Below are 115,343 nucleotides of genomic sequence, written 5' to 3'. Positions count from 1 at the left end.
GTTATATCAAATACTTGTTTTTCCATTCCGTTTTCAACCTTTTCCCATTCTTGGTCATTTAATTTAGGGGCTTCAGGTAGACTCCCACGATAAACAATTTCGTATGGTTGATGCATTAATAACACATCCGCTTTCATAATCCTTATAGATGACAACTTTTTAGTAAATGTATCAAAATATAATTGCATAAACGTATCATCTGATAGTTTTACTAATGGGCTTGTTTCTAAATCCTCTTTCGTCAAACGAAATAAATAGGAAGATTTCGAGTCGCTGTATTCCACTTCATTTGAAAAGCCGTGTTTATCAGACAACTCTTTATACGCTTCCCCAATAGATATAGAATCATATTCCATTTGATCACCTATTATATAAACCGAAATAATTTCTTCGTTTAATATTCCAAATTGAAGATACTCTGAATAACCATTTTGATAGACCCACCAATCATAACCATAGGCACTTGGATCTTTGCGTTCGGGCTCTCCAAACTCATTTAATAATTCACTTTTTGAGAGTCCTATCCAGCCAAGCATACTTTTATTAAAATCACTATCTGTCTTTGACTTTGATTGAAGTTTTATCATTTTACTAGAATGATCACTTACTTTTTCAATTGTTTGACAGGAAGTTTCATAGGAGTTCATAAAAAAAATCATGATAAATGCTAAAATAGAAATGATAAGTATTCCTTTGAAAACCCGCACTGGATGTCCCCCTCTTCTCTTACCAAATGAGAATTTATAATTCATTCTATGTTCATTGGAGGTGATTCATTCTTTTTCTCTATCATTTTTACTATAATCCTCTTCCATTTAACCCATCTCAAGCTTCTAGGGAAACAAAGAAGGTAGATGGTTACTAACTGCCCGTAAAGTGCGACTAACCGTCTAGTGAGGAATGAAGCAAAACCACTGATGGAAGTCTTCTTTATATCAATATTCCATTATTAAAAATATTATCAATTGCATCTTAAGCGTTTTCGTACTATTATAAGTTAATGAGGACTATATGGAGGTGAATAAAATGAGAATTGAAAATACTGGTATTGATGATATGGTTGTAGATTTAAAACCTTTAGATCATCTTACAGGTAAAAATGCCTTTATTCGCGCTGGTCAATGGGATTATGAACGTGTAACGTATGATTACAAAATTGGTTCAAAAGAAAAGAATATTACATACTATATTCGTATTCAAGGTTATGCACTAGAAGGAGATGTCGATAGTGGAAACGCTGTAATTAAATTGCTTACTCCACTATTAGGTAAACATTATTACCCACATGGTATCGAATATGGAGAAGAAGAAAACTTCCCCTCTGACATTGTAGAGCGTGCAAACACACTGCTTACTAAAGTAGCTTCGGATTTAGAACCTTACAAAAAGGATTAATAGAAAAGGTGAGAACTTAAACAAAGTTCTCACCTTTTTCTATGTAAGTAAGAAAATATATAATTTAGCTTTTTAAATCATCTACCAGCTCCAGAGCCTGCTCTAAAATCCCCAAATTGCTCTAAACAGATTTGTAGTTTCTCCAACACCCCAAAAAACATATAGAAATAGATAAACCATTACTCCTGTAATAGCCGTTGCGAACCAAATAATAGCAGTATATGGTCCAATCTTTCTATGTTTCGTGATATTTCGCTTAAAAGCAAGTGTCAAAGTAATAATCCCAAAAACTGCTCCAGTCGTTGCTAATATAATATGGAAAATTAAAAAGATGGTATAATATATTTCTAAATCTTTAGGCCCTCCGAATGAGGTATTTCCCAAAAAAATCGTTCGAGACATATAAATAATAAAAAATAATAACGCACTAATTGAAGCTGCAATCATCGTTTTTTTATGTGCTTTCTCTTTCCCTTTAGCAATAAAGTTCCAACCAAAAGCCATAAAAATCGCACTTAATACAATAAAAAACGTACTTATCGTTGGTAAAAAAGGCATATTTCTCTAATCTCCTCTCATAGAATATATTTGCTTAATGTGTTTCTATACTAGAGTTGTTACTTGGTAATGGATCAATTTTAGTTCCTTCAGATTTAAACCAATTTAAGAGTATACTAACTAAAACAGAACCATATACAATTTCCTGAATAACTTTCATAATAATTCCACCAAATTGTTGATCAATCATAGTGCTTAATGGTGAAAACATCTCTGGTCCAGATAATGAGGAAGAAATACCATTTAACACATCTGTCGGAACACATAAGCTTAATGCTGTTAACCAAGCGCCTTCACTCGAATATGCTGCATATAATGGGGATGACGCAAAAATAATTAACGCACAAGCAGGAGTGATTAATACACTATTCGCAAAGATATACCCTATTTTAAGTAATGGTTTTAAATGGTCATATTTTTTAACAGGGTTTAATAATGGTAACCACATGATAAACGCTGCAAAAAATAGAATTAAATGAATCAGCGTATGGGCAACTGGTGTTGATTTAGAAAAATTAAATACAATTGGAATATGATAGATACTAAAGAGACCATTAAAAAATAACATAGAGATAATAGGTCTTGTTAAGAATCGAATTATATTACCAATTATATTCGCTTCATAAACTTTTTTCCAAATCCATGTTGGTAAACCTTTAATAATCAAAATAGGAACAAATATGATGAATACAGCCATTTGTATCATATGTGTTAATAACATGATATGCGATAATAAATCGATGGGCGAGCCTTTTGTAATATATATCAATACTAAACCTAAATAAAAAGAAAATTGCTGACTTGTTGTAGGTTTAGTATCCCCCCCAAATCTCTCATGATATGGTCCAGTAACGAAATAATAGATTAAGGCAAGGCTGATAAGAAATAACATTAAATAGGGACTCCATAGCGCTCTGAAACCAAATATCTGCAGTTCTAACCACATAAGCATTCACTCCATAAGGGTTTTATCTTCATTATACAGTATCCATTTCATATAAACCTATTAAATTTGTGAAGAAATACAAACAAATAACATAAAAAATGATTTGAATTTAACTTAAAAGTTATTTAAAGATAATAAAAAGATCGGGAACACTATCCCGATCTTTTTATATAGGTTTTTACCACCAAATAATTGTAGTAAAGGTAAGAACTGTTACAGCCGCAATCCAAATACCACCATAAATCAAGGAAGAAATTACTTCATGACCTTTATCTTTCATATGCATGAAATAATAAAATTGGAATCCAACTTGTACTAGAGCTAAGATCAAAATAAGTGGTATTACATATGTCTTATTCATTCCTGCTCCGACTGCAATAAAAGCAACTAAAGTAAAGATAATCATTAACGCGAAAGTTATTACTTGATGTTTCATTTCTTCTTTTTGCTTTTGCTTTTTGAAGGAATTAATTTTATTGATATTTGCACCTGTCATAAATTAACTCACCATCCCCATCAAGTATACAACTGTAAAGATAAATACCCAAACAACATCAATAAAGTGCCAATAGATAGCGAACGTGTTGTATTTTGGAGCGTTGTAAAGACTTAACCCTCTTTTTGCATTTCGAACCATTAGTGCTGTTAACCAGCTAAGACCAAATACTACGTGGCCACCGTGGAATCCAACTAATGTATAGAACGCTGATCCGAATGCTGAAGAGCGGAATGTAAAACCATAATCAGTAATATAGTGTGTAAACTCATAAATTTCAAAACCTAAGAATCCTAGACCAAGTAATGCAGTAATTCCAAACCATAATTGCATCTTTTTGAAATCATGGTTTTTCATATGATATATAGCATATACACTAGTTAAAGAACTTGTTAACAAGAGAATAGTCATAACAAATACAAGTTCTAAACCAAATAGTTCTTGGGAAGAAGGTCCACCAGCAGTTGAGTTTCTTAACGCCAAATAGGTTGCAAAGAAACTAGCAAAAAGAACTGTTTCACCACCAAGGAAAAACCATAATCCAAGATACTTATGTTTCCCCTCATGAGTAGCCTTAGCTGGATCATGAATTTCTGGACTCAAGGAATGATCGTGACTCATCTTAATCTGCCTCCTTTTCTAGATCTTCTTTATGAATATGATGACCGTGATCATCTTTCAAAGATCTTATTAGCATAGAGCCTATTGCAATTACCATACCTGCAAATAGAACAATTAGCCAAGATTTATTATCGACTTGATAGATAAATCCAAAGGAAGCTATAAAGAATCCGATTGAAATGACTACCGGCAAAATAGAACCATTAGGCATGTGAATGTCATCAAGAGGTTCAGCTGGAGTCATTTTCGTATTTCCATCCATTTTTTCAATCCAGTAAGGATCTAAACCACGAACTAATGGTAATTGTTTAAAATTATATTCTGGTGCTGGAGATGAAATAGCCCACTCTAATGTACGACCTGTACCCCATGGGTCATTAGCAGCTTTTTCTCCTTTAGCTGTTGTGTAAATAATATTAATAATAAATACTATTGAACCAGCAGCCATAAAGAATGCACCAATTGTACTGATAAGGTTTCCTGTATCCAATCCTTGGTTTTCTAGGAACACCCAATAACGACGAGGCATACCCATTAATCCTAGGAAATGTTGAATAAAGAAAGTTAAATGGAAACCAATAAAGAATAACCAAAATGCAATCTTACCCATAGTTTCATTAAGCACTTTACCGAAAAATTTTGGCCACCAATAATGTAAACCTGCTAAAATACCGAATACTACCCCACCTACGATAACATAGTGGAAATGGGCAATAACGAAATAGGTATCATGGTATTGGAAGTCAGCAGTCGAAGCACCTAGCATTACCCCAGTCATCCCACCAATAGTAAATGACGGAATAAATCCTAATGCCCATAACATTGCTGAATTAATTTTAATACTTCCACCCCACATGGTTGCAAGCCAGTTAAAAATCTTAATACCAGTGGGTACTGCAATCGCCATTGTACCTACCGCAAAAATAGAGTTTGCTACAGGACCAAGACCTACTGTAAACATGTGGTGAGCCCAAACCATAAATCCTAGAAACGCGATTAAGAATGTCGCAAATACCATTGATGAATATCCAAATAAACGTTTCTTAGAGAATGTCGGAATGATTTCACTAAAGATACCGAAAGCCGGTAGAATCAAAATATAAACTTCTGGGTGCCCAAAAATCCAGAATAAGTGTTGCCAAATAACAGAGTTACCACCAAGTGCAACATCAAAGAATGCTGATCCAAACATGCGGTCAAACTGAAGTAAAAATAAACCTACAGTTAATGCTGGAAACGCAAATAGGATAAGAATACTAGCTACAAAAGTAGTCCAAGTAAATAGCGGCATCCGCATGTATGTCATTCCCGGTCCACGCATAGTAACAATAGTAACAAGGAAGTTAATTCCCCCCATTAATGTACCGGCACCAGATAATTGCAGACCCATAACATAATAGTCTAAACCGTGACCTGGTGAGGAAGTAGACAATGGAGCATATCCAGTCCAACCAGCATCAGGTGCACCACCAAAGAACCAACTTAGGTTCATTAAAATACCACCAAGTAAGAATAACCAAAAACCTAGTGAATTCAAGAATGGAAACGCAACATCTCGCGCCCCAATTTGAAGTGGCATAACACCATTCATAAAACCTAATAACATAGGCATGGCCGCAAAGAAAATCATAGTTGTACCATGCATTGTAATCATTTCATTGTATAAACCTGCACTAATAAAATCATTTTCTGGTTTAATTAGTTGAATCCGTATAATTAGAGCTTCAATACCTCCGAGCAGGAAAAAGAATGCACCCGCCGCTAGATACATATTACCGATTTTTTTATGGTCAACTGTTGTTAAATAGTCCCATAAAATAGCACCGAAGCCCTTTTTCTGAGTAGATGCTATACTCAAAACATTAACCTCCCTTTGTATGTCTTTCATCCCAAATAACTTTAGTCAATAATTCCGCCTGCACTTTCAGGATTCACATCTGAATGGTCTAATTGCATTAAGTATTCAGCAATTTTTTCAGCTTCATCTCTTGAAACTTCAGGGTAATTACCAGTCATTTTATTTCCTGGTTTAATTGACTCAGGATCCATAATCCAGTCTACTAAGTTTTCTTTTGTAGGTTCTAAAATACCTGCAACTGCAGTACGGTTTGCGTAGTTAGTTAAATTCGGACCAACTGCTACTGGTGAAGAACCGATTGCATGACAAGCCATACAATTATTAGCTTCAAATAAACCCTGTCCTTCGGATGCAACCGCATCTTGTGGCTTTTCTTCTGGATTCACATTCTTCATATCTTCAACCCATTGATCAAATTCATCTTGGCTAACTGCAACAACTTTAAAGTCCATCAATGAGTGTGATGGGCCACAAAGCTCCGCACATTTACCCCAATATACCCCTTCTTCATATGCTTCTATAAACATTGTGTTTACGTTCTCAGGGTTAGCATCCATTTTCCCAGAAATAGTTGGTACCCAGAATGAATGGATAACATCAGATGATTGAATATCTAGGTATACTTTTTTCCCAACTGGAACATATAAGTCCTGACTTGTTTGAATTTCTTCACCTTTGTAATCAAAATGCCACCAGTATTGATTACCTGTAACTTCAACCTTTATAGAACTCTCAGCTTCTGCAGTATCGGCTAAATCAAAAATAGTGATAATTGTTGGAATAGCTAATACAAATACTAAAACAATCGGTATTGCAGTCCAGACAATCTCTAAAGTGTGATTTCCCTCTACTTGTTTAGGGATATAATCTTCTCTCCCTTTCTTTTCGCGGAATCTAACTACAGCTATCGTAAAAATAATTGCTACAATTATAAATACCGCAGTCATGATAACGATAGAAAGAATCATGATATCCATTGATTTTTCTGCTCCATATCCTTTTGGATCTAGAGCTGTTAAGTTTTCTTTACCACATGCTGATAAAACAATTGCTGTAAAACTTAACATTAGTAAAGTTTTCAATTTTCCCATCCAATGACTCATGTATTCATACCTCTCTTTCTCCTTATGTCTGATACATTTATAAAATTTTTTAAACAACAAGGTAGAGCTAATTAAAAATTGGTAAAGTTACGATAATCATTAGTAAAAAAACAATTGTTAAATAGTTTAAAGAATATATAAACATCATATTCGCCCACTTTAAATCATCTTTGACAAAAAATCCTTTAAAACCTATGATTATCCACCCAATATTTAATAGCGTGGAAATTACTACGAATACCATACCTAGTGATGTCATAAAAAAAGGTAATGGTAATAAGCAAAGAGTATATATCACAATTTGTCGCTTCGTTATTTCAAATCCATAAACGACAGGTAACATTGGTACTCCAGCTTCTTTATAGTCTTCCGTCTTCTTCATCGCTAAAGATAGGAAATGTGGTGTCTGCCAAATAAACATAATTAAAAATAATACTAAAGGAATAATGTGGAATTCTGGACTTATAGCAGCCCATCCAATAAGTGGGGGCATAGCTCCAGAAAAACTACCAACAATCGTATTTAACGTTGTTTTTCTTTTAGACCACATTGTATAAAAGATAACATACACAATCCAACCAAAGAAAGCAAAAAGGGTCGCCTCTATCGTTGTAAAAGATAATAGAAGTAAACCAATAGTTGTGGTTACAAGTCCTATTATTAGTACGGATTTAAGCGAAAAGAATCCAGTTACCGTAGGACGATTTTTAGTTCGTTCCATTTTTGGATCAATATCTACATCGAACCAATTATTAACGATACAACCGCCCGCTATAACTAAAGCGCTTCCCAGTAGGGTCAAAGCTATAACATCCCAATGGTACTTAAGGGAAGAATCAGTAAAATAAATTGCTAACCATATTCCAGTAAAAGTAGTAATTAAATTGGAATTAATGATTCCAACCTTAATTAAGGCTTTTATTTCTGTAATTAATGTCTTGAATTTTTGTCTTGTAGATACTGTTGAATCTTGTATTATTTCTCTGTACGGCGCACCCGCTTTATTCATACACCCCTATACCCCCTTTATCACAATGTCAATGTTGTAAATTCTCGGAATCCATTAAAAAGGACGACTAATGAAATAATATCACGAAAAGATAAGATAATCCATAAACCCATACTGACTACTATCTTAGCACGGTGTACGCCTTGAAAGTGTGACAAAAATTCGAACTTTAGCAAAACATTGTGAATATTCAATGAAACTATGTATCCTTACTACTTATATACTGTATTAGCAATTATTCCCTAATCTATTTCTAGCAAACTCTAGACAATATTGCAAGGTTTTTTACATTTTACATAGTGAAAATAGGATTTTGTCGTGTTATATTAATGATGTAAGAGCTTTTATTGGATTATTTATGATGATAATATTAATATTAGGAGGATTGTATTTATACTATACATCACAAAGTGAGGCATACATATATTATGATGAAACTTTTGAAATGGTTATCTGTACTAGCGACGATTGGTATGCTGCTAGTATTACTAGGTGGAGCACTTGTAACAAAAACGGGATCTGAAGATGGTTGTGGAGACAGTTGGCCTTTATGTGAAGGACAACTAATACCTTCTGAGTCCCATTTCGAGATGATTATTGAATTAAGTCACAGATTAGTTTCAGGAGGAGTAGGAATTATAGTTGTTGCATTGGCAATTCTTGCTTGGAAACAATTCGGAACTATTCGTGAAGTGAAGTTTCTCTCCATTACTTCTGTTTTCGTTCTCCTATTACAAGCTCTAATTGGAGCAGCGGCAGTGATGTGGGGGCAGTCTGATTTTGTTTTAGCGGCTCATTTTGGTATTTCACTAATATCTTTTGCAGCAGTATTTCTACTAATGTTACTAATTTTTGAAATCGATAAGAAATGGGATACAAAAACGTTAGCTATACAGAAAAAAAATCGCATTGAAATTTACTTACTTACAGCTTATTCCCTCATAGTTGTTTATTCAGGAGCGTTAGTACGACATACAAGTTCAAATTTAGTATGTAGTAGCTGGCCATTCTGTAATAACAATGCGCCCTTTTCCTATACGGATTACAATTTCCAGCAATGGATACAAATGGGTCATCGTTTCATGGCAGGAATCTTATTTATATGGACCATTGCTCTATTTATCAAATTGATAAAACGTTATAGATCAAATCACGTCATGTACTGGGGTTCGATTATCACCATTTCTTTAATTACTTTACAAGTCTTTTTTGGCGCTATGATTATTTTTACTCTACTAAACCTTGCAGTTGCTTTAATGCATGCACTTGTTATATCTTGTTATTTTGGTATGTTAAGTTATTTTCTATTACTTTCTAGCAGAAGCGCCAAAGCAGAGAAAGTAAGGTTAAAAAAAGAAAACAATAAATATCAACAATCTGCAATTAAAACTTTATAAAGAAGACAACCATCAGTGGGGTTTCCTTCATCCCCCACTGATGGTTTGGCTCACAGCTATCCTCCCACCTACCTTCTTTATTTACCCTGAAGCATGAGGTGGGAGTCTTGCTGCCCTTTTAGGTGGAATAAAATAAGTAGAAAAGGAAGCGTTCCATTTGGAAGCTTCCTTTTCTACCTTTAGGATGTTGAACACATACTTTTATTCAAATTCTATTAGAAGATCGTCGACAGCTATGCTATCCCCTTTTCCAACATGAATTTCCTTAATAACTCCTCTAAATGGCGCTTGAATTGTTGTTTCCATTTTCATCGCTTCTGTTGTCAGTAAGTTATCACCTTTGTCAACATGATCTCCTTTTGAACAGCTAACCTCTAAAACCGTACCTGGCATTGTCGCACCAATTTGTTTTTCATTTCCTTTATCTACTTTAGCTCTTGTTGCGACAGAAGATTGTACATTTTCGTCTTTGATATTAATTTGTCTTGGTTGACCGTTTAACTCAAAGTATACAGTACGAGTCCCATCTGGTTCCGGTTGAGAAATAGAAATTAACCGAACAAAAAGGGTTTTTCCTTTTTCAATTTCTACTTCTATTTCTTCTCCTAAGTTCATTCCAAAAAAGAAAGTTGGAGTGTCTAACACGGACATATCACCATATTCTTCATAGAACTTTTGATAATCCATGAATACTTTAGGGTAGAGGGCATAAGAAATCACATCGAAACTGGTTACTTGTCTGTTTAAAGTTTTAAATAAAGTATTTCTTATTTCTACAAAGTCAACTGGGTCTAATAATTCACCAGGCCTTACTGTAATTGGTTCCTTGCCTTTAAGAATAATTCTTTGTAATTCTTTAGGGAAACCTTGATATGGTTGACCAATCATTCCTTGTATAAATTCAATAACGGAATCAGGAAAATCAATTGACTCTCCACGTTCAAAAATATCATCTTCCGTTAAATTATTTTGTACCATAAATAAAGCCATATCTCCTATCACTTTTGAGGACGGTGTAACTTTCACTATGTCACCAAACATATCATTCACATTACGGTACATTGCTTTTACTTCATCCCAACGTTCTCCTAAACCAACAGCTATTGCTTGTTGCTGTAGGTTACTATATTGACCGCCAGGCATTTCGTGGAAATAAACTTCAGTGTGCGGAGCCTTCATACCATTTTCAAGGTCTGAATAATATCCACGAACACCTTCCCAATAAGTTGATAGTTTTTCATAGTTTTCTACATTAATTTTTGGCTGACGGTCTGTACCTTCAAGTGCATGATATAGGGTTTGTGCACTTGGTTGAGAAGTATGCCCAGCCATTGAACCAACTGCTACGTCTACAACATCAACTCCCGCTTGAATGGCACGTGCATAAGTATAGATACCGTTGCCGCTTGTATCATGTGTATGAAGATGAATAGGTAAATCCGTTGATTCTTTTAATGTAGATATTAATTGATACGCTGCCTCAGGTTTTAATAATCCCGCCATATCTTTAATACCTAGAATATGTGCTCCAGAAGCTTCAAGTTCTTTAGCCATATTTTTATAATAATCTAAATCATATTTTGTTCTACCTTTATCCAATATGTCACCTGTATAACATAAAGTAGCTTCAGCAATTTTATTATTTTCCCTAACGGATTCGATGGCTAAACGCATACCTTCTATCCAGTTTAAACTATCAAAAATACGGAATACATCTATTCCCGCACTAGAGCTCTTTTGAATGAATTCGCTGATCACATTATCTGGGTAGTTTTTGTATCCCACTGCATTACTTGCTCTTAATAACATTTGGAATAGAACATTCGGCATTTTCTCGCGCAGTTTTAATAATCTATGCCATGGATCTTCTTTTAAGAAACGGTAAGCCACATCGAATGTTGCCCCTCCCCACATTTCTACTGAGAACAAATTAGGCAATAATTTAGCGGTTGGTTCAGCAATATCCAACATGTCTTTTGTTCTAATTCTTGTTGCTAAAAGCGATTGATGAGCATCACGAAATGTAGTGTCTGTTAGCAACACTTCTTTTTGATCTTTCAACCATTTCGCCAGACCTTCTGGACCCTGCTCATCTAATATTTGTTTCGTTCCAAAAAATTCCTCGTTTGCATTTTTTACTTTTGGAATTTTCAACGCTGGATAGTTTGGTTTTTCTCTTCCACCTACACCATTTACTGTTGTATGTGCAATATATGAAAGCATTTTCGTTCCACGGTCTTTTCTTTTAGGGAAAACAAATAATTCAGGTGTATGATCAATAAACGTCGTGTCATATTCACCAGACAAGAAATTTTCATGCATAATTACATTTTCAAGGAAATGAATATTTGTTTTAATACCACGGATTCGGAATTCTTTTAAATTTCGAACCATTTTATGGGCAGCTTGCTCAAAAGTCAATGCGTGTGTAGAAACTTTCACAAGTAAAGAATCATAATAAGGGGAAATAACTGCACCTTGATAAGCATTACCGGCATCCAGTCTTACACCAAATCCCCCACCAGATCGATACGCCATAATTTTTCCAGTGTCAGGCATAAAATTATTTAACGGATCTTCTGTAGTGATACGTGATTGAATTGCATAACCATTAGTTCGGATCTCATCTTGTGGTGGGATACCAACCGTTTTACTGTTAATCTCGTAGCCTTGAGCAATTCTTACTTGAGTTTGTACGATATCAATACCAGTAATCATTTCCGTAATTGTATGTTCTACTTGAACGCGAGGATTAACCTCTATAAAATAAAATTCATTGTTCGTTACAAGAAATTCAACGGTTCCAGCATTAATGTAATTTACATTTTTCATTAATCGCACTGCAGCATCGCAAATTTCATGACGTAATTCTTCTGATAAGGATAAACTTGGAGCTACTTCTACAACTTTTTGATGGCGACGTTGTACTGAACAATCCCTTTCATATAGGTGAACAATATTTCCATGTTGATCTCCAATAATTTGAACTTCTATATGCTTTGGATTTTCAATTAATTTTTCTACGTAAATTTCATTATTACCAAATGCCGCTTTCGCCTCTGATTTAGCGCGTTCATAAGCTTCTTTGACACTTTTCTCATTCCGAACAATACGCATTCCACGTCCGCCACCACCAAGTGAAGCTTTGATGATAATTGGATACCCATGATTTTCTCCAAATTCAACTACTTCATCCAATGTTTGAACGGGACCATCACTACCAGGAATGACTGGGAGTCCTGCGTTTACAGCTTGTTCCCTTGCTTTAACTTTATCCCCAAACATGCTTAAATGTTCACTATTTGGTCCAATAAAGATTAGCCCTTCCTCTTCACATCTCTTAGCAAATTGTATGTTTTCCGATAAGAAACCATACCCAGGATGGATTGCATCTACATCCACTTTTTTGGCCAAAGCAATAATTCCCTCAATATCTAAATAAGCATCAATTGGTTTTTTACCTTCTCCGATTAAATACGCTTCGTCAGCCTTAAATCGATGGTAAGATCCAGTATCTTCTTTTGAGTAAATGGCCACTGTGCGAATATTTAATTCTGTACAAGCACGAAATACACGAATTGCTATTTCTCCACGGTTTGCAACTAGTACTTTATTAATTCTTTTGATTTCTCCCATAATATACCTCCTGTTTATTTATGTTTAATAGTTGTTTGGTAACCATCCCTGTTAACAGACATCGCAATGTTGTTTAATATTCCCATCGAAATTAACATCACTAACAGAGAAGATCCGCCATAACTTACAAATGGTAAAGGAACACCTGTTATAGGTAGAAGGCCACTAATTGCACCTAAATTAATAAAAGCTTGAATACCTACCATGGAAGATATTCCAATTGCGAGTAACGATCCAAAGCTATCACTACATTTTCTAGCTATAAATATACCTCGCAAAACAATGATAGCTAATAAACCGATTACGATAATAACTCCTATAAGCCCTAACTCTTCTGCTACTATCGCCATGATAAAGTCCGTATGGGCTTCCATCAAATACCCCAATTTTTGAACACTCTGACCTAAACCAGTTCCTGTTAACCCACCTGTTCCAATTGCTATATAAGACTGAATTAAGTGGTATCCATCGGTATCAGGAGTTTGAAATGGCTGGTAAGCTCCTGTAAATCTAGCTAAGCGTTCCTCTGATACCATAAACGGAATGGTTAATAAGATTATTCCAATTCCGATGGCTATCAAAATGGACAAATGTTTCAACCTTATTCCTGAGCTAAATATGACAGAACACGCTATTAAGAAAATGATAGCAGCTGTTCCAATATCAGGTTGTAGAACGATTAAGCCTAAAATAATACCAGTCATTACTAATGGTGGTAATACTCCTCTGTAAAACTCATTAATGTAAGATTGTTTCTTAGAATATACTGATGCTAGATACATAATTAAAGCTAATTTTGCAAATTCTGCAGGTTGGAAACTGGCTGGTCCAAAGTTATACCATGATCTAGCATTATTTACCGTACTTCCAAAAAGGAATAATCCTAGTAGAAGAATAATTACTAAAATAATAATCAGTTTCATTAATTTCTGATATTTTTTATATGGAAAAATCGAGGTAAATACAAATCCCAATAATCCAAAAGCAAACCAAATGGCTTGTCTAATCAAATAGTGATTACTCTTAAAACCTTCTACAACCGCTGTAACCATACTAGCGCTATATATCATGACAAGTCCGAATGCTGCTAATACTAATGGGGCAATGATTAGTGTGTAATCATAATCTTTAATTCTTTTTATCATCTTACTACTCCCTATTAATCTATGTATTTTAAATAGTAGATGAAAATAGAAATATTTTTAATAGTTTACCACATGAATGTTATTTATGTAAAATCTATTGAAGAATAAAAGTTTTCAACCTACTGTTTTATTAATTGTAAAGAAACAAAAAAACCTTGCCAATAACTATAATGTGGGCAAAGTTTTTGCGTTTTCTTTCTTAGATCTATGGAACAAAATAACTATAATGAATTTTGAGAAGCCTCATGGAGTATATTCAATTTTTTTTCCAAATTTTCCAGAAGTTCTTTTCCTTCATTCTCACTTATTAAGTCCAAACGTACTGCAAAATCAATTTCCCTTGAAAGACCAAACATTTGAGTATCCAAAACATCTTCATATACGGGACATTGTGGCATTGTTAAATTTTCTATCTGAACTTCTATAAGTCTTAAAATTTTTTCAGCATCAGCCTTAAGAAGAGCATGGGCTTTATCGCGGTGATTCACAGTAACCTCAGGCATCAAAATTATCCCCCCCGCTAGAGACTTTTCTTATATTATATTAAAGCTAGCACTCAAAAAATGCAAATAAAATAAAGTCTTCTTTTATGGTGAAAAATATAATTTTCTTTGCTATTCTTAATAAAGATACATAAATGAGGGGGAGAGAACAAAATGATCGTACCAATTATAGGAAATGTTTCCTATTCCATTACCTTAGATCCAACTGTTTGGATTTTTGACGAACGAAAAGTATTGCTCGATGAAGCATTTACGAAAAATACTAAATCAAAGGAAGATATCCCTAATACCAAAAAGTTAGCCGAGAGATATAACAGAGAAGTATTTCAATCAAATGCGAAAGTACCTCCTGTTAATAAGGGCCTAACCAAAAAGGAAGGTGAAGAAATACTTAAAAATTCCTATGTTATGCCTCTTTACGATTTCGTAAAAAATGCGGAAATTAATGATTCTGCAAAAAGTGCCACTTTTCTATCTGAGGATAATCAAGAGTTAGTAACTATCGATATAGATCAACTAGTAAATGGTTATTTTTTATTTGCTATTGATGGTAAGCCAATTAAAAAAGATGGACCTGTTTACTTTATCTATGGTAATGGAATGAATAAAAATGATCCTATTAAAAACATTAAAAAAATAAAAATTAATTAATTGTTATAAAAGTTGCTATATGTATAGCAGCTTTTTTGCATTAGGGATTGTTTAAAAGTTAGTAAAGTTTTTTGAAATAGCAAGATTTTTCATGTACCGAGTATAAATTATTTTATTCCATCCAAAATAAGCATAACGCAAGATTGAGGAGGAATGAAATGATTATAAATAGAAAGTTCATTTTAATTATTTCGCTTTTAACGATGTTCATTTTCTCGGGATGTGCTGGACAAAATGACGAAAGCTCTTTAGAATCAAGGAAAACAAATGATCAATTTGTGCAAGTAAAAAACTCAAGCCCACATGATTTACAAGATTTATCAAATGCAGAAATAGCAACACATTTATCAAATGTTGCTAGCAGAGTTCCGGACGTTAACGATGCAACGACAGTTGTTGCAGGTCCATATGCGGTAGTGGGAATAGATGTAGATAAAGATTTAGATCGATCGCGAGTTGGAACAATTAAATATACTGTTTTGGAGTCTTTATATCATGATCCTTACGGAAAAACAGCTGTAGTTGTTGCTGATGCAGATGTTACAGAGAGGTTAAAAGGTATAGCCGAGAAAATAAGACAAGGTCACCCTGTTCAAGGATTTGTCGATGAACTATCAGCAATCGTTGGTAGATATATGCCTAATGTTCCTATAAGAGACGATGTACCAGAGGAACCTGATCAAAACAAAGAAAATATTCCTGAAGACGAACAACAACAATTAGAAGAAATTGAAAAAGAACAATCTAATCATAATCTAAACAAATAGAGGGTTGGCATTCGCTATTAGGTGAGCGAATGCCTTTTTTATACTAAACTAAAGAAAAGTTAACTCCCCTCTTTAGTCGTTTTTATTTTCATTATAGTAGTGGACTCCAAATTGAGAACCCTCAGAAACCATTTTTGAATTTTCTAGTTGGGTTTCATTAACAATTGGCGATTGATCAGGAACACCAGCATTCTCAAAAGTTGAATTACTATCCCTATCACTATTTTGATAACCTTTTAAGTAGCATTGAACAGCAATCACTCCAATTGCTGCACCCATTATTCCTAACGCTGTATACATAAAAATTTTTTTCATATTATCACCTCCGAGTCTCTTTATTAGTATATACCCCCATTTTCATTCTAAAAACATTGTATTTTTATGATATAATAAAGAGGATTTCTACTAACAATTTGTCTAAGGTGAAAATTCATCCCACCCTGCAAAATTTATGGATTGGTTTGAGGTGAGAATATGCAGGTTAAATGTACTTTATGTGATAAAATAGATAGCCTACAAGATAATACCAAAGAAGCTAAAAAACTAAGAAATCGTAGAACCTATATGTATTTATGTCCAGATTGCCGTGAAAGAATAGATAAAAAGACAAAAGAACGTCATGCCACGGGAAGATTTTATCTATTTGAAGAAAATAAACAACATGACCCTTTCATTTAAATATAGAAAAAGCGCCTTTGATCAGGCGCTTTTTCTATATTTAAGAAGCATTTTCTTTTTTAGCTCTACGCTGAAAGTGAAGTCTAGTACGATAAATCGCTAACACTAAATTAATGACTATCAAGCTTTCAACACTAGGCATTCTCATGACCGTACTGAATATCGTCAGAATATATACACCGACTAATAAAAGTATGTACACAATAACGGATTGTAGAAGCGGTAATTTTCTAGCAAAGCCTAATTTATATGCTATAACGGAAAGAATTAAATTTAGTACATAAAATATCCAAAATATGTTTTCAACCCCATATTGGTTCAGTACCATATCAAATACAAAAAAACTAAAATTATCCATCTGTCTCCCCCACTTTAACGTTCATACCTTTACTATCTTATCATACTAAACCTTTAATAATCATGCTAGTAGAAAGTGAATTTAATAAGGATATTGAGTTGGGCGCAAAGCTCGTCTTTAGTCGGCCTTCCTTTAACTTCTACGTTGCCAACGTCCTTTGGGTAACGTAGAAGTTTTTTTATTCTCTTTTTTGACACATCGTATAGAAAGTGGATTTTTGAAAATTATAATGATTTAAGTTATAATAGAAACGAAATAGAGGTGTCTTGATGGAAAATATTAACGGAAAAATGTTGACGCTAGCATTATTGGTTGTAGCATCATTTATAGGAGCTGCTATTTCGATTACCTATCGAAATATATGGGTTATACTTTTATTTATTTTATTGGGATTTATTATAATGGGATACGGCCTATCGTTAAAAAGGAAGGAAAAAAGTGACGTAAAATAGTCACTTCCTTCCTTCTTTTATAAATTGGATAATTTGGTAGTGGAGAGCTTGATTACTTGCTACCACTGTACTTTTATTTAACATATCCAAAGGTGTTCCATCTACATTGGTAGTCACTACTCCTACTTCTCCAGCAATTACCATTCCTCCAGCAACGTCCCATGGTGCTAAACCTAAAGAAAGGTAGCCATTCGTTATACCTTCAGCTAAATAAGCGAAATCTAAAGCAGCTGAACCATATGTCCTTGTTCCTCTTACATGTTTTACAAATTTTTGCATGGTTTCTACTTCTACTGTCAAATTATTACAGAGCCAAAAATGATTCATTCCAACTATTGCCTTTTCTAAAACTACTTCCTTATTAAGAGGTTCTAATTTTGTATCATTCTTATATGCTCCTTGATTTCTTTTTGCATGATATAAAACATCATTCATAACATCGTATACAAAGCCAATTTCACCAACACCATCATGAAAAATTCCTATCGAGATAGCAAAATTACGTTTTTGATGTACAAAGTTCATAGTCCCATCAATGGGATCTATTATCCAAACTGTTCCATCCAAGTTAGTTAATTCATCGCCATAGCCTTCCTCACCGATAATAGAATGATTAGGATAAGTCCCTTTTATCTTAGAAACAAAAAATAATTCTGTTTCCTTGTCCATTGTAGTAACAAGATCATTTGGGTTTGATTTAGTATCAATAGTTAATGGATTATTAATTTTGCTACGAATATTTTCCCCGGCTTCTTCTACCCATTTTTTTGCATTTGTGTAAATTTCTTCAAGCATCTCATGGTTCATAGTAAATCCTCCATTTTTACAATATACGTTTATTGTATCAAAACCAAGGAGTCAAGTCATCAAGTCCACTTGATAGAAAAAAACAATAAAGAATACCTGGCAGATTGAAAAACATATACTTTCTTCCAACATAGGTATAACTAAGGCATTCGCTAAAGCCTAATAGCGAATGCCTAGTTTTCTAGTACTTTTTTATTTCCGTTAATTGTTTTACCAAAAATGTTAATCGTTCTTTTGACTTTATAATTTGCACTTGGTCATCTTCTTGAATAGCATCATAAAGTGTCATTAGCTCGTAATCAATTTCCATTTTTATAACCGGCAATTTTTCTTTTGCTTCTTCTCTCTTAATAATTTCCATCACGAACTTCAAAAGAGCCTCTCCCTTCAGTTAATTTATTAGCTCCATTAACTTCCGACTTTATATATTTTATGTCTAAGATGATAATTGGTTCGTTTAATTTTCAGAAGAGGATGGTTATAATAAGTATTTCCTCTAGTTGTCTTAGGAAACTTCTGTTTCGAAATTTGCGATACTTGACTTCATTATATGATTACTTAATAATAATTATTATAATAAAGTGAAACCTATTCAAAAGTTGTTGATTGTAATTTAATCGAATGAATATTTAATTTATTGGAAGGATGATTAAAATGTCATTACAAGGATTTAACAAAGAAGACTTTGAAACATTTCATATTGACGGCTTAGATTCTAGAATGGAAGCAATTCAAAACCGAATACAGCCGAAATTTCAATTAATTGGTAGTCAATTAGTTGACGTTCTTTCAGCCGAATTGGGAAATGAAATGTTTTTGCATATCGCCAAGCATGCTAGAAGGACGGTAAACCCGCCACAAGATACCTGGTTAGCCATAGGAAATAATAAAAGGGGGTATAAAAAACACCCTCATTTTCAATTAGGGCTATTTGATGACCATCTATTTGTTTGGCTCGCTTTTATTTATGAACTACCAGATAAAGAAAAGATTGCACAATCGTTTATCAACCAGTTTAACGATTTAAAAAAACTCCCAAACGATTATGTAATTTCACTAGATCATACAAAAAAAGAATCTTTTCCTATTACTGAACTAGATATAAAACATCTTGAAAGATTTCGGGATGTAAAAAAGGGTGAATTTTTAATTGGGCGGCACCTTTCTCCAAGTGATGAACAGGTTACAAACGGGGAAAAATTATTTGAATTTACGAAAGAGACCTATGAAAATTTAATTCCTTTTTATCAGTCATCACTAAAAACAAATTAATGTGGAAAGGGAGCTATATAGCCCCCTTCTCACTTCCATTTATCTACGATTTGTTCTGCTTCTTTTATAATACCTTGTACAAGTTCATCAACCGTTGGTATGTCTTTAATTCTTGTAGAGGACTGACCTGCCCAACCAAAACCATTGTCATTGTCCCCATCATAAATAAAGCGTTTATTTGCTGTACCACTAATATAATCTTTAAGTGACTCATATCCATCATTATGTTCTTCTATCTCTAAAATTTTATCCGTCCAATTATTTTTTAGTGCTCTTGCTGGGGCACCTATTGACCGTTTAATAACAACTGTGCTATTATCATCTGCTTGCAAAATAGCTTGTTTGTACCGCTCATGAGCATGAACACATTCTTTCGTTGCAATAAACCTTGTCCCCATCTCTATTCCTTCTGCTCCAAGACTTAAAGCTGCCATTAATCCTCTTCCGTCCACAATGCCACCAGATGAAACAACAGGTATAGATACATGATCCACTACATCTGGAGTTAACACAAGTGTTCCTGTATCACTACGCCCAAGATGGCCACCACCTTCTTGGCCAACTACCATCACGGCATCTGCACCTAATTCTTCTGCTTTTTTAGCCTGCCGTTTCGCCGCCACTAATACTAATGTTTTAATATTGTGACCCTTAACCATATCAAGGAGCTCGTTTGGATTTCCCCCTGTGACAGAAATAACCGGAACTTTTTCTGAAATTGCGACATCTACCATGTGATCGAAACGTCTTCCATGTTGTCCAATAGCAAAATTGACTCCAAAAGGCTTATCTGTAAGTGTTTTAACTTTTTGAATTTCTTTACGTAATTCTTCTGGGCTACCCAAACTCATTGCAGTTATTTGCCCTAATCCCCCAGCATTAGATACAGCTGCAGCTAAATCCGAATAAGCCAGGTAAGCTAAGCCTCCTTGAATAATTGGATATTCTATATTTAATAATTCTGTAAGCCGGGTTTGAAACTTCATGCCTATTCCCCCTCGTATTTTTAATCTATATAAATTTTAACATTTTTATTTAGATACCTGCTAACACTATAACTTTACTGTACAAAAATTAAATTACTAATTCTGCTATAATACCTTAGTTACAAATGAAAAAATGTGTTTTCAACCATGAAGGTAAATATTAATTATATGTAAAAAATAAACGGGACGGCCTACCTGTACAAAGATTACAAGAATGAAACACTGGAATCATTTCGTGTGATAAAAAAGTGAAAGCCTATTAATTAAGATTAATTAGTAACGAGGGGATCACTAAATAAAATTCCTTCGTTTTAACTTGAACGGTGTAAATATTCACAATAAAATACACCCATTAAACAATGAGTGTAAGAATTTTTATTATAAAAATGCTCTCTTTGCAAAAATATTTATTTATTGCATGTAGGACATGTACTATAAAGAGTTGTTACCTTTTCTTCTTCGTATGTTTCAATAACCTTTTCACATTCTTTACAAACGATTGTACCCATTTAAGCCATCTCCCTTTCCTTTATGTTATACCTTATGTACATTATAATATGTCACATTACCGCGGTCAAGACTAAATAGTATGACATAATTATTTTTTTGATCATTATCCCTTTTCCTTAATGAATTTTTTTGGGGATTTATGGAATTATCTTTTATTGCAATTTTATATTTTTTTATGCATTTCATTTTACAACTCACCTAAAAAACATGTACATTAGTCAAGGTGCAATCTTTAATTTGACTGAATCGGATTAGTAAAATACGGGTAAAGTAAGTACAGATATGAATAAGGAGAGGAATTGAATGAAAAAAAGAAGTATAACGAAGGTTTTTTATATATCCGTAATTATCGTAGCCTTATTTATTATTTGGGGTGTTATTCCCCAAGAAACATTACCAAAGGGAAATTTAAATCATGTTACATCTATTATACAAGCATTTCTCGTTGATCAATTTGGTTGGTTCTATTTAATTAGTGCAACAGCATTTTTAGTGTTCGCTATTTATTTAATCTTTTCTAAATATGGAAAGATTAAATTAGGTAGACCAGAGGATAAACCAGAATTTTCTTATTTAACTTGGTTTGCCATGTTATTTAGTGCTGGTATGGGAATTGGTTTAGTCTTTTGGGGGGCTGCTGAGCCACTTTCTCACTTTTATAACCCACCGTATGGAGAAGGTGGAACGATTGATGCAGCACATACAGCAATGAAATATAGTTTCTTACACTGGGGAATTCATCCTTGGGCAATTTATGCTACAGTGGCTTTAGCTTTAGCCTACTTTAAATTCAGAAAGCAATCGCCCGCTGTTGTAAGTTCAGTATTAGAGCCAATATTTGGGGACCGAATCAAAGGAACTTTGGGTACCGTTATTGATACGATTGTTGTATTTGCCACAGTATTTGGTGTAGCTACTTCTTTAGGATTTGGTGCTATACAAATAAGTGGTGGTTTATCATATGTATTTGGAATCGATCAAACTATCTTTTTAGAATTAATAATTATTCTCATTGTTACTGTACTATTCATGGCATCTGCTTTAAGTGGGCTTGGTAGAGGAATCAAATATTTAAGTAATCTTAATTTAATCCTTGCATTTCTTCTACTAGTATTTATTCTTATACTTGGTCCAACAAATTTTATTTTAAATTTCTTTACAACAACATTAGGTAGTTACATTCAAGATTTACCAAGTATGAGCTTACGAATGTCTCCCTTTAATGAAGAAAACATGGCCTGGACAAATGATTGGACACTCTTTTACTGGGCATGGTGGATAGCATGGGCACCGTTTGTTGGTACTTTTATCGCTCGCGTTTCCCGTGGTAGAACAATAAGGGAGTTTATTTTAGGAGTTTTATTAGTCCCAACAATTTTAGGTGCATTGTGGTTTACCGTTTTTGGAGGCACAGCTATACACTTAGATTTCTTTCAGGGAACAAATATCATAGAAGAAATTAATACCAGTGGTGAAGAAGTCGCTTTATTTGCGGTGCTTGAAAACCTTCCTTTAGAAACGTTTATATCCATATTAGGTATTATTTTAATCGCCATATTCTTTATAACATCGGCGGATTCTGCAACATTAGTTCTGGGTATGCAAACAACAGGCGGAAACTTAGATCCATCCAATAAAGTGAAATTTACTTGGGGAGTTATTCAATCAGCAACTGCAGCTGTACTTCTGTGGCAAGGTGGTCTTGGTGCATTACAAACCGCATCAATAATAGCTGCTTTTCCTTTTTCAATCATTATGATATTAATTGTAATTTCTTTGATTAAAGCTTTTAATGAAGAAGCAGAGATTATAGAATTGTCTAGAAAGAAAAAATTTATTAGAGAAATTAAAAAGAATATGAAATAAAAAATGGGACAAAATCTAGTGAGTTTATAATAAGCGTGGCACCACTCAATATAAATTGAGGAAGTGCCACGCTTTTATTTTATGCTTAAAGAGTTTGTTCAAAAACACTTTTAGTCGGCCTTCCCCAAAGAAGTTCGTTGCCAATAGTGGAATTTACTATGTCCGCAAACGTCCTGTGGACAACATAGAAGTCGGCACATCCTATGCAGGTTCGCTATTCACGTATACGTTTCTTGGAAAAGAAGTACACTTTTTATCTAGAAATACGGAATCGGAGAGGCTTTTTTTAGGACCACACCGAACTGCAACGCACAGGAAGCGAATTAAAGAAGACTAACTAGCTTTTACGGCTAACGCCGGGTTTACCCCTATGTAGGGCAGCGTTGCAATAGAACGTTGCATATTTGGCCGACCTTAGTCCATTTCATCTTCCTTTTACACACAATTAATGTGAAACCATTCCTTAAATTTTTAAAGGTTGATTTACATAAGGGTCAAATAATAGATATTTTCTTATTAAAGCAAAGAAAAATGGTTCTGATCATTGCCTTACGATGAATCAGAACCATTTTAGGTCATTTTGACTAATTATGTTTCATTAATTACATAATATGGATTGGAGTTCCAAGTACTACTTCAGCAGCTTCCATTGTTATTTCACCTAAAGTTGGATGAGCGTGGATAGTTAACGCTAAATCCTCAGCAGTCATACCAGCTTCTACTGCAAGTCCAATTTCAGAAATCATATCACTTGCATTAGGTCCAGCAATCTGACCTCCAAGAACTAATCCATCTTCTTTACGAGTTACCAATTTCAAGAAACCATCTGTACTATTTAAAGACAACGCACGTCCATTAGCAGCAAATGGGAATTTACCAACTTTAACATCATAACCTTGTTCTTTTGCTTCATCTTCAGAAAGACCAACAGAAGCTAGTTCTGGTTCTACGAATGCAACAGCAGGCATACCGATATAGTCTACTTCGGATTTTTCTCCACTAATTGCCTCTGCAGCTACTTTTCCTTCATATGAAGCTTTATGTGCTAATGGTGAACCTGGTACAATATCACCAATTGCATATATGTTGCTTACATTCGTACGACATTGTTTATCAACTTTAATAAGACCTCTATCAGTTAGTTCAATACCAAGTTGTTCTAAACCAATTTCGTCAGTATTTGGACGACGACCAACAGTTACTAATACATAATCAGCTTCAATTGTTTCTTCTTTTCCATTAGCTTCATACGTAACTTTAACGCCGTCTTTTGTTTCTTCAACACCTTTAGCCATAGCTTCAGTGATAATGTTAGCACCTTTTTTCTTCAAGCCTTTTTTAACAACTTGTGTCATAGACTTTTCAAATCCACCTAAGATATCTTTAGCACCTTCAAGGAATGTAACTTCAGTACCAAAGTTTAGATATGCAGTACCTAATTCACTGCCGATATATCCAGCACCAATAACTACTAACTTCTTAGGAATTTCTTTTAAGCTTAAAGCACCAGTTGAATCAAGAACACGTTCAGAAAACTTAAAGCTTGGGATTTCAATTGGTCGAGATCCTGTTGCAATAATACAGTTGTTGAATTTATATGTTTGAGAGCTCTTCTCATCCATAATTTTAGCTGTGTTAGAGTCTACGAAATAAACTTCACCTTTAACGATATCAACTTTATTTCCTTTAAGAAGACCTTGAACACCAGATGTTAATTTATTGACTACAGTACCTTTCCATTCTTGTACTTTAGTAAAATCAACATCCACATTTTTAGTTGTAATACCGATCTCTGCATTGCCGTTAGCATTTTCAACCATATGGCCAGCTTGAATTAGAGCTTTTGAAGGAATACATCCAACATTTAGACAAACCCCACCAAGTGCACCTTTGTCAGCAATTGTAACTTTTTGTCCTAATTGAGCAGCACGAATAGCAGCAACATATCCCCCAGGACCCGCTCCTACTACTAAAGTATCTACTTCTATCGGAAAATCTCCTACTACCATTTTTACCTACGCCTCCATCATGATTAATTGTGGATCATTTAATAAACGTTTCATTTGGTTAAGAGCATTTTGAGCTGTTGCACCATCGATAATACGGTGGTCAAATGATAGAGATAATGCTAGTACTGGTGCAATTGCAACCTCACCATTTTTGACAACTGGTTTTTCCGCAATACGACCGATACCTAAAATGGCTACCTCAGGTTGGTTAATAACTGGAGTAAACCATTGTCCACCAGCAGAACCAATATTAGTGATTGTGCTAGAAGCCCCTTTCATCTCCCCAGGTGCTAGTTTACCACTTCTTGCCTTATCTGCCAATTCATTAATTTCCTGAGAAATTTCAAAAATAGATTTTCTGTCAGCATTTTTAACAACTGGAACTAGAAGACCTTTTTCTGTATCAGCTGCAATTCCCACATTATAATAATGTTTTTGAATAATTTCATCAGTAGTATTATCAATAGATGCATTTAAGCTTGGATATTGTTTTAATGCAGATACTAATGCTTTTACTACATATGGCAAGTAAGTTAGCTTAATACCTTGATCCATTGCAACTTGTTTGAATTTCTTACGATGTGCTACAAGTTCTGTAACATCTACCTCGTCTAATAATGTAACATGAGGTGCAGTATGTTTAGAGTTAACCATCGCTTTCGAAATAGCTTTTCTAATACCAGACATTTTTTCACGAGTTTCTGGGAATTCTTCACCAGCTGGTACATATGGTTTAGCTTCTTCTTTTTCAGCTTTAGCAGTTTCTTGAGCATTTGTTGAAGCTTGAGCTGATGTTGCTGCTTGACCACCATTTAAGAATGCATCGATATCTTCTTTTAATATACGTCCATTTTTACCAGATCCAGCAACTTCTTTAACATTAACACCTTTTTCACGAGCGTATTTTCTTACAGATGGCATTGCAATCACACGTTTGCCATCATCATTTGAGCTGGCAGCACTTGTATTATTAGCTTGTGGTTTATTAGTTTCCGCTGAAGAATCTGCTGAAGTTTCTGCTGATTCATATCCTTCCGCTTCAAAAGTAACAAATATATTACCTACTGTTGCTACTTCTCCTTCTCCTACATGAATTTTTTGAACAGTTCCATCTACTGGGGAAGGAATTTCAACAACTGCTTTATCGTTTTGTACTTCACATAAAACGTCGTCTTCTTTTACTGTGTCGCCTTCTTTAAAGAACCATTTAACAATTTCACCTTCTGCAATTCCTTCTCCAATATCAGGGAATTTAAATTCGAAGGTTCCTTTACTTGAACCAGTGGATTCTGATTGAGCTTGAGAATCAGTTTCTTCTCCACCTTCATATCCTTCTGCATCGAAAGTAACAAATATATTACCTACTGTTGCTACTTCTCCTTCTCCTACATGAATTTTTTGAACAGTTCCATCTACTGGGGAAGGAATTTCAACAACTGCTTTATCATTTTGTACTTCACATAAAACGTCGTCTTCTTTTACTGTATCCCCTTCTTTAAAGAACCATTTAACAATTTCACCTTCTGCAATTCCTTCTCCAATATCGGGGAATTTAAATTCGAATGCCATTATTTTGTACCTCCTAGTTTTAGAAATTCATTACTGCGTTTACTTTTTCTATGATGTCTTTATGATTTGGAAGCCATACTTCTTCGGCATCAGAGAATGCATATACTGTATCAGGAGCAGTAACACGTAATACCGGTGCTTCTAAATGAAGAATTGCTCTTTCTTGAATTTCACTAACTACATTTGCTGCGACACCAGCTTGTTTCTGTGCTTCTTGCACTACGATAGCACGATTTGTTTTCTTAACAGATTCTAATATTGTATCCGTATCAATAGGAGAAACCGTACGTAAATCAATTACTTCTGCAGAAATTCCATCTTTTTCAAGTTCTTCTGCAGCTTTAAGGCATGAATGAACCATTGCACCATAGGAAACAAGTGTTACATCTTTTCCTTCACGTTTTACATCTGCCTTTCCAATTTCAACTGTATATTCCTCTTCAGGAACTTCTTCACGGAAAGAACGATATAATTTCATATGTTCTAAGAAAATGACTGGATCATTATCACGAATTGCAGAAATTAGTAAACCTTTAGCTTCATACGGTGTTGAAGGAATAACTACTTTTAATCCTGGTTGTTGTGCCATTAAACCTTCTAAAGAATCCGCGTGTAATTCAGGAGTATGTACTCCACCACCAAATGGTGCACGAACTGTAACAGGCATATTCCATCTTCCACCTGAACGATAACGCATACGCGCCATTTGCCCACTAATAGAATCTATTACTTCATAAACGAAACCGAAAAATTGAATTTCCGGAACTGGACGAAATCCTTGGGTAGCTAGACCAATAGTTAACCCGCCAATTCCTGATTCAGCTAGTGGTGTGTCGAATACACGGTCTTCACCAAATTCATCTTGGAGTCCTTCAGTAGCACGGAAAACCCCACCGTTTTTACCAACATCTTCACCAAATACAAGCACATTTTCATCTTTTTTTAATTCTGTACGCATTGCATCAGTGATTGCTTGAATCATTGTCATTTGTGCCATGATTTATTTCGACTCCTTTTCTTTATATTCTTCCATTTGTTCTTGTAAATTGGAAGGTAATACTTCAAACATATTTCCAATTAAATCCGTTACTTTTTGTTTAGGATATTTTTCCGCTTCTTTAATAGCCTTCTTAATATCTTCTTTTGCTTCTTCAATTACTTTGTTTTCTTCGTCTTCAGACCATAATTTTTTACCTTCTAGGAACTTACGGAAACGTACTAATGGGTCTTTCTTCGCCCACTCGTTATCCAATTCTTCAGAACGATAACGTGTTGGATCGTCACCAGACATTGTATGTGGACCATAACGGTACGTAAGTGTCTCAATTAATGTTGGACCTTCTCCTGCAATTGCACGTTCTCTTGCATGTTTAGTTGCTGCATAAACAGCTAGAACGTCCATACCATCAACTTGGATACCTTCAATACCTGCTGCAACGGCTTTTTGTGCTAAAGTTTTTGCATTTGTTTGTAATTCTCTAGGAACGGAAATAGCAAATCCGTTATTTTGCACAACGAAAATAGCTGGAGCTTTAAAAGCGCCCGCAAAGTTAATTCCTTCATAGAAGTCACCTTGAGATGTACCACCATCACCTGTGTATGTTATAGCAACTGTTTTAGCACCGCGTTTCTTCATACCTAATGCTACTCCAGCTGTTTGAACATATTGAGCACCAATAATAATTTGTGGACTTAGTGCTTGTAGGTCTTCTGGCATTTGATTTCCATGGAAATGACCTTTAGAGAAAAGGAATGCTTGATATAATGGAAGTCCTTGCCAAATTAATTGTGGAACGTCACGATATCCCGGTAAAAGAAAATCGTCTTTTTCTAAAGCAAATTGACTTCCTAATTGAGAAGCCTCTTGTCCAGCTGTCGGTGCATAGAAACCTAAACGACCTTGTCTGTTTAAAGCTATAGAACGCTGATCCAGAATTCGTGTATAAACCATACGACGCATCAATTCTTTCAACTCATCATCTGAAAGATCAGGCATATCATCTTTATTTACTAATTCTCCATCCTCATTAAGGATCTGGAACGTCTCGAACAAACTTTCAACACTTTCTAATACGTGTTTCAAAATAGTTCACCTCTTCCTTTCTTTAACCCAATATTTTTATTTTCAGTTTTAGCTTTACCAAAAAACTGAAAAATGTACTCCTTTATTAATATTTCTTGTACCCTATTTCACGTTAGTAAAATCTTTTCATTGTATTGCCCGTATGTAACTCTGTTATAAAAAACAACCAATAAAAAACTGGTACAATCAATAACTAAATTAAATATATATTATAATTTTATAAAGGTCAATTCCTTTGATTTATTTAATTGTATTCAGATAACTAAGTGTAATTTTCAATCCTCTACCCCTATAAAACTGTTATAACATAGCGAAACAACTGTACTAATTTATATGAAGACAGTTATCTGACAATACTTACTTATCTAACTACTTTTAGGCAAATAAAAAAGGCAACCAAAATTTTAGTTGCCTTTTTTATCTATCTCTTCATCTATTGTTGGTTCTTCGTAGGTCACATCAATATTTGCTAACGTATAAAACTCCCTTTTCAGTTCATTATATTTAATTGTATATGTATTAAATTTCTCATTTGCGTCTAGTACCTTCTCATATCCCTTGTTTATTTTATTAATCTGTTTGGTTAGATCTTCTTGCTTCAAGTCTTGCTTCTGTAACATCTCGTACAATTCCGTTTCTAATTCTAACGATACAATATAGGTTTTATTTAATTCATTATAAGATGAATATCGCTTTTCCATCTTATTGTATAATTTTTCCGCGACCTTCCTTGCATCCTGATCTTTAATTTTTTCAATATAATCTTCCGTTTTCTGAAACACTTCTTTGGAAGATTCCATGTTTTCCTTTTCCATATCAATCAGTTCTGACCTTTTGTTAATGTTATCTATAGCTTCCTTTGCTAATTTTTTTACTTCATCAATTTTGTTATCCGTTCCCAAATCAATGATTTGATTGTAGATTTTTTGTTCTTCAGCTTCTAGATTTGTTATTTTATTTTGTTGAGCTATAAATTCAGACTCAATACGAACTGCTTCTTCTAAATATGTATATATTTCTTCCTCTGCAGTTGTATGATTACATGCAGAAAGAACTATTAAAATGAACAGGTTAAAAAAAATAATAGTTTTTCTTATACGAAACAACAATAGTCACCTCCTAAAACAGGTACTCTCTTATACTTTCTACCGTATAATGTAAAAAATGCACGTTACATCTCAATTCTAGCTTGTCCTAATAATATGATTTATTTTCCATGAATATGTTAATATAATAAAATGAAATAGTTTAACAATACTTATTATCCATTTTTATCTAAAGGAGTTTTAATATGATAACCATGAAAGATATTGTACGTGAAGGTCATCCTTCACTAACAAAAGAAGCTAAAGAAGTTTCTATCCCCCTCAGCCCTGAGGACAAACAACTATTAAAAGAAATGATTACATTCTTAAAAAATAGTCAAGATGAGGAAATAGCAACTAAATACAAGTTAAGGGCAGGAGTTGGTTTAGCTGCTCCACAATTAGGTATTGAAAAACGTTTAATTGCTATTCATTTTGAGGACGTTGATGGAAAATTATACAGCTATGGCTTAGCCAATCCCAAAATTATTAGTCATTCTGTTGAAGGTGCTTATTTAGCAGCTGGCGAGGGATGTCTATCTGTTGATCGTCCTGTTGAAGGTTACGTGCCAAGACATCGTCGAGTAACAGTTACAGCGGTAGATATGGATGATAATCCGGTTAAATTAAGATTAAAAGGATATCCTGCAATTGTATTCCAACACGAAATAGATCATTTAAATGGAATTATGTTCTTCGATCGTATTAATAAAGAGAATCCATTAAAAATACCAGATAATTCCACTGCAATTGAATAAACTACAGAATAGTGTCCGAGACGACACTATTTTTTTATGTATAAAATCTGTTCGTTTGTTAACGATAAAATTAGGAAAAACCCTCCTAATGATAAGAAAACTAAGGCTTCGCCATGTCTTTTGGCGAATGCCTTAGTTGCCATTATGTAAATAGGAAAGATCTTTATACTTTCCTACCTACGAAAATATTTTTAAAGAAATGATGGATTTTTATTTCAATATTTCCCAAAACATACTATACTAAAGATTAAGAGGGATTGGAACGGTAGAAGTTTTTTGCTTTTCTTCTTTTGAAAGGAGACGTGTTAAGTCATGTTAAAACGCCTTAAAGAAAAGCTTAAGAAACGATGGAAGGAATTTTTAAAGAAAGAAGGACGTGTACCTACAACATTTAAAAAAGACTACCAGTAAATTTTACCAATCAAATTTTTGCGGATTATCAAAAACTCTATTAATAAATACGGAAAACATTACAGAAAAATACAGAACGGAATAAACAATACTAATTAAAGGCAGGAGAGAAAACATGATATTTAAAGTTCTTTATCAGGAATCACCTGATGAAATACCAGTTCGTGAACGTACAAAAAGTATGTATGTAGAAGGAGAATCTGTACGTGAGATTCGCGATAAATTAATAAAAAAAGGCTATAAAATTAATGTAGAACATATTCATGCACTAGACCCAGCACATCTTGAATACGAAAAACAATCCGAACACTTTAAATTGGAGAATGTGTAACGGATGAAATTTGTCAAAAACGATCAAGCAGCAATATACGCACTCGGTGGGTTAGGTGAAATAGGTAAAAACATGTATGCGGTACAGTTCCAAGATGAAATTATTATCATTGATTCAGGTATAAAATTTCCTGAAGATGAACTTCTTGGAATTGATTATGTAATACCCGATTTCACTTACCTTGTACAAAATCAAGATAAAATTAAAGGGTTATTCATTACTCATGGTCATGAGGATCACATTGGGGGAATTCCGTATTTTCTTAGAGAAGTGAATGTTCCTATATATGCTGGAAAACTTGCACTAGGATTGATTCGAAATAAATTAGATGAACATGGTCTATTACGCAATGCAAAATTAATACCCATACAAGAAGATGATATAATTAAATTCCGTAAAACTTCTGTAACTTTTTTCCGTACTACACATAGTATTCCAGATGCATTTGGAATCTTAATAAAGACTCCCCCAGGGAATATCGTACACACAGGCGATTTTAAATTCGATTTTACCCCTGTTGGAGAACCGGCTAACCTTACGAAAATGGCTGAAATTGGAAAAGAAGGTGTACTTTGTCTATTATCGGATAGTACAAACAGTGAAATACCTGGTTTTACCATGTCCGAGAGAGTTGTAGGAGACAGTATTAATGAAATTTTTAGTCGTGTAGATGGGCGCTTAATTTTTGCAACCTTTGCTTCAAACATTTATCGTTTACAACAGGTTGTTGAATCTGCTGTAAAACATAATAGAAAAGTTGCAGTTTTTGGGCGCAGTATGGAATCCGCAATAAACTTAGGTCAAGAATTAGGTTACATTCAAGTTCCTAAAGAAACTTTTATTGATGGTAATCAAATCAATCGTTTACCTGCAAATGAGGTCACTATTCTTTGTACTGGCTCCCAAGGTGAATCCATGGCTGCATTATCTCGTATTGCAAATGGTACACATCGTCAAATTCAACTAATACCGGGAGACACCGTTGTATTTTCTTCCTCACCAATCCCTGGAAATACAGTGAGTGTTTCAAGAATTATCAATAAATTGTATCGTGCTGGAGCAGAAGTGATTCACGGAAAATTAAATAACATCCATACTTCTGGTCACGGTAGCCAAGAAGAACAAAAATTAATGCTCCGTTTAATAAAACCGAAGTATTTCATGCCGATTCACGGGGAATATCGAATGCTAAGAGAACATATTAAATTAGCTGTTTCTTGTGATGTGGAAGAAGACAACTGTTTTATCATGGATAACGGAGATGTACTAGCATTAGGTAAAGAAAATGCATCCGTTGCTGGCAAGATTCCATCTGGATCTATCTATGTAGATGGTAGTGGAATTGGCGATATTGGTAACATTGTTTTACGTGATCGTAGGATTTTATCTGAAGAAGGACTAGTAATCGTTGTTGTAAGTATTAATATGAGAGAATTCAAGATTGCTGCAGGTCCAGATATTATCTCTCGTGGTTTTGTTTACATGAGAGAATCCGAAGATTTAATTAATGAAGCACAGAAATTAGTATCCAAACATTTAGATAAGGTAATGGAAAGAAAAACAAATCAATGGTCTGAAATTAAAAATGAAATCACAGATACAATTGCACCTTTCTTATATGAAAAAACAAAACGCAGACCGATGGTATTACCTATTATTATGGAAGTTTAAATAGTAAAAAGGCATTGTGATTCTTCACAATGCCTTTTTTATTTATTACGACCGGTTACAGTTCTTTTATTATTACTAATCAATTACTAGATGTTTTTCAAACCTAGACAAATCATTATCAGCTCCAATTACAATAAGGATATCGTCCGTTTGTAGGGCTTCATTAGCCTGAGGAGAGACATTAATCTCATTCCCCTTTTTAATTGCAACAACGTTACAACCATAGTTCGCACGAATATCTAGTTCAGCTAGTGATTTCCCCACCATTTTTCTTCCTACTTTTACCTCAGCAATACTATGATCGTCTGATAATTCAAGATAATCAAGTATATTATTTGATATGAAATTATGCGCAAGGCGTTTTCCCATATCACGTTCAGGATGCACAATTCGATCTGCACCAATTTTATGCAAGATTTTTTCGTGATAATCATTTTGCGCTTTTACCGTCACCCTACTAACACCTAAATCTTTTAATATTACCGTGGTTAATATACTTGCTTGGATATTTTCACCAATTGCAACAATAACATGTTCAAAATTGGAAATTCCTATGTCTTTTAAAGAATCTTCATCTGTTGAATCTAAAATAACTGCATGGGAAGCAATATTCTTAAACTCATTAACCTTCTCAACATCAATATCTATTGCCAAAACAGGCATTCCCTCAAAACTTAGTTCCCTACATATACTACCACCAAACCGCCCTAATCCAATTACTGCAAACTCTTTCTTTTTCATAAAAATCCTCCAATAAAGTGAAACTCATTCAGTAAAGAGTTTCGACGCTCAGAACGTCATGATTTTATTCGGCCTTTTATACCCCACTGAATGTTAGTTGAACTTCTCAGGGCGTTACCGGCTGCCCACTCCTCATTTTAGATATCTTTATTTAACTCGACTTCTTCAAGTAGTGGACTTACAGCCAATAAACACGTGATTTTAATCTCATCACACGAAAATTTTCTGCCCTAGTTATTTTCTCTATTTTACCACACTAAAAAGAGAAGAAGGAATTTACCCTCTTCCCCATACTTTAATTGGAGTACTACATTACAAAGCGATGTTACTGAATACAATTATTATTGTAATCTTTCATTTACCATTTGAACAATATCTTCTGCAGCATAACCCTGTGCATTAATTACAGACGCTTCTGTAACAACATCCGCCATTCCCATAACATCTTTATCCATTCCAGATATGATGCAACAATCACACCCATTTACATCAGATTCAGTTCTAAGATCTACAACTTCATGTCCCATTTCCATCAATGCCGCTTTTACATCTGATAGTGTTTCTTCTACACCAATACGTGCCATACGTTTTTCCTCCTCACATATACATTTACATATGTAGTTTGACCCAAATACCGGAGAAATATGTAAGGTTTCCTTGCATATTAAAAACTAAGGCATTCACTTAGTATTAGTTGATGCCTTAGTTGCACTTATGCAGAAAGAAAGTTTTATATGTTTTCCCATCTGCTAATAAAGAAGAATTCCATGGGAATCTTACTACCCATTTAGGGGGATAAAAAAAGAGCATGAGCTTTTCTTTTATTTATTAAATATATTTGTAACATAAATTTCCTTTTTTAATTGCTTTAAAATTGCTCTTCTAGTTAAAATCCCGTCGAAATAATTATCTTTATCTACTACACATATAAAAGCATGATCGATTGTAGCATTTAATCCATCTAATAAATTATTTTCTTTTTTTAAGGTCAGAAGGTTGTCATTCATCGCTTCCTTCACTTTTAACTCTGATAGCTTTTCAATTTCGAATCGTTCCATTCCTAAAATTTGATTTAATATGGCTGTTTTACTAATTATCCCAACTAATTTATAAGACGTGTCCAGCACAGGGACAGCTGAATAACCGGATTTCACTAATACTAATAAAGCATGTTCCAAAGGATTATTTACCTGTACGTGGGCGACCTTTTCGGAGGAAATCATTAAATCACCAACAGAAATATCTGATAATCTTCTATCTTCTTGTAACATACTCATAGCATAAACATCCCTTCTTAAGTGTTTAACAAACGATCTGTTTTTTTAAGTTTAATGATTACTTAACTTCTTAAATTACACACACTAAATATAGATATATAATATGTCTCTAAAATGTGTAGGCGCTTTCTCCTCTATAATAAGTGTAACACAATAAATAATAGCATACATTTCCTAAGCTTTAAAAATATTATTTCACTTAAATGGGTTTTAATCTGAAGTTTAATGAATAAAAGTAGAGAGTTGACGAGGTGTATAATAGATGAGTATTAGAATATTTGCTTTAGGTTTGGCAAATGTCTTTGTTACACTTATGAAAATTTTTACGGTGAGTAATCGGAACCCCAGATGGGAAAGATTTTTATACTTCTTACCTGCTAAAAAGGAACCCACAGATGACACAATCCACATCTTAGGTTAGAATAGACAATTGTAGTTATTCGCTATTATGCTTTAGCGGATGCCTTTGTTGCACTTGACAGGAAGAAAGTTTTATCCTTTCCTACCTGCTATCACACTAGAAAAAACACATTACATAATTATTTTATCAGAAAAAGGTAAAAAGTCAATTTTTAATTATTTCTTTAGCTAGTATTTTTATTAATGGAGAGGATTTTTTATGGATAGACGGACTTTTTTAAAAAGAGGGATAGGAAGTCTCATCACTTTATTTGGTTTAAGTGGTGGTGGATATTTTTACGCAAAAGAATTGGAGCCTCGAATGATTAAATTTCAGCATGAACTCATTCAATCAAAAAAAATCCCTCCATCTTTTGATAATTTTAAAATTGCCCAGTTCTCTGATACCCACATTGGTTTCCATTATACAGTCGATCAGCTTTCCGAATTAATCGAAAAAATTAACGCAAATCATCCAGATGTTATTGTTTTTACAGGTGATCTTGTAGACAATCCTAATGAATTTGATGCATACACTTCCATTCAAGAGAAACTTAAACGATTAGACGCACCTTATGGTAAATTCTGGATATATGGTAATCACGATCACGGAGGATATGGCACGGAAATAATTAAAAAAGTAATGAAAGAATCTGATTTTCATTTATTACAAAATAGCCACACCGTTATAGAAAAAGAAGCCGACCGTTTTATATTAGCAGGTATAGATGATGTCATGTTAGGAAAGCCGGATTTAACGGTTGCATTGAACCAAGTGAATCATGAGTTATTTACCATTTTATTGGCACATGAACCTGACTATGCTGACATTGCATCCAAGTACCCGATCGATGTTCAATTATCCGGCCATAGCCATGGTGGGCAAGTTCGATTACCATGGATTGGTGATCTATATACTCCTGATTACGCAGAAAAGTATGTTAAAGGGAAATATATGCTTAATAAGGATACGTTTACACTATACGTTAATAGCGGAATTGGAACGACGCGTCTCCCCTACCGATTCCTGTGTAAGCCTGAGATTCATATCTTTACTTTAAAACACTCCTAATTACGATAGGATTGTCATAAATATTTCAAAACATATCCTGCTTTTCTTTTGATATCATATTACAATTAAAATAATAGGCAAATTTTGCTATTTAAAAAAAGATTCAAAAGGGGTGGTGAAATGAAATTCCTAAAATTTCTCTCACTAAGTTTATTTCTTTTCCTAGCAGCTTGCGGAGGATATCCTATAGAAACAAATATGTCACAGGAAGTTGCTAATTTTAATTTTACTACTCAAGATAATGAAAGTTTATCACTTAAAGATTTAGAGGGAGAATGGTGGATTGCAGATTTTATTTTTACAAATTGTACAACCGTTTGCCTTCCGATGACACACAACATGTCCCAACTCCAATCTAAACTAAAAGAAGAGAATCTTGATGTGAAATTAGTTTCCTTTAGTGTTGATCCAGAATTTGATTCACCAGAAGTATTGAAACAATATGGGGAAAGTTATGAGGCAGACTTTACGAATTGGAGCTTCTTAACAGGCTATGATTTTGATACAATTAAGGAGTTATCTATTAAATCATTTAAAAATCTAGTTGTCGAACCAAAGGAAGATGATCAAGTAATGCACGGTACTTCCTTTTTTCTAGTTAGCCCTGAAGGTGAAGTTATTAAAAATTATAGTGGAGTAGATGCAACTGAGATAGATTCGATAGTTGCAGATTTAAAAGAGCTAAATTAGGATATTTGAGGCTGGGAGAAAACCTTTCTAAAATAAAACAGCATGAAATTGACTGGATAAACTTTGATTTTATGCTGTTTTATTTACATGATTTGCACTAAAATCAAATCATTTTCAATTTATATTCCAGCCCCATTTTTCTTGCTTATAGACAAGCTTTACGATACGATAGAATAAAAGTCAGTGGAAAGGAGGAAATTGTAATATGGATCAAAAGGATGATTCACTAAAAGAAATTGCAAAGGCACTATTTATAATAAATAGACATGCCAAAACCGCACCAGAACCAAAGCACTTGTATTATATAAAAAAAGAAACCATTAACAAATTATTAAAAGAAAAAAAGGCTATTAAAATGGGACTCCATTTTTCTGATCATCCCAAATTAAGTAATCAACACTCTACTTTATTAGTTAAGGTAGACGATTATTATTTTCATATCCCCCCAACTAAAGAAGACTTCAAAGGACTCAAGCATCTTGGTTCATTGGATCAAAATTATCGGAATCCCCAAACTAAAATGTCATTATCAAAAGCCAAAAAAATTGTTTATAATTATATAAATTACAAGCCGGTTAAAAAACAAGATAGCTCTAATAGAAGATACACTTCTACTTACTATACCCCTTCTTCTCTCGGAAAAATGGAATGGCCACCAATTCATCCATCACGAAGAAAGTTTTAATTTACAAGAATAAACTACGAAGTTCTCACATAAGAATGAAGTAGTTTTTTTATTTTGCTTTTTTACGAAAAAATTGCGTTTAAGTGAATTAAAATAGTTACTAAAGTATTACGTCTTACCAATCAATTTGCGTATGCTATAGAAAATAATTAATGACACTCCAAAAAAAGCAAAGACTTGTAAAATCATCTGTATCACTATTGTTTTCGACTCGGATAAACTAGGAATAAAAAATATCATTAAGCATATTGCAATAAATACAAACAGACTACTAATAATATAACTTAATAAATGGTTTAATTTTAGAAGTATAATCCATTGTATGAAAGGATGGATGATCACGTAAATAATAATTAGTACCATACACATTAAAATAAAATAAAAAAACTCATTATTTAATCCCAAAGCAGCAAGGTGATGAAATTTTATGAAACTAAAAATAAATTCTCTCAACCTACTCTCCTCCCTTCCCTATTTGCATACATCTTTGCCTAAATTAAAATAAACTATACGGCTATACTTATTGATTTAAGAGGATTTTCGAAACGTCCGTTGAAAATGACACCTCGACGGATAGGAAACGAATTAAAGGATAGCTGGCTATAAACAGATATTGTAGCTAACGTTGGTTTCCCTTGTAGGGGCAACATACATTTAGCCAACCTAAGGTCCTTGAATTTATTTCACATTCTGTCGTTAATTTAATAGACTTATAAGTAGAAATTTATATCCATAAAGAAGACTTCTAAGGTGGAATAAACGCAAAAAACAGAGATAGCTTTCCTATCCCTGTTTTCATATCTATTATACTTTCATTTCATCCTGGTTTCGTTTACGTTTTGATTTCAGTAATTCTTTGTGTTTTTTCTCCAAACGTAATTCAATTTGTTGTATTCTTTTTTCATCATCTAATAATTCTTGTTTATTTTGTTCCACTAGTTGCTCAAAATTTAATGTTTTCGGTCTCATATGTTACACTCCTTTAATGTTCTGATTCTATTATACCCTAATTCTAATTATTTTAATCTAAATTATTTGAACATTTTATCAAAATTTTACAATTCGCAAAAAGGTGGTTTTAGAAATCAGGGAATTTTATAGGAAAAACGTTCATACTAATACCAATGAAGCATAATATACTGATGGAAAAATAAACCATTACACATAATGGTTTATTTTTGGTAATGAGACTTTAATTTAGAAGTGCTTTCTTTTGAGGTCAAGGAGGAACTTACTAAGTCGAGGATTGTATAGTTAAGTAATAAAAATCATCATTTGTTGGATATCTAAACTAAAAAAGTAAATCTATTTAACCTCATCTTTTTTTCCATTATCACTTTTTAAATTATCGTATACGTTTAACAAATGATCTAATTCCTGACTTAAGGCAATCGATTCCCTATCGGTAAACCCCTTATTCATGGCAATTTGGGTCAATTTTTTTCTTAAATGCTCAATTTTAACTAAAACGTTTTCAGTGCTATTCATATTAGGCTAGATATCCTCCTTTAAATAATTCTTTTATACTTTAGCATAGCTAATAAGCGATTGACAAGCAATTATAACTTTAAGAGGTTGTTCAAAAGTCTGGTGAAAATGAAATTTCGAAACTAAGGAGCTTCGACTAAGTTCCGCTTGCTCACGTATTGACTGCATACATTCCGTTAAAGATATTGCGTTTTTAGCTGACCTCGATCCTTTTCGCCTCCTTTTTGAACACGTACTTTAAGAAATAATTGTCGATTCTATTTTTAGACTGTGCTACTATGGTAAATATACATGTAGTTGGAAGGAATGTACGTTTTGAAGAATAAAAGTAAAAAGCAAAAAAATGAATGGATTGAATGGTTAAAGGCGATTGTAATTGCAATCATAATCGCATTTTTTTTACGTACTTTCATTTTCGCCACTTCTATCGTGGAAGGGGAAAGTATGGATCCCACCTTAGAAGATGGAGAAAGGGTTATTTTTAATAAACTTATCTATTTAATAGATGAACCTAGTCGTGGAGATATCGTAATAATTCAAAGACCTACGAAAAATTATGTGAAACGAGTCATAGGATTACCTGGAGAAACGATAGAAATCAATGAAGGTGAACTATATATTAATGGTGAAAGATATAACCAAACATTTTTATCTGAGGAAGCCAGACTTCAGACAAATAATTTTGGTCCAGAAACCATACCGGAAGACAGTTACTTTGTAATGGGGGATAATCGTGCAATAAGTAAAGATAGTAGAAACGGATTAGGATTAATCCAAGAAAGTGAGATAATCGGTAAGTCGGAAATTATCATTTATCCCTTTAGCGAATGGAAAAGAACGAGGTAAATAATTAGAATTAATGGAAGGAATAGTTTTCGACTATCCCTTCCTAATCATTTATTTTTCATGATCTAAAATACAATAACCAATATTTAATGCTAGTATTCCAAAACAAACTACACCAAATAGAACTTCTAAGCCACCCATTTATGTTGCCCCCCTTTCAACAATTGTAGAAATAGTACTAACTATCTTCTAAGCCAATCATATACTATTTCCTTACACTAAATAAAGCAAAAAATATTTTTCATTACTATTCAATCCATTATATCAATTGTAATAGTCTTCTTAAAAATTTTCCATTTATTTTAAAAATTTGTTTTGGCTTTTTTAAGGTTTACAAAAAATTAGGCAAACGTCCAGACAATTTCAGTTATGGGTCATATAGTATATTGAAACATTTTAGGAGGTGTTGGCATGAGCTATTGTGGAGGCTATGGTTACGGCTATGGTGGATATGGTTCTAACTTTGCGCTAATTGTTGTGCTTTTCATTCTTTTAATAATCGTTGGCGCAGCATTTTACTGCTAAATCATATAAACGATAAGCTTGTGCTATTTGCACAAGCTTATTATTTTAATCATCCTATAGTGATTCTTTCTTTAGGGTAGCGGAAGGTTCTGTTCTTCTTATTGGATTTAAACATAATTAGAAATGTAAAAATCCCAACCCTACCAATAAGCATTAATACCATAAGAATAATCTTAGTCGTTGTACTTAAATCAGGTGTAATCCCCATCGATAAGCCAACCGTACCAAATGCCGAAGTGACTTCAAAAATGATTTGGATCAACGAATATGGTTCCAGCTTTGAAATTACTAGTACGGATAGGAAACTAATAAACCCCGCCATAATTGTTACGGTTATTGCTTTAGACAAATCCTCTTCATAAATCTCCCTATTAAAAATTCGTATATTTTTTTCACCACGTACGGAAGCAATAATATAGATAATTACTAACGCAAATGTCGTCGTTCGAATACCACCGCCAGCACTACTTGGTGAAGCCCCGATAAACATTAAAAAGGACATAAAAAGCTGGCTTTCTTCCGTAAGGGAACTTACATCCATTGTAGACAATCCCGCACTTCGTGTTGTTACAGATTGAAAAAGAGAATAAAAAAAGGACTCATGCCAATTTTTATCAGCAAGATAATGGTTCATATCCAATAAATATATTCCAACTGCTCCCACTACAACTAAAATAAAAAATGTTATTGTCGTAATTTTCGTGAACAGACTAAATCTTTGAGTTTTTCTATGCTCTTTTTTCGCAAAAATGTATTTCTTAACTTCAATTAAAACAGGGAAACCTATCGCCCCTAGAATAATTAGTAACATATTAATAAATTGAACAAAGTAATCATGGTTATACGGTATAAGTGATGAACCAGTTAAATCAAATCCACCATTCGTTATCGCGCTTACCGTCCCAAAATAACCATGAAAAAAAGCTTCTTTAGGAGATGGAAAGTATTGTAAGAAATAAGTACCTAGAACTAAAAAAGCAATCAACTCAATGATAAGTAATACATAAATGATTTGTTTGATAAGACGTACCATTCCTTGGAAACTTGTTTGATTTTGGTCTGTCATAATTAATCTGCGTTCTTTTAATCCAATTTTTTTCCCAATTAATAACCAAATAAGTGTTCCAATAGCCATAATACCAACGGCACCCAACTGTAAAATACCTGTTAGTATAAAAATACCTGTTACACTTAATGAATCTACTATGGATATAGTGCTTAGACCTGTTACACTAACTGCACTGACCGCAACAAATAAAACATCAATGAGCGGAATATGAACCCCATCCTTATGGGATATCGGTAAAGATAATAAAATTGTTGCAATGATCACAGTTAATATGTAATAGGTAATCAATATTTGTACCGGTGTAAGTTTATTAATCCAATGAAAACGACTGTGATGTAATTTCATGATATGCTCCTAGCCCTTTATTTTTTCTTTTCCAAATTCCCTTTAAACAATACATTGATATTTTCACCTATTTTATTAATCCCAATAATTTTTGATTTAAAAAGAACAGGTTCATTCTCTATTTTACTTATTTTTACCTTTAACAAGAGTTCTTCTATGTTCATTACTTTTTCAAAATAGGTGGTATAGTCTTTACTTACAAAAGCTTCAATTAACCACTGATTTGGATAATAATCATCTTCCTTATTTATAATAAGGCCATCTAATAATTTTATTTCCTTTTGCTCTAGATTATTTGGTAGAACGAATAACATTTTTAACTTAAATGTCTTCATTAGAATTCATCATCTCCAGTTACTTCTTTAATAGTTAAAGTCTACCAAAATTTATTTGAATTACAACAGATAAATTATTTTAAGAAAAAATATATTAAAGAAGACTTTTTAGTGAGGTCCTCCATCTCCATTAAAAAAATTCAGAGAATCCCTCTGAATTTTTTCAGTTAAACATTAATGGTTCCACATGGTCAATATTGACAAGTTTGTTATTTACAAGAAACTTTGCTCTTACATATAAATTACACTCACCCTTTACATCTATTGGAGATAAGATTTTTGACTCTTGATAATAAATATTACCTTTATTCAGCTTCTTTTGAATTAAACTTCCTGTAAAATCATGGTTTTTATCAAGCAAAGAAACAGAAATTAATGGGGTTTGATGTAAAATTTCCACCGCACCTTCTCCTATGTATTGCAGGGAGTGATGTACTTCTATACCACTCTTTTCCCTTTCCACTTTCATATGTATAACAAAGTCATTGGCCTTTTTTTCGATTACTTTTTCTTTCTCTAAAACCCCTTCTTCTTCCCCGTATAGAGAAATTAGCATAAAAATTGAAGCAAATATAAGAAAACAAATAACCCCTATCTTTTTCAACCCTATTGTCCCCACCTACTTTCCCCTATCTTAATACGATTGAAAAGACAAAATGTTTCATTTTTTTATTTTAACATGGTTCAGAAGGAAAAATGTAGAAGTATATTTCAATAACATATAACAAAAACTACACTTGATAATTTTTTAAAGGAGAGGATCCCTTTGACTGTAGGAACTCAAGTTAAACAAACAATTGCTGGTTTGAAAAGTGCTCAAGCAAGTTTTGAACAATTTGCATTACAAACAGATAATAAACAAGCCAAACAGATTTATCAGGCTGCAGCCCAACAAACTCAGGCTATTGTAGATAGTGTACAACCTAGGATGCAACAGATTGAACAAGAAGAACCTCAATATAAACAATAAACTCAATTTATATTAAAAGGGGCTGGATGTTACCAGCCTCTTACATATTCTTGAAAAAAGGACTGAAGAAAATGAAAAAAATTTATAAAACGATTTTTATTATAATAACTTGTTTTATTCTTTTTGGATGTCAAAATAACTCTCCTGTAAAAAATACCAATAACCATGATCAAAAAGTAGAGGTTAAAAATATTTCTTCAAGCCAAATGATAGATCAAGAACCTTCTAATGAAGCAAAAGAAATATTAAAAAAACATAATGAAGTTACTGGGATAAAAGCTGCAAATACTGATAAAGATTTAATTATTGCAGTAGAAATAGAGCACAATAAACGATTTCAATTAAAGAAAATAAAAAAAGAGTTAACAAAAGAAGTAAAAAAACATTTTAAAGACTTTCATGTTGAACTTACGGTAGATAAGAAAATATTTTTGGAATTAGATGAACTGGAAAAGAAAATCGAATCGGATAAAATCGAACCAACTAAATTAAATAAAGAGATTGATCGTATTACTAAATTATCTAAAGAGAAAACATAATAAGAAAAGAAAATCTTTAAGAAAGAGGGATTAAATTGTCTGATAAGAAGAAAAAAAAATTACCTCCTCAAGCCCAGGAATATCAATCATTTCAGCAAGATAGGGAAGTAAAGCGGCCTATTTTCAAGAATTGTATAAAAGCCTTTTTAGTCGGAGGAACCATTTGTTTAATAGGACAATGCATAACAACGTTTTATATTTACTTTTTTGATTTTACCGAACAAACAGCAGGAAACCCGACTGTTGCCACGTTAATATTTATTACGATGCTATTAACTGGTTTTGGCGTGTATGATCACATTGGGCAATTTGCCGGTGCAGGTACCGCTGTTCCCGTAACAGGGTTTGGTAATGCTGTTATTTCCTCTGCTATCGAACACCGTACAGAAGGTTTTATATTAGGTGTTGGAGGAAGCATGTTAAAGTTAGCTGGACCTGTTATTGTTTACGGTGTTTTTTCTGCCTTTATTGTTGCACTGATTAAAACCATTCTTATTCAATGGGGTGGATTATAATGCTCACTGGACATCAAACTTGGATTTTTCATAATAAACCTAGAATTATTGAAACTGGTACGGTTGGCGGACCTTTTGAAGCACAAGGAAATATTCCATATGCCTTTGACATTTTGCATGAAGATATGTGGATTAATCAAGATTCATTTGAAAAGGCGCATCAAGTTTTAATGGAACAAGCTTGTCAAGTTGCTATTAAAAAAAGTTCTATTGAGAAAGAACAGGTCGATTTTTTTATAAGTGGAGACCTTATCAACCAAATTACTCCGACTACATTTGCTGCTCGGACAATGGGACTCCCCTATTTAGGTTTATTTAATGCATGTGCTACTTCTACGGAAAGTTTAGCATTATCCGCTGCCATTATTAATGGGAATGGAGCTAATTATATTCTTAGCGGTACTTCTAGTCACAATGCTTCTGCTGAACGGCAATTTCGCTACCCGACAGAATACGGAGGACAAAAGCCACCTACAGCACAGTGGACCGTGACAGGAGCAGGATGTGCATTAGTTGCAAAAGAAGGAAATGGTCCTATTATTACATCAGCGACCATTGGTAAAGTAGTCGATTTAGGAATGACAGATCCATTTAATATGGGTGGAGCCATGGTACCTGCTGCAGTCGATACAATTGAAACACATTTGAAGGAAAGAAATATTGATCATTCTTATTATGATCTTATCATTACGGGAGATTTGGCTCGTATCGGGAGAGAAGTTTCATTGGATCTTCTTCATAAAAGAGGAATTAATATTCCAGAAGAAAAATACGTCGATTGTGGACTAACCATTTATAAAGAGGATCAACCAGTTTTTGCAGGAGGAAGTGGACCTGCTTGTTCGGCAATAGTAGCTTACGGACATTTTGTAAAAATGATTAGAGAAGGAAAAATAAATCGTATTTTAGTAGTAGCTACCGGTGCCCTACATTCGCCACTTAGTGTCAATCAAGGCGATTCCATACCTGGTATCGCACATGCAGTTTCTATCGAGTCAGGAAGTGATGTTTTATGATTTTCCTTTGGTCATTTATTATCGGGGGACTTATTTGTGTGATTGGACAAATTATGTTTGATGCATTTAAATTAAGTCCCGCACATACTTTAACTACCCTTGTTGTAATCGGTGCTGTTTTAGATGGGATTGGCTTATACGAACCTCTAATTGATTTTGCTGGAGCAGGCGCGACAGTTCCAATTACAAGTTTTGGTAATAGCTTGGTTCACGGTGCTATGGAAGAAGCTGAGAAGCACGGATTAATCGGTGTCGTAACAGGAATGTTTGAAGTTACAAGCTCAGGTATATCTGCAGCAATAATATTTGGAGTTATTGGTGCATTACTATTTCGTCCAAAAGGCTAGATTTATTATTTTTTAAGGGGAGTATTCATTTATGACAGTAGGTTCAGAAGTAAAAGGATGTTATGCATCTGTTAAAAATATAGAAGCAACACTTCAAATTCTTGCAAATAAAGCACAGGATGTAGATTCCCAACAAGCATTTAATGAAGCACAGCAAATCATTTCTGAAGTTAAAGAAAGTTTGAACCAGCAAGTAATTCACCTCACACGTGAAGAACCACAATACAATAAGTAATTATAAAAGGAAAGGATAGAAACGTCATATGCCGGATTTTCCTGAATGGTTAGAGGTTATATTAAGGTCGCTTATTCTTATGGTTGTTTTATTCACGATTACGAAAATACTTGGATCAAAACAATTATCCCAAATGAATGTTTTTGAATATGTAACAGGTGTCGTGTTAGGTGGAATTGTTGCTATTCATACATTTGATCCTAATTCTCATATTATTTATGCCATTATCGCAATGCTTATTTGGTTTTTTGTTCCATATGCCGTTCAGAAAATCGCTTTAAAAAGTAAAGTTTTCCGTAATTTCACATATGGCAAAAGTACTGTTTTTATTCAGGACGGGAAAATAATGGAGGATAATCTAAAAAAACAGGGCTATTCTACAGATGATTTACTAGAAAAACTTCGAGACAAAGATGTATTTCTTGCTGCTGACGTAGAATTTGCTGTATTGGAGCCTGATGGAACTCTAAATGTCTTGCCAAAAAGAGAAAATCGTCCATTAACAGCCAAGGATCTAGGTATAAAATTAGCCCCTCAAAAGGAACCCCAAACGGTTATTATGGACGGGAAAGTATTATATGAGTCTTTAGCTAATTTAAACTTAAATTTGGCATGGCTTGAAACGGAATTAGAAAAACTCAACGTAAGCATTGAAAATGTATTTCTCGGCCAAGCAGATACAGATGGACAATTGTATGTTGATTTATTTGATGACACAATAGCAGTGCCTAGTCCAAATGAAAAACCATTATTATTAGCCACCATGAAGAAGTGTCAAGCAGATTTGGAATTGTTTGCTTTGGCCACTGAAAATCCGCAATCTAAAACATTGTATCAAACGAATAGTAAAAAATTACAAGCTGCTATAGATAAAATCGAAAAATATTTGAATTAAACGGGCAGTTGATCTCCCAACTACCTTCTTTGTTTCCCCAGAAGCTTGAACCGCCCTTAGATGGGATGAATACAATGTGGAGAGCAACCATCGTGTCTCTCCACTTTCTATATTAATCATAGAAATGAATTGCTACTTTCCCAATTCCCTGGCATTTTTTGTAAATATTCCATACCATCGTCTCCCTTACATGTTTATATATATATGTATCTATTCAAACTATCAGCCTTTAATACCACTTCTAGTACCTAACCAATAGGGCCTTTCATTTCCGTAACTTAGCATTGGCAAATATCATCAATTCAGAATCTTTTATAAAAACAGCCCCATAATGGAACTGTTTTGGAATGCTTAATATAACTTTCCTTGTTTGTAAAGTACAATGGATAATTTCATTACGGCTTGAATATAACAATTTTCTCTTAAGGAAAAATGATCACTAAAATATTTGGGATAAACAATCTCGAAGGTCTTTTTCATTTTCTCAAATAATTGGTTATTTACTTCATCTTCCGTGTAAAATTTTGTATCTCTTCCTTGCATCCATTCAAAGTAAGAAACAATAACACCACCAGCGTTTGCTAAAATATCAGGGATAATAATTTTTTTCTTCTTATTTAGAAAAAGATCCGCTTTACCAGTTATAGGTGAATTTGCTCCTTCAACGATTACCTTTGCCTTGATATTATTCATATTGTTAATATGAATTTGGTCTTCAAGTGCAGCTAAAAAGAGGACATCTACATCTAATGTCAACAAGTCATCCCGAGGCATTATTTTAGCTGATATATTTGCTTTTTCTAATTCCTTCTCATTCTTTGGAAGATCCCCATAATTTCCTTGCGTATAGTTTATTAATTTAGTTATATCCAATCCACCAGAATGAAACAACGTAACATTTCGATCGCTTATAGCAATAATTTTATTTTCTAAATACTGACATCTAAAAGCTTCAGAAGCGATAATGGATCCTACATTTCCGAAACCTTGAATAGCTATGTTTAATGGCTTATTTTTTAAAGCTATAAGTTTGTTAGCATATTGATTATTTTGACTTCCAAGCCAATCTTTATTTTGATTTAAAAAGTCATACAACATGTAGCGAAAAGAGTAATACACGCCTTTACCAGTTGCTGTCTTTCTTCCAAGTGAACCGCCATTTACAATACTTTTCCCTGTAAAGCTTCCAAGATAACTTTCACCCAGATGAATACTTTTATATTCTGCCATCATCCAATCCATTTCTCTTTCACTAGTACCCATATCCGGAGCCGGAATATCTTTGTCAGGTCCGATAATATCACTAAAATAACGAACATACTTTTTGCAAATTAAATTAAGTTCTTCGTTTTCAAAATTTCTGGGATTAATTATTACTCCACCTTTTGCTCCCCCAAAAGGAACATCATGGACAGCATTTTTCAACGTCATTAAGGTTGCTAAATTTATTACTTCATCTTCATTTACTGTCTCATGAAATCGAATACCGCCCTTGTAAGCTCCTAAAATATTATTATGTTGAACACGGAAAGCAGGTATTCGAACTATTTCTCCATTGTTTAATGGCAATCTTAAAAACGATTTATACACATGATTTGGCGTTGAAAGAATAGAACGAATGGACCGTAACGCTTTTTCCCTCTCTTCATTCTGTAATTCCGGCAAAAAAGTACTATCCTCAAATAAAGCATCAAGTGATTCATGAACAATGGATCCCGTATTTTTTGTCATTTTCCACTCTCCTATTAGTCTTGTTAACATTTATATGTTTCAAAGGATTAGATTATCCTAATAGGAATACAGCTATAGCTGTTGAAACAATCAAGCCAATAATTACTGGTAAAAAGTTTTTCCGTACTAAATCCATTACGGAAACTCCGCATAGTCCCGCTATAGCAATTAAAGATGACCATGCTATGATGGTTCCTCCTCCAGTCCAGATTGCACCCATTTGACCAATTGCTGCTAATGTTGTTGCATCGATAGAACCATTCTCCAAACTTGCTGCAAGCGCACCAGTTAATGGTAAACCAGAAAAACCAGATCCATCTAGCCCAGTAATAATACCTATAATTAAGATACTAAACCCAGCAAAAAATGCACTCTGTGGTAGGAATTCTTGCGTGGCTTCAACTAATCCAAATAATAAAGAAGGCCCATTTTCCACTCCCAATATAGCTCCGGAAAAGTCCCCACTACCTAGAAAGAAGAAACCTGCAATCGGGATGACAGGCCCCATCGCTTTGAATGCAAATACGAAACCGTCCGTAATATGATTACTAATATAATTTAATGCTTCTGATTTACCGAAAGCAAGAGTTGACATTAGCAATAAAATAGCAGCTACACCACCAACAAAAGCAGCTCCATCTCCTCCTACTAATCCTCCATTACCGGAAGAAAGCTTATTCACTAACATAACAATAAGCACTAAGAGAAGAGCAATTGGTACAAATATTGCAAAAACCTTACTCCATAATTTAAGATTCACAGTCTTAGCCACATTTTTTGTTTCGTCCGATGTTTGCAAATTTCTTAATTCATTTTGAATATTTTCATTGTCCTTCGATCGGATTTGTTTTCTATAGAAAAGATAAGCTAATCCTAATGCTAAAACTCCAGAAATTAGCGATAAAATAAGAGCTTTATCCGCAACTATGGATGTATCTAATCCGCCAGATGCAGCCGAGAGACTTGGGGCAACTTGAACAATATAGTCAGAAGATAAGGCCATTCCCTGTCCTGCTATGGCAATAGATACTGCAGCAATAATTGCTGGTAATCCCGCACGAACTGCTGCCGGTACTAATAATGCACAGATTAACGGGACAGCCGGAGTTGGCCAAAAGAATAAGGATATGACATAAGTGACAACCGCCAACACAAAGAAAGAAACATGACCATTGACCATTAATTTTTGAATGGGCTGAATCATTCGTTTATCCGCACCTAAATCCCGTAGTGAATTAAGGAGTGCAAGCATGAACATAATAATTAAGAAAATGTTAAATAACTCTTGAGCTGCAACTAAATTGGCTTGGAAAATGGCTTTAAATCCACCAATGATGTCCCCCGTAAAAACCCATGCAATAATAAAGGTTCCTAAAATCGTTGGTAAAACAACGCCTTTTCTAAATATCATGGTAACGATAATAACTATCGTAAATATACCGTATAGCCAGTGAGCTAAAGTTAAATCCATTTAATCCCCTTCCTTTCCTTAATGTGCTATAGCCTATGCGTAAATAAATCAAAACGCTACAGTCCAATAAGGAAGGAAATCATGTTTAACAAAAAAAGAACAACCAGTGTAAACAACTAGATGTTCTTTCTCCATTTAATTGCCTGTAAAGTTTTCTGCAGACTCTGTAGAATATATCGTTACAATCATTTGACCGTTGCTAGCCTTCGCACGGATTAGAATAGGATCATTATATAAATTTTTAAATACAAAATCTGGTCCCCACCAACTTACGGTAGCATCTCTTCCAGGCGGAACATATGGTACTCTCTTACTATGAGCATAACGTTCAACTATTTGTATACCTTTTAAATCAACAGCATTAAAAAGTGTGGAAGATACTTGGCAAATTCCCCCTCCAATATCCTCCGATAATTCTCCTCTCACAATGACAGGTGCACGTTTATACCCTTTCTCTTTTGTTCGCTCACCAACAATGTCATTAAAGGAAAAAGTCTCTCCTGGAAAAACAACAATATTATCAATTGCCTCTGTAGCCAATGAAATATTATGAGACCTTTCTTTATTACTACTACTAAATGAAGTAACGTAGCTTCCTAACTTTTTTGCACTAATTTCCTTTAGTAACCCACTATCCACTTTAGGATATATTTCTCTTAAAGGAACTTTAAACTTTTTATCGGTAGAACTATAATAATGAGTAAGAAAATTCTCCAGAAACTTATTTCTATCCAACGTTAGCCCATACTTCCCCTCGATTATTTCATTGCTTTTCCCAAATTTTGCATTCGTTGGTTCTTTATAAACTTTAGACTCTAAGTTCTCCATTAATAATTCCAGTTTATTCATATCCAAAAAAATAGAATCAAAGTTAGTCAATTCATACTGATGAATTTCCGCTTTTTCTAACCATATTTCATTATTCTTTTTTAACTCAAAGTCTTCTGAATCCGATGCGACAGGATGACCAACTAAAGCAAAAATAAAAGCTAAAAACAACATCTTTTTCACCTCACATTTATTATGAGGCAAAATAACAGAAACATGTAAAAAGAAAAACGCAATCGCCCATTTAGCACCGTATGGAGTGAGTCTTCGTAAAAAAAGCCACTTAGCTAAATTAGCTAAATGGCTTTATTCCTAATAGAAGTCTCTTTTGTCTTCTAAACAATCACTTGCTACTCTATACCCTACCAATGCAACAAGCACAAGTAATATACCGTATAAGAAGTTTTTCATTTAAAAATTACCTCCCCTTTTAGAGCAATACTTTTTTAAACTTTATACCATCAAACAATTGTCTACCTTCTTATTAAAAAGGACGGAATTTACCTTTTTTCACTACTGTTTTTGCTCCACCGACTAGGAACAATGTACGGTCATCAACGACTTTCTTCATAGCTGCAGCAGATTTACCTTTTATTTTAGTTCCTTGGAAGATATTTCCGATTCCATCAGTCAAACCAAGTGAAGCAACGGTACCTTTATCACTGAAGACAAAGTCTTTTAACGGTGCATTATGAATTAATGCCGCAATGTTTTCAGCTGCTACAACACCTTCTTGAGTTGCTAATTGGCCAGTTGGAGGATAAGGTCTTCCCGTTTCTTTGTTCATTACCCATGAACAATCTCCTAAAGCAAAGATATCTTCTTCCCCTTGGATACGAAGATCTGCATCAACGTTCACTTTACCTTTCACTAATTCAAAGCCAGATTTACCTAGTACTGGACTACCCGTTACGCCACCAGTCCAAACAACCGTTCCACCTTTGATTAATTCTTTATCTTCACCAACAATGAATCCTTCAGGTGTACATTCAGAAATTGCAGCACCCATACGGAATTCTACACCACGAGATTCAAGTGATTGAATAGCGTAAGATACTAAATCTTTATCGAACATAGGTAATATAGAAGGAGCTGCTTCCACATTAATAATACGTACTTTGTTACGTGGAATATCATGTTTCTTACATAGTCTTGGTACTTCTTCTACTAGTTCACCAACAAACTCAATTCCAGTGAAACCGCCTCCACCGACTACTATGTTCAAAGCCTCGTCATCAGTGATTTCTCCCGCACTATATTTTGCGAACTGATATTCAATATGCTCTGCAATTAAGCGACTAGAATCTATATCTTGAATGAAGAATGCATTTTCTTCCATTCCTTTAATTCCAAATGTATTTGTTACAAATCCTAATGCGATAACTAGATAATCATAAGTAACTTCGCTATTTTCTAGGACAACGCGTTTTTCATCTTTATTAATTTCAACAACTGTATCGTAAACTAAACGAACACGGTTTGGATTTACTACATCGCTAATCATAAAACGAGCTTGGTTAGGAGTAAGAGTTCCGGCTGCTACTTCATGTAACCAAGTACTTTCGTAGTGATAATTGTGTTTATTAATAAGAACAATTTCTGCTTCTTCTTGTGATAATTTTTTGGTTAGGTGTCTTACTGTAACTAGTCCTGCATAACCAGCACCTAGTACGACCACTTTAGGTTTACTCATTTAAAACATCACCTTTCTTAATCTTTAATATGTACTTTTAGTAAAGTTAAATGTATAAGGTTTCACACATTTATCTCTACGTAACATTAAACCTCTTATACAATAAAAAGTAAAGTATAATCAAGTGAAACTTATCAGAACCCCACTAGCCACCCCATCACAACTCACAATTCTTAATTGAATCGAATTTCTAACTAGGGACTTACAACATAGAACGTGCTAATTCCGCCGAGACTACATTTTTTGATGATGGAACTTAGTAGTTAGGGTCCCAAGAGTTGCATTTTAATAAGCCAGCTAGTTAAGATATGATTAATTCACATCTAATATAATACCAAATTTTTCACCAATAGGCTAATAAAGAAGACTTCCATCAGTGGGGGGGTTACACGTGATAAACGAGTGTTTTCTCAGTGAATTTCCAAAAAAAGATTAAAAAACTTGGTGTTCGCTATTAGGTTGAGCGAACGCCAAGTTTTCTAATTGTTGCATTTGTTCTTTCCATTCTTCTACTTGATCTCTAATGTCTTTCGCTTCTTGATCGATTTCCTCAAGTTTATTTGTACGAAATTCACTGATAATATCTAACTTATTACGATATTCTTCAATAATGAGCTCAGACACTTGATCAACAATTGATTGATCAACGAATTTTTCCAAACTTAGAATTTGAACGGCTTGGTCATATCTTGATTTTTCCGTTTTAATAACTTCTCTAATTTGGTTTAAGTCCTCATCAAATCGATTATATTCATCTAATATTTCCCATGGCCCTGGTGCTTTGGTATGAGCAAGAGCTAAATCAATGTAGTTTTTTAGCCATTTCTCACCAATGATATTCTTTAACTCTTCTTCATTTTTTACGGAATAGTAGGATCCTTTTCCTAAAATGGAAAGTTCCTTCAGCATATCCCCTGCATCTTCATCAACTTCAAGGCCGATAATATGAACGGATCTATCTACATTTTTACTCATAAACGTTTTAATTTCCTTAACTGGATCTCCATTACATGTTTCCGCACCGTTACTTATCACATAAATAGAAACTTCTTCATCTTCCTCTCCGCTAATTTCTTCCGCCTTTTTCAAAGCTTGTGACAACGGAGATTCACCATTACCTTCTATCGTTCTTAATGATTGTTTGAATTGCTCTTCATCAAAGGCCCCCATCGGATACATTTCTTCAACCGCATTACAGGCTTGTACATGATCGGTTTCCGAATTATTATTTTTATGACCGTAGACAATTAAGGAAACCTCATTATTTTGGCCAATTATTTTTGCAAATCGAGTAATAGAATTTTTAATGGTTTCTAATGTTAACTGACCATCTTGCGATAAAAGCATGCTAGATTTTGCATCTAATAGAATGATAGCCTTTCCACGATTAGACTGCACATCATTATTATCTTCCTCACTAACGCTTGGCATAAATGGTTTATCAAATCTTGGCTCAAAATTCTCTGCTCTATTAATTATTTCTTTATAATTAGGGGAACGGAGTAATTGAACGATTTTATTATAAATCTCCGTTGCATCCGCTGTTTCATTAGTTAATTTTTCTAGTTCCTCAATCATTGCTTTTATTTGATTAGAATTTAGTGGTTCAATAGCCGAATTTTCTACTTCAAATTGGGGCGTAGCATCTTGTACTAATGATCCTGATTTTTGTTCTTTCATCTGTTCTAAAGAATTTATTTTAGAAACTGACTCACTTTCTGAGGAAGTCTCTATACCCGGGTCATTCTCATGCTTCTCTTCATTTACTTGTTCATTGCCTTTTTCTTCTTTTACCTCGGTTTGACTATTATTAGTTTCGTTATTTGGATTTTTGATTGCGGTATTAACTTTTTCTCCATTGTTACATGCACCTAAGAATAATAAACATATGAGACAGATGGATACCATTTTTTTATTAAACATTTTCTCCCTCCAATAAAGAAGACTTCCGTCAGTGGGGGGTTCCTTCATCCCCCGCTGATGGTTAGTCGCACTTATCGGACCTTTACGGGCAGTCAGTCTCCCGCCTTCCTTCTTTGTTCCCCTAGAAGCTTGAGGTGGGAGTCTTATTGCTCGTTTAGATGGGATAAAATCCCTCAGTCTAATAAGTCTGCAAACTATGTTCTTGTCCAATATTACCTAACTACTAAAAATGTTGCAACCACAGTAATAAGGACTAGTTGTCGAAATAAGTCTAAATATACTAGAAGGATTAAAATTAGATTGAGAAAGAATACATTACTACATTATTATAAGTGAAATGAACAAGCATTATGACTATTTTCTATAGGTTGAAAATAACCAAGGTCAGCTCCCTTATTTTTTCTTAAATTCCATTTTCCAACTATAGTAATCGTTGTCTGCATTTTTTTCATAGCTTAAATACGCATTAAATTTTTTACCATTTTTACTCGTTAATCCTTTTACATATGCTTTATTATTTTTCAGAATTTGCTTTACCATCGTTTTTGTTGGCTTCTTTTTCATCGTTTGTAAAAATTTATCATTCTTCCATATGATAAATTTACATCCATTCTTCCAATTACTACATCCAAATCCTTTATATCCATCAATAATTTCATTTCCACATTCTGGGCATTTACCAAGTACTTCATTAGTCACCTTTTTACTTTTCACTTCATGAATGATTATGTCTTCAGCACTTTTAACTGTTTCTACGGAATTTATGGTAAATTGGAAAACGGTGCTTAAAAATTCCTGTTTACTCGCCTTCCCTCTTTGAATGTCTGAAAGAACTTTTTCTAATCTACCAGTAAAGTCCAAATCAAATAATTGTTGAACTGGAAAAGTTTCTACCAATTTCACACCGAGTTCCGTACAGCTTAAATTTTTCCCAGAATTAGAAATATACCCTACATCTTTTAATTTTTTAATCGTTTCAGCTCTTGTTGCCGGGGTTCCAATGCTAAATCCTTTCAAAATACTGCCAAGAAGTTCGTCACTTTCCTCTTTCAAGTTTTTTCCACATGTCTCCATTACACGAAGAAGTGTTTTCTCTGTATGGGGTTTTGGTGGTTTTGTGACATGATTGGTAACCTCTGAATGTTTTATATGCACCTGTTCATTTAATTGTACATGTGGTAATAAGGTATCTTTTGATTCCATTTTTTCTACCTTTTTCCATCCATCTATAAGTTGTACCCTTCCTTTTGAGTGAAAATCTCCATTCAATGGACTGGAATCAACTTTCATGGTTAAAGTCGTTTCTTCATATTCCGCGACGGGCATAAACTGCATGATAAAACGATTTAATATAGCAGAATAAACGATAGATTCATCTTGTGTCATACGTTTAGGCTTTAGATAAGTAGGAATAATGGCGCTATGACTTTCCACCTTAGCATTGTTAAAAATTCTCTTTGATTTGACAAATTTTATTTCATCTTTATATGGCAAATTTTCTGTATGTACTTTTAAAACTTGAGCGGTCTTTCCTACTAAACTTTCTTCTAGTGCGATGCTTGCTGTCCGCGGATATGTGATTAACTTCTTTTCATAGAGTGATTGTGCTACTTTCAAAACTTTATCAGAGGTCCAACCTTTATATTTATTCGTTATATGTCCTTGTAAATTGGAAAGATTAAATAGAAATGGCGGAAACTCTTTCTTCCTCTGTACTTGTTTATCTACAATAGTAGCTTGTCTACCTAGAAGATTTCTTTGTATTTCTTCTAAATACTCCCTGTCTTTAAACTTATCTTCTTTTTTCTCCCTATAAATTCCTTTATATTCTTCACTATTATTTGTCTGAAAAGTGGCTTCTAATTTAAAGTAGTTTTCTGGGACGAATTTTTCAATTTCTTTATCACGATCATAAATAATCTTTAACGTGGGTAACAATACTCGACCAATATTTAGTGCTTTTCCTCTGCCTTTTTGATATTTCAATGTTGCTACAGAAGTTAAGTTTATTCCAATAACCCAGTCCGCCCATTGTCTACTTATCCCAGCATCTCTTAGGGCTTTCATCGCTTGATTTGGTTTTACTTTTGCCAATCCTTCTATTACTTCATTCGGTGTCCATTCATTTAATAGTAAACGATATACCGGTTTGGACTGTCTTCCCCCACGGTATATAATACTATCGCCTATTAACTGTCCTTCTCGGTCATAGTCACACGCTGAAATAATTGCTTCTACATCTGTTCTATGTATTAATTGATGGATTAGTTTTAATTGTTTATTTGCTCCACTATCTGGTTTTTCTCTATCTCTTGGATTACTTTTCACCTTATATTTAAATTCATTAGGGATAAATGGAAAGTTTTCCATTTTCCAGCGAGCCATTTTGCTATCATAATCCTTTGCATCATAAAGCTCTACCAAGTGGCCGAATGCCCAGGTCACTAAATAGCCATTGCCTTCAAAATAGCCGTCCTTTTTCGATTTTATTTTTAAAGCATCCGCTATATTTTTAGCAACAGAGGGTTTTTCTGCGAGTATTAATTTCATAAGTATCACCTGATTCTATTATTTTTATGGATTTAAAAGAGAGGACTTTGGAAGATTCCATGAAGATATTCAGATAAATTTACACACCATTCTATCATATTTTAGGATAGGATAATATTTTAGTAGATATATCTTTAATATAATGAGGAAGAAGGGAAATGAATAATCATATCCCTTCTATAATTTATTTCCTATTCCAGAAGCGTTGTTTTGCGATTGCTTCGACAAAATCATTTCCGAAGTTTGGATTATTTGAGGCAAATACTACTCCATCTAAATTGTTTTTATCAGATGGTTGAATATAAGACTGAGCAGTCGTTGCAATACCAATTGGTTTATAGTGTTTATATTGTTCATTTATAAAATGCATAACACTCTGGTTGAATTTTTCTTGATTTTTAGTATTTCCTCCAACGACATAGATAGAGTCAAACAAAACAGGATATGTTGAGGTAAATATTTTATCAACGTTAATTTTTGTGCCATCATCCCCTATAACTGTACCTAGATTTTCACTTACAATGTCCACCCAAACCCCATATTTGCGTAATACATTAAGCGCATTAGTTACCTCTTGCCCGTTAAAACCATTACCAATCAAAACAGCAACTGTTCGGGTATATGCATAATACTTCGTCCGAGTAAGAGCGGGGGAACTTTTAGTAACCGGTACATTGGTCCCGCTTGGACGTTCAACACCAATATTATCTGCAATTTGACATGCCATCCCTTTGTCAACGTTGACAAACATATCCACAACTTGTTGCCTAACAGATTTACTTTTTACATATCCAAGGTGAAAAGTAAAGGTTTCTACAATATGCTGTTTTTCAACTGGGTTCATACTATTCCAAAAAAGTCTTGGTTGTGAAAAGAAATCATAGAACGATTCACCTGGACGTTCTCTCGTCTTGTGTCCTTCAACTTTCTCCGGATAATGTGCATACCCACCTTCTTCGGGAGGGGTCTCTGCCGGCGTATTATTAGCTAGTGAATTTTTATGATAATTTACGGAATCAACATCAATCCGATGACGCGCAACTCCTTGGCGTTGGTTAAAGTTTCTTTCAACGATAGGCTGGTTGACCGGTATATTATTTATATTTGCCGTACCAAGTCGATGATAATCTGTATCTCGGTAGGCAAATGATCTACCTTGTAGGACAGGATCATCGGTGAAATCAATTCCTGGAACAACAGTTGCTGGATCAAATGAAGACTGTTCCTCTTCTGCAAAATGGTTATCAACTAGACGATTTAACGTCATTTTACCGATTATCTCAACAGGAATGACCTCTTCCGGCCAAAATTTTGTATCATCCAGAATGTCAAATTCATACTTAAATTCATCTTCTTCTGCAATCAGTTGCACACCTAGTTCATATTCGGGGTATGCTCCACGCTTAATAGCCTCATGTAAATCCCTGCGATGGAAGTCCGGATCGACCCCTCCAATGGTATTCGCTTCATCCAATAATAATGAATGGACACCAAGCACAGGCTTCCATACATATCTAACAAATGTTGATTTGCCCTGTTCGTTGATAAATCGGAACGTATTAACTGGCCAAGCTTCCATCATCCGCCAGCTTCTTGGACGGCCCCGATAGGACATAAGCCACATAATAAAATGGGCAATTTCCTGATTATTGGAGATATAATCCCAGGCATTATCGTGCGCAACAGTTGCTTGTGGGACACCTGTCCTTGGATTCGGTTTGACCGCATGGGTAAAATCGGCAAATTTCATGGCATCCATAATAGCGAAGATAGCAAATGAGAGTGCCAGCATATCATAATTTCCTTCTTGTGTGTAAAACTTGGTTGCAAAACCACGTATATCAATGGCTGTATCCTTGGACCCTTTACTCCCTATAAAGTTGGAAAATCGGACAAATACAGGTGTTTTAGTGCCAGGTTCTTGCAAAAAGTGTGCTCTTGTTACATGTTTCATGGATTTGTATAACTCAAATTCCCCATATGCTCCGTCACCTCTTGCATGAACAACTTTTTCTGGTATCCGTTCCCGACTAAAATGTGACTGTTTTCTGTAAAAATGGAAGTCCTGAAATAATGTCGGCCCCCGCTTTCCGGCTCTTAAGGACCACCGATCGTTCGAAATTTTAAACCCAGCGTCATCTGTCATTTTCTCGCCTTTACCTGTGTTTTTCTCTCTATACTGTTCCAACTGCTCCTGTTTTTTATCTTTATCAAACTTATTGTTATCTCTTGGTGACTTATCCATGTATTCTATCATCCTTTCTTATAAAAAGCTTTAAACTTAAACTCGATATTTATATGTATATGACTATTCCGCAAAATTAGAACATTAGGGGGAAAATGTGGATTTTACAGAATTGGCTGATTATATTATCATTAATTTATACAAAAAAGGGGTGTTTCATATGGACTACAATATAATAGAAGAAATCGTTACAAAAATTTACCAAGCTCGTGAAACAAAAACTCCAATTGAGTTTATTCGAAATGATTATACTTTAGATGAAAATACTGCATATGCTGTTCAAGATGAGTTAATGAAGAGAATTCAAGAAGTACATAACGAGGAAATTATCGGATATAAAATTAGTATGACAAGTAAAGAAACACAGGCTATAGCAAATACTCATGAACCGGCATACGGAACATTACTCACTTCCAATATTGTCGAATCCGGTAACAATATTTCCTTATCTAATTTATTTGCACCATTAGTTGAGCCAGAATTAGTGTTTATATTAACAGAGGATTTATCCCCTACTGCAACAGAAGAAGAAATTCTTAATAAGAGTAAGATAGCAGCTGGACTTGAGATTCCTGATTCACGCTATATAGATTGGTTCCCTAACTTCTCTTTAGCTGACCTACTTTCCGATGATACAGCAACAGGACTTGTGGTTGTTTCTGAAGGAGTTACGCCACCTTCATTGGATGAATTAGCTAATATTAAAATGGAACTGTTCCACAATGGTGAAAAAATTAGTGAGGGTGTTTCTTCAGCAGTGTTAGATAATCCGGTATCTGCTGTAGCATGGTTAGTTAAAAAGCTTGCTAGTCATCATAAAACACTAAAAAAAGGAATGATGATTTCTTCTGGAACCTTTATTTCACCTTTACCTGTACAAGTTGGTAAATACGAAGCGTCTTACTCCTCCATCGGAAAATTAGAAGTCACCTTTTCATAACAAAGGCGTAAGTGCCCTTACAGGCTAAAAACGCGACGTCCTGACGCAACTCCTGTGCTTCGTAGCAACATACAAACTGCACTCCGCAATAACAGGTGGTCCGATTGCCGGGCGCTTCGGGGACGCGGCCTGGGATAGTGGAAAAACCCCTTTTTATGAGACTAGTTTTCTTGCCCTTACTCTCTTTTGCCTTATCCATATACTATTATTGTAAATGGAGGTGAGATTATGAGTTACAGCGGCGGTTATGGCGGAAGTAGTAGCTTCGCGTTAATTGTAGTTCTATTTATCCTTTTAATTATCGTTGGAACTTCCTATGTTGGTGGTTACTAGTATGTAATAAATACGGGGATGCGACTTCAGCATCCCCGTATTTTTTTATTGTTGTGGGGAAGACGGGGTAGAAATACTTGCTAGCGCTTGTCCAGCTTCATCAGCATGTTGATTCTGAACTGCTAAATCTCCTAATGCTACCATTCCAACTAACTGACCATTTTCCTCAATTGGCAATCGACGAATTTGTTGCTGTGACATTAACTCTGCAGCCTGGTCTGCATCCATATCTGGAGTACCTTTTACCATTTGTTGCGCTGTCATTACTTCGGAAACCGGCGTTTGTGCATTTTGTCCTTGTGCTGTTGTACGTAAAGTGATATCACGATCCGTTACAATCCCTACCATTTGACCTCCACTGTTAACAACAGGTACCGCTCCAATATTGTACTGGCTCATAATAGCAGCTGCCTCTTGTACCGATTGTGATTCATTTACGGTCATTACATTTTGCGTCATCATATTTCTTAATTGTGTCATGTAAGTATTACCTCCTTCACCCTTAGAGTGGTTTAATTTTTCCTAGTTATACCTCCTTTTCATTAATACGTGATAAAGCCATCAGTGGGGATCTCCCTTCATCCCCCACTAATAATTAGTCGCACTTATCGTCTTTACGGGCAGTAAAACTCCTACCTCAAGCTTCTAGGGATAAAAGTTTTCCGGAATAAATTCCCATTGCTATTTTTAAAAAAGTTACCTAAAATAAGAACATACGTTTCATAACTTTAGGCGGTGAAGATGATGGATTACTCTCCTTATCCTCGGAATGATGTATTATGTATTGATATGCGTTCATTCTATGCTAGTGTAGAAGCAATTAAATTAGGACTTGATCCAATGACTACCTTACTCGCAGTAGTTGGGGATCCTAATCGTTCGGGCAGTATTGTACTGGCTGCTTCTCCAACTTTGAAAAAAAAGTATAGTATCAGCAATGTCAGCCGCTACTTTGAACTACCGAAAGATCCAGATATTCATATTGTTCCTGCACATATGGCAGATTATCTCCATGTTTCTATTGAAATCACAAAATTAATTAACCAATATGTTCCGAAAGAAGCCATCCATCAATACTCTGTGGATGAAGTTTGGGTTACTGTAAATGGATTGAAAAAGCTTTTCGGTGATCGTTGGGAAGTAGCAAAAAAGATCAAACAAGATATTTTCGATCATTTTGGAATCACTTCTTCTATTGGAATTGGTGATAATAAGTTTCTTGCTAAGGTAGTGATGGATATTCATGGGAAAAAATCCGGGATTGCCGAATGCAAATATGAAGATGTAGAAGAAAAACTTTGGCCCTTTCCTGTTGAAGAAATTTGGGGAATTGGTAGCAGAATGAAACGCAATCTCAATCGAATGGGCATTGTTACTCTCGGTCAACTTGCCAATTATAGTTTAGACCACTTAAAAAGTCGCTTTGGGATTATGGGGGAACAGTTATACTTTCATGCTTGGGGAATTGATTTAAGTCCCGTGTATGGAAACTTTACGAAAACAGAACAAAAAGGGTTTGGTCATGGAATTGCTTTATTACGTGATTATACAAAGGAAGAAATTTCTACATGTATTCTTGATTTATGTGAAGAGGTATGCCGAAGAGCCCGAACTGCTGACAAGGTAGGAAAAACCATTCACCTAGGCATCTCTTATTCCAAAGATACAGGTGGAGGCGGATTTTCTCGTTCCAAATCAATCGAGATTCCGACAAATGTGACAATGGATGTTCATCATGTTTGTATGCAGCTTTTTCATCAATTTTACGATGGCTTTAGTAATATTCGTCATGTCTACGTTACGTTAGATAACCTCTCTAATAAAGCAGAAACCCAACTCGATTTATTTGAAGACCGTTCAAAAAAGACGGATATTGGATATGTCATGGATGCGATTCGTGACAAATATGGTTCTACTGCTATTCTTCGTGCTTCTAGTTATACAGCTGCTGGCGTAACCCTTGAACGTAGTAAAAAAATTGGAGGCCATTTTGCATGATTAGAAACTCGGTATTGGATATACCAAAAATAGACAAACCATTCATAGATGACTTAACATAGTAAATACCATGGGAAGAAATTTAAGATTCCACGTCCTCACAGAAGGTATAGAAAAGAACTAACAAATCTATTAAAAAATCTGATTAAAGGAGGATTTAAATGTATGAATTAAAGACAAAAGAAAATGATAATAGTGTAATTGAGTTTATTGAACAAGTCGAGAATTCAAAAAAACGTGAGGATGCCTATCGTTTGCTAGATATCTTCACAGAAACGACCGGATACAAAGCAAAAATGTGGGGAACCAGTATCATTGGCTTCGGATCTTATCATTACAAATATGCAACCGGCCATGAAGGCGATGCACCTTTAGTTGGCTTTTCACCGCGCAAAGCCAATTTTAGTTTATATTTTGCTACCGGAGATACCGAACGGGATGTGTTACTACAGGAATTTGGGAAACATAAAGCGGGGAAATCTTGTGTATATATAAATAAAATCACAGACATTGATGTGGAAGTGTTAAAGAAATTAATCCAACAATCTATTCGATTTCTAAGGGAAATGTATCCCGATACAAAGTAACATCTCTCCAATTCAACTAGTTGTACAAGTCCAAATCATTATGTAAGATAGATGAAGAATTAAAATTTAAAATCCATAATGAAAAAATGTTGGATTGTAAGGAAAGCGTGTTTAATATGGGATTCATCATTATTGAAGTATGTGATTACAATATACTCTCTTCTGAAGAATTAGAGGAAGTATTTAACCGTCCCGAAGTTGCCGTCATGAGTTATGAATGCATGAATTATTGTGGAATGTGTGCAATGAGACCATATGCCATGGTAAACGGAAAACGGGTATTCGGCAAAACAACAGAAGAATGTATTGAAAAGATAAAAAAAGAAGTAGAGAAGGAACTTGAAGAACTTGAAAATCTTTAAAGAGCAAAAGCGGAAGCGCCCGTTTAGCGACGTACGGACTGCGCCTGGCCATGCCAGGTGGTCCGATATTGCCGCGCAAAGCGGCGGTTTTAATCGGACATTCCACTTCCGTAGGAGATAAAGGAAACACGACGAACGGAGTGAGTCGATGTTGACTTATCGCACGGAGGTGAAGGAAGTCTCGCTAGTCGCTGGGCGCTGGAGCTGGACGTGGCCTTCCCTAAGACAGAATTTAATAAGCTCAATTTTTATACTTTTTTACTTCATAGAAAAGAACAGATACACCGTGTACCTGTTCTTTTCTATGCCCTATTCCGTTAATAGTGGATAGTATCCTTCTTCATTATGCGTTTCCGTCCCTACCAAAGGTGGATTAAATACGCAAATCATTTGCATTCTCTTTCTAACACGTACTATGTGTTTATCATTCTGATCTAATAGATACATCGTATGTGGCTTAAGTTGCCACACTTCCCCTGTCTCTACTTTTTCAATCTCACCCTCACCTTCAATAAGATAAACGGCTTCAATATGGTTTTTATACCAAAAGTAATTTTCTGTTCCAGCTTCAATAACTGTATTCGTCACACTAAAACCTACACCGTCTTTCTTTAAAACAAATCTGCGGCTAGCCCATGTTTCCCCTTTAGTTTCAGCTTCTGTTCCTATAATATCTTCAAGTGATTTTACGATCATATGGTTCATCTCCTTTTCTATTATATATCCTACGCGGGGGATTATTTAGATAGAACTTGAGCAATGCTATCGTCTAGAATTGCCATCCCTTTCAATATCCCTTCTTCATCAATAATAAGAGGTGGAAGGAACTTAACAACTTCATCATTTGGTCCAGATGTTTCCAAAATTAGCCCACGCTTATATGCTTCTGCGCAAATTTTACTAGCGAGGTCATCAACATGAACCGCAATTCCTTGCATTAAACCTCTCCCGCGAGCTTCCCCATTTAATTCAGGATATTTGGCGATTATCTTGTCTATTTTCACTTTATACAATTTTGCTTTATCTTGTATTTCGCTGGAGAATTGATCCGTTTCCCAAAATCTAAGTGCTTCTTTTGCTGCGATAAATGCTAGGTTGTTACCGCGGAAAGTTCCGTTATGCTCGCCAGGTCCCCATTTGTCATATTCAGGTTTAATCAGTGTTAGTGCCATCGGTAGTCCAACGCCGCCGATTGATTTAGAAAGACAAACGATATCCGGTTTAATCCCAGCTGGTTCAAAACTAAAGAATGTACCAGTTCTTCCACATCCTGCTTGAATGTCATCGACAATTAATAGAATATCCCAACGACGACAAATACTCTCTATTTTCTTCAGCCAGTCCATACGCGCAGCATTAATTCCACCTTCTCCTTGCACCGTTTCTAAAATAATCGCTGCAGGTAATGCAACACCGCTACCACTATCTTCTAGAAATCTTTCAATATATGCAATAGAGTTTTGATCTTCCACATAATCATCAAAAGGCATTGATACCGTATGGTGGAGCGGTACACCAGCACCATGGCGTTTAAAAGAGTTACCTGTCACCGATAATGATCCGATTGTCATTCCATGAAACGCGTTTGTAAAACTTATTACCGTATCGCGCCCTGTAACTTTCCTAGCTATCTTCAATGCACTTTCTACTGAATTGGTTCCAGTTGGGCCAGGAAACATAACTTTATAATCGAGGTTTCGAGGTGTAAGTATGACTTCTTGGAAGGTTTCTAAAAATTCTTTTCTTGGAGTTGTTCCCATATCGAGGCTATGAAGGATCCCATCTTGTTGAATATATTCAATAATTTTTTCCTGCATTTTCGTATCATTATGCCCATAGTTTAATGTACCTGCCCCGGCAAAAAAATCGATATATTCTTTTCCATCTACATCCCATAGTTTATATCCTTTTGACTTCTCAAATACTGTAGGCCAACCACGACTGTAGCTCCTAACAGCAGATTCCAATTTCTCAAATGTTTCCATCTTATTATTGTTTATTACAGCAGTCGTCATTATCATTATCTCATCCTTTTCAAGGTTATTCAAAAAGTCCGGTGAAAATGACACGTCGATGTTTCTAGTTGGCTTGCTTTTCCGTTCCTTGGAAAAGAAAACCACTTTTCCGGCGTGCAAGAGCGTCTGCTCATGTATTAATTGCATACGTTCCGCTACTCAGAGCTACGCCGCCTCGAACTTCTTGGTCCTTTTCATCCTCCTTTTTGAACACGTATTTTTAATTTTTATTTTTCAAACGGTCCAATTTTAAACAATAGTTCCTCTTCATGTTCTAAACTTGGAAAGTCATCCGAAGTAAAGTAATCACTAATTACCCAATTTGTCTCAAACTTTCTTGCAAGGCCTAAGAATAAACGCTTTGAAGGAGTATTTGACGGTGATACGGTCGCTTCAACATAGTGAACATTTTCACTTGTATCACGGTCAAGTAACTGTAACAACATCTTGGTTGCCAATCCATTTCCCCGTTCAGATTCATGAACTGCAACCTGCCAAATAAACAACGTATCTTCCTTTTCTGGATGAATAAATCCAGAAATAAAACCAACGACTTTTTGTGCATCTTTTCTTACCACTACAATGGAAGTATCGGAAAAAATCTCACACCACATTAAATAGCTATAAGAAGAATTGAGATCTAAATTTCCAGTATGTTTAACAAGCTCCCAAACAGAAGCCCCGTCATCTTTATTTGGCTTACGGAAGTGGTATTCCGTAGTCGTTATATTCAATCTATCCACTACTTCTGAAATATTAATGATTTCACCTCCGAGAAAGTTTTTATTATTCAATACGTTAATTAGCTTAAATGGTAAAAAATGTTTCGTCAAAATAGATAAAATTGGATAAGATGTGTTTAAACATCATGCGCTACCATTCATAAACAATACATGCCAAAACCTATTAAATACTAAGATATAGTATCAAATAATATGTTTTTTAAATAATTCTGTATAATCAAAAACTAGCAATCCCTTATGGGTCAAGGGATTGCTAGTTTTTGATATTTTCTTTATCTTTATCAATACTTTTTTCGTTTATGATCATTTTAATCATGTCTTCCAGTAAATCCGGAGTTTCTACAAAGGCATTTTGTATATGCAAACGTTCCGAACGTTTGTGTGGATCTTTGCCGAAAGGACCGACATTTAATACAGGAGCTTGCAGTTTTTGCATATCTTCAAAGGGGATAGAATACGTATCTCCCCAAACTGGCGTATTCTCTTCAAATGCACTCCACCCTCCCTTAGAACCGTTATAATTAACATAACTTAAATCACAAATACCATTAAAGTAATGGATTTGACTAATCGTTAGTTGATATTTTTCTTTTGCCCTCTGTATGATATATTCGGAGCATTTCTTGACTAATGGATGATTAGACGAATTAACTGCCGGATAATACGGAGGAGCAAGTAATACAACAATAGCCGGTGCCAACTCTTGACAATGAATCATCAATCGATCCGTAATACGGAGTGATTTTTCCCGGTCATCCCATTCCTCGTGATAATAAATATCAGATTTAATATCTTTAATGAATTCGGTACCAAACTTTTTCTCGGCATATTGTAATAAATCTTTATATTTAATAACTTTTACTTCGCCAATGGGCTCAGTTTCATTAGCTTTACATATATTTTTATAATCGTTATTACATTTTTTTGCCGCTTGTTTCGCTACTTGCTCGAACTGTTCGAAAACTTCTGATGCATTTTTTCTAAATACAAAAATATTATATAGTGCGGAAGAACGATAAGGGGTTTGAGTGGAATATAAAAGCCTTAAATCCGTTTGTTGTAAAGTTATTGGCAGAGGAGTTTTTTCATTAAACACCGTTTCTTGAAAACTAGCATTCCATTCCATTTCTCTCGTTAAATAAGAACTTATAAACGGTGAGGTCATCCCTTTTAATGATTCGCCTGCATGTGTCTCTTTCCCATAGAATAATGCAGCCGCTAATATTTTCCCAATGGAACCTGTGTAAAAATAGTGATGATCGTTATTTGGATTCTGGGAAAATACCGGTTCACTATTTAAAAACAAACTGTATGTTAAATGATGTTTCCTTTGCATCTCGATTAGTTTCGGAACCGCATGGCGCATTCCAGATGAATTTACTTCCTCATCAGGTACAGTAAGCAACAATAGATTAATTGGCCAACTTTCTACACTTGCTTTTTCAATTATACGCATATGCATCACAAGTCCCATCTTCATATCCATGGTGCCCCGTCCAAATAAATATTCACCAGATTCAATATCGTGAATAACCTCATTAGGTAAATGATCCGTTCGTTCTTTCCAAACCTTCGTTAATTCCTCCGGTTGTGTTGCAAGCGGTTCATCATCTCCATATTCTTCCGTATTTACCGTATCAAAATGACTAATGAAGCAAATCGTCTTTTTCGCTTTTGGATGTTTATAAAGTGCAGTTAGAAACTTTCTTCGTAGATCGGCATCATGCAATTTAAGATGTTCCGGATTTTTTTGAAAATAAGTCAAATCCTGTAGCTTTGCCTGTAATTTAATAGGAAACTGTCTTTCCCCTTCTGATAATGTCATACTTTTCCAGCTAACAAGCTCCGCTAACAAACTCCGTAATTCTTCTGGTGTCTGCCATTTCATATTCTCCATCTCTCATTCATTCCTCCTATCCAAAAGGAAACAATCTATTCTTACAATATTATATTCATTCCATTATAATTTTGTCATAAGACAAGATAGAAAAAGATAAAATGGAAAAAGTGATACTTATTCAGTCGATTTTCTTTTATCTTCTACCTGAGTTAATACTTAACGGAGACAGATTATTATTTTAAGATATAAAGAAGACTTCCATCAGTGGGGATTTTCCTTCATCCCCCACTAATGGTTAGTCACACTTATCGGACCTTTACGGGCAGTTGGTCTCCCCAAGAAGCTTGAGGTGGTAATCTTATTGCCCGTTTTGGTGGAATAAATATAAATTCTATTAAACTAGAGAAGGGTGAGGATACATTTGAAATCTGGCTTAAACATTCTTATCTTAGGTGGCGATAACCGCTACCTAGAAGTAATAAATATATTAGCTTCCAATAATATGAATATATTTTTAAATGGATTTAACAAATTATCTTTCGAGGATCCATCTATCCATAATCTAGAAACATCAGAAATTGATTTTAGTATCATGGATGCGATTTTACTCCCCGTATCCGGAACAGATAAAGATGGTGAAATAGAAGCTACATATTCTAATACATCGATTAGATTAACAGAAAAACAATTACAACAAACACCTGACCATTGTACGATTTATACTGGAATATCCAACGACTTTTTAGATAAAATAACGCACTCAAGTAATCGAAAAATGGTTCGTTTATTTGCTCGTAACGATATTGCCATCTATAATTCAATCCCTACCGCTGAAGCTACATTAAAAATTGCAATAGAAGAAACGGATGTAATGATACACGGATCTGAAGTTCTCGTAATAGGTTTTGGGAGAGTTGGAATAACGGTAGCTCGCCTTTTTGCAGCATTAGGAGCGAAAGTAACGGTTGCTGCCAGAAAGTCAGAACATTTTGCTCGCATAGCGGAAATGGGGTTAAAATCCATTGAGACCAGTAGGATAGAAAATATCGTATCGAATATGAATATCTGCATTAATACGGTTCCCCATTCCATCATTGGTCCAAAAATCATAGATCAAATGACATCCTCCACCCTCATCATTGATCTTGCATCCAAACCCGGTGGAACAGATTTTGATTATGCTAATGAAAAAGGGATTAAAACCATTCATGCATTGGGGTTACCTGGAAAGACTGCGCCAAGAACGGCAGGAGAAATAATTGGCGGGGTTCTATTAGAGCTAATACAAAGTTAACATAGAAAAAGTCTTACAAAGCTTGGAATTTCCAGGCTTTTTTTGTTACTAAGATTTAGCAAAATAGATTATTTTGATTTTTTTCATCATTACCCACCTTAAAATTTGCTCAATGATGAACAACTGGTTTTATTTACCAATTTATAATCCCTATTTCACATTGTCCATTTTATATTCATTATGAGACTAGCTTAAGCTTCATCCACTATTCATCATTTGCTTAGTTACATGAAGCCAGAAATCTGCCAAAAAAAGTACATAGATTATTGAACTTTTTGTGAAGTTTATCTCAAACCATTGTAAATAACTTTCTATAATACTATTATATGTAATGCTAGTAGGAATAAATCATCTAAGAAAAACTAAATGAATAACTCTAGAAAGGGGTATCTATATGAAATTAAAATGGATTTTTTTAACGTTAGTTTTCACTATGGCAACAGTGTTAACTGGTTGTGAACCTATATTAGCTTTAAATCCACAAGGACCACAAGCTGAAACACAAACTAATGTTATTTGGATATCCATTATAACTATGTCGATTGTTCTTATTGTTGTAATGGCAATTTTAATAACAGTACTTATCAAGTATCGTTCATCCAAACAAAGGGATGATTACGAACCACCTCATATTGAAGGTAATCCGATAGTCGAAAGTATAATTGTTGGTTTTCCTATTATCATTATTATTTTCTTGTCTATCATTACGGTTAAGACAACATATGAGGTTGAAGCAACTCCGGAGAAATATAATGATCAAGAACCATTAGTCATTTATGCCTCTTCTTCAAACTGGAAATGGCATTTTAGTTATCCGGAAGAGGATATTGAAACATTAAACTATGTATTTATTCCAGAAGATCGTCCTGTTGAATTCAAGCTTTATTCATTTGGACCAATTACTAGTTTTTGGATTCCGCAACTTGGGGGGCAAAAGTATGCCATGGCTGACATGGTCACTACTTTGCATTTAGCTGCTGATAATCCTGGTGAATATTGGGGACGAAATGCAAACTTCAGTGGTGAAGGATTTGCTGATCATCAATTCGATGTAACAGTTTTAACACAAAAGGATTTTGATCAATGGGTAGAAGATATTCATCAAAATGAAGAACCAATTACGGAAGATACATTTAATAAGTTACTTGAACCTGGACATTTAGGTAAACGTGCCTTTACCGGTACGCATTTGGAATTTTCTCCAGCACCTGAAGGAGAGCATGCAGGGCATCATCATGGTGACAGTGATTCGAAGCATGATGAATACACAGGACATCATCATGACGACAATCAATCTGAGCATGAAGATGAACATGCAGGTCAAGCTGTTAGATAAATGATCTCGAAAGGAGAAAAACAAAATGGAGTTCTTTGAAAGATTTGCCCTATATCACCCAAGTCCATTGATCTATGCTTCCATGGTAGCAATCGGTCTCGTAAGTATAGCTATTGTGGTTGGGATTACTTATTTTAAAAAATGGGGATATTTATGGAATGAGTGGTTAACGACCGTTGATCATAAAAAAATTGGTATCATGTATATTATCTCAGCATTACTAATGTTATTCCGTGGTGGTGCTGATGCTGTTATGATGCGTTTACAATTAGCTGTTCCTGATAATACCTTCTTAGATTCACAACACTATAATGAGGTATTTACTACACACGGAGTAGTTATGATTATCTTTATGGCAATGCCTTTTGTTATTGGTTTGATGAACTTCGTCGTTCCATTACAAATTGGTGCACGTGATGTAGCATTTCCAAGACTAAACGCTATTAGTTTTTGGTTATTCTTCTTTGGTGCAATGCTATTTAATCTTTCTTTTGTCATTGGAGGATCACCTGATGCTGGTTGGACGAACTACTATCCACTAGCAAGTAATGAATTTAGCCCTTCTGTTGGGGTTAACTATTATAATTGGGCGTTACAAATTGCAGGTATCGGAACATTAATGACAGGTATTAACTTTATTGTTACGATTCTGAAAATGAGAGCACCTGGTATGAAATTAATGAAGATGCCAATGTTTACATGGGCAACGCTTATAACAAACGCCATTATCGTGTTTGCTTTCCCAGTACTAACTATTGCACTTCTAATGGGTACGTTTGATAGACAATTTGGTACTAACTTCTTTACAACGATAAATGGTGGAATGGATATGATGTGGGCCAACCTATTCTGGGTTTGGGGACATCCGGAAGTATATATCTTAATCTTGCCAGCATTTGGTATTTACAGTGAAATCATATCAACTTTCTCAGAACGTAATCTGTATGGATATAAATCTATGGTTGGATCCATGGTCCTTATCTCCTTTATGTCGTTCCTAGTATGGGTACACCATTTCTATACAATGGGACATGATGCATTAACAAATAGTATTTTCTCGATTACAACAATGGCTATTGCTATTCCAACCGGGATTAAAATCTTTAACTGGCTTTTAACCATGTGGAAAGGGAAAATCAGATTTACTGTACCTATGTTATACTCTATCGCTTTTATTCCACTATTTACTATTGGTGGAGCTACCGGGGTAATGCTTGGTATGGCAAGTGCGGACTACCAATATCATAATACGATGTTCTTAGTAGCACACTTCCATAATACAATTATTCCTGGGGTTGTATTTGCTGTATTAGCCGGTTTCACGTATTGGTGGCCAAAAATGTTCGGTTTCATGCTTAATGAAAAAATTGGGAAATGGGCATTCTGGTTTATTACAATTGGATTTTGCTTAGCGTTCTTCCCTATGTATATTACTGGATTAGATGGTCAAGCTCGACGCATGTTTACTTATTCAGAAGCTACTGGATTCGGACCATTAAATATGGTTTCATTTATTGGTGCAGGATTAATGGCCGTTGCCTTCATTCTAATTGTTTATAACGTATACTATAGCTTCCGTTACGCGCCAAGAAATATTGGTGAAGATCCATGGAACGCACGCTCACTAGAATGGGCTACACATAATCCAGTACCAGAATACAACTTTGCAATTACACCAGAAGTAAAATCTTCTGAAGCTTTCTGGGATTATAAAAAACATGGTCATAAGTTATTTAATAAACCTTTGGAAGAAATTCATATGCCAAACAAGAGCGGTGTACCATTTATAATGGGAGCATTATTCTTTATATTTGGTTTCTCATTTATTTTCGCTATTTGGGCAGGGGTTATCCTTTCAGCAATAGGTATATTTGCTTGTATGGCATATCGTACGTTTGAAAAGGATCACGGATTCCATATATCCGTTAAAGAAATTAAAGAAACAGAAGAAAAGTTTGGAGGTGCTGACAAATGAAATTAGATCATTCACAACCTCTAGAATATAGCACTGAACAAAATCGCTTAAATATTCTTGGTTTCTGGATATTCTTAGGTGCAGAAATCATGTTATTCGCTACCCTTTTTACAACTTACTTTGTTTACCAATCTCGTTATGGTAATGGACCATCTGGTGGAGAAATATTTGAAATCACACCTGTATTATTTGAAACCATCGTTCTTTTAACTAGTAGTTTCACAATTGGTTTAGCGATCCATGCAATGCGTATAGATCGAAAAAAAGCAATGTTAGTCTTTTTAGGAATAACACTTGTACTTGGTTTAATATTCCTAGCAACAGAAATCTATGAATTTACTCATTACTATCACGTTGGTTTAACTTTACAAACAAGTGGGTTCTCAGCGATATTACTAACTACTTTAGGAACACACGGTGCCCACGTAACATTTGGTTTATTCTGGGGAACTATGATTTTAATGCAAATTAAAAAACGTGGATTAAATCCACAAACAGCAAATAAATCATTTATTTTCTCATTGTATTGGCACTTCCTAGATGTTGTTTGGATCTTTATTTTCAGCTTCATCTACTTGAAAGGAATGATGTAAGATGAAAGAATTATTTCCATTGAAGCAAGTTAATGGTTTCATATTTTCACTGTTACTCACAGTAATCGCACTAAGTGTTTATTTTTTAGATATGTCATTTAATGTTGCGATGACCATTTTACTTGTAACAGCATTCATTCAAGCTGGAGTACAATTAGTACTGTTCATGCATGCTGGGGAGAGTGAGGATAAATCTTCCATTTATACAGCTACTTATTATGGTATTGCTATTGCTTTAGTTACGGTTTTCGGTTCCCTACTCACAATGATTTGGGGCTATATGTAAGACTTAGAAATAAGGCAGAGAGGGCAAAATCACTTCCCTATGAACAAAGGACCATCCAAAACTTTGGATGGTCCTTTTTATATTCCGCTCCGCTTTCTTTTTAGCATTTCCTCTGTTGCAACTAGAAATATGCTCATGATAAAAATAAAAACTCCTCCCATTACCGTACCATACCCTACTCCGGCCACATTTGAGTAACCGTTTGCAAAACCATATAGAAATAAAAGTGTCCCAATTGTAATTAATGCCCCACAAATAACCTTTGCCGCACTGAGTAATCGTAAATTAGATTTCATAATCTAATCCCTCCTTTTCCTTTATTATCCTATTTGTTCACATTTTTGTCAAATGTTTCTTAATATTTTATGATACTTTAAAATAATTGTTGACATTTCATTTATTACCCTAATTCATTAATCCGTAAACATTACCCGTAGACGATAGGCGAAATACCAATCTCCTACCCTACCATTCATACGCTTCATTCCGTTCTGTTTTGTTGTTTTTCTTTATTCCTTGTCTCTGTAATTGCTCTATCAATATCAAGGTGTGGTTTACCACGTAATGCATGATTTACAAAAGTTTCCATTGATTCTTCTTTGCTGTCTTTAGACATATCCTTCCCTCCACATCACAGTATTCAATCCCTTCTAGTTTGTACTAATATTTTCATGTTCAAACAATTGATCCCGGTTTTTTTCCCCATTGACTCCCCTTGCACTTAAGGCTGTCCTCTTTGAATGCTGATATCTCGGTGATGAATACCGATATCTTACCCATGAATACTGATATCTCGATGATGAGTCCCGATAACGGGCTTAAGAGCTGATATCTCCAACGTGAATCCTGATATTTTGCTTATCACGGACATATTATTCCTTCTTTCTGCTTTAAATGTCTGTGAGAACTTGCACCTGGTTCTGTCAAGTAGACAGTACTGAAGTGTCTCTAAATTTTCACCTAATACATTGTCTTACCAAATATTTGAGCTCTTATCATATCCGCCACCCTTGCCAAGCATTTGGGTTCGTGGTGGTGAATAAAGTGGCGAATCGGGAAAAATAAAGCTATTAAAGCTCCCTATTCGCACACACAGCGTACCACGAACCATCTCTTCTAAGCTCTCGTTGGTCGGGGCCCCTATCCCCAACACAACGAATCGCCAAGAAGAGGCATGCCTGGCAAGGGCAAGCAGCTCCGCTGTGGCTCCCTGCATGCATTTTTAACTGGCATAACGCTTGATGTATTTTACGGGACTTGTTTGTAATTTTGTGTTGATTCGATTATGATTAAAGTAATGGATATATTGGTTTGCCGCATTTTGAACTTCAAATACATTCTTTGCATTTTCAAAGAAGCATTCTATTTCACACTTGTAATGACTAAAGAAGTTCTCAATGCATGCGTTGTCCCAGCAATTGCCTTTGCGAGACATAGATGGGGTGAGGCCCATCTCTTTGACACGCATTTGATAACCAGCGTTTGTGAATTGTGTGCCTTGATCACTATGTAGAATGGCACCTTTCACAAACTTTTTTTCTTTTAAACGATTTAATGCTTCGTACACAAGTTCTATATCTTGACGATGACTAATTGCATACGCCACAATCTCGTCATGAAATAAATCTTTAATCGCACACAGATAAATATATTTGTTTGGTCCCTTTTCCACTGGTAAATAGGTAATATCAATCGCAAACTTTATTCCAGGTTTCTTCGCTTGAAAGTTGCGGTTTAATAGATTAGGTACTTTTTTATTTATTTCGTTACGCTTGACAGAACGCCTTTGACGGATTTTACAACGAATACCATATTTCCGCATGATCTTGGATACACGCCTCTCTCCAACCTCAATGCCATATTCATCTTTTAATGCCATTTTCATTCTTTTTCTCCCCAACGTACCACGATGTTTATGATGTAATTTGATGATGTAGTTGTATAATTCTTCATCCCTTTGTGCCTGAACACTACCCCCTCCACGTTTTTTCCATTTATAATAACCAGATCGTGATACATCAGTCAGTTGAACTAACATCGTAACAGGATAATCTTTCTCATTCGCTTCTATAAAGGAAAATTGTACCTCTTTCTGCTTTCTCACATCCTTTCCAGCTCCAAAAGCTTTTTTAAATATTCAATTTGTAATGCTTGTCTTTCGATAATTTCATCTTTGGTTTCCTCTTCTTTTCGTTTCTGTTTACCTATGCTTTTCATACCTCTTGTATCTTTTAACGCTTCATAACCTCCTTCACGTACTTTATTAACCCAACGATTCGCTACTCGAGGTGCACTAATGTTATATTCTTTTATCAAATCACGGATCGCGTGCCCCTCGAAATATTTTTCAACTACTGTTTTCTTTAATTCATAACTGTATCTTTTTAGTTGTCTTGCCATATTCATCCCCTAATTTCTATCTTTTTCTACTATAAGATTATCAAATGAATAGGACACTTTCTAAAATTGTCTATTTTACTGATACAATAACAACTCCTCTCACGGATAAATTTCCTTTTTTTGCGCTTCATATGTCCGTGAGAACTCCTGTCACGGAGGATAGCTATTTCTTTTTGTTTAAAAATAGAAAAATCGTTATAATTATAGTTATCGTTGCTGTTACTAAGCTAAATTATACAATCAAACTGAATGCCTCATGTGTCGTCATCAGTACTAATGGCAATTAAAAAGAGCAACCAAATTAAATTGGATTGCTCTTCAATAAAGGTTATCTTCTGCTCTTTTTAACTTCTCCACTTCTTCAATGTCTAAACCTGTTTTTTCAGCAATTAGTTCAAGAGAAAGTACATCCAACAAGGACTTGGCTATTCTTTTTGCTTCTTCCTTCTCCGCTTCCCTCACCGCTTCTTGCTTTTCCTCTTCAAAAGCTCTACCTACTTTTGTCATTTTCAACCACCCCTTTACTTTTCTTTCATATTCATCATTTATCCGTTGAAGATAAGTTCCTGCAATAATTATTCTATTTGCTATTTGCTTGTCCAACTCAATTGAGTCATGAATATGGACAATTCCTCACGGGTTAATTGTTCAAATGCTCTTATATTATTCACTAACTTTTCCATAATTGTATCGCCATCATACTCAGACAGTAAGGCGAGTTCCAGACGTATTTCTTTTAATTTATTTTGAGGACTTGGGTATGTGTATTTTCCTTATAAAAACATGAAAACCACCATATATCTTTTGGGTCTGTCCCCCTACCCTAGTCGGAAAATAGTATAAAAGCCCCTTTAAATTATACCGTACATATAGTTAAATCAAATCAGAGGAGGAAAATAATTGTTTGAGACACTAATAAATTACGGTATATTTTTTCTTGTAGTCATTATTTTAGTAGCCGGAGCAGCGATTGTTAGACGTTCTTCTCTGCTTACTGCACTTTTTAAATTCTTTGGGAAGTCCATGTTTCTTCTTCTCCATTTAATCATGTTAATCATTTTTACTTTCCTTATTAGTATGGCAGCAGGTATTATCATATTCATTCATCCGTATTTTTCCAGTACCCCTCTCTTCTTTACAAATGGTGAACCTGTTCATTTGCTAGCAACTCAAGATCGTGCATTATTATTATTTTCACTGACATATGGGGTTCTTTATATGCTCATGTTCTTTGTTAGCAGCGGGATTCTTGTAAAAACTCGTGTGTCCACCTTTTTTACATATTTAGCTAGAATGATTCTCTTCATTTTCCGATATCGAGCACCAGTTAATAAATATAATAGAAAAGTTGTCGGTACTGCCAGTCACTTAATAACTTTATGTAGCGTCTTCATCCTGTACCCTATCGTTATTTCAGTTTTATTCCCGGAGTTGGAGCTAACGCCTAAAGGAAACATCGCATTATTTATCTGTATGTTACTTTTTTCACTTGTTCCAGAACCAAAATATCGTGGTGGGCAGAATGAAACAGATTATTAAAGTGGAGGTTGATGAAAGAAAAAAGTCTAATTCGGATAGATATATTATTTCAACAAAAACGCAATAAAGCCAAGAACAAAAGCGCTAACGCGCCTTATCACGTCCCAAGTGAGAATTAATCACTTGGGATATTTCTCGCTTCTAACATGGTGCCATTACAGTAGGGGCAATGTAATTCTACTTCTTCTCCCTCTTTTTTATCCACACTAAATTCACCGATAATATATTCAGGAACTTCATCGGTTTTATTACAATCAATACATTTAAAAATCACCATCTTTATTTCTTCATTCAAACCAAAGGGATCGTCTTCATTTAACCACCCTAAGTTTTCTGCCGAATTATCCCGTCCTTTTTTGTTGGACAATACCATATTTTTTACATCTCTCCTTTTCTACTTCCTCCATGTAGTAATAAATCCATCCGTAATCACTATGCCATATTCCTACAAGGTCCATTTGTCTTCCACAATGTGGACATTGAAATGGGTCGTTTTCAAATGACTCCATCATTCGTTGACGGTATGTTTTCTTTTTTCTTTTCGTCTCCAGTAATAATGAAATTTGTTTTGTCCTCATGAACGCATATAAACTTAATATTTGTTGTGCTTTTCGATGGGATCTTCTACTATACAATCCATATCTACCAACCATACGAAAATGCTTAGGAGGGACGTGTTGTAGTATTTCAAATATAAACCTGTAAACGGGGATCTTTTTATCTACTCTTTTACCAGTACGATGATCTTCATACCAATAATGGACCGTATCTCCGTCATATTCTACGATACGGTATTCCGCAATTGCTGGTCGTGCTAAATATCGCCCAATGTACCGTGCTACTCCTTTGGCGTTTGTTATTTTCTTTTCTGCATTTACATAAAATCCCTTAGGGTATCTTTGGTATAAATCATTCACCAATTCATTCACTTTTTGATTCCCAGGAAACCATTTTTTCACTAAATCTAACACTACTTTTTGCCATGATTTCCTTAAGTACTCATATGGAATATATCCACTTGATACCCACTCTTTCTTATTATCTAATGCCCCTTCTGTTACCAATGCATGTATATGGGGGTTGAATTTTAAATCACGTCCAAAAGTATGTATTACTGTAATAATACCCGAGCGTAATCCTCTTTTTTTACTTCTGTGATAATTATGATATTGAAAAACTTCCGCCACCTGTTTACTTAATTCATTAAGCTTTTTACGATCTTCAAAGAACACATTCCTTAATTCTTGAGGAATAGTAAATACCATATGACGATGAGGTACATTAAAAATCATTTCCTGTTGTTTATCCGACCAATCATCCGTATATTTTTTCCCACAACGATGACAGAGTCTACTTTTACAAGTGAAACATACAAATTTAGGTAAGGAATTACCTTCACAACCTAAGCATTCATAACGTGCAAAGCCCATATCACGGGTACCACACTTGATGGTCTTCTCAACAGTTTCTTTTATATCATTACGATAAGATTCGGGAAACCTTCTATCGTGCAAATCCCAAAATCCTGCAAAATGATCTTTTAGTATTTCTTTTATAACACCTGTACCTTTTTTCATCATCTTTGTTCTCTCCATCAGTAATAGTTAAATTTTAACATAAACTTATCCACAACCAAGAAATTTTATAGTTTCCTAAACAAGAACAAAGGCGCAAGCGCCCGTTTAGCGACGTACGGACTGGACTGAGCCGTAGGAGATTAGATGAACTTGATTTTACGAATGTAAAATCTTAGTGAATCTTATGCTGGAAGCGAAAAGGAAACACGACGTACGGAGTGAGTCGATGTTGACTTATCGCACGGAGGTGAAGGAAGTCTCGCTAGTCGCTGGGCGCTGGAGCCGGACTTGGCCTTTTCTGAATAATTGTCCACATGCAGCGAATTTTATAATTTCCTAAACGATTAAAAAGAGCAACCGGATTGAATTGCTCTTCGAATCATATACTCTATACTTCTCTTAACTTTTTGACCTCTTCAATATCCAACCCAGTGGCTTCGGCAATTAACTTATCATTAAGTACTCCTAATAGAGACTTTGCTATTCTTTTTGCTTGTTTCTTCTCAGCTTCCTTCTCCGCTTTCTTCACAGCCTCTTGCTTTTCCTCTTCAAAAGCCCTACCTACTTTTGTCATTTTTAACCACTCCTTTACTTTTCTGGCATATTCATCATCAATGAACTTATCCGTTGAAGTTAAGATTCCTGCAATAACTTGTACCTGCTGCTGTTCATTGTCTATTTTCTTGGCTAACTCAATGGAGTCATGTATTAATTCATCACGTTCTCTTACACTGTGCATTAACGGAAGAATACTGAATTTGAACAATTCCTCATGCGTTAATTGTTCACCTACTCTTATCTTATTCACTATTTTTTCCATAATTGCATCGCCATTATACTCAGATAGCAAGACGGATTTCGAGGCGATTTGTAAATCTCCTAAGTCTAACTTTTCTTTTACCTTTACTACATCGCTTGTATAAATTACTACAATGCGTACCTTTTTAATGTCATTTTCCTTTTGAAGATACCTTTGTGAAATTCTGTGTACGTATCGAACATACTTTAAATGATTTTCAACAAACCTACTGTTACTTTCATACTCCAACATTAAGATTGAACCATCTTCTAGTTGGAAAACGGTGTCTGCACGTTTTTCATCTGCTGTTACTTCAGGAAACTCGTTTGGCAACAATTCCTTAATTTTCGGGATGTCATCCAATCCGAAAACATCAAGAGTTACATTCTCATACAGTTCACTCAAAAACTTAAACAAAATATCTTTGTTCTGATATGAAATCCCCTCTGACATTCTACACTCTCCCTATTCTATAATTATTATACCATAACTAAAAATTCCGAAAAGTTATGTTCAGGTATGAATCTTACAAAATTTGATGTAAGGGTTTCTTGGGTACCGAAATAAAACGTATGTTCCTATAACTATTTTATCAAAAAAGGAAGTGAAGTACAAAGGATAAAACCGTCAATTCACTAGTCTGAACTAGTATTTCCATATTTAAAAACAATCCCTTCTAAGCCAAGGATTGTACCATTGATTGTAAACAATTATATAGACAATCACATAGTCATTTAATGAATATACACATAGTATAAAGTGAAACTATTCAAGGAAAGTGGGTGAAATGTCTATGAGTGATTCATCTAAGAATTTTAAAATGCCACAGAAAGTAGTAGAGGTAATGGTTGATAATATATTTAGAAAAAATGACATTCAAAAGGAAGAAATTAAGAAAAATATATCGGAAGAACAAAAAATAATGATCAAAGAAATGATTGAAGACTTAAAACAACAGGTTGAACAATTTAATAAGAATAATGATGAAACAAAAGAATAGCACAAAAGGTCTATTGGTGCCTATTTGAATTTTTGTTTATGGATCCTAAATGAAATAAATGAGCTGCATGTTGCAAGGAAATCATGAGTTAAATGACAGAAGATCTCAAGTGTGAATGTTCACTTGGGATATTTTTTTGCCAACTTTGTATTAACTTCCTTAATTTAATATCAACTCATAGAAATAAGACCATAAATAAATTAGTATACAATTCAAGATATTAGCTAGGGCATAAGCTGGTAGGCTTATTTATTAAATTATATTTCTCTAGTGAATCTGTACAGTCCTACTTAGTAAAAAGACCATAAAGTATTGTATAAATAAGGAAAGGAGTGTTAGTATGACAGTTTTTAGAAAATCCGATTCAGACAGAAGTAACACTAGATATTTTTATTTGGATGACAACGATTGTCATTCCAACCACCACTGTTATTCTGAACCAATGGATGAAGAAACTCATAAAGAGGGTAATTTTTTTGATAGCCCTGAGGCTACAGTCGTGGCTGAATCCGGTGAGTTTTCTTTTATGGATCAGGAATCCGCTGAATTAATATGGGTGAAAGAATCCTGTGATATTACAATAAATACAACAGATACCCAAGCAGCTGTTTCACTTCAAGTGGCTTTACAATTGGCAATTGCTATTGTAGTAAGTATCACAATAGGCGATAGTGATCGAAGTGATCATGTTTCTGATCAACTGTTACAACTATCTAATATTGAACAAACAAATAAACAAAAAATTTATATTTACAATACAAAAGATGCTACTGTTACTACAACAGATACAGATGTGGCTATCAATGTTCAAATATTACTACAAATATTACTGACGTTAGTAGTATTGGTGGATATCTTATAAATTACTAAAAAGGGGTGAACAACATGTCAAGATTGAAAGAATGGCGAGCTTTAGATCATTGTGATACTACAGGTGGTGATAATGCTACAATTGAAAAAGATTCAGATCAGTTAGCAAAGACACAACAAGTTTCCGATGAATGGATCATTATTAAAGATTCCGAAAAGGTTAATGTTACAACAACTGATACACAAGCAGCTATTTCATTACAAGCTGGTATTCAAGTTGCCATTGCAATAGTTCTTAATATTACTATTGCTGATTCAAACCGAGCTGAGCAAGTCTTCGATGATCTTAAACAAGTGATTAAGACAAGGCAAGCAAATAGACAGAAAACAATTGTTGAAAAATCAGTAAACGTAGAAATCACTACTCAAGATACAGATGTAGCAATTAATATTCAACTATTACTTCAAATTCTTGTTGCGATTGTTCTACTATTAGACGTTCTATAAAATGGAGCTTATCTAGAGGGGAATAGAAAAACTAACACCTACTCCCCCACTATCAAATTTTTCTTTAGCATGTTCTTTTTCTGTCTACAACCTTTAACCAAAACTTTAATGGAAAGGAATGATGATAAATGCCTCTAACAGACCGTCAAAGAGCTTTATTGCAATTGATTAGTCAATTGAACCAAAACTTAATTTCAGATACGTTAGGTTTAGTTGATTTTGACCTAGATCTAGGTCTAGATTTAGGTATTAGTTTGGGTGGTAATAATGGTAATACTCCCCCACCAGATAACGAGCCAGGAACACCGCCAAGCACAATTACAGAATTATTGTCATCTTTAGTGAATGAGTTAGTGGAAATCACTACTCCTTTTGGCACAATAACAGGCACATTGCTTCAAGTTCTAGACGACTATATTGTCATGTTGGAAAACACTGGTGATAGAGTATTAGCCCGTATTGACAAAATCGAACTAGTTAACGAATTATAAGGAGGGATTTAAGTGTTCCAAGAAACATTCGCTGCCGAATTAGCCAATCGAATTGGTTCAACGGTTGAAATAGCTACCGATAATAATTTAGTAGAAGGTATCCTGTCAAGCGTTACTCCGGAACTAGTTCTCGTTCTTGAGGTGAATGATGGCTATGGCGGCAATATAAAAATTTATTTGTCACTAGGTGCAATTAACTTTGTCCGCTTTCCTCAGGCTGCTTAATAAATGATCATTTTAGGGATACATCGGATTTCATACGGTGTATTCCTTTTAATTTATAAATGGAGGGTTTGATTTGAAAGATATCACTGCAATTTTAATTAACTATACCAACCCAAATTTCTTGCACAGGGCAATAAACTCCCTTAATACTATTCGTACTAGACTTAAATCTATTATTGTTTTAAAAGAAAAGAAATCAATTGTCGATCATACCTATAACTGGATAGAGAAAATTGAATTTATAGCGATCAAAGAACACGACTTAAGAAAAACAATAAATCAGATTATTAATCAAATTGAAAGTACCTACATCTTCTTCCTCCAAAATACAGAATATGTTTCTCCAACTTTAAAAGTTCATAGCCTTAACCTTCCACAAACTAAGGAAGTAATGGAAACGATTGATCATAATAACATCCATCAACCTGTACTCATCCGCACCTTGTTTTTAAAAAAGCAACCTTTTTTTCCTATCCCCTTTAAAGAGGCACTGCTACCCTCTTGGCTCAGCAACATCAACAGTTCTTATAGATATGTTGAAAAAAACATTGTAAAACAGGCAAGAAATGATAGTTCTAAAAATCAAATTGTGAAAAACGAGTTTATACAAAAGTATCAAAAAGATACTGAAACGAATAATCCAAGTCTTGCTGTCGTTATTGCAAATTATAATATGGAAAAGTATATAGAAACCGCTATTACATCCTGTCTACTTCAAAATGAAAAACCCGAACAAATTTTAATCATCGATGATGGTTCCACGGACTCCTCTTATGAAAAAATTCAAAAATGGAACGATAAAAGAGAGGTTAATATTTTTCACCAGGAAAATAAAGGGAAAGCCCAAGCATTAAACCATATACTCCCTAACATAACATCTGATTTTATTTTAGAACTTGATGCAGATGACTGGCTTGATCCCGATGCCATTTCCACGATTAAAAAGTATTTAATACATCTCGATCAGGATATTTCGGTATTGTACGGTAATCTTAGAAAGTGGAAGCAATTAACAAACAGGGATGTCCTCTATAAAAGGATTGCTAAAGGCATGCCAGTTATTAAACGAAAAGATTTATTAAATTATCACTTTCCACTTGGACCAAGAATTTATCGAAGCTCTACATTAAAGCAAGTTGGAGGATTTCCAGTGATTGATTTCGAAAATGGCCATCTTTACGAAGATGTGAGTGTTTTAAACCGCTTAATTAATTGTTCTCGAATCGAATATAAGGATTTTACTGTATATAATGTGCGAGACCACAGTGAAAGTATCACTAAAAACAATCTTTCCAAATGGAAGGATTTTATTAAAACACTATAATATAAATAAATCATGTAAAAAATACCCAAGTGAATATTCCCCATCTACATGACAGAGGCAGTTCACTTGAGTATTTTTTTATTTACTTTTTAAAAAACGCTCCACGGAAGAAATAATATAATTTTGATCTCGAAATGTTAATGTAGGGGAAATAGGAAGAGCTAATATCCTTTCAGCTGTTTCTTCTGCGATTGGGAAATCTCCACTCTTATAATTCAAATAATCAAAAGCTTTCTGAAGGTGAAGGGGAATCGGATAATAAATGGCGGTGGCAATTCCAGAGTCGTTTAAATAGGATGCAAGTTCATCCCTTTCATCTAATTCAATACAATACTGATGAAAAGTATGTTCCCGATTTTTAGCTATTGACGGAGTTGTTAAATAGGAAGGCAGGTTTTCTGTATACATTCTAGCTACTTCTTTTCTTTTATGCAGAAAAATATCTAAGAAGTTAAATTTGACTAATAATATAGCCGCTTGGATTTCATCCAATCTACTATTCATACCGATAGTTGAATGATGATATTTTTTTTCACTTCCGTGGTCTCTAATCTTTTTAATCTTTTCATAAATATGTTTATGATTGGTTGTTATAAACCCCGCATCACCGAACGCTCCTAAATTTTTTGATGGAAAGAAAGAAAAACAACCAACATCTCCTATTGCTCCAACCCTCCTACCATTAGACTCAGTTCCAATAGCTTGGCAGGCATCTTCTATTACTTTCAAATGATGAGTATTAGCTATCCTCATTATTTCCTTCATGTTTGCGGCTTTTCCAAACAGATGGACGACAAGAATTGCTTTTGTATTTTTGGTTATTACTTTTTCAATATTAGAAGGATTCATATTGTATGTTTCTTTTTCAATATCAACAAAAACAGGTGTAGCCCCTGCCTCCGCAATCGCCTCTGCGGTGGCAAAAAAAGTAAACGGAGTTGTAATAACTTCATCTCCTGGACCGATATCTAATGCTTTTAGAGCCAATAATAAAGCATCCGTACCATTTGCTGTACCGAGCCCATAAGAAGCCTCAACGTATGATGCAATAATTGTTTCTAATTGTTTTCCTTTTTCCCCTAGTACATAAACCCCACTATCTAAGACTTCTGTCATCATTTCTAAAATAGGTGTTCTCATTAGCTTTAATTCCTCTTTTAAATCAATCATTGGTATCTTTTTAAAGTTATTGTTTGACATTTAACCATCATTCCCTATTCCTAGATACGTAATTCCCAACTTCGATATGCTATTTTTATCCAGTTTATTCCGACCATCCATTATAATTTTACAATTATTAAATATTCTAAAATCTAAGTTTTCATATTCTTGATGGAAAGCTTGAAGGATGACAACATCCATTTTAGATATATCTAATGAGTCTAGTGACAAAGGGTTGATATGGAATCTTTCAATTTCACTATCGGAGAACAGTGGATCATTTACAAATACGTTTGCATTTTTATCTTTTAATTGGTCTATTAATAGTAATGTAGTAGATTTTGTTGTCTCCTTTACATTTTCCCTATAAGCCAATCCTAAAATAAGAACATTTTTATTCTCTAATTCCCCTATCTCTTTTTCAACTTTGGAAATCGCATAATGAGCCATATGATCATTTATTTGTCTTGAAAGAGGAGTCAGTCCTTGGTCTAGACCTTTATTAATGAAGAAATATGGATAAATTGGTATACAATGCCCCCCAACACCAATTCCTGGAGAGTGAATATTGGAATATGGTTGACTATTACTAGCCTCTATTACTTCTGATATTTGAACGTTTTGCTTTTCGGCAAATAAACTTAATTCATTGGCAAGTGCAATATTTACATCACGATACACACATTCTGCGACTTTCGAAAATTCAGCAGTCTCTAAAGAACTTACTTCCATTACTTCACATTCTAAAGCACGTTTATAAAAGTTTTTAGCAAGCTCAAGGCTTTTTTCATCTATTCCTCCCACCACTTTGGGATAAACGTTCAAATCCTGTATGATTCGGTTTGAATAAACTCTTTCAGGACTATAAGCTAAATGAAAATCTTTTCCCATCGTTAATTTTGATATTTCTTCTACTTTCCTTCCAAATCTATTTTTCGTTGTTCCTGGTGGAAGAGTTGTTTCAAAAACTAATAGAGAACCTTTCTTCATTCCCTTAGCTATTTCCTGAACAGCCAAATCAATATATTGATAATCAATATGATTCTCTTCATCAACTAATACCGGAACAATAACTATAATAATATCTGATTGACTGACTGCTTCAGATGTATTAACTGTCGCACTAAGTGTTTGTTTCTTATAAGCGTTATAAACAAGTTGTTCTATACCTGGTTCGTTCATTATATGTGATTTTCCTTGATTAACCGTGTCAACAACTTTTTGGTTTATATCTGCACCTATAACTCTATATCCATTATTGGCGAATACAGCTGCTAAAGTTAGTCCAATCTTTCCTAGTCCAACAACCGTCACTACTGCCAACGGTTCCATAGGTTAGCCTCCTTCGTATTGATTTTAATTTTTATAGTATTTATATTATTAAATGAGTTGTTGAACGGATTGGACTTATTGTATGGTTTAGAAAAAATTGGCTAAGATCTATTAGCTTAACTTTTAAAGAAGACTTCCACCTACTGTTTCCCCACAAGCTTGAGTCGGGAGTCTTACTGCCCGTTTAATTGAGATAAATCTTTCATTAATTTGTCATAAATTGCAAAAAGTTTTTTCTCCATATGCTCCCAACTGTACGTTGATTCCATTATCCTTCGTGCATTTACACCCATACTTTGGATTTTCTCTCTATTGGAATTTAGCATCAGAAGAGCTTGAAAATAATCTTCAGCAGTAGCATATAGTTTTTTAACGATGTGACCGCATTGGTATGTTTCAACAAATCGTTCTATATCCTTGCCCTGATTAGCTAAAATTGGAACACCATTATTTAAATAACTAAAGAACTTGTTCGGCATGGCAAATCTATGATTTAAAGAATTCGCTGCATTTACGTCTACCCAACCTAAATCAACATCCTTCATAAAATGAGGAATTAAATCATAATTAACCCAACCAGAAAACTCTAACTTTTCCTTTAAATGAATTGGAATTTGTTGAATGAGTTCTTTATCAGACTCTTTCTTCCCTCCAATAATTCTTACTTTTAAATCAATCTTTTTATTACTCATTTCCAATAACTTTAATAATTTTGGGTAATTTCCCCTTTTTTTATTTAAAGTACCTTCGTAGGCTAGTAGAAGGCCGGATTGGGAAACGTTTCTCGGTTCATAGTTAGGGGCTAGTGGCGGAGAGTTATAAATGACTTCTACCTGGAGATTAGAGTCAATCGAACGATACCATGATTGAATAGATGGTGATACAGTAATGACATAATCCGTTTCTCTTAACATCGCTCTTAACATTTCTGTTTTCACTTTCTTTTTATTTTGTGACTGATCTATTAAAGGGTCTGGTTCTAATTCATGGCTATCATAAATAACTTTACATGGTTTTCCCTTACCAGCTAATACCCGTTTCACTCCAATAGCCGCATACAATGAAAAAAACTCATGTGCATGATAAATATCCGCTTTCTGCTCAACTCCTAACTGGAACAATGAATCTTTGAAACGGTGATGACTTCGAGATTGCAAATTATTTCCTAAATGCTTTAAATGCTTTTCATAAGTTATTTGTTCATAAGTTACGATCTTAATCCCTTCATATATAAACGTCTTTTCTAGAAAACGATCCTTAAAAATAGCACCATTTATATCAAAAAGGAAACCATCCTTCCTAGGTACGATCATGGTTACGACATAGCCTTTTTTCATTAAACTCTTCGCTTCCTTCTTGTATATACGGGCATCCAAAAAAGGGTGTTCGGATACTAAAATACAAACACTTTTCCCCATTTTATCCCCCTTCAAGAAACCATAGTTTACCTATTTTCATTAATGACTGCTCAAATAATACTATTAAGCAGTTTATTTGATTATTCATATAAACTTCAGAATGGTTATGCTTTAACATCCATTACATGCTAATAAACAGGTTTTAACAATATATGCCCTCAACCTTAAGACTATATTTGAATAAGATGCAGAAGCAGAATTAACTTTTAGGAGGATTAAAAAACAAATGAAAATGCCAAACTTTACTACACGTTTAAAAACAGTTAGCAATCACCGTTATAAAATTAAATTCATGGAAGATGGGTATCCCGGGAAGGATTTAGGAGAAACGGTTGCTTGTCATCCGATTTATGGAGTATATGTCATAAGAGACTACCTGTTTCAATTCAAAAAAACGAAAGATATCAACTATCAAAAAGCAGCGATGAGAGTTGCTGATGCAGCTATTCATAGAATGGAAAGTTTTAAAGATACATTGGTGTTTTGGTACAAATCAAACTCTGCCTTTAACTCTATGAATAGAGATTATTATTCTGGTTTAACACAATCATACTATGCCGAAGTCTTTGCACAACTTTATGCCTCAACAAATAAAGAAAAATACAAAGATGCAGCCCAAAAGGTTTACCATAGCTTAAAAATTCCAGTTACTGAAGGTGGGGTCTTTCATCATTCCTTATACGGGCCAAGTATACAGGAATACCCTATGGAGCCAAATGGCTATGTTCTAAACGGGTGGCTGTCAGCGATATCTTCTATTAAAAAATATGCTGATATCATACAAGACAAAGATGCAACTAAATTTTGGAATAAAAATCTAAATACATTAGCTAACTTACTCCCTTTATATGATGCACCACAATTCGCAAATTCTAGATATACATTAAACGGCAGTACAACTATTAAGATTCAATCAACTGCAGGTAATATGGAGCTACAAGGAATTCATTTAAACATTCCTGGGGAAGGGACATTTGAATTATTAGTTGATGATAAAAAAAATATATGAATTGTATTCATGATAATTCAGTGATAAAAAAAGGACAGAAGATTTTCACCAAAAATCAATCCGCATTATTAAATGTATTATTAAGCAGATATTCATATCCTGAGACAAACGAAATTACGATTCATCTAGTTAGCGAAAACGCAGGATTGTTGACTCTCTCTATGATAAAACCAAAGTATTCTGCTAAAACTTTGAAACCTGACAAATCTATGGTGCTAGATAAAATCCCAATTCAAAAAGGAAAAAATGTCATCAAGGTTAAAATACCTTGGCAACACTTAGAGGCGCTAGGAAATCCCACTACTTTTAAACAATTTGGCAATAAATGGCATAATGTTTATCACTTCATACACATTAATAGACTTGAAGAATTTTATAATGTCACGCAAGACAAAAGATTATTACATTATATAAACAAATGGAAGAAATATGTAGATTCATGGAGTAGCAATCCATTATATAAGGGAGTGGAAACAGTTCCCTATAAGTAGTTACTTCTAAGTAATTCAAGGAGGATAAAAATGAAGAAAAAAGTATGTATGTTAGTACACACCCATTCTTTTTTAGATTCTAGAATATTTAAAAAGGAAGCCAAAACGTTACAAAAGAATGGTTATGACGTAACAATGATTGTACCTAGGGTTAAAGGGAATTTATTTGATATCGATAAGGCTCCTTTTAATGACCGTTTCTTACAACCAAGTTTTATGCACGAAGATATAAAAATAGTTACCTATAAAATAGAATCTTTTAAACCCTCCCCCATCGAAATGCAAAGCCACATAGATCATGGTAATCATACCAAATTCGAAAATCCACTAACACAACTCGGACTGGAAGAAAAAGCAGATATTTATCACGCCCATGAGTTAGGTTCATTATATGCAGGTATTGGCATCAAACGAAAGATGAAGGAATTACACAATACAGAAGTAAAATTAATATACGATAGTCACGACCTAATTCCGGATCCATTAGATAATAAAACCATTCCACAAAAAAGGAAAACAGCAATGTTAAAGTTACTAAATACCATGATTAAAGAAATCGATCAACTTATAACGGTATCTCACTCCATCAAATCCTGGTATCTTTCAAAAAATCCATTGCTTCCGGTTGAAATTATTTACAATTCTCCTCCTCTTGCCAAACCATTTGAACCTAAAGATTACAAGAATAACAAACTTACGGTTTGTTATGAAGGTCATATTGCAGATAACAAAAAAGGAAGCAGGGATAAAATATTCGATATTACAAATATATGCTCAAAGCAAACCGACTTTAACTTTAAAATAATTGGCGGTGTATTACATGGACACTCCTTAACTGTCCCAGATAATTTGAAGAAACATGTAGAGTTAACAGGTTGGGTTGATTATCATTCCATTTCAAAGCATATGGAGAATGTTGATATTGGTTGGATTGATTTTGATGATTTATCCCAATCCCTTAATCGATCCTATGCATTACCTAATAAATTTTTTAGTTATTTAAACAATGGAATCCCTGTAGTTGTTAATAAATGCCATGAGATGGAAGAATTTATTCGAACACATAAGTGTGGGCTTGTTATCAATAAACCGAAAGCGACAGCACAAGACTACGCAAGGGCGTTTCTATATTTAAATAAAAATAGAGCAAAACTAACACAAATGAGTGTAAATGCGAGAAAGGTAGTGGAAAACTTATATAGCTGGGAACACATGGAAAAAAGGTTGTTAAATGTCTATGAATCGTTAATAAATGGTAATAGCCCATTCATTCTATAATAGTGGGGGGAGCTTTTTACCCCCCACGAATTATCCTATAAATTTTTTCCGATGTTTTTCCATCTCCAAATAACATTGGGTAGGAATCTGGTTCCTTTTTAGCTGATATTTCTTTTAAAATTTTCTGGTGATCAGACGCACCAACAATACTATTCCATTTTGCTTCCACCGTTTCAATCCATTCTGTTTCATCCCGCAACGTGATACAAGGAACTTGAAGCATATAAGCCTCCTTTTGAACACCTCCAGAATCAGTTAATATCATCTTTGCTTCGCTTTCTAAAGCAAGCATATCAAAATAATTCAAGGGTTCAATCGTATGAATATGGGAGGCTGTGATCATGGATTCCAAATTCCAATGCTCTATCTTTTTCTTTGTTCGTGGGTGCAATGGAAGTACTACAGGCCTATCTAATTGGGACAGTACCTTCAACAATGTTTGAAGTCTATCCATTCTATCCGTATTTTCCGCACGATGAATGGTAGCAAGGTAATAATCTTTCTTGTCAAGATTCAACCTGCTAAAAAGGGTAGAATGTTTTAAAGCTTCAGACTTAAAATGAAGAACCGCATCATACATAATATCACCTGTTATAAAGACCCTATCTTTTATCCCTTCCCTCTTTAAATTACTATGAGCACTTTTCGTTGGACAAAATAACCATGTAGAAAGATGGTCCGTTAAAAGTCGGTTAATCTCCTCTGGCATCTTTTTATTAAAACTACGCAGCCCTGCCTCTACATGGGCAATTGGTATATGCAACTTTGAAGCCGCTAAGCTACCTGCAAGGGTAGAATTGGTATCCCCATAAACAAGAACGATATTAGGTTCTTCTTTGAATAAAATAGATTCAATTTCTGATAACATTCTTCCCGTTTGATTCCCGTGAGTACCAGATCCAATCCCTAGATTATAATCTGGCTTCGGAATTTTCAACTGGTCAAAGAAAATATCGGACATATTTGCATCATAATGTTGTCCTGTATGAACTAATATTTCTTTTATGTTAGGATCTTTCTGGAATAATCTTGATAACATGGAAACTTTTATAAATTGTGGCCTTGCTCCAACTACAGTTACAATTTTCACGATAAATCCCCCCTTCTAGGAATTAATCTTTCGAGCAGGAACGCCAACAACAGTAATATTTTCTTCTAAGTCTTTAGTAACAACGGAACCAGCACCTACTATTGTATTTCTGCCTATTTTAATTCCTGGAAGTAGTGAAGCATTGTTCCCAATCTTTACTCCCTTTTCGATATATGCTCCTTTTAAAGAGTATGGTTTAGTCCCCATATACTTATCATTCGACATCGAGACACAAGGTCCGATAAAAACATCATCCTCCAGCGTTGTATCCCCAGTTACATATGCAAGTGTTTGAATGGTGCAATTTTTCCCTATTTTTGAATTCAATTCTACAATAGCTGCTCTTCCAACAACAGTTCCTTCCCCTATTAAAACATTCTCTCTAATGCTTGCATGGTCACCAATAAATACATTTTTGTCAATATGTGTCCCTGAATAAACGGAAGTCAAATTTCCAATTCTAGTCCCTGATTGAATAATTAATGAAACATTTTCCTGTGAAATTTTTCTCATTCTTTTATTGACCGCCGGTTTTATACCTAATACACAGCTGTTTCCAATAACAACATCATCAGCGATTTTAGTGCCTTGTAATATAGTGGTGTGATGACCGATTACGACATTTTCTCCAATTGTCACACCTTTTTCTATAACGACATGACTTCCTAACTTTACAGTTTCTGGAATGACGGACAAAGTAAATCCCCCTTATTTAAAAACAATGCTTTCCATTTTTTTAATTAATTGCCGAGCTCTTTTTTTAACGGAGTGGTTTTCGTAAATAAAATGATAGCCTTGTTCAGCAATTTGCTGTCGTTTAGTTTCATTCTCTAAATAGTATGCAGCCTTCTCTGCAAAGTTGTTTTCATCGATTGGAACAAAGTGTGTACCCGGAATAAAACCAAGATCCTCCAGTTCCTTGAATGTAGGTGCTAAAAGTAACGTATTACATGCTAAAACCTCAAAATATTTCCTAACAGGATAATAATATATTGATGGACATGTAAAAAAGATCTTGGCTCGATTTATCTCCTTAGCGTAATAGGAGCCAATAAAATGTTGGGTTTCTTCCTGTTCATTAAATGACTTATATCCCGGATGCTTATGGTAAACAAAATTAGAGTCTTCTTTATATGTGTTACGTATTTTTTTTCTTAATGGATAAATATCGTTTACCGCCCCCATCATTAATAGATGAATATTCTTTTGTTCGTGATAATCCCTATAAATTTTTGTATTCACAAAATGAGGAAACCATTCCATTTTATATTGAAATTCTGGGTAAATTTCGATGAATTTATCTCGAGCTATCGTAAATAGAAAAGGTATTTTATTTTTGGAAATAAAATTTCTCCGAAGATTTGTGAATCGATGAACGTCATTAATAAATAGTCCTACGGGAATGTCAATGTTTGCTAACCCCTTAATTCGGGGGGAGAATTTTTTGCCTATATCATTTAATACTAAAATAAAATCTGGTCGGATAGATAATTTTTTGAGAATAGAACTGATATGTCCATTTTTTCTCCAGAATGTGACATGTGCTAGTTTAACAAGCTCCTGTTCAAGATAATAAAAATTTTTATTCAAGAGTTGGGATGTATCTTCAGCAATAAATAATATATGAATCATACATTCACCTTCTAAATGATTAATAGTTAAAAAGCCAAACTTAAATCTTTTCATTACTAACGTCCATATCAATTATTGAATAAATCATAATATACATTAGGAGTTCAATTATGAGGAGGTTAAGCATGAAAGTCGGCGTAATTGGAATCGGTAAAATGGGTGAGAATCATGTTCAAACTTATTTATCCCTTCAAAACGATTGCGAACTCGTGGGCATATACGATACAGATGAAGAGAAAAGAAATGAGATCGCTAATAAGTATCAGGTTAAACCTTTTCATTCTTTAAATAACCTTCTCCGTGCAGTCGATGCTGTGAGTATTGCTGTACCTACAGAATTTCATTATAAAGTCGGCTTATCTTGTATTGAGCATAACGTACACATGTTGATGGAAAAACCAATTACTAGTACAGTCGATCAAGCAAGAGACTTGATTGATCGGGCAAAAAAAGCTGGCATTAAACTTCAAGTAGGACATATTGAACTATATAACCCATTAATACAATTTCTTAAAAATAAATTACAAAATGAAGAAATTATAGAGATTATGCATTTTAGAATGAGTCCATATGATGATAGATTAAAAGATATTGATGTGGTTAAGGATTTAATGATCCATGATTTATATATATTGGATGAACTCCTTACAGATAGCTATGGTGAGTTGTATACCGTTGGAAAGGTGATAAATGGCATTCCCGAACACGCTGTTACTATAGCTCAATCCTTATCAGGTGTAATAGTTCACTTAACAGCCAGTTTTAAATCTAGTAGAAAAATTAGAACAATTAAAGTTCTCACGAAAGACGCTCTCTTTGAGACTGATATTTTAAATAATGTAATGAAGATTTCTCGCTCTATTCAAGAGGATACCAGTAGCGCTTCTGTACCAATTATGGAAACTATTCAATTTGACCATTCCATACAACCATTAAACGTACAGTTGCTGGATTTCATTAACTGCATTAAAAATGATCAAAAACCTAATGTGCCCGGAGAAGAAGGAATGAAAATATTAATTTTGACTAATAAAATAAGTGAATCCATTATCCACTCAAATAAAAACAAGGATTAATAAATAGGTATTCCCTATTATGAAAGGAATACCTATTTTTTTATGGAATGATCAATGTTGAATGCTACATTTATATACTACCGTCTTTTTTTCCTTTTTCTCCCACAGCCACAACCTGACTTTTTCTTTCTTTTTGAATACGTTGCTCCTTTTAATTCCTTTTTTGATTGGTATTTCTCTTTCATTTCCATACCTCCCTGCTAATTTTAATAATCTGTGAGTCTATTTACTACAGATTCCAAAAAACCTGCCGCACCAGTAATTGCAAGAACGATAATGATAAATTCCATAACTGTTGGCCAAACATCATAAAACACTAATAGTAAAACTGCACACCATATTCCAGCGCACCAATAACAGCTAAGTAATTCCCCTATCCATTTCTTAATCCCATTACCTTTAACTTCTATATATGTTACAACCGTTCCATCCCCTTCTACTTCCTCCACTTCTTCTAAGAATGGCGATCTTAAAAATGTGGTTATTTTGTCAAAAACAATCAATCTAGTTAATCGAAATGTTGCCAATGCTAACAATAAGAATTCGAATCCGGATAAATTCATTTCATCAACCTCTTCATTAATGTTAGAAGGACTTATCGTATTATATGTGTTTTAGGAGCAATTGTTATAGGCTCACTAATCAGATAAATGGACGTTCAAAAATACAACATAGCTATTAAAGACATGTACGTATGGATTCAACAAAGATTTTGTCCATTTCAACTTAGGAATCTCATCCTTACACGTGCCCAATTTACCCCAATCTAGACGTATACCCATATCATACAAACGCCCGACACATATAGTAATATTGTAAATCACTTTGGAGGTGATGTTTAAATGAGTAATGTTGAAGGTGGCTATGGTGGAGGCTTTGCCTTACTTGTAGTATTGTTCATACTATTAATTATTGTGGGCTCAGCTTACGTTGCCTGCTAAAGTAAAATAAGGATGGTTTCTTAAATAAATAAAAGGAGGAATTCAATAATGGGCTTCGGATGTGGATGTTACGGATACGGTGGTTACGGCTATGGTGGTTATGGACGCGGAAACGGATTTGCGTTAATCGTTGTTTTATTTATCCTTCTAATAATCGTTGGTGCAGCTTGGCTGTAAATTCTATCATTTAATATTGTTTAAGAAGGGAAACCATCCAACTGGTTTCCTTTTCTAATGATGGAAAATAGGGAAAGTAACGACTATAAGGAATAGGTAACCTTTACGGGCAGTTCATCTCCCACCTACCTTCTTTGTTTCCTTAGAAGCTTGAGGTGGGTTAAACAAGAATTTTTCTATCTATGTGTAAAATAGTTCTCGGGGATTTGAAACAAAATTCTAGAAAAAAAAGAAAAGGCGCTCTATCATAAATGTATGCTGACCGGCAAATACATTTGAAAGAGGCCTTTTCATGAATACAATTATATCAAAAATCAGCGAATTATTAAAGGATACAAATGATTTAATTGACTTTGAGGAACATGTTCAAATTTATGTATATGATCTCCTTACTAAACTGATGGGGAGCGTATTTACACAACTTAATCAAACGATAAAAAGAAGAATGCAAAGTAAGGGTTGGACGGTTGAACGAGAAGATGAAAAGACAATTCAGTTTATCTTTGGGGCAGTTCGTTTTACGCATACATTAATGCACGATATCAATGGGAAAGCGCATTATCCTTTTGATGAGTGGGTTGGATTTAGAAAATATCAGCGACATAGTCCTTTAGTTGAAGTAAAAGTGGCGGAGTTGGCTAGTGAGAGTACGTACCGAGAAACTGCACGCATATTAAGTGAATGGACTGCCGTGAATCTTAGTCATACGACAGTGGGAAGTATGGTGAAGCGTGTAGGAAAAGCACAAGCGCAAGCTGATGAAGAATTGTTAGCTGAATTAGAGGAAGCTGCCTATTTACCAAAGGGGAAAGAATTGGAATTTTTATTTGCCGAGGCAGATGGTGTATTTGTGCGTGGGACTAAGGAAAAAACAAGTCATGAAGTACATCATGCAGTGATCCATGAAGGTTGGATTAAAAATGGAAAGCGCGTATCCCTAAAGAATCCACAAGTTATTATGACAACCAAACCAACAAATGATTTTTGGAAAGAAGTCCAGGCGTTTACAGCTAGTCATTATTCCTTAGAAAATACACAAGTTGTCACCAATAGTGATGGTGGTCCCGGTTATACGGCAGAACGTTTTCAAGAGGCTTTCTCACAGTCTAGTTATCCTGTTTTAAATCAATTGGATTCCTTTCACATTTCTAAAGCACTGAATCGAACTTTTGGAGTTAAAAAGAGCGAGTTTAAAGAAGGTGTACAAAAGGCAATCAAAGAACACGAACTGGATGATTTCATACGTTGGATGGATACATTGGAGAGCACTTTAGAAACGGATAAGCAGTTAGAAAAGGCCGAGGATTTTCGTAGATATATTGGCGGTAATTGGGATCGAATTTTTGATTGGAGAGAAAAAGTTGAGAATCCACCAAAAGAGGCAAGGGGCATGGGTGCAATGGAATCCAACCAACGACATATTTCATTCCGAATGAAAAAGCGTGGAATGCATTGGAGTTTAGAAGGTAGTGAGGCAATGGTGAAGATCAAACAAGGGATTCTAAATAAAACATTACGATCCGTCTATTTGAGAGACCAAAGGCGAAGTGTAAGAAAACAACGAGACGTGAAAAAAGTGGTTCGTATGACTGAATTTCTACGCCAGGAAACCCAGCCGTCAATTGGAGCAAAACAAGGTAAAATAAGCCTAAATACAGCTCATTCATCAGCTATTGGACAGTTAATAAAAAGTTTTAGATAACACCCTGATTTTTAGGTAAGGTTCTTGGTTTTTAGAACGTTACCTAAAAATTGGGGACAGCAAGCGACAAGGGTCGCGCGGTAGCCGAAAAAGTGTACAAAAATAGAGTGCCGGAAATATTGGTGTGAAAGACACACCGAGAAAAACTTGACACATACATTTTTCTATTATCTATTTGAATTTCAACATTTCTTAAGCTAAACTTAATATACGAATCTTAAATAGAGATAGGTGACAAAATTGACAGATTTCACACATTTTAATGAACATGGCCGGGCTAAAATGGTTGATATTTCGGATAAGAAAGAAACAGCACGAAAAGCCATTGCTAGATCTAGTATCCAAATGAAAAGAATCGTTTATGAAAATATCACAGAACAAAAAAATAAAAAAGGAGATGTTTTGTCTGTCGCTCAAGTTGCAGGTATAATGGCCGCAAAACAAACATCTACTTTAATACCGATGTGTCATCCCATTCCAATAAGTGGAGTGGATTTATCATTTGAATGGACTAACATCGAAAATGATACATACGAACTTATGATTAATGCCGAAGTAAAAACAGTAGGGAGTACAGGTGTTGAAATGGAAGCATTAACAGCAGCTTCTGTTACTGCATTAACTGTATACGACATGTGTAAAGCCGTTGACAAAGGGATGATTATTGGACAAACCTACCTTCTTGAAAAAAGTGGGGGGAAAAGCGGAAATTTTAAAAGAAAAAATAATTAAAGAGGTTGGGACAAAAATGTTTTATAAAAAAAGAAATCCGAACTTTACAGAAGTTATGGAGTAGATAAACCGCTCCGGAAATATACTTCGCTAATTCTGTGGGATTGTTCGTCATTTTAGTTAAACATTTCGTTATGTCCCAACCTCTTTTATAATTGATCTGATTTCATTCGATTAATGATCAAAAGCAATACAAATGAAAAACTTATACTAACAAGAACGTAGTACCAGGCGATGCTTGTAGCTCCAGTTTCTATTGCAAGATATATAGCTGTCGGGATAGTTTGCGTTTTTCCTGGTATATTTCCTGCAAACATTAATGTCGCACCAAACTCACCAAATCCCCTTGTAAAGCCAAGCACCAATCCAGTGACAATGGAGCGAGATGACAAAGGCAAAATAATCCTAATTAATACGGACCAATCATTTGCTCCATCCACCTTGGCTGCTCCAATAATAGTTTGATCTACTGACAAAAAACCTGTCTTAATAGATTGATAAATTAAAGGAAAAGCAACTACTAAAGCTGCAATAATAGCTGCTGTTGAAGTAAATAACACACTACCTCCAGTTACCGTCTCAATGGCTTGTCCTACCCAACTGTTTTTACCAAATATTACAATGAGAAAGAAACCAATAACTGTTGGTGGTAATACCAATGGCAAGAAGAATATCGTCTCTATAATTGCCTTGCCTTTCCTGTCTTTCTGTATCATCCAAAAAGCTGAAACGACAGCTAATAGAAATGCAATTATTGTTGCTACGCTTGCTACATAAAATGATAATTGAACGGGTTGCCATGACCATTGCATTTCTCTTTCACCTACTCTATTCGGTCCTTTTCATCCTCATTTTTGAACACTTATTGTAAATTGAAATCCATACTCTTCAAAAACTTTTTTAGCTGTTTCACTTGATATAAATTGATAATAGGTCTCTTTTGCTTTTAATTTAGCTTCATTTTCTTCGCCATTGTCAATAATTGCAGCATAATATTTGATTGGTGAGTGAATACTTTTGTCAAATTCCTGTAAAATATGAACGTTATCTGCCCGATTTACATCGCTTGAATATACAATACCTACATCTGCTGCACCTTCACGAACTAATGTGAGAACTTGGGATACATCCTTTGTTGTAACAAGACGATTCTGCTTTTCTAATGTGTCCCATGCTCCTAAGTTTGTTAAAGTTTCTTGTGCATATGTACCTGCTGGAACTGCTTCTGGCGTGCCAATCGCAATAGTCCCCTCACCTGCTAAGAATGAATCAAAAGATGATACTTCCGCTTCATTTTCCGAAATAAGTACAAGATTATTGGAAAGGATAGCTTCCCCTTCCATTACCCTTTGCTGTTCTACTAATTTTTCATAATCGATACTTGATGCCGATATAAATAAATCTATTGGTGCACCTTGTTCAATCTGCTTTCGTAGGGATCCGGAACCACCAAAATTGTATGAAATTTGAATTTCGGGATGCTCTTTTTCAAATGTATCTTGTAATTGCAGTAGAGCATCAGTTAAACTAGCAGCAGCCGAGATCGTTAATTCTATTTTCCCATCGCTGTCTTGCTCTTCAGATGAACATCCTGACAAGACAACCATTATTATAATCAAAATAAGTATGCTACATTTTTTCATGTTGCGGCTCCTTTTTAACGACCTATATCTTTATGAATCTCTTTAACGATATGCCCTAACTCAGGTAAGATGATTTGTTCCATTGCTAGTGTAACCGCACCGGTCGATCCTGGAATTGAAAATATAACACAATGATTCGCAACGCCACAAGTTGCTCTAGATAGAATACTCGCTGTGCCAATATCATGTTGAAAACTTAAATATCGGAATAATTCACCAAAGCCTGGCAGTTGTTTGTCAAATAATGGCTCAATCGATTCAATGGTTACATCACGATGAGAGATACCTGTCCCTCCATTTACAATAACTGCATCTATCTTTTCACTATAAATCGCTTTTTCCACAGCTAGTCGTATTTGATCACCTTCATCAGGTACTATTTGATAAAGATTGACTTGATGATCATATTTTTGTAAAAATTCCTTTATTTTTTTACCACTTTTATCCGTAGTTTTAATTCTTGTATCACTAACCGTAATGACAGCACATGAAATATGTTGTGATGCATGTTTCCGATGATCTGCCAGCATCTTGAACACTCCCTATCCTCATTTTATTCTTCAGTTTCAATCCATTTCTCATAGTCCGATCTTCTATTTATATTATAAAAAGCCTTTTCTTCCTCCATCGAAACATACTTTACTCTGCATTTTTTTAATAGCTCTTGAACAGATAATGTATTACTCTTGAGTTGAAGTTGAATAAGTCTTTTCACACGATAGTGATAGATGGAAAGGAGTGGTTGAATTTTACCCGAAACCACTGGGATTATGGCGTCAATATTTTTGTCCCTATGTAAAAGTAATGATTGGAATATATTTCCATTAATAAAGGGAACATCAATGGGAGAGATCACATACCAATCCCCTCGTATATATTCCATTCCACTAAAAATACCTGCTAAGGGGCCTAATCCCTCATACTCCTTCTTATCTGTTATTATAGCAAAATTCACTTCTTGCTCATAAAGAAATTTACCTATTAGGGTTGGGTTCGTAACCAATACGAAAGAATCCACAACACTACTCAAAGCATCAATAGAGTATTGATAAAAATATTTTCCATCCTTCCTCGCAAAAGCTTTTGGAGAACCAAATCTTCTTGATTGCCCTCCAGAAAGTACAATACCTATTATTTTATCTTTCATAATAAAACCCCATTCCATATAAAAGATTCACAAATTCGTAACCGAAAAGTTCCAAAATCATTTTTATTCAATGATAAAATAATGGTAGGAAATTGTTAGTTATGCAGACTAATGATTCCATACGTTCCATTTGCAATCAAAGGAGATGAAAGATTTGCAAACAAGTGTGTTATTAGATGCGAAAACGGAAGAAGATTTAATTTCTCCAGATCTCCGGGCACTATTAAATTCCATCAGTACCCAAAAGGTGATGGATGAGGAAACCTATCTTTTCCATGAGGGTACCGAAGCAGAAGAAATTTTTATCATTAAATCAGGACTCGTCCAAATCTCAAAGTTAACTGCCGATGGTAAAGAAATGATTTTACGAATTTGTAAACATAACGATATTATTGGTGAATTAACTTTATTCTGTAATGACCCCAAATATATACTAAGTGCAAAAGTTATGGAACGTGGTGAGGTTCATGTTATACAGAAAGAAATGTTAGAAAAGGCACTTATGACCAATAATGAGTTAACGTTTGAATATTTAAAATGGACCAGTAATCACATGAGAAAATATCAGTCCAAAATAAGGGATCTATTATTAAACGGGAAGAAAGGTGCCTTATATTCCACCCTTATCCGTCTTTCCAATAGTTACGGAGTTGTAAAGGACGAAGGAATATTAATTGATCTAGTTTTAACTAATCAAGAATTAGCTAAATTTTGTGCCGCAACTCGGGAAAGTGTCAATAGAATGCTTGTTGAATTAAGAAAATTAGATGTTATATCAATGGATAAAAGTGGTAAAATACTATTAAAAGATATCGATTATTTACGAGCAAAAATAGGCTGTGAAAATTGCCCAATCGAAATATGCAATATTAATTAAGAGATTAGAAAAACTCGCATTCACTAGTTCTTTAGCGAATGTGTTAGTTTTTCTTATACTTAGGCTTTTAACATTTTTACTTTGTCGGTTCACTTCCCGCTAACATTTTATACTTCCTAACGTATAAAATGTTATTTCTTTTTTTATTCTTTTAATCTCATTTCTTTCCATATCCATTGGTAAATCCTTTCCATCTCTGTAATATGAAATAAAGGAAAAGGACAGAAATTCTGTGTTAAAGGAATTCTACTGATGACGACCTTAATATTACTAACTTCTTCAACTAATCTAATGTCCTCTTCTTGACTTATTAGCACGATTTTTGGATATTTTTCCTTTTTAAATCCTTCGATTAATAATAAATCTACCTGCATGATTTTGTAAATTTCAATCATTTCACTTAGTTTCCAGTTTTTCTTGGATAATTGAAATAACCCATCTCCCTCTACACCTGCAATTAAAGATCCAGCACTCCGATGTTTTTCACTATCTGTACTACCTATTCCTTCTGGTACCCCACCATGGCCATGGTGTTTCAACGATGCTGTTCGAACTCCAATCGATGTAAAATACTCTATAAGTTTTGTTGTTAAGGTCGTTTTTCCACTATTTTTATAGCCGACGATTTGTAAAACAAACATTTAACCACCACTAACTGGGGGAATAAATGCAACTGTATCTCCAGATTTAACAATATCACTTTCCATTGCATATTCTTCATTTATTGCCGTCATTACTTGGTCTAATTGTAATAGACCATATTCATTTTTTATTTTCTTTTTTAACTCCTTAACTGAGATGGATTCTTCCTCCAATTCCAGTTGATCCTTCCCTACCTTTTCTTGTAAATCAGCAAATAATAAAATATGAATCATCTTTACACATCCTTTATATTTGGACTTCCGCTTGGGTAGACAGCGGTTTCCAATTGATCTCCTATCCATGTTTCGCCATCTTCCCAATGTTCCTTCTTCCATATCGGTACTATTTGTTTAATGCGTTCAATGGCATATTCATTTGCTTCGTATGCTGCTTTTCGATGTGGAGAAGACACAGCAATGACGACTGCAAGATCAGAAATATCTAGATGCCCAATACGATGAGTAATAGCAACCTTTGTGTTGGGCCACTTTTCTTCTATTTCATCACCGATTTTAGTAAGCATTTTTACTGCCATTGGTTTATACGCCTGATATTTCAAATAGACGGTACGCTTTCCCTTCGTCCATTCACGTACAGTACCCATAAAAGTAGTAATAGCCCCTGCTTCTCTTCTTTTCACTTTTTCAATAATCGCTTCTACATCAATAGGCTCTTCAACGATTTCAAATAATGAATCAGTCATATTTTCTCTGACTCCTTCTCGTATTTACATCCATTGTTGTAAATTTTTCCATTGTAGTACCTTCTTGGTCTTCTAATAATATAACAGAAACCTCCATTCCAGCCTCATATCCACGTGTCCCCCCTGGTAGGACAATAAGAATATTAGCTTCAGCTAAAGAGGAAACAACGTTTGACTTGTCTAAACCGACCGGTGTTGCAACTAAACGACCACTTTCATAAGTTAAATGACCTCGAACAAAACGATCAAATGGATTGGGCTTAGGAAAATCAGACCCAAGAATGGCAACTTCTTTTTTCAAAAATGCATTTGTATGATGTAAGAAAGTTCGAATGATAGGTCGAGTATAAAGTTCAAAACCAACATAGCAAGCAGAAGGATTTCCAGAAAGACCATATAATAGCTTTCCTTCTATTTCAGCAACCGTTGTTACACTCCCTGGTCTCATCCCAATTTTATTAAATAAAACATTGGCATGTAGCTTGTTATATATTTCCGGTAAATAATCATAATCACCAACAGATACTCCACCTGTTGTTATTAAAATATCCACTTGACTCAGAGCATTTGCGACTTGGTTAAAGCATGTTTCAAACTCATCACTAAACTGACCAAAATAGATAGGCTCTCCACCCGCACGAATAATTTGTGATTGAACCATGAAAGCATTACTATTTCTAATTTTTCCTGGTTGTAACGGCTCATCAACACCTAATAATTCACTTCCAGTAGCTATGATTCCAATTTTAGGTTTCTTACTTACTGGAACCTTTTTATAACCGAATGTCGCAAGTAACGCAACAATACCAGGATTAATAAAGGTACCCTTCCTAACAAGAGATGTTCCTTTTTTCGTATCTTCTCCGGTAAAAGAAATATTGTCACCGGACTTCACATTTCTTTTCAATTGGATAAAAGACTTATGATCATTCTCAAACTCTTTCACCACTTCAAACATAACAACTGCATCACAACCATCGGGAATTTGTGCACCTGTCATGATCCGAACCACTTGACCTTCCGTTACTGTATCTTCAAAAACACTTCCTGCACCAATTTCTCCAACTACTTCTAACTCGATGGGATTGGCACTGGAAGCCGCTATTGTGTCTATAGAGCGTATAGCAAATCCATCGTATGGGGAACGATCAAATGGAGGTACATGATGATCGGCGATTAAATCTTCTCCTAAAAAACGGCCATAACTGTCTTCTATCGGAACATATTCTACCTTTCCACTTGTTGCAAAGTTCATCACTCGGGAAATAGCTTCATTCACTTTTATTGGTTTTCTTCTTTCTACCACGTTATTCACCTTCATCCTGCTAACTGATAATAGATACTTTTCGCTTTTTCAATAGAATTGGTCCCATGTATTAACGTTCTACCATCTTGAAAGAAAACAAGTCGATAAGACTCATATTCAATAGAAATTAAAAAGTCATTTACTTTTACTGGCGCAATTCTTTCCAAACGTTCTTTTAATAGATTTAAATTTTGCTTTTGGGATGTCCTAATTTGAACTGTATTTCTTCCACAAAGCACTTCTGATTTGGTTGTAGATTGATAATCTAAAGCTGGATAATTTGGATTTTCTCCACAAGCTGGGCAAGTCTGTTTTTTCGCCCTATCTACCTTCATCATATGGTAGTGATTATTCCATAAATCAAAAGTAACTAGTGAGGTACGTAGAGATTTTTGATTTTCGATTAAAATTTTTAGGGCTTCTGTTGTTTGATGAGCAACTACCATCTGAACTGCAGGTGAAATAATGCCGACTGAATCACATGTAGCTCCGGAAACGGGAATTGCATCTAGTAAACATCTTAGACATGGTGTTTGATTAGGTAAAATCGTATAACTCATTCCCGTACTTCCTACACATGAACCAAAAATCCAGGGAATAGAATACTTTTGTAACATATCATTAAGTAAAAACCGGGTATCAAAATTATCGGTTGCATCCATAACCAAATCGATACCTGTTAATAAAGGTTCCAGAGACGTTACCGAGGCATCCATGACATGTGCTTCTATGTCAATCTCTGAATTAATCTCTTGTAATCTTTTCTTTGCTGCAATAGCTTTTGGTATTTGGTTGTAGACATCTTGTTCTGTATATAGTTGCTGTCTTTGTAAATTACTTATTTCCACATAATCCCGATCAATCAGTGTTAATTTACCTACACCAGCACGAGCTAAGTTATCTGCGTTTGCGGAACCAAGAGCGCCACAACCAAGAATAAGCACATGTTTTTCGGATATTTTTTGTTGTCCTACTTTTCCAATTGGCTTAAATAACATTTGCCGTGAATATCTTTCCATCTACTTGTTCCCTTTCTATCCGCCAATATAAGACATTTCAATTTTGCTTCTACTTTTTGCTGATTCTTCTGTCCGTTCATCGGAATATCGGTCCGTACGATTATTCCATATACGTATCACTTCATCTTTAATCTCCAGATCCGATTTATCCGAACGTAAAAGCTCTCGAAAATCAAACCCATTTTCAGCAAATAAGCAAGTATACATTTTTCCATCCGCTGCAATTCTTGCTCTTGTACAAGTAGAACAAAATGATTCCGAAACAGAAGTGATAAAACCTACTTCTGTATTCGTTCCTACATAACGATAACGTTTAGCAACTTCACCAAGATAATCCGGATCAACTGGTTCCAAGTCAAATTGTTCGTTTAACTGTTCGTAAATTTGTTTTTTCGTAATAACTTTACTAAAATCCCAGGAATTTGTTTGTCCGACATCCATAAATTCAATGTATCTTAATGTGATTCCTTGTTCTTTAAAATAAGCCGCCATAGGAACAACCTGGTGATCATTCATTCCTTTTTTAACGACCATATTCACTTTCACTTCAAGTCCAACTTCTTTTGCTTTCTGGATCCCTTTAAGAACACGTTCCGGTCCTACACCACTATCATTAATAGATTTGAATAATTCGTCATCTAATGCATCCAAACTTACATTGACACGCTTAAGTCCAGCTTCTTTTAATTTTTCAGCTAAATGACCTAATAAAGAACCATTTGTTGTTAATCCGATGTCTTCCAACTGATCGATTTTGGTTAATTTACTAATTAATGTTGGCAAATCCCTTCTCATAAGGGGCTCTCCACCGGTTAATCTAATTTTTCTAACACCTAGATCTACAAAAATTTTAGCTAACCGCTCTATTTCTTCAAAGCTTAATAATTGTTCTCTAGGCATAAATACAAAATCCCTGCCAAAAATCTCTTTCGGCATACAATAGGTGCATCTAAAATTACAACGATCAATAACAGAGATACGAAGATCCTTTAACGGGCGACCGAATTTATCTGTAATAACTGACACTTTGGATCTCTCCTTTTAGGGGTGGTTCCTTTTATCTATCATAAGAATAGTATATATTATTGTATCTGGCTTATCTGTTAAAAATGTCACTTAGTCTATTAATACATCATTATGATTAATATAGAACTTATTTCATGAATATGTCATTTTTTCTTATTTACTAATTTCACAAATTTATCTTCATACATTTTTCTTTTTGATGGCTGATTATTTCTGTTATAAAATTCGATGATTCCTGCTAAAGATTCTTCTAACAGTTCTTGATTACGAGTCTTTTCTATCATATTAAATCCTTTTACGTAACATATCTCCGCCTTATTCAAATCTTGATTAGGTAGATTTTCATAACAGTATGCTAATCGAATATATGTTAGCCCTTTTTCGTCTCTACAGTTCGGAATCTTTTCATAGATTGCTAGTGCATCTTGGTAATGCGTAAAAGCAAGTTCTACATTTTCTTGCTCTAAATGATTAAATGCAATTGCCTGTAACGTATTTCCATAGGCTATAGAATTTTTACGCCCTTCTTGTTCCAAACTTTGTAAAAACTCATCAAATACTTTCTGTGCTTCACCATAATCTTTTTTATCAGAGTATATTTTTCCTAATGCGTATAGAAATTGCATGCGAATTTTGGGAAACGCGTTAGATAATGGTAATCCTCTTTCCAGGTATTCCTTTGCCTGATCTAATTTAAACGTCCGGATAGAAATAGTACCGATTTTTGAATAAATATAAACAATCATGAAATGACTTTCTTCATATATTTTTAATAATTCGTTCAGTGCTTGTTTGTAATAATTAATTGCTCTGGGGAAATTCCCCATATTTTCATCAATTTCTGCTAACATTAAAACCGCTTTTGACATGTCTAAAGGATTTTCTTCAGGTAACTTGGCCATTAACTTAATTGCATCTGTAATTATTTTTCTTGCTTCTTTTAGATCAATATAAAAGTGAATCTCACCTATTTTTAATAATTCCCTAGCCTCTAAACGTTTATTATTATTCATTTGATAAGCTTCCATCAATTGTTTGTGTAGCTTTAAGGCACTTTGATAATCTTCTATTTTGATATATATGTCAGATAATTCATAAATAGTTGATAACAGTACGGGATGAGTTTCAGTTAATGACTCTCTAAAGTAATTCACTGCTTTTTCATACTGTTTCATTCCGTTCTCTATATTTTCTTCCATTAAAGAAACTCTAGCTAAACTGCTGAAAATCGTTCCATACGTATACGGATCTCGATATTCATGGTTATCTAATACCGCTAATAATTTAGCAAGTTCCATTCGTGCATTAGATTCTTGACCATACTCCATCTCTAAATAAGCATAATCCAAGTATGTATCAATGATCATTTCTAAATGGTTATTTTCTATTTTTTTTGACAAACGAAGCGACCTGCGACAATAGTCCCCTGCTTTATCATAATTTTTAACTTTACAATAAAATTTACCTAACGTGCTTAAAGCATAGAATTGCTCTTCGACTGTTAAATTTTGCTGCTCGAGATGGATTTCCAATTCTTTTATTTTTTCTTTTACCTTTTCTGTATCGCCATCAATAATCGTTTCTCTAATGTCTTCATAATAATCGAGGGGAGAATCTATTTTCATGATCATACTTTATCACTTCCTGTCTATATATTCTTAATCCGGGGATATTAAAATAACACGTGCAGTGTTATGAGGAAAAACAAAGAGATTCCCAATCGTAAATGAATTCTACGTAATTTTCCGGTTGGTTTCATTAGTCTCCACCAACCAGTCATGACCATAAAAATCAAATTAATCAACGCCAATAATCCAAAAATCATTTTAATATTGGTAAATGAAAAGCCGTACCAATATCCAATAAAGAAAACATGAATTATAATAATGACAAGCGCAATCGTCCCTGTATAGCGGTGAAAAGGCATCACTTTTTTAGACAAATTAGCCAGCTTAATTTTCGTTTTCCGATCATCTACATTTCGAATCGTGGAAAATACTGCATTTCTCGTCCAGTTAAATAAGAAAAATAAAAAACCAATCAATCCGAAAATAATTGGTAACGTTAATTTAGGAAATGAAAAATACGTAACCACTCGAACGATTACAATGACCAATAATGCTGTATTCCAATAAAACCATTTACTCATGAGAATCTTCCTTTAATGAATTACAATAATAGTATTTCGAGGTTGGGAAAAAATGTTTTATCAAAAGGAAAATCCGAACTTTACAGAAGTTATGGAGTAGATAAACCGCTCCGGAAATATACTTCGCTTTCCGCGGGCGGCTGGTGAGCCTCCTCGCGCTAACGCACTGCGGGGTCTCACCCAGGCCTTTTTTCCCGCAGGAGTCTACGTATATTTCCTCCGCTAATTCTGTGGGATTGTTCGATTTTTGAGTTAAACATTTCGTTATGTCCCAACCTCTTTTTAGTTTATCAATAACTTTCTTTATTCGTTGGGATTCTTCGTTTATAGATAACATAGCTTCTGCTTAAATAACGAATTGGGAAGCTAAATGCATGCACCAATCTAGTGAATGGCCAAGCAGCGTATAATGCAAATGTGCAGTAGATGTGTATTTTAAACCAAATAGGTACAGTTGCCATTAGTTCGGGCTGTACATTAAAAATAAATAAACCTCTCAACCAAGGTGCAATCGTTGTTCTGTAGTCAAACCCATTAGGATCAACATTAAAAGTAGTCGCAATAAGTCCAGTTGCAATGGCTAATAGAATAAAAAACAATGATACCCAGTCACTCGGCGAAGTAGTCGCTTTTATCCGTTTCACACTCATTCGACGATAGGTTAAAAGGAAAATTCCTACAAAAGCAGCAATTCCAGCTGGTACTCCAAAGCTTATGGCTACCATATGATACATATGCTCCGTAATTCCTAAAGCATTATATAATCCTACAGGTATAATTAATCCTAACACATGACCACCGAATACAAATATTATTCCCCAATGAAATAATAGTGAACCAACTCTTAAACGTTTTTTCTCTAAAAATTCACTTGATTTTGTTGTCCATCCAAATTGATCTTTTTGATAACGATAAATATGTCCACCAATAAAAATAGTTAATATAATATAAGGAAATATTCCCCATAATAGCAGATCCATCTTTATCCCCTCCTAATATTGGGCTGAAAACGTAAGCTCGAGCGCATCAAATAAAAGAGAGTAGAAACTATCTTGTTCCTTTAATTTGCCGTGGATTTCAGCTATTGCTTTATCATGCATTTGAAGCAATTCATTACTTATTTCCACAGGAACATGAGCACAAAATTCTAACATGAGTGGTAAATAATCTGGCAATTCTTTATCTGTTACGTCAAAACCATGTGCCTCGTAATATTTTTTTAGTTTTAATAGCTCTAATCCTCGTTCTCTTTGCTCGCCTAATTTTAAATAGGTCACATAAAGGTTCGTTAGTTTTCCAAAATCAAAATGCTCTATATAATGGGTCACCCAATCATCTAATGATCTACCTTCAATTTCTTGAATGAAACTCAATACCTTTTCCTTAAAACAGTCTTCTTCGGTCTCTTCTATTTCTTTCTTAAGTTCAGGTAACATATTTTTTAGTTCTTCACTTGGATAGGATAAAAGAAAGGAAATCATTTGATAGTTAAATGAGTTCATCATCAAACCTCCTCTTATAGATAGGATGATAGAATTTGGGTTTTCTATCATCCCTTCAAATAATTAATGCAATACACCACAACTTCCTGGTCCCCCAGCAAAGTCTAAGCCACATGCGCCTTGTTCTACGTATAGATCCGCTACTTCTTCTTTATGACTCTTGGGAATAACAAATCGATCATCATATTTTGCAATAGCTAATAAACGATACATTTCTTTGATTGCTTTTTCCGTTAAACCAAGCTCTGAAATGATGTCTTTATCAAAATCTTTACCAGTCTGTTCTGCTCTCATAAAGCTGCGCATCACTGCCATTTTCTTAAGTACCGTACGAATATGGCCTGTGTCTCCTGCAGTCAACAGGTTAGCAAGGTATTCAATCGGAATACGCATTTCATCAATTGCTGGGAAAATATCAGCAGTATCAGCTGTACTTCCCTGTCCTTCAATCATGTTCATAATAGGACTTAATGGTGGAATATACCAAACCATTGGCATCGTTCTATATTCTGGATGTAATGGCAAAGCAATCTTCCAATCAATAATCATTTTATAAAGTGGAGATTGTTGTGCAGCTTCAATCCAGTCCATTGGAATTCCATCTTTCTTCGCTTGCTTAATAACTTCTGGATCGTTTGGATCTAGGAAAATGTTTAATTGAGCATTGTACAGTTCTTTTTCATCTTCAACGGACGCCGCTTCCAATACACGATCTACATCATAAAGCATGATACCGATATAACGGATACGACCCACACAAGTTTCTGCACAAATCGTTGGTTGACCATTTTCAATTCTTGGGAAACACATGGTACATTTTTCTGCTTTATTTGTTTTCCAGTTAAAATACACTTTTTTATATGGACAAGAAGTTGTACAATGTCTCCAAGCACGGCAGGCATTTTGGTCAACAAGTACAATACCATCTTCATCTCGTTTGTACATGGCACCAGATGGACAAGATGACACACATGGTGCATTAATGCAATGTTCGCAAATACGTGGAAGATACATCATAAATACTTCTTCAAATTCTGTTTTAATAGATTCTTCCATTTGAATAACGTTAGGATCACGCAAACCAGTAATATGTCCTCCAGCTAAGTCATCTTCCCAGTTTGGTCCCCATTCAAGATCCATGAATTCACCAGTGATAGCTGATTTTGCACGGGCAACAGGTTGGTGGTTTCTTTCCTTACTGTTTGTTAGAGTTTCATAATCATAGTTCCATGGTTCATAGTAATCATCCATTTCTGGTTGATTCGGATTGTAAAACAAATTCATTAATCGATTCGTTTTAGAGCCTGATTTCAACCGTAATTCACCATTATGAAGCTCCCAGCCACCTTTATATTTTTCTTGGTCTTCCCATTGTTTTGGGTAACCAACGCCTGGTTTCGTTTCTACGTTATTAAAATACATGTATTCTGCACCCGGACGATTGGTCCATGTATTTTTACATGTCACACTACATGTATGACAACCAATACATTTATCCAAATTCATTACCATTCCGACTTGCGCTTTAATCCTCAAGCCAATCTACCTCCTTCATTTTACGGATTACTACATTTAGGTCTCGTTGGTTTCCTGTTGGTCCATAATAGTTAAATCCGTAACTTAATTGTGCATAACCACCAATCATATGAGTTGGTTTAACATGAATACGAGTTGGACTATTATGTGTACCACCACGGTTTTTCGTTAGGTTAGTTCCTGGTGTATGAATATGACGATCCTGTGCGTGGTGCATAAATGCCATCGTTCTAGGGATGCGGTGAGAAACAACCGCTCTTGCTACGACAACACCGTTTCTATTGAAACATTCAATCCAATCATTATCTTCTACATCAATTTCAGCCGCATCATCTTTATTTAGCCAAATGGTTGGCCCACCACGGAATAGTGTTAACATTGGCTGTGCATCAAAGTACATACTATGGATGGACCATTTGTTATGTGGGGTTAAGTAATTTAATGTTATTTCCTTCCCTTCCACATCAGGGCGTTTGGCATTAAATGGTTTCTGATTCAAAATTGGTTTAAATGTTGCAAACGACTCACCAAATTCTTTCATCATTTCGTGATCGACAAAGTAAGACTGACGACCTGTTATGGTTCGAAATGGAATCATTCTCTCAATATTGGTTGTAAAAGGAGAGTACCTTCTTCCACCTTTTTCCGATCCACTGAATGCTGGTGATGTAATAACCGTTTTAGGTTGGGCGGTTATCGTTTCAAACGTAAATAATTCTTCTTCTCTCTCTTCAGCCAAATCTCTCAATTGTAGGTTTGTTTTTTCTTCTAAAGCTTCCCATGCTTTGACAGCAACTTTTCCATTTGTTGTTGATGAGAGCATTAAAACAGCATCACATGCGTCTTTTGCATTCGTAATATTAGGACAACCATCGGCAATAGAACCATTATCAATGGTGCCAAATGTGCGTTTTGCTTGTTCATATTCTTTTTCCATGGACCAATTGATTCCTTTACCGCCATACGCCCCTGTTGCAATATTAGGACCAAGAGATATCATTTTGTTATAAATATTTTTATAATCTCGTTCCACTACATGGATTTGTGGCATGGTTTTACCTGGGATTGGTTCGCAATCTCCCTTAGACCAATCTTTGATTTCCCCATATGGTTGTGCCATTTCTGCTTTCGTATCATGATTTAATGGAGTAGCAACAATTTCTTTTATCATATCCATGTCGATTTCTTCCGCTAAATCAGAAACACCTTTAGCTAATGCTTTGAAAATATCCCAGTCTGATTTCGCTTCCCAAGGAGATGAGATGGCTGCGTTAAATGGATGAACAAATGGATGCATGTCTGTACTTGATAAATCGTGTTTTTCATACCAAGTAGACGCTGGCAAAATAACATCAGAATATAAAGCTGTACCTGCCATCCGGAAATCAAGATTAATAAGAAGATCTACTTTTCCTTCAGGGGCTTCCTCCCGCCATGTAATTTCCTCTGGGCGGATACTGTCTTCATCATCATTTAGTACACCATGTTGAGCTCCAAGTAAGTGTTTCAAGAAATACTCATGCCCTTTTCCGGAACTTGAAATTAAGTTTGCTCTCCAAACAAATAAGTTTCTCGGGAAGTTCACCGGATTATCTGGATCTTCAATCGCGAATTGTAATTCCTTTTCTTTTAATTGTTTTGCAACATAATTTCCAATTTGTTCGGTGGTTTCATTACCTGCTTCCACCGCTTCGTTGTATAAATCAATTCCGTTTTTATTAAATGTAGGATAAGAAGGTAACCATCCTAACCGTGCAGCTAAAACATTGTAGTCTGCTGGATGTTCATACCTAGACTTTTCAACCGTTGCACTTGTAAGTTCACTAATTGGTGTTTCTTCATAACGCCATTGATCTGTGGCAAAATAAAAGAAAGAAGTACCATTTTGAAATTTCGCCGGTCCGCTCCAGTCTTTTGCAGATTGAATGGTAGACCATCCTTCTACGGGACGTAATTTTTCCTGTCCTACATAGTGGGCCCAGCCACCACCATTCACACCTTGTGCTCCAACCATAAGTATTAGGTTAACAATGGCACGGTAAATCGTATCGGAATGGTACCAGTGGTTAATTCCGGCTCCCATAATAATCATGGAACGACCCTTAGTATCTATTGCATTCTGAGCAAATTCGCGAGCAATCTTAATGACTAAGTTTCGATCAACTCCAGTAATTTGTTCTTGCCATGCTGGTGAAAATGGTGCGACCTCATCATAAGACGCGGCAACCTCTCCACCAATGCCCCGATCAATTCCATAATTCGCTAGCATTAAGTCGTAAACAGTTGCAATGTATTCGGTTTTTCCTTGGATTTCTATTTTTTTAACCGGAACTGCACGAGATAAAACCTTTCTCGTTTCCGCATCAAAGTATGGCATATTTACGAGAACAACTTCATCTTCCATTCCAAGAAAACTTAAAATAGGTTTAATTTTTTCATTTGTATTTTCATCAATTAGTTTTAAATTCCATTTTCCTTTCTCATCCCAACGAGAGCCCATCGTACCATGTGGAATGGAAAATCCTTCAGTAAGACTGTTGTACATCGCTGGTTTCCATTCATTATTTTCAGATTCAATTCCTAAATCTTTTGCATGTAAAAATCGATCTGCAGTAAAAGCTCCATTTTCTTTTTTTAATCGAACGGAAAATGGGAAATCTGTGTATGTCAGAGCGTAATCTTCAAAGTAAGGAGTCATGTTTTTATGATAGAATTCATTTAAAATAACATGCCCCATCGCCATTGCCACTGCACCATCTGTCCCTTGTTTAACAGATAACCAGTCATCAGCAAATTTTGTTGATTCTGCATAGTCTGGACTAACTGAGACAACTTTTGTTCCTTTATACCTTGCCTCAACTAAAAAGTGAGCATCCGGTGTACGTGTTAGTGGAACATTAGAACCCCATGTCATAATATAACTAGAATTAAACCAATCTGAGCTTTCAGGAACATCCGTTTGATCTCCCCAAATTTGCGGAGATGCTGGCGGTAAATCAGCATACCAATCATAAAAACTTAACATTTGCCCACCTAGTAAATGCATAAACCGGCTGCCAGATGCGTAACTAAGCATAGACATCGCTGGAATTGGTGAAAAACCAACATTTCGGTCCGGACCATATTTCACAACAGTATAAAGGCAAGATGCTGCTATAAGTTTCGTTACTTCTTCCCAATCTGCACGAACTAATCCGCCTTTTCCTCTTGCTTGCTTATAGGATTTAGCTTTTTCTTTATCTTCTACAATACTCTTCCAAGCTTCTAGTGGATTGTCATGTACTTCTAAAGCTTCTCTCCATAAGTCGAGTAATCTTTTTCTAACATACGGATATTTCACACGTAATGGACTATAAATATACCAAGAAAAACTGGCCCCTCTTGGACAACCGCGGGGTTCAAATTCTGGCATGTCAGGT

The 115,343-nt window shown here is 34.7% G+C and carries 121 protein-coding genes and 1 pseudogene (2 of these 122 running past the window's edge); 49 read left to right on the top strand and 73 right to left on the bottom strand.

Annotated features, from left to right (window positions below; translation table 11 throughout):
- Positions 1 to 707 carry the 5' portion of a CAP domain-containing protein gene (locus MHI02_RS09395; RefSeq protein WP_341165856.1) on the bottom strand. It extends 343 nt beyond the left edge of the window, so only the first 707 of its 1,050 coding nucleotides appear in the window; it begins with the start codon at positions 705 to 707; its stop codon lies off the left edge, out of view.
- A 319-nt stretch (positions 708 to 1,026) separates the two neighbouring features.
- Between MHI02_RS09395 and MHI02_RS09390 the strand changes: the two genes are divergently transcribed.
- A complete protein-coding gene (locus tag MHI02_RS09390) occupies positions 1,027 to 1,395 on the top strand; it encodes a YugN family protein (RefSeq protein WP_145542883.1) in 369 nt (122 codons plus the stop codon).
- A gap of 102 nt (positions 1,396 to 1,497) precedes the next feature.
- Here the strand turns inward: MHI02_RS09390 and MHI02_RS09385 are convergent, their stop codons facing one another.
- From MHI02_RS09385 to cyoE, 7 genes are all read right to left on the bottom strand, one after another.
- The gene (locus MHI02_RS09385; protein WP_047186390.1) at positions 1,498 to 1,953 is read right to left on the bottom strand and encodes a DUF420 domain-containing protein; all 456 of its coding nucleotides are present in this window, start codon (positions 1,951 to 1,953) and stop codon (positions 1,498 to 1,500) included.
- 34 nt (positions 1,954 to 1,987) lie between these two features.
- Complete coding sequence (gene ctaG, locus MHI02_RS09380; RefSeq protein ID WP_047186391.1) at positions 1,988 to 2,899, bottom strand: cytochrome c oxidase assembly factor CtaG; 912 nt, start codon at positions 2,897 to 2,899, stop codon at positions 1,988 to 1,990.
- A gap of 178 nt (positions 2,900 to 3,077) precedes the next feature.
- Positions 3,078 to 3,395: a cytochrome c oxidase subunit IVB gene (gene ctaF / locus MHI02_RS09375; RefSeq protein WP_047186392.1), complete on the bottom strand. Its 318-nt coding sequence runs from the start codon at positions 3,393 to 3,395 to the stop codon at positions 3,078 to 3,080.
- 3 nt (positions 3,396 to 3,398) lie between these two features.
- Positions 3,399 to 4,016, bottom strand: a complete 618-nt coding sequence (locus MHI02_RS09370) for a cytochrome (ubi)quinol oxidase subunit III (RefSeq protein ID WP_150874277.1) — start codon at positions 4,014 to 4,016, stop codon at positions 3,399 to 3,401.
- 1 nt (position 4,017) lies between these two features.
- Positions 4,018 to 5,904 (bottom strand): cytochrome c oxidase subunit I, encoded by a 1,887-nt coding sequence (ctaD, locus tag MHI02_RS09365; RefSeq protein ID WP_379565852.1) that lies wholly within the window; start codon positions 5,902 to 5,904, stop codon positions 4,018 to 4,020.
- Positions 5,905 to 5,915: 11 nt separating this feature from the next.
- On the bottom strand, positions 5,916 to 6,977 hold the full coding sequence (coxB, locus tag MHI02_RS09360) for a cytochrome c oxidase subunit II (protein WP_047186395.1): 1,062 nt from the start codon (positions 6,975 to 6,977) through the stop codon (positions 5,916 to 5,918).
- A gap of 67 nt (positions 6,978 to 7,044) precedes the next feature.
- Positions 7,045 to 7,986, bottom strand: coding sequence for a heme o synthase (gene cyoE / locus MHI02_RS09355; protein WP_060668685.1), 942 nt, complete (start codon positions 7,984 to 7,986; stop codon positions 7,045 to 7,047).
- 428 nt (positions 7,987 to 8,414) lie between these two features.
- On the opposite strand from cyoE, the gene MHI02_RS09350 reads away from it, so the two are divergent.
- The gene (locus tag MHI02_RS09350; RefSeq protein WP_047186420.1) at positions 8,415 to 9,383 is read left to right on the top strand and encodes a COX15/CtaA family protein; all 969 of its coding nucleotides are present in this window, start codon (positions 8,415 to 8,417) and stop codon (positions 9,381 to 9,383) included.
- Positions 9,384 to 9,584: 201 nt separating this feature from the next.
- Here MHI02_RS09350 and pyc read toward each other — a convergent pair whose 3' ends face one another.
- From pyc to MHI02_RS09335, 3 genes are all read right to left on the bottom strand, one after another.
- Complete coding sequence (pyc, locus tag MHI02_RS09345; RefSeq protein ID WP_204797822.1) at positions 9,585 to 13,019, bottom strand: pyruvate carboxylase; 3,435 nt, start codon at positions 13,017 to 13,019, stop codon at positions 9,585 to 9,587.
- A 14-nt stretch (positions 13,020 to 13,033) separates the two neighbouring features.
- Positions 13,034 to 14,164: a putative lipid II flippase FtsW gene (ftsW, locus tag MHI02_RS09340; protein WP_060668683.1), complete on the bottom strand. Its 1,131-nt coding sequence runs from the start codon at positions 14,162 to 14,164 to the stop codon at positions 13,034 to 13,036.
- A 221-nt stretch (positions 14,165 to 14,385) separates the two neighbouring features.
- Positions 14,386 to 14,667 carry a YlaN family protein gene (locus MHI02_RS09335; protein ID WP_047186399.1) on the bottom strand — a complete coding sequence of 94 codons (282 nt, stop codon included), beginning with the start codon at positions 14,665 to 14,667 and terminating at the stop codon, positions 14,386 to 14,388.
- 153 nt (positions 14,668 to 14,820) lie between these two features.
- On the opposite strand from MHI02_RS09335, the gene MHI02_RS09330 reads away from it, so the two are divergent.
- On the top strand, positions 14,821 to 15,318 hold the full coding sequence (locus tag MHI02_RS09330; protein WP_060668682.1) for a hypothetical protein: 498 nt from the start codon (positions 14,821 to 14,823) through the stop codon (positions 15,316 to 15,318).
- A gap of 158 nt (positions 15,319 to 15,476) precedes the next feature.
- Positions 15,477 to 16,085: a YhcN/YlaJ family sporulation lipoprotein gene (locus tag MHI02_RS09325; protein ID WP_060668681.1), complete on the top strand. Its 609-nt coding sequence runs from the start codon at positions 15,477 to 15,479 to the stop codon at positions 16,083 to 16,085.
- 72 nt (positions 16,086 to 16,157) lie between these two features.
- Here MHI02_RS09325 and MHI02_RS09320 read toward each other — a convergent pair whose 3' ends face one another.
- Complete coding sequence (locus tag MHI02_RS09320) at positions 16,158 to 16,400, bottom strand: hypothetical protein (protein WP_047186402.1); 243 nt, start codon at positions 16,398 to 16,400, stop codon at positions 16,158 to 16,160.
- A 159-nt stretch (positions 16,401 to 16,559) separates the two neighbouring features.
- Here MHI02_RS09320 and MHI02_RS09315 point away from each other — a divergent pair, with 159 nt between their 5' ends.
- A complete protein-coding gene (locus tag MHI02_RS09315) occupies positions 16,560 to 16,763 on the top strand; it encodes a YlaI family protein (RefSeq protein WP_047186403.1) in 204 nt (67 codons plus the stop codon).
- 40 nt (positions 16,764 to 16,803) lie between these two features.
- On the opposite strand, the gene MHI02_RS09310 is transcribed toward MHI02_RS09315, so the two are convergent.
- The gene (locus MHI02_RS09310; RefSeq protein WP_047186404.1) at positions 16,804 to 17,121 is read right to left on the bottom strand and encodes a YlaH-like family protein; all 318 of its coding nucleotides are present in this window, start codon (positions 17,119 to 17,121) and stop codon (positions 16,804 to 16,806) included.
- 269 nt (positions 17,122 to 17,390) lie between these two features.
- On the opposite strand from MHI02_RS09310, the gene MHI02_RS09305 reads away from it, so the two are divergent.
- Entirely contained in the window at positions 17,391 to 17,573 is a 183-nt protein-coding gene (locus tag MHI02_RS09305) for a DUF5325 family protein (RefSeq protein ID WP_047186405.1), read from the top strand.
- On the opposite strand, the gene MHI02_RS09300 is transcribed toward MHI02_RS09305, so the two are convergent.
- Together MHI02_RS09300 and MHI02_RS09295 are read right to left on the bottom strand one after the other, a co-directional pair.
- The gene (locus MHI02_RS09300; RefSeq protein ID WP_145523576.1) at positions 17,574 to 18,380 is read right to left on the bottom strand and encodes an inositol monophosphatase family protein; all 807 of its coding nucleotides are present in this window, start codon (positions 18,378 to 18,380) and stop codon (positions 17,574 to 17,576) included.
- Positions 18,381 to 18,561: 181 nt separating this feature from the next.
- The gene (locus tag MHI02_RS09295) at positions 18,562 to 18,744 is read right to left on the bottom strand and encodes a hypothetical protein (protein ID WP_370447413.1); all 183 of its coding nucleotides are present in this window, start codon (positions 18,742 to 18,744) and stop codon (positions 18,562 to 18,564) included.
- 290 nt (positions 18,745 to 19,034) lie between these two features.
- Between MHI02_RS09295 and MHI02_RS09290 the strand changes: the two genes are divergently transcribed.
- A complete protein-coding gene (locus MHI02_RS09290) occupies positions 19,035 to 19,652 on the top strand; it encodes a YktB family protein (protein WP_047186408.1) in 618 nt (205 codons plus the stop codon).
- Between the two features lie 29 nt (positions 19,653 to 19,681).
- Here the strand turns inward: MHI02_RS09290 and MHI02_RS09285 are convergent, their stop codons facing one another.
- On the bottom strand, positions 19,682 to 20,638 hold the full coding sequence (locus MHI02_RS09285; protein ID WP_047186409.1) for an NAD(P)H-dependent flavin oxidoreductase: 957 nt from the start codon (positions 20,636 to 20,638) through the stop codon (positions 19,682 to 19,684).
- A 407-nt stretch (positions 20,639 to 21,045) separates the two neighbouring features.
- On the bottom strand, positions 21,046 to 21,147 hold the full coding sequence (locus MHI02_RS09280; protein ID WP_084824116.1) for a GapA-binding peptide SR1P: 102 nt from the start codon (positions 21,145 to 21,147) through the stop codon (positions 21,046 to 21,048).
- A 304-nt stretch (positions 21,148 to 21,451) separates the two neighbouring features.
- Between MHI02_RS09280 and MHI02_RS09275 the strand changes: the two genes are divergently transcribed.
- Positions 21,452 to 23,014: a glycine betaine uptake BCCT transporter gene (locus MHI02_RS09275; protein ID WP_047186410.1), complete on the top strand. Its 1,563-nt coding sequence runs from the start codon at positions 21,452 to 21,454 to the stop codon at positions 23,012 to 23,014.
- Positions 23,015 to 23,616: 602 nt separating this feature from the next.
- Here MHI02_RS09275 and lpdA read toward each other — a convergent pair.
- The 5 genes from lpdA to MHI02_RS09250 form a co-directional block, all read right to left on the bottom strand.
- The gene (gene lpdA / locus MHI02_RS09270) at positions 23,617 to 25,023 is read right to left on the bottom strand and encodes a dihydrolipoyl dehydrogenase (protein WP_216884105.1); all 1,407 of its coding nucleotides are present in this window, start codon (positions 25,021 to 25,023) and stop codon (positions 23,617 to 23,619) included.
- A gap of 6 nt (positions 25,024 to 25,029) precedes the next feature.
- Positions 25,030 to 26,592, bottom strand: a complete 1,563-nt coding sequence (locus MHI02_RS09265) for a dihydrolipoyllysine-residue acetyltransferase (RefSeq protein WP_060668674.1) — start codon at positions 26,590 to 26,592, stop codon at positions 25,030 to 25,032.
- 19 nt (positions 26,593 to 26,611) lie between these two features.
- Positions 26,612 to 27,589 carry an alpha-ketoacid dehydrogenase subunit beta gene (locus MHI02_RS09260; RefSeq protein ID WP_060668673.1) on the bottom strand — a complete coding sequence of 326 codons (978 nt, stop codon included), beginning with the start codon at positions 27,587 to 27,589 and terminating at the stop codon, positions 26,612 to 26,614.
- A gap of 3 nt (positions 27,590 to 27,592) precedes the next feature.
- Positions 27,593 to 28,675: a pyruvate dehydrogenase (acetyl-transferring) E1 component subunit alpha gene (gene pdhA, locus MHI02_RS09255; protein WP_047186414.1), complete on the bottom strand. Its 1,083-nt coding sequence runs from the start codon at positions 28,673 to 28,675 to the stop codon at positions 27,593 to 27,595.
- 404 nt (positions 28,676 to 29,079) lie between these two features.
- Positions 29,080 to 29,784, bottom strand: a complete 705-nt coding sequence (locus MHI02_RS09250; RefSeq protein ID WP_244987015.1) for a YkyA family protein — start codon at positions 29,782 to 29,784, stop codon at positions 29,080 to 29,082.
- Positions 29,785 to 29,966: 182 nt separating this feature from the next.
- On the opposite strand from MHI02_RS09250, the gene def reads away from it, so the two are divergent.
- From def to rnjA, 3 genes are all read left to right on the top strand, one after another.
- Entirely contained in the window at positions 29,967 to 30,518 is a 552-nt protein-coding gene (gene def / locus MHI02_RS09245) for a peptide deformylase (protein WP_060668671.1), read from the top strand.
- A gap of 526 nt (positions 30,519 to 31,044) precedes the next feature.
- Positions 31,045 to 31,260 (top strand): DNA-dependent RNA polymerase subunit epsilon, encoded by a 216-nt coding sequence (locus MHI02_RS09240; RefSeq protein ID WP_047185348.1) that lies wholly within the window; start codon positions 31,045 to 31,047, stop codon positions 31,258 to 31,260.
- Positions 31,261 to 31,263: 3 nt separating this feature from the next.
- A complete protein-coding gene (gene rnjA, locus MHI02_RS09235; protein ID WP_060668670.1) occupies positions 31,264 to 32,931 on the top strand; it encodes a ribonuclease J1 in 1,668 nt (555 codons plus the stop codon).
- A gap of 75 nt (positions 32,932 to 33,006) precedes the next feature.
- Here rnjA and MHI02_RS09230 read toward each other — a convergent pair whose 3' ends face one another.
- The 3 genes from MHI02_RS09230 to cbpB all read right to left on the bottom strand — a co-directional run bounded on the left by MHI02_RS09230 (position 33,007) and on the right by cbpB (position 34,949).
- Entirely contained in the window at positions 33,007 to 33,672 is a 666-nt protein-coding gene (locus tag MHI02_RS09230; RefSeq protein WP_060668669.1) for a potassium channel family protein, read from the bottom strand.
- A gap of 341 nt (positions 33,673 to 34,013) precedes the next feature.
- The gene (locus MHI02_RS09225; RefSeq protein ID WP_047185345.1) at positions 34,014 to 34,256 is read right to left on the bottom strand and encodes a YkuS family protein; all 243 of its coding nucleotides are present in this window, start codon (positions 34,254 to 34,256) and stop codon (positions 34,014 to 34,016) included.
- Positions 34,257 to 34,493: 237 nt separating this feature from the next.
- Complete coding sequence (cbpB, locus tag MHI02_RS09220; protein ID WP_060669282.1) at positions 34,494 to 34,949, bottom strand: cyclic-di-AMP-binding protein CbpB; 456 nt, start codon at positions 34,947 to 34,949, stop codon at positions 34,494 to 34,496.
- A 619-nt stretch (positions 34,950 to 35,568) separates the two neighbouring features.
- On the opposite strand from cbpB, the gene MHI02_RS09215 reads away from it, so the two are divergent.
- The 3 genes from MHI02_RS09215 to MHI02_RS09205 all read left to right on the top strand — a co-directional run bounded on the left by MHI02_RS09215 (position 35,569) and on the right by MHI02_RS09205 (position 37,795).
- Positions 35,569 to 36,420 carry a metallophosphoesterase gene (locus MHI02_RS09215; protein ID WP_047185343.1) on the top strand — a complete coding sequence of 284 codons (852 nt, stop codon included), beginning with the start codon at positions 35,569 to 35,571 and terminating at the stop codon, positions 36,418 to 36,420.
- Positions 36,421 to 36,540: 120 nt separating this feature from the next.
- Positions 36,541 to 37,110, top strand: a complete 570-nt coding sequence (locus MHI02_RS09210) for an SCO family protein (protein WP_047185342.1) — start codon at positions 36,541 to 36,543, stop codon at positions 37,108 to 37,110.
- Positions 37,111 to 37,315: 205 nt separating this feature from the next.
- Entirely contained in the window at positions 37,316 to 37,795 is a 480-nt protein-coding gene (locus tag MHI02_RS09205) for a YkyB family protein (protein ID WP_060669280.1), read from the top strand.
- Between the two features lie 804 nt (positions 37,796 to 38,599).
- On the opposite strand, the gene MHI02_RS09200 is transcribed toward MHI02_RS09205, so the two are convergent.
- Together MHI02_RS09200 and MHI02_RS09195 are read right to left on the bottom strand one after the other, a co-directional pair.
- A complete protein-coding gene (locus MHI02_RS09200) occupies positions 38,600 to 38,764 on the bottom strand; it encodes an FbpB family small basic protein (RefSeq protein WP_083452657.1) in 165 nt (54 codons plus the stop codon).
- Between the two features lie 336 nt (positions 38,765 to 39,100).
- Positions 39,101 to 39,283, bottom strand: a complete 183-nt coding sequence (locus MHI02_RS09195) for an aspartyl-phosphate phosphatase Spo0E family protein (protein WP_047185461.1) — start codon at positions 39,281 to 39,283, stop codon at positions 39,101 to 39,103.
- A gap of 315 nt (positions 39,284 to 39,598) precedes the next feature.
- On the opposite strand from MHI02_RS09195, the gene lepB reads away from it, so the two are divergent.
- Both lepB and MHI02_RS09185 read left to right on the top strand, forming a co-directional pair.
- Positions 39,599 to 40,129: a signal peptidase I gene (gene lepB / locus MHI02_RS09190; protein ID WP_225344201.1), complete on the top strand. Its 531-nt coding sequence runs from the start codon at positions 39,599 to 39,601 to the stop codon at positions 40,127 to 40,129.
- 411 nt (positions 40,130 to 40,540) lie between these two features.
- A complete protein-coding gene (locus MHI02_RS09185; RefSeq protein ID WP_083452656.1) occupies positions 40,541 to 40,654 on the top strand; it encodes a YjcZ family sporulation protein in 114 nt (37 codons plus the stop codon).
- A gap of 49 nt (positions 40,655 to 40,703) precedes the next feature.
- On the opposite strand, the gene MHI02_RS09180 is transcribed toward MHI02_RS09185, so the two are convergent.
- The 3 genes from MHI02_RS09180 to MHI02_RS09170 form a co-directional block, all read right to left on the bottom strand.
- Positions 40,704 to 42,068, bottom strand: coding sequence for a TrkH family potassium uptake protein (locus MHI02_RS09180; protein ID WP_047185459.1), 1,365 nt, complete (start codon positions 42,066 to 42,068; stop codon positions 40,704 to 40,706).
- Between the two features lie 17 nt (positions 42,069 to 42,085).
- Positions 42,086 to 42,403 (bottom strand): YwpF family protein, encoded by a 318-nt coding sequence (locus MHI02_RS09175; RefSeq protein ID WP_052771726.1) that lies wholly within the window; start codon positions 42,401 to 42,403, stop codon positions 42,086 to 42,088.
- A 163-nt stretch (positions 42,404 to 42,566) separates the two neighbouring features.
- A complete protein-coding gene (locus tag MHI02_RS09170) occupies positions 42,567 to 43,022 on the bottom strand; it encodes a hypothetical protein (RefSeq protein ID WP_047185458.1) in 456 nt (151 codons plus the stop codon).
- Positions 43,023 to 43,169: 147 nt separating this feature from the next.
- Between MHI02_RS09170 and MHI02_RS09165 the strand changes: the two genes are divergently transcribed.
- The 7 genes from MHI02_RS09165 (at position 43,170) to MHI02_RS09135 (ending at position 46,920) form a co-directional block, all read left to right on the top strand.
- On the top strand, positions 43,170 to 43,373 hold the full coding sequence (locus MHI02_RS09165) for a DUF1657 domain-containing protein (RefSeq protein ID WP_047185457.1): 204 nt from the start codon (positions 43,170 to 43,172) through the stop codon (positions 43,371 to 43,373).
- 71 nt (positions 43,374 to 43,444) lie between these two features.
- Entirely contained in the window at positions 43,445 to 43,912 is a 468-nt protein-coding gene (locus MHI02_RS09160) for a hypothetical protein (RefSeq protein ID WP_047185464.1), read from the top strand.
- A 35-nt stretch (positions 43,913 to 43,947) separates the two neighbouring features.
- A complete protein-coding gene (gene spoVAC, locus MHI02_RS09155; RefSeq protein ID WP_047185456.1) occupies positions 43,948 to 44,427 on the top strand; it encodes a stage V sporulation protein AC in 480 nt (159 codons plus the stop codon).
- On the top strand, positions 44,427 to 45,443 hold the full coding sequence (gene spoVAD, locus MHI02_RS09150) for a stage V sporulation protein AD (protein WP_060669348.1): 1,017 nt from the start codon (positions 44,427 to 44,429) through the stop codon (positions 45,441 to 45,443). The genes spoVAC and spoVAD overlap by 1 nt, the downstream gene beginning before the upstream one ends.
- Entirely contained in the window at positions 45,440 to 45,790 is a 351-nt protein-coding gene (gene spoVAE, locus MHI02_RS09145) for a stage V sporulation protein AE (protein WP_047185454.1), read from the top strand. The genes spoVAD and spoVAE overlap by 4 nt, the downstream gene beginning before the upstream one ends.
- A 31-nt stretch (positions 45,791 to 45,821) precedes the next feature.
- A complete protein-coding gene (locus tag MHI02_RS09140; RefSeq protein ID WP_047185453.1) occupies positions 45,822 to 46,025 on the top strand; it encodes a DUF1657 domain-containing protein in 204 nt (67 codons plus the stop codon).
- 28 nt (positions 46,026 to 46,053) lie between these two features.
- On the top strand, positions 46,054 to 46,920 hold the full coding sequence (locus MHI02_RS09135; protein WP_047185452.1) for a DUF421 domain-containing protein: 867 nt from the start codon (positions 46,054 to 46,056) through the stop codon (positions 46,918 to 46,920).
- A 351-nt stretch (positions 46,921 to 47,271) separates the two neighbouring features.
- Here the strand turns inward: MHI02_RS09135 and MHI02_RS09130 are convergent, their stop codons facing one another.
- From MHI02_RS09130 to MHI02_RS09100, 7 genes are all read right to left on the bottom strand, one after another.
- Entirely contained in the window at positions 47,272 to 48,651 is a 1,380-nt protein-coding gene (locus MHI02_RS09130; protein WP_047185451.1) for a Glu/Leu/Phe/Val family dehydrogenase, read from the bottom strand.
- Positions 48,652 to 48,703: 52 nt separating this feature from the next.
- Positions 48,704 to 50,122, bottom strand: coding sequence for a hypothetical protein (locus MHI02_RS09125; protein ID WP_047185450.1), 1,419 nt, complete (start codon positions 50,120 to 50,122; stop codon positions 48,704 to 48,706).
- A gap of 135 nt (positions 50,123 to 50,257) precedes the next feature.
- Positions 50,258 to 51,124: a VanW family protein gene (locus MHI02_RS09120; protein WP_047185449.1), complete on the bottom strand. Its 867-nt coding sequence runs from the start codon at positions 51,122 to 51,124 to the stop codon at positions 50,258 to 50,260.
- A 310-nt stretch (positions 51,125 to 51,434) separates the two neighbouring features.
- Positions 51,435 to 52,643, bottom strand: a complete 1,209-nt coding sequence (locus MHI02_RS09115; RefSeq protein ID WP_047185448.1) for an NAD(P)/FAD-dependent oxidoreductase — start codon at positions 52,641 to 52,643, stop codon at positions 51,435 to 51,437.
- 432 nt (positions 52,644 to 53,075) lie between these two features.
- Positions 53,076 to 54,566: a vWA domain-containing protein gene (locus MHI02_RS09110; RefSeq protein ID WP_047185447.1), complete on the bottom strand. Its 1,491-nt coding sequence runs from the start codon at positions 54,564 to 54,566 to the stop codon at positions 53,076 to 53,078.
- 393 nt (positions 54,567 to 54,959) lie between these two features.
- Entirely contained in the window at positions 54,960 to 57,116 is a 2,157-nt protein-coding gene (locus tag MHI02_RS09105) for a type IA DNA topoisomerase (RefSeq protein ID WP_047185446.1), read from the bottom strand.
- Positions 57,117 to 57,300: 184 nt separating this feature from the next.
- Positions 57,301 to 59,361 (bottom strand): catalase, encoded by a 2,061-nt coding sequence (locus tag MHI02_RS09100; RefSeq protein ID WP_047185445.1) that lies wholly within the window; start codon positions 59,359 to 59,361, stop codon positions 57,301 to 57,303.
- A gap of 160 nt (positions 59,362 to 59,521) precedes the next feature.
- Here MHI02_RS09100 and MHI02_RS09095 point away from each other — a divergent pair, with 160 nt between their 5' ends.
- On the top strand, positions 59,522 to 60,301 hold the full coding sequence (locus MHI02_RS09095; RefSeq protein ID WP_216884097.1) for a 2-keto-4-pentenoate hydratase: 780 nt from the start codon (positions 59,522 to 59,524) through the stop codon (positions 60,299 to 60,301).
- A 228-nt stretch (positions 60,302 to 60,529) separates the two neighbouring features.
- Positions 60,530 to 60,634 (top strand): YjcZ family sporulation protein, encoded by a 105-nt coding sequence (locus MHI02_RS09090; protein ID WP_047185443.1) that lies wholly within the window; start codon positions 60,530 to 60,532, stop codon positions 60,632 to 60,634.
- Positions 60,635 to 60,679: 45 nt separating this feature from the next.
- On the opposite strand, the gene MHI02_RS09085 is transcribed toward MHI02_RS09090, so the two are convergent.
- The gene (locus tag MHI02_RS09085) at positions 60,680 to 61,114 is read right to left on the bottom strand and encodes a CBS domain-containing protein (RefSeq protein WP_047185442.1); all 435 of its coding nucleotides are present in this window, start codon (positions 61,112 to 61,114) and stop codon (positions 60,680 to 60,682) included.
- Between the two features lie 264 nt (positions 61,115 to 61,378).
- Here MHI02_RS09085 and MHI02_RS09080 point away from each other — a divergent pair, with 264 nt between their 5' ends.
- The 3 genes from MHI02_RS09080 to MHI02_RS09070 all read left to right on the top strand — a co-directional run bounded on the left by MHI02_RS09080 (position 61,379) and on the right by MHI02_RS09070 (position 63,581).
- Entirely contained in the window at positions 61,379 to 62,632 is a 1,254-nt protein-coding gene (locus tag MHI02_RS09080; protein ID WP_047185441.1) for a DNA polymerase IV, read from the top strand.
- A gap of 161 nt (positions 62,633 to 62,793) precedes the next feature.
- A complete protein-coding gene (locus MHI02_RS09075) occupies positions 62,794 to 63,219 on the top strand; it encodes a DUF1801 domain-containing protein (RefSeq protein ID WP_060668371.1) in 426 nt (141 codons plus the stop codon).
- Positions 63,220 to 63,335: 116 nt separating this feature from the next.
- Entirely contained in the window at positions 63,336 to 63,581 is a 246-nt protein-coding gene (locus MHI02_RS09070; RefSeq protein ID WP_204797836.1) for a DUF1450 domain-containing protein, read from the top strand.
- Positions 63,582 to 63,890: 309 nt separating this feature from the next.
- On the opposite strand, the gene MHI02_RS09065 is transcribed toward MHI02_RS09070, so the two are convergent.
- From MHI02_RS09065 to MHI02_RS09050, 4 genes are all read right to left on the bottom strand, one after another.
- Positions 63,891 to 64,277 carry an ectoine synthase gene (locus MHI02_RS09065; RefSeq protein WP_047185438.1) on the bottom strand — a complete coding sequence of 129 codons (387 nt, stop codon included), beginning with the start codon at positions 64,275 to 64,277 and terminating at the stop codon, positions 63,891 to 63,893.
- Positions 64,278 to 64,318: 41 nt separating this feature from the next.
- Positions 64,319 to 65,596 (bottom strand): diaminobutyrate--2-oxoglutarate transaminase, encoded by a 1,278-nt coding sequence (gene ectB, locus MHI02_RS09060; RefSeq protein WP_341166108.1) that lies wholly within the window; start codon positions 65,594 to 65,596, stop codon positions 64,319 to 64,321.
- 227 nt (positions 65,597 to 65,823) lie between these two features.
- The gene (gene ectA, locus MHI02_RS09055) at positions 65,824 to 66,330 is read right to left on the bottom strand and encodes a diaminobutyrate acetyltransferase (RefSeq protein ID WP_047185463.1); all 507 of its coding nucleotides are present in this window, start codon (positions 66,328 to 66,330) and stop codon (positions 65,824 to 65,826) included.
- Positions 66,331 to 66,592: 262 nt separating this feature from the next.
- Positions 66,593 to 68,236: a M20/M25/M40 family metallo-hydrolase gene (locus MHI02_RS09050; protein WP_341165855.1), complete on the bottom strand. Its 1,644-nt coding sequence runs from the start codon at positions 68,234 to 68,236 to the stop codon at positions 66,593 to 66,595.
- Between the two features lie 364 nt (positions 68,237 to 68,600).
- On the opposite strand from MHI02_RS09050, the gene dpsA reads away from it, so the two are divergent.
- From dpsA to qoxD, 5 genes are all read left to right on the top strand, one after another.
- Entirely contained in the window at positions 68,601 to 69,473 is an 873-nt protein-coding gene (dpsA, locus tag MHI02_RS09045) for a dipicolinate synthase subunit DpsA (RefSeq protein WP_060668366.1), read from the top strand.
- A gap of 394 nt (positions 69,474 to 69,867) precedes the next feature.
- Positions 69,868 to 70,809, top strand: coding sequence for a cytochrome aa3 quinol oxidase subunit II (gene qoxA, locus MHI02_RS09040; RefSeq protein ID WP_047185434.1), 942 nt, complete (start codon positions 69,868 to 69,870; stop codon positions 70,807 to 70,809).
- 25 nt (positions 70,810 to 70,834) lie between these two features.
- The gene (qoxB, locus tag MHI02_RS09035; protein ID WP_047185433.1) at positions 70,835 to 72,784 is read left to right on the top strand and encodes a cytochrome aa3 quinol oxidase subunit I; all 1,950 of its coding nucleotides are present in this window, start codon (positions 70,835 to 70,837) and stop codon (positions 72,782 to 72,784) included.
- Positions 72,781 to 73,377: a cytochrome aa3 quinol oxidase subunit III gene (gene qoxC, locus MHI02_RS09030; protein WP_047185432.1), complete on the top strand. Its 597-nt coding sequence runs from the start codon at positions 72,781 to 72,783 to the stop codon at positions 73,375 to 73,377. The genes qoxB and qoxC overlap by 4 nt, the downstream gene beginning before the upstream one ends.
- Position 73,378: 1 nt before the next feature.
- Positions 73,379 to 73,663, top strand: a complete 285-nt coding sequence (gene qoxD, locus MHI02_RS09025) for a cytochrome aa3 quinol oxidase subunit IV (protein WP_047185431.1) — start codon at positions 73,379 to 73,381, stop codon at positions 73,661 to 73,663.
- Positions 73,664 to 73,740: 77 nt separating this feature from the next.
- On the opposite strand, the gene MHI02_RS09020 is transcribed toward qoxD, so the two are convergent.
- The 5 genes from MHI02_RS09020 to MHI02_RS09000 form a co-directional block, all read right to left on the bottom strand.
- Positions 73,741 to 73,959 carry a hypothetical protein gene (locus tag MHI02_RS09020; RefSeq protein ID WP_047185430.1) on the bottom strand — a complete coding sequence of 73 codons (219 nt, stop codon included), beginning with the start codon at positions 73,957 to 73,959 and terminating at the stop codon, positions 73,741 to 73,743.
- A 185-nt stretch (positions 73,960 to 74,144) separates the two neighbouring features.
- The gene (locus tag MHI02_RS09015) at positions 74,145 to 74,279 is read right to left on the bottom strand and encodes a hypothetical protein (protein ID WP_257456775.1); all 135 of its coding nucleotides are present in this window, start codon (positions 74,277 to 74,279) and stop codon (positions 74,145 to 74,147) included.
- Positions 74,280 to 74,885: 606 nt separating this feature from the next.
- Complete coding sequence (locus MHI02_RS09010) at positions 74,886 to 75,767, bottom strand: IS3 family transposase (protein ID WP_052771788.1); 882 nt, start codon at positions 75,765 to 75,767, stop codon at positions 74,886 to 74,888.
- On the bottom strand, positions 75,764 to 76,063 hold the full coding sequence (locus tag MHI02_RS09005; RefSeq protein WP_052771711.1) for a helix-turn-helix domain-containing protein: 300 nt from the start codon (positions 76,061 to 76,063) through the stop codon (positions 75,764 to 75,766). The genes MHI02_RS09010 and MHI02_RS09005 overlap by 4 nt, the downstream gene beginning before the upstream one ends.
- A 318-nt stretch (positions 76,064 to 76,381) precedes the next feature.
- Positions 76,382 to 76,570, bottom strand: a complete 189-nt coding sequence (locus MHI02_RS09000; protein ID WP_052771664.1) for a hypothetical protein — start codon at positions 76,568 to 76,570, stop codon at positions 76,382 to 76,384.
- A 393-nt stretch (positions 76,571 to 76,963) separates the two neighbouring features.
- Between MHI02_RS09000 and MHI02_RS08995 the strand changes: the two genes are divergently transcribed.
- Positions 76,964 to 77,602, top strand: a complete 639-nt coding sequence (locus MHI02_RS08995) for a hypothetical protein (protein WP_047184481.1) — start codon at positions 76,964 to 76,966, stop codon at positions 77,600 to 77,602.
- A 115-nt stretch (positions 77,603 to 77,717) separates the two neighbouring features.
- Here MHI02_RS08995 and MHI02_RS08990 read toward each other — a convergent pair whose 3' ends face one another.
- The 3 genes from MHI02_RS08990 to MHI02_RS08980 all read right to left on the bottom strand — a co-directional run bounded on the left by MHI02_RS08990 (position 77,718) and on the right by MHI02_RS08980 (position 80,431).
- Positions 77,718 to 77,975 (bottom strand): hypothetical protein, encoded by a 258-nt coding sequence (locus tag MHI02_RS08990; protein ID WP_047185117.1) that lies wholly within the window; start codon positions 77,973 to 77,975, stop codon positions 77,718 to 77,720.
- Positions 77,944 to 79,182, bottom strand: coding sequence for an IS91 family transposase (locus MHI02_RS08985; protein WP_052771705.1), 1,239 nt, complete (start codon positions 79,180 to 79,182; stop codon positions 77,944 to 77,946). Before MHI02_RS08985 ends, MHI02_RS08990 begins: the two co-directional genes overlap by 32 nt.
- Before the next feature lie 385 nt (positions 79,183 to 79,567).
- Entirely contained in the window at positions 79,568 to 80,431 is an 864-nt protein-coding gene (locus MHI02_RS08980) for a hypothetical protein (protein ID WP_047186256.1), read from the bottom strand.
- Between the two features lie 340 nt (positions 80,432 to 80,771).
- On the opposite strand from MHI02_RS08980, the gene MHI02_RS08975 reads away from it, so the two are divergent.
- From MHI02_RS08975 to MHI02_RS08950, 6 genes are all read left to right on the top strand, one after another.
- A complete protein-coding gene (locus tag MHI02_RS08975; protein WP_047186257.1) occupies positions 80,772 to 80,978 on the top strand; it encodes a hypothetical protein in 207 nt (68 codons plus the stop codon).
- A 340-nt stretch (positions 80,979 to 81,318) separates the two neighbouring features.
- Positions 81,319 to 81,840: a spore coat protein gene (locus MHI02_RS08970; RefSeq protein WP_052771783.1), complete on the top strand. Its 522-nt coding sequence runs from the start codon at positions 81,319 to 81,321 to the stop codon at positions 81,838 to 81,840.
- A gap of 23 nt (positions 81,841 to 81,863) precedes the next feature.
- Complete coding sequence (locus MHI02_RS08965; protein WP_047186258.1) at positions 81,864 to 82,295, top strand: spore coat protein; 432 nt, start codon at positions 81,864 to 81,866, stop codon at positions 82,293 to 82,295.
- 128 nt (positions 82,296 to 82,423) lie between these two features.
- A complete protein-coding gene (locus MHI02_RS08960; RefSeq protein WP_047186259.1) occupies positions 82,424 to 82,786 on the top strand; it encodes a hypothetical protein in 363 nt (120 codons plus the stop codon).
- 12 nt (positions 82,787 to 82,798) lie between these two features.
- Complete coding sequence (locus MHI02_RS08955; RefSeq protein ID WP_047186260.1) at positions 82,799 to 83,011, top strand: hypothetical protein; 213 nt, start codon at positions 82,799 to 82,801, stop codon at positions 83,009 to 83,011.
- Positions 83,012 to 83,084: 73 nt separating this feature from the next.
- Positions 83,085 to 84,335, top strand: coding sequence for a glycosyltransferase family 2 protein (locus MHI02_RS08950; protein ID WP_047186261.1), 1,251 nt, complete (start codon positions 83,085 to 83,087; stop codon positions 84,333 to 84,335).
- Between the two features lie 78 nt (positions 84,336 to 84,413).
- Here MHI02_RS08950 and MHI02_RS08945 read toward each other — a convergent pair whose 3' ends face one another.
- The 3 genes from MHI02_RS08945 to MHI02_RS08935 form a co-directional block, all read right to left on the bottom strand.
- Positions 84,414 to 85,535, bottom strand: coding sequence for a DegT/DnrJ/EryC1/StrS family aminotransferase (locus MHI02_RS08945; RefSeq protein ID WP_047186262.1), 1,122 nt, complete (start codon positions 85,533 to 85,535; stop codon positions 84,414 to 84,416).
- A complete protein-coding gene (locus tag MHI02_RS08940; RefSeq protein ID WP_047186263.1) occupies positions 85,536 to 86,828 on the bottom strand; it encodes a nucleotide sugar dehydrogenase in 1,293 nt (430 codons plus the stop codon).
- A gap of 173 nt (positions 86,829 to 87,001) precedes the next feature.
- Positions 87,002 to 88,246 (bottom strand): glycosyltransferase, encoded by a 1,245-nt coding sequence (locus tag MHI02_RS08935; RefSeq protein ID WP_047186264.1) that lies wholly within the window; start codon positions 88,244 to 88,246, stop codon positions 87,002 to 87,004.
- A gap of 226 nt (positions 88,247 to 88,472) precedes the next feature.
- On the opposite strand from MHI02_RS08935, the gene MHI02_RS08930 reads away from it, so the two are divergent.
- Genes MHI02_RS08930 through MHI02_RS08920 form a run of 3 tightly spaced genes read left to right on the top strand, consistent with a single transcriptional unit; the run spans position 88,473 to position 91,024 of the window.
- Positions 88,473 to 89,255, top strand: a complete 783-nt coding sequence (locus MHI02_RS08930) for a D-glucuronyl C5-epimerase family protein (protein WP_047186265.1) — start codon at positions 88,473 to 88,475, stop codon at positions 89,253 to 89,255.
- A complete protein-coding gene (locus MHI02_RS08925) occupies positions 89,252 to 89,746 on the top strand; it encodes a hypothetical protein (protein WP_047186266.1) in 495 nt (164 codons plus the stop codon). The genes MHI02_RS08930 and MHI02_RS08925 overlap by 4 nt, the downstream gene beginning before the upstream one ends.
- A 30-nt stretch (positions 89,747 to 89,776) precedes the next feature.
- Positions 89,777 to 91,024: a glycosyltransferase gene (locus MHI02_RS08920; RefSeq protein ID WP_047186267.1), complete on the top strand. Its 1,248-nt coding sequence runs from the start codon at positions 89,777 to 89,779 to the stop codon at positions 91,022 to 91,024.
- Positions 91,025 to 91,040: 16 nt separating this feature from the next.
- On the opposite strand, the gene wecB is transcribed toward MHI02_RS08920, so the two are convergent.
- From wecB to MHI02_RS08905, 3 genes are read right to left on the bottom strand one after another with little or no spacing between them, the layout of a single operon-like run.
- On the bottom strand, positions 91,041 to 92,114 hold the full coding sequence (gene wecB / locus MHI02_RS08915) for a non-hydrolyzing UDP-N-acetylglucosamine 2-epimerase (protein ID WP_047186268.1): 1,074 nt from the start codon (positions 92,112 to 92,114) through the stop codon (positions 91,041 to 91,043).
- Positions 92,115 to 92,129: 15 nt separating this feature from the next.
- Positions 92,130 to 92,810, bottom strand: coding sequence for an N-acetyltransferase (locus MHI02_RS08910; RefSeq protein ID WP_047186269.1), 681 nt, complete (start codon positions 92,808 to 92,810; stop codon positions 92,130 to 92,132).
- A gap of 12 nt (positions 92,811 to 92,822) precedes the next feature.
- The gene (locus MHI02_RS08905) at positions 92,823 to 93,800 is read right to left on the bottom strand and encodes a glycosyltransferase (protein WP_257456787.1); all 978 of its coding nucleotides are present in this window, start codon (positions 93,798 to 93,800) and stop codon (positions 92,823 to 92,825) included.
- A gap of 71 nt (positions 93,801 to 93,871) precedes the next feature.
- Between MHI02_RS08905 and MHI02_RS08900 the strand changes: the two genes are divergently transcribed.
- Entirely contained in the window at positions 93,872 to 94,822 is a 951-nt protein-coding gene (locus MHI02_RS08900; protein WP_047186271.1) for a Gfo/Idh/MocA family protein, read from the top strand.
- Positions 94,823 to 95,028: 206 nt separating this feature from the next.
- On the opposite strand, the gene MHI02_RS08895 is transcribed toward MHI02_RS08900, so the two are convergent.
- Positions 95,029 to 95,385, bottom strand: a complete 357-nt coding sequence (locus MHI02_RS08895; RefSeq protein ID WP_047186272.1) for a DUF1360 domain-containing protein — start codon at positions 95,383 to 95,385, stop codon at positions 95,029 to 95,031.
- A 279-nt stretch (positions 95,386 to 95,664) separates the two neighbouring features.
- Between MHI02_RS08895 and MHI02_RS08890 the strand changes: the two genes are divergently transcribed.
- From MHI02_RS08890 to moaC, 4 genes and pseudogenes are all read left to right on the top strand, one after another.
- Entirely contained in the window at positions 95,665 to 95,763 is a 99-nt protein-coding gene (locus tag MHI02_RS08890) for a YjcZ family sporulation protein (protein ID WP_084824110.1), read from the top strand.
- 93 nt (positions 95,764 to 95,856) lie between these two features.
- Positions 95,857 to 95,940, top strand: a pseudogene (locus MHI02_RS08885) (YjcZ family sporulation protein); the annotation flags it as partial.
- A gap of 292 nt (positions 95,941 to 96,232) precedes the next feature.
- Entirely contained in the window at positions 96,233 to 97,642 is a 1,410-nt protein-coding gene (locus tag MHI02_RS08880; RefSeq protein WP_047183902.1) for an ISLre2 family transposase, read from the top strand.
- 240 nt (positions 97,643 to 97,882) lie between these two features.
- Positions 97,883 to 98,374, top strand: a complete 492-nt coding sequence (moaC, locus tag MHI02_RS08875) for a cyclic pyranopterin monophosphate synthase MoaC (RefSeq protein ID WP_047186273.1) — start codon at positions 97,883 to 97,885, stop codon at positions 98,372 to 98,374.
- Between the two features lie 149 nt (positions 98,375 to 98,523).
- Here moaC and modB read toward each other — a convergent pair whose 3' ends face one another.
- From modB to mobA, 4 genes are read right to left on the bottom strand one after another with little or no spacing between them, the layout of a single operon-like run.
- A complete protein-coding gene (gene modB, locus MHI02_RS08870; protein ID WP_047186274.1) occupies positions 98,524 to 99,186 on the bottom strand; it encodes a molybdate ABC transporter permease subunit in 663 nt (220 codons plus the stop codon).
- A gap of 36 nt (positions 99,187 to 99,222) precedes the next feature.
- Positions 99,223 to 100,017 (bottom strand): molybdate ABC transporter substrate-binding protein, encoded by a 795-nt coding sequence (gene modA / locus MHI02_RS08865; protein ID WP_047186275.1) that lies wholly within the window; start codon positions 100,015 to 100,017, stop codon positions 99,223 to 99,225.
- 14 nt (positions 100,018 to 100,031) lie between these two features.
- Positions 100,032 to 100,547, bottom strand: coding sequence for a MogA/MoaB family molybdenum cofactor biosynthesis protein (locus MHI02_RS08860; RefSeq protein ID WP_047186276.1), 516 nt, complete (start codon positions 100,545 to 100,547; stop codon positions 100,032 to 100,034).
- A gap of 23 nt (positions 100,548 to 100,570) precedes the next feature.
- Positions 100,571 to 101,164 (bottom strand): molybdenum cofactor guanylyltransferase, encoded by a 594-nt coding sequence (mobA, locus tag MHI02_RS08855; protein ID WP_047186277.1) that lies wholly within the window; start codon positions 101,162 to 101,164, stop codon positions 100,571 to 100,573.
- Positions 101,165 to 101,414: 250 nt separating this feature from the next.
- On the opposite strand from mobA, the gene MHI02_RS08850 reads away from it, so the two are divergent.
- On the top strand, positions 101,415 to 102,041 hold the full coding sequence (locus tag MHI02_RS08850; protein ID WP_370447408.1) for a Crp/Fnr family transcriptional regulator: 627 nt from the start codon (positions 101,415 to 101,417) through the stop codon (positions 102,039 to 102,041).
- Positions 102,042 to 102,184: 143 nt separating this feature from the next.
- Here the strand turns inward: MHI02_RS08850 and mobB are convergent, their stop codons facing one another.
- From mobB to MHI02_RS08790, 12 genes are all read right to left on the bottom strand, one after another.
- The gene (gene mobB / locus MHI02_RS08845) at positions 102,185 to 102,682 is read right to left on the bottom strand and encodes a molybdopterin-guanine dinucleotide biosynthesis protein B (RefSeq protein ID WP_047186279.1); all 498 of its coding nucleotides are present in this window, start codon (positions 102,680 to 102,682) and stop codon (positions 102,185 to 102,187) included.
- Entirely contained in the window at positions 102,683 to 102,916 is a 234-nt protein-coding gene (gene moaD, locus MHI02_RS08840; RefSeq protein WP_257456801.1) for a molybdopterin converting factor subunit 1, read from the bottom strand.
- A gap of 2 nt (positions 102,917 to 102,918) precedes the next feature.
- Complete coding sequence (locus MHI02_RS08835) at positions 102,919 to 103,386, bottom strand: molybdenum cofactor biosynthesis protein MoaE (protein ID WP_341165854.1); 468 nt, start codon at positions 103,384 to 103,386, stop codon at positions 102,919 to 102,921.
- A complete protein-coding gene (locus MHI02_RS08830) occupies positions 103,379 to 104,692 on the bottom strand; it encodes a molybdopterin molybdotransferase MoeA (protein WP_341166107.1) in 1,314 nt (437 codons plus the stop codon). The genes MHI02_RS08835 and MHI02_RS08830 overlap by 8 nt, the downstream gene beginning before the upstream one ends.
- Positions 104,693 to 104,703: 11 nt before the next feature.
- Entirely contained in the window at positions 104,704 to 105,711 is a 1,008-nt protein-coding gene (locus MHI02_RS08825) for a MoeB/ThiF family adenylyltransferase (RefSeq protein ID WP_047186283.1), read from the bottom strand.
- Between the two features lie 15 nt (positions 105,712 to 105,726).
- Positions 105,727 to 106,737, bottom strand: coding sequence for a GTP 3',8-cyclase MoaA (gene moaA / locus MHI02_RS08820; RefSeq protein WP_257456806.1), 1,011 nt, complete (start codon positions 106,735 to 106,737; stop codon positions 105,727 to 105,729).
- Positions 106,738 to 106,880: 143 nt separating this feature from the next.
- Entirely contained in the window at positions 106,881 to 108,368 is a 1,488-nt protein-coding gene (locus MHI02_RS08815) for a tetratricopeptide repeat protein (protein WP_047186285.1), read from the bottom strand.
- Between the two features lie 41 nt (positions 108,369 to 108,409).
- Positions 108,410 to 108,886 (bottom strand): hypothetical protein, encoded by a 477-nt coding sequence (locus MHI02_RS08810; protein ID WP_341165853.1) that lies wholly within the window; start codon positions 108,884 to 108,886, stop codon positions 108,410 to 108,412.
- 290 nt (positions 108,887 to 109,176) lie between these two features.
- The gene (narI, locus tag MHI02_RS08805; protein ID WP_060668354.1) at positions 109,177 to 109,866 is read right to left on the bottom strand and encodes a respiratory nitrate reductase subunit gamma; all 690 of its coding nucleotides are present in this window, start codon (positions 109,864 to 109,866) and stop codon (positions 109,177 to 109,179) included.
- Positions 109,867 to 109,878: 12 nt separating this feature from the next.
- A complete protein-coding gene (gene narJ, locus MHI02_RS08800; RefSeq protein ID WP_052771784.1) occupies positions 109,879 to 110,388 on the bottom strand; it encodes a nitrate reductase molybdenum cofactor assembly chaperone in 510 nt (169 codons plus the stop codon).
- 63 nt (positions 110,389 to 110,451) lie between these two features.
- Positions 110,452 to 111,924 carry a nitrate reductase subunit beta gene (gene narH, locus MHI02_RS08795; protein ID WP_204797844.1) on the bottom strand — a complete coding sequence of 491 codons (1,473 nt, stop codon included), beginning with the start codon at positions 111,922 to 111,924 and terminating at the stop codon, positions 110,452 to 110,454.
- A protein-coding gene (locus MHI02_RS08790) for a nitrate reductase subunit alpha (protein ID WP_060668351.1) crosses the window boundary here: on the bottom strand, positions 111,914 to 115,343 show its 3' portion. 254 nt of this gene lie beyond the right edge of the window; the window shows 3,430 of its 3,684 coding nt (coding positions 255–3,684); its start codon lies beyond the right edge, outside the window — the gene reads right to left on this strand; it ends in the stop codon at positions 111,914 to 111,916. The genes narH and MHI02_RS08790 overlap by 11 nt, the downstream gene beginning before the upstream one ends.

The organism is Oceanobacillus sp. FSL K6-0118 (genome assembly GCF_038006665.1).
GTDB classification, from domain to species: Bacteria; Bacillota; Bacilli; order Bacillales; family Amphibacillaceae; genus Oceanobacillus; species Oceanobacillus caeni.
This window is presented reverse-complemented; position numbering and strand designations above follow the sequence as displayed.

Excerpts from the sequence above, each read along its gene's own strand:
- MHI02_RS09125 (WP_047185450.1), bottom strand. The coding sequence starts at position 50,122 with ATGGATTTAACTTTAGCTCACTGGCTATACGGTATATTTACGATAGTT.
- MHI02_RS09320 (WP_047186402.1), bottom strand. The coding sequence starts at position 16,400 with ATGAAAAAAATTTTTATGTATACAGCGTTAGGAATAATGGGTGCAGCA.
- MHI02_RS09290 (WP_047186408.1), top strand. The coding sequence starts at position 19,035 with ATGTCATTACAAGGATTTAACAAAGAAGACTTTGAAACATTTCATATT.
- MHI02_RS09015 (WP_257456775.1), bottom strand. The coding sequence starts at position 74,279 with ATGTCTAAAGACAGCAAAGAAGAATCAATGGAAACTTTTGTAAATCAT.
- def (WP_060668671.1), top strand. The coding sequence starts at position 29,967 with ATGATAACCATGAAAGATATTGTACGTGAAGGTCATCCTTCACTAACA.
- ctaG (WP_047186391.1), bottom strand. The coding sequence starts at position 2,899 with ATGTGGTTAGAACTGCAGATATTTGGTTTCAGAGCGCTATGGAGTCCC.
- narI (WP_060668354.1), bottom strand. The coding sequence starts at position 109,866 with ATGGATCTGCTATTATGGGGAATATTTCCTTATATTATATTAACTATT.
- MHI02_RS09180 (WP_047185459.1), bottom strand. The coding sequence starts at position 42,068 with ATGAAATTACATCACAGTCGTTTTCATTGGATTAATAAACTTACACCG.
- MHI02_RS08945 (WP_047186262.1), bottom strand. The coding sequence starts at position 85,535 with ATGTCAAACAATAACTTTAAAAAGATACCAATGATTGATTTAAAAGAG.
- MHI02_RS09120 (WP_047185449.1), bottom strand. The coding sequence starts at position 51,124 with ATGTTGTTTTTAGCTTTTATTTTTGCTTTAGTTGGTCATCCTGTCGCA.
- MHI02_RS09315 (WP_047186403.1), top strand. The coding sequence starts at position 16,560 with ATGCAGGTTAAATGTACTTTATGTGATAAAATAGATAGCCTACAAGAT.
- spoVAE (WP_047185454.1), top strand. The coding sequence starts at position 45,440 with ATGATTTTCCTTTGGTCATTTATTATCGGGGGACTTATTTGTGTGATT.
- ectB (WP_341166108.1), bottom strand. The coding sequence starts at position 65,596 with ATGACGACTGCTGTAATAAACAATAATAAGATGGAAACATTTGAGAAA.
- MHI02_RS08905 (WP_257456787.1), bottom strand. The coding sequence starts at position 93,800 with ATGAAAAGATTTAAGTTTGGCTTTTTAACTATTAATCATTTAGAAGGT.
- MHI02_RS09240 (WP_047185348.1), top strand. The coding sequence starts at position 31,045 with ATGATATTTAAAGTTCTTTATCAGGAATCACCTGATGAAATACCAGTT.
- mobA (WP_047186277.1), bottom strand. The coding sequence starts at position 101,164 with ATGAAAGATAAAATAATAGGTATTGTACTTTCTGGAGGGCAATCAAGA.
- qoxB (WP_047185433.1), top strand. The coding sequence starts at position 70,835 with ATGGAGTTCTTTGAAAGATTTGCCCTATATCACCCAAGTCCATTGATC.
- ctaF (WP_047186392.1), bottom strand. The coding sequence starts at position 3,395 with ATGACAGGTGCAAATATCAATAAAATTAATTCCTTCAAAAAGCAAAAG.
- MHI02_RS08810 (WP_341165853.1), bottom strand. The coding sequence starts at position 108,886 with ATGAGTAAATGGTTTTATTGGAATACAGCATTATTGGTCATTGTAATC.
- MHI02_RS08935 (WP_047186264.1), bottom strand. The coding sequence starts at position 88,246 with ATGGGGAAAAGTGTTTGTATTTTAGTATCCGAACACCCTTTTTTGGAT.
- MHI02_RS09215 (WP_047185343.1), top strand. The coding sequence starts at position 35,569 with ATGGATAGACGGACTTTTTTAAAAAGAGGGATAGGAAGTCTCATCACT.
- MHI02_RS08860 (WP_047186276.1), bottom strand. The coding sequence starts at position 100,547 with ATGCTGGCAGATCATCGGAAACATGCATCACAACATATTTCATGTGCT.
- qoxA (WP_047185434.1), top strand. The coding sequence starts at position 69,868 with ATGAAATTAAAATGGATTTTTTTAACGTTAGTTTTCACTATGGCAACA.
- MHI02_RS08895 (WP_047186272.1), bottom strand. The coding sequence starts at position 95,385 with ATGAATTTATCCGGATTCGAATTCTTATTGTTAGCATTGGCAACATTT.
- MHI02_RS09195 (WP_047185461.1), bottom strand. The coding sequence starts at position 39,283 with ATGAATAGCACTGAAAACGTTTTAGTTAAAATTGAGCATTTAAGAAAA.
- MHI02_RS09065 (WP_047185438.1), bottom strand. The coding sequence starts at position 64,277 with ATGATCGTAAAATCACTTGAAGATATTATAGGAACAGAAGCTGAAACT.
- MHI02_RS08985 (WP_052771705.1), bottom strand. The coding sequence starts at position 79,182 with ATGATGAAAAAAGGTACAGGTGTTATAAAAGAAATACTAAAAGATCAT.
- MHI02_RS09160 (WP_047185464.1), top strand. The coding sequence starts at position 43,445 with ATGAAAAAAATTTATAAAACGATTTTTATTATAATAACTTGTTTTATT.
- MHI02_RS08920 (WP_047186267.1), top strand. The coding sequence starts at position 89,777 with ATGAAGAAAAAAGTATGTATGTTAGTACACACCCATTCTTTTTTAGAT.
- MHI02_RS08835 (WP_341165854.1), bottom strand. The coding sequence starts at position 103,386 with ATGACTGATTCATTATTTGAAATCGTTGAAGAGCCTATTGATGTAGAA.
- MHI02_RS09095 (WP_216884097.1), top strand. The coding sequence starts at position 59,522 with ATGGACTACAATATAATAGAAGAAATCGTTACAAAAATTTACCAAGCT.
- rnjA (WP_060668670.1), top strand. The coding sequence starts at position 31,264 with ATGAAATTTGTCAAAAACGATCAAGCAGCAATATACGCACTCGGTGGG.
- MHI02_RS08825 (WP_047186283.1), bottom strand. The coding sequence starts at position 105,711 with ATGGAAAGATATTCACGGCAAATGTTATTTAAGCCAATTGGAAAAGTA.
- MHI02_RS09265 (WP_060668674.1), bottom strand. The coding sequence starts at position 26,592 with ATGGCATTCGAATTTAAATTCCCCGATATTGGAGAAGGAATTGCAGAA.
- MHI02_RS08890 (WP_084824110.1), top strand. The coding sequence starts at position 95,665 with ATGAGTAATGTTGAAGGTGGCTATGGTGGAGGCTTTGCCTTACTTGTA.
- MHI02_RS09330 (WP_060668682.1), top strand. The coding sequence starts at position 14,821 with ATGATCGTACCAATTATAGGAAATGTTTCCTATTCCATTACCTTAGAT.
- MHI02_RS09070 (WP_204797836.1), top strand. The coding sequence starts at position 63,336 with ATGGGATTCATCATTATTGAAGTATGTGATTACAATATACTCTCTTCT.
- MHI02_RS08925 (WP_047186266.1), top strand. The coding sequence starts at position 89,252 with ATGAATTGTATTCATGATAATTCAGTGATAAAAAAAGGACAGAAGATT.
- MHI02_RS09140 (WP_047185453.1), top strand. The coding sequence starts at position 45,822 with ATGACAGTAGGTTCAGAAGTAAAAGGATGTTATGCATCTGTTAAAAAT.
- MHI02_RS08930 (WP_047186265.1), top strand. The coding sequence starts at position 88,473 with ATGAAAATGCCAAACTTTACTACACGTTTAAAAACAGTTAGCAATCAC.
- MHI02_RS09300 (WP_145523576.1), bottom strand. The coding sequence starts at position 18,380 with ATGAACCATGAGATGCTTGAAGAAATTTACACAAATGCAAAAAAATGG.
- MHI02_RS09370 (WP_150874277.1), bottom strand. The coding sequence starts at position 4,016 with ATGAGTCACGATCATTCCTTGAGTCCAGAAATTCATGATCCAGCTAAG.
- MHI02_RS09275 (WP_047186410.1), top strand. The coding sequence starts at position 21,452 with ATGAAAAAAAGAAGTATAACGAAGGTTTTTTATATATCCGTAATTATC.
- MHI02_RS09000 (WP_052771664.1), bottom strand. The coding sequence starts at position 76,570 with ATGACAAAAGTAGGTAGAGCTTTTGAAGAGGAAAAGCAAGAAGCGGTG.
- MHI02_RS09335 (WP_047186399.1), bottom strand. The coding sequence starts at position 14,667 with ATGCCTGAGGTTACTGTGAATCACCGCGATAAAGCCCATGCTCTTCTT.
- cbpB (WP_060669282.1), bottom strand. The coding sequence starts at position 34,949 with ATGAGTATGTTACAAGAAGATAGAAGATTATCAGATATTTCTGTTGGT.
- MHI02_RS09285 (WP_047186409.1), bottom strand. The coding sequence starts at position 20,638 with ATGAAGTTTCAAACCCGGCTTACAGAATTATTAAATATAGAATATCCA.
- MHI02_RS09390 (WP_145542883.1), top strand. The coding sequence starts at position 1,027 with ATGAGAATTGAAAATACTGGTATTGATGATATGGTTGTAGATTTAAAA.
- spoVAD (WP_060669348.1), top strand. The coding sequence starts at position 44,427 with ATGCTCACTGGACATCAAACTTGGATTTTTCATAATAAACCTAGAATT.
- MHI02_RS09105 (WP_047185446.1), bottom strand. The coding sequence starts at position 57,116 with ATGAAATTAATACTCGCAGAAAAACCCTCTGTTGCTAAAAATATAGCG.
- MHI02_RS08850 (WP_370447408.1), top strand. The coding sequence starts at position 101,415 with ATGGATGAGGAAACCTATCTTTTCCATGAGGGTACCGAAGCAGAAGAA.
- modB (WP_047186274.1), bottom strand. The coding sequence starts at position 99,186 with ATGCAATGGTCATGGCAACCCGTTCAATTATCATTTTATGTAGCAAGC.
- MHI02_RS08900 (WP_047186271.1), top strand. The coding sequence starts at position 93,872 with ATGAAAGTCGGCGTAATTGGAATCGGTAAAATGGGTGAGAATCATGTT.
- MHI02_RS08880 (WP_047183902.1), top strand. The coding sequence starts at position 96,233 with ATGAATACAATTATATCAAAAATCAGCGAATTATTAAAGGATACAAAT.
- moaD (WP_257456801.1), bottom strand. The coding sequence starts at position 102,916 with ATGATTCATATTTTATTATTTGCTGATTTACAAGAAAAGGTAGGGAAG.
- MHI02_RS09305 (WP_047186405.1), top strand. The coding sequence starts at position 17,391 with ATGGAAAATATTAACGGAAAAATGTTGACGCTAGCATTATTGGTTGTA.
- MHI02_RS09260 (WP_060668673.1), bottom strand. The coding sequence starts at position 27,589 with ATGGCACAAATGACAATGATTCAAGCAATCACTGATGCAATGCGTACA.
- MHI02_RS08960 (WP_047186259.1), top strand. The coding sequence starts at position 82,424 with ATGCCTCTAACAGACCGTCAAAGAGCTTTATTGCAATTGATTAGTCAA.
- modA (WP_047186275.1), bottom strand. The coding sequence starts at position 100,017 with ATGAAAAAATGTAGCATACTTATTTTGATTATAATAATGGTTGTCTTG.
- MHI02_RS09050 (WP_341165855.1), bottom strand. The coding sequence starts at position 68,236 with ATGGAGAATATGAAATGGCAGACACCAGAAGAATTACGGAGTTTGTTA.
- MHI02_RS09085 (WP_047185442.1), bottom strand. The coding sequence starts at position 61,114 with ATGACACAATTAAGAAATATGATGACGCAAAATGTAATGACCGTAAAT.
- MHI02_RS08965 (WP_047186258.1), top strand. The coding sequence starts at position 81,864 with ATGTCAAGATTGAAAGAATGGCGAGCTTTAGATCATTGTGATACTACA.
- ftsW (WP_060668683.1), bottom strand. The coding sequence starts at position 14,164 with ATGATAAAAAGAATTAAAGATTATGATTACACACTAATCATTGCCCCA.
- lpdA (WP_216884105.1), bottom strand. The coding sequence starts at position 25,023 with ATGGTAGTAGGAGATTTTCCGATAGAAGTAGATACTTTAGTAGTAGGA.
- MHI02_RS08975 (WP_047186257.1), top strand. The coding sequence starts at position 80,772 with ATGAGTGATTCATCTAAGAATTTTAAAATGCCACAGAAAGTAGTAGAG.
- MHI02_RS09005 (WP_052771711.1), bottom strand. The coding sequence starts at position 76,063 with ATGGCAAGACAACTAAAAAGATACAGTTATGAATTAAAGAAAACAGTA.
- MHI02_RS09130 (WP_047185451.1), bottom strand. The coding sequence starts at position 48,651 with ATGACAAAAAATACGGGATCCATTGTTCATGAATCACTTGATGCTTTA.
- MHI02_RS09310 (WP_047186404.1), bottom strand. The coding sequence starts at position 17,121 with ATGGATAATTTTAGTTTTTTTGTATTTGATATGGTACTGAACCAATAT.
- coxB (WP_047186395.1), bottom strand. The coding sequence starts at position 6,977 with ATGAGTCATTGGATGGGAAAATTGAAAACTTTACTAATGTTAAGTTTT.
- MHI02_RS09210 (WP_047185342.1), top strand. The coding sequence starts at position 36,541 with ATGAAATTCCTAAAATTTCTCTCACTAAGTTTATTTCTTTTCCTAGCA.
- MHI02_RS09090 (WP_047185443.1), top strand. The coding sequence starts at position 60,530 with ATGAGTTACAGCGGCGGTTATGGCGGAAGTAGTAGCTTCGCGTTAATT.
- MHI02_RS09225 (WP_047185345.1), bottom strand. The coding sequence starts at position 34,256 with ATGGCACGTATTGGTGTAGAAGAAACACTATCAGATGTAAAAGCGGCA.
- MHI02_RS09185 (WP_083452656.1), top strand. The coding sequence starts at position 40,541 with ATGAGCTATTGTGGAGGCTATGGTTACGGCTATGGTGGATATGGTTCT.
- MHI02_RS09175 (WP_052771726.1), bottom strand. The coding sequence starts at position 42,403 with ATGAAGACATTTAAGTTAAAAATGTTATTCGTTCTACCAAATAATCTA.
- MHI02_RS09385 (WP_047186390.1), bottom strand. The coding sequence starts at position 1,953 with ATGCCTTTTTTACCAACGATAAGTACGTTTTTTATTGTATTAAGTGCG.
- qoxC (WP_047185432.1), top strand. The coding sequence starts at position 72,781 with ATGAAATTAGATCATTCACAACCTCTAGAATATAGCACTGAACAAAAT.
- cyoE (WP_060668685.1), bottom strand. The coding sequence starts at position 7,986 with ATGAATAAAGCGGGTGCGCCGTACAGAGAAATAATACAAGATTCAACA.
- MHI02_RS09020 (WP_047185430.1), bottom strand. The coding sequence starts at position 73,959 with ATGAAATCTAATTTACGATTACTCAGTGCGGCAAAGGTTATTTGTGGG.
- MHI02_RS09080 (WP_047185441.1), top strand. The coding sequence starts at position 61,379 with ATGGATTACTCTCCTTATCCTCGGAATGATGTATTATGTATTGATATG.
- MHI02_RS09135 (WP_047185452.1), top strand. The coding sequence starts at position 46,054 with ATGCCGGATTTTCCTGAATGGTTAGAGGTTATATTAAGGTCGCTTATT.
- MHI02_RS09075 (WP_060668371.1), top strand. The coding sequence starts at position 62,794 with ATGTATGAATTAAAGACAAAAGAAAATGATAATAGTGTAATTGAGTTT.
- qoxD (WP_047185431.1), top strand. The coding sequence starts at position 73,379 with ATGAAAGAATTATTTCCATTGAAGCAAGTTAATGGTTTCATATTTTCA.
- ctaD (WP_379565852.1), bottom strand. The coding sequence starts at position 5,904 with ATGAAAGACATACAAAGGGAGGTTAATGTTTTGAGTATAGCATCTACT.
- MHI02_RS09200 (WP_083452657.1), bottom strand. The coding sequence starts at position 38,764 with ATGAGACCGAAAACATTAAATTTTGAGCAACTAGTGGAACAAAATAAA.
- MHI02_RS08980 (WP_047186256.1), bottom strand. The coding sequence starts at position 80,431 with ATGTCAGAGGGGATTTCATATCAGAACAAAGATATTTTGTTTAAGTTT.
- narJ (WP_052771784.1), bottom strand. The coding sequence starts at position 110,388 with ATGAACTCATTTAACTATCAAATGATTTCCTTTCTTTTATCCTATCCA.
- MHI02_RS08970 (WP_052771783.1), top strand. The coding sequence starts at position 81,319 with ATGACAGTTTTTAGAAAATCCGATTCAGACAGAAGTAACACTAGATAT.
- pyc (WP_204797822.1), bottom strand. The coding sequence starts at position 13,019 with ATGGGAGAAATCAAAAGAATTAATAAAGTACTAGTTGCAAACCGTGGA.
- MHI02_RS08815 (WP_047186285.1), bottom strand. The coding sequence starts at position 108,368 with ATGATCATGAAAATAGATTCTCCCCTCGATTATTATGAAGACATTAGA.
- MHI02_RS09325 (WP_060668681.1), top strand. The coding sequence starts at position 15,477 with ATGATTATAAATAGAAAGTTCATTTTAATTATTTCGCTTTTAACGATG.
- MHI02_RS08940 (WP_047186263.1), bottom strand. The coding sequence starts at position 86,828 with ATGGAACCGTTGGCAGTAGTGACGGTTGTTGGACTAGGAAAGATTGGA.
- MHI02_RS09110 (WP_047185447.1), bottom strand. The coding sequence starts at position 54,566 with ATGTTTAATAAAAAAATGGTATCCATCTGTCTCATATGTTTATTATTC.
- MHI02_RS09100 (WP_047185445.1), bottom strand. The coding sequence starts at position 59,361 with ATGGATAAGTCACCAAGAGATAACAATAAGTTTGATAAAGATAAAAAA.
- MHI02_RS09205 (WP_060669280.1), top strand. The coding sequence starts at position 37,316 with ATGGATCAAAAGGATGATTCACTAAAAGAAATTGCAAAGGCACTATTT.
- MHI02_RS09115 (WP_047185448.1), bottom strand. The coding sequence starts at position 52,643 with ATGAGTAAACCTAAAGTGGTCGTACTAGGTGCTGGTTATGCAGGACTA.
- MHI02_RS09230 (WP_060668669.1), bottom strand. The coding sequence starts at position 33,672 with ATGAAAAAGAAAGAGTTTGCAGTAATTGGATTAGGGCGGTTTGGTGGT.
- MHI02_RS09280 (WP_084824116.1), bottom strand. The coding sequence starts at position 21,147 with ATGGGTACAATCGTTTGTAAAGAATGTGAAAAGGTTATTGAAACATAC.
- MHI02_RS09350 (WP_047186420.1), top strand. The coding sequence starts at position 8,415 with ATGATGAAACTTTTGAAATGGTTATCTGTACTAGCGACGATTGGTATG.
- mobB (WP_047186279.1), bottom strand. The coding sequence starts at position 102,682 with ATGTTTGTTTTACAAATCGTCGGCTATAAAAATAGTGGAAAAACGACC.
- MHI02_RS08990 (WP_047185117.1), bottom strand. The coding sequence starts at position 77,975 with ATGGTATTGTCCAACAAAAAAGGACGGGATAATTCGGCAGAAAACTTA.